Annotated in this window: 65 protein-coding genes (1 of these 65 only partly in view); 28 read left to right on the top strand and 37 right to left on the bottom strand. The window is 70.6% G+C overall.

The features are described 5' to 3' along the window. Positions 1-217: 217 nt before the first annotated feature. A complete protein-coding gene (locus ABD331_RS06500) occupies positions 218-1,378 on the bottom strand; it encodes a glycoside hydrolase family protein (protein ID WP_344471515.1) in 1,161 nt (386 codons plus the stop codon). 954 nt (positions 1,379-2,332) lie between these two features. After that, positions 2,333-3,589, bottom strand: coding sequence for a glucarate dehydratase family protein (locus tag ABD331_RS06495; protein ID WP_344471513.1), 1,257 nt, complete (start codon positions 3,587-3,589; stop codon positions 2,333-2,335). A 103-nt stretch (positions 3,590-3,692) separates the two neighbouring features. Between ABD331_RS06495 and ABD331_RS06490 the strand changes: the two genes are divergently transcribed. Then, positions 3,693-5,165: an aldehyde dehydrogenase (NADP(+)) gene (locus ABD331_RS06490; protein ID WP_344471511.1), complete on the top strand. Its 1,473-nt coding sequence runs from the start codon at positions 3,693-3,695 to the stop codon at positions 5,163-5,165. 578 nt (positions 5,166-5,743) lie between these two features. Here the strand turns inward: ABD331_RS06490 and ABD331_RS06485 are convergent. From ABD331_RS06485 to ABD331_RS06475, 3 genes are read right to left on the bottom strand one after another with little or no spacing between them, the layout of a single operon-like run. Continuing rightward, on the bottom strand, positions 5,744-6,739 hold the full coding sequence (locus ABD331_RS06485; RefSeq protein WP_344471509.1) for a helix-turn-helix domain-containing protein: 996 nt from the start codon (positions 6,737-6,739) through the stop codon (positions 5,744-5,746). Position 6,740: 1 nt separating this feature from the next. Continuing rightward, positions 6,741-7,709, bottom strand: coding sequence for a helix-turn-helix domain-containing protein (locus tag ABD331_RS06480; protein WP_344471507.1), 969 nt, complete (start codon positions 7,707-7,709; stop codon positions 6,741-6,743). Next, on the bottom strand, positions 7,696-8,664 hold the full coding sequence (locus ABD331_RS06475) for a helix-turn-helix domain-containing protein (protein ID WP_344471505.1): 969 nt from the start codon (positions 8,662-8,664) through the stop codon (positions 7,696-7,698). Before ABD331_RS06475 ends, ABD331_RS06480 begins: the two co-directional genes overlap by 14 nt. A 314-nt stretch (positions 8,665-8,978) precedes the next feature. On the opposite strand from ABD331_RS06475, the gene ABD331_RS06470 reads away from it, so the two are divergent. Genes ABD331_RS06470 through ABD331_RS06460 form a run of 3 tightly spaced genes read left to right on the top strand, consistent with a single transcriptional unit; the run spans position 8,979 to position 11,538 of the window. Next, complete coding sequence (locus tag ABD331_RS06470) at positions 8,979-9,800, top strand: alpha/beta fold hydrolase (protein ID WP_344471503.1); 822 nt, start codon at positions 8,979-8,981, stop codon at positions 9,798-9,800. 27 nt (positions 9,801-9,827) lie between these two features. Beyond that, positions 9,828-10,724 carry an alpha/beta hydrolase gene (locus ABD331_RS06465; protein WP_344471501.1) on the top strand — a complete coding sequence of 299 codons (897 nt, stop codon included), beginning with the start codon at positions 9,828-9,830 and terminating at the stop codon, positions 10,722-10,724. Positions 10,725-10,734: 10 nt separating this feature from the next. Then, positions 10,735-11,538: an alpha/beta hydrolase gene (locus tag ABD331_RS06460; protein WP_344471499.1), complete on the top strand. Its 804-nt coding sequence runs from the start codon at positions 10,735-10,737 to the stop codon at positions 11,536-11,538. Positions 11,539-12,548: 1,010 nt separating this feature from the next. Here the strand turns inward: ABD331_RS06460 and ABD331_RS06455 are convergent. The 4 genes from ABD331_RS06455 to ABD331_RS06440 all read right to left on the bottom strand — a co-directional run bounded on the left by ABD331_RS06455 (position 12,549) and on the right by ABD331_RS06440 (position 16,585). Next, positions 12,549-13,313 carry an IclR family transcriptional regulator gene (locus ABD331_RS06455; protein WP_344471497.1) on the bottom strand — a complete coding sequence of 255 codons (765 nt, stop codon included), beginning with the start codon at positions 13,311-13,313 and terminating at the stop codon, positions 12,549-12,551. 64 nt (positions 13,314-13,377) lie between these two features. Then, on the bottom strand, positions 13,378-14,238 hold the full coding sequence (locus tag ABD331_RS06450) for a carbohydrate ABC transporter permease (protein WP_344471495.1): 861 nt from the start codon (positions 14,236-14,238) through the stop codon (positions 13,378-13,380). A gap of 110 nt (positions 14,239-14,348) precedes the next feature. Then, on the bottom strand, positions 14,349-15,278 hold the full coding sequence (locus ABD331_RS06445; protein WP_344471493.1) for a carbohydrate ABC transporter permease: 930 nt from the start codon (positions 15,276-15,278) through the stop codon (positions 14,349-14,351). After that, on the bottom strand, positions 15,275-16,585 hold the full coding sequence (locus ABD331_RS06440) for a sugar ABC transporter substrate-binding protein (protein ID WP_344471490.1): 1,311 nt from the start codon (positions 16,583-16,585) through the stop codon (positions 15,275-15,277). Before ABD331_RS06440 ends, ABD331_RS06445 begins: the two co-directional genes overlap by 4 nt. 135 nt (positions 16,586-16,720) lie before the next feature. Between ABD331_RS06440 and ABD331_RS06435 the strand changes: the two genes are divergently transcribed. The 3 genes from ABD331_RS06435 (at position 16,721) to ABD331_RS06425 (ending at position 19,500) form a co-directional block, all read left to right on the top strand. Beyond that, the gene (locus ABD331_RS06435) at positions 16,721-17,515 is read left to right on the top strand and encodes an NAD-dependent epimerase/dehydratase family protein (RefSeq protein WP_344471488.1); all 795 of its coding nucleotides are present in this window, start codon (positions 16,721-16,723) and stop codon (positions 17,513-17,515) included. A gap of 93 nt (positions 17,516-17,608) precedes the next feature. Beyond that, positions 17,609-18,571 (top strand): LacI family DNA-binding transcriptional regulator, encoded by a 963-nt coding sequence (locus ABD331_RS06430; RefSeq protein WP_148443276.1) that lies wholly within the window; start codon positions 17,609-17,611, stop codon positions 18,569-18,571. Continuing rightward, positions 18,568-19,500: an aldose epimerase family protein gene (locus ABD331_RS06425; RefSeq protein ID WP_344471484.1), complete on the top strand. Its 933-nt coding sequence runs from the start codon at positions 18,568-18,570 to the stop codon at positions 19,498-19,500. The genes ABD331_RS06430 and ABD331_RS06425 overlap by 4 nt, the downstream gene beginning before the upstream one ends. Here ABD331_RS06425 and ABD331_RS06420 read toward each other — a convergent pair. Further along, entirely contained in the window at positions 19,493-21,961 is a 2,469-nt protein-coding gene (locus ABD331_RS06420; protein WP_344471482.1) for a SpoIIE family protein phosphatase, read from the bottom strand. The two genes, ABD331_RS06425 and ABD331_RS06420, sit on opposite strands and share 8 nt — an antisense overlap. 95 nt (positions 21,962-22,056) lie before the next feature. On the opposite strand from ABD331_RS06420, the gene ABD331_RS06415 reads away from it, so the two are divergent. The 8 genes from ABD331_RS06415 (at position 22,057) to ABD331_RS06380 (ending at position 33,343) form a co-directional block, all read left to right on the top strand. Further along, the gene (locus ABD331_RS06415; RefSeq protein ID WP_344471480.1) at positions 22,057-26,112 is read left to right on the top strand and encodes a HAMP domain-containing protein; all 4,056 of its coding nucleotides are present in this window, start codon (positions 22,057-22,059) and stop codon (positions 26,110-26,112) included. Beyond that, positions 26,109-26,723 carry a response regulator gene (locus tag ABD331_RS06410; RefSeq protein ID WP_344471478.1) on the top strand — a complete coding sequence of 205 codons (615 nt, stop codon included), beginning with the start codon at positions 26,109-26,111 and terminating at the stop codon, positions 26,721-26,723. Before ABD331_RS06415 ends, ABD331_RS06410 begins: the two co-directional genes overlap by 4 nt. A gap of 71 nt (positions 26,724-26,794) precedes the next feature. Further along, positions 26,795-29,305: a DNA translocase FtsK gene (locus tag ABD331_RS06405; protein WP_344471476.1), complete on the top strand. Its 2,511-nt coding sequence runs from the start codon at positions 26,795-26,797 to the stop codon at positions 29,303-29,305. Between the two features lie 83 nt (positions 29,306-29,388). Further along, a complete protein-coding gene (locus ABD331_RS06400; protein ID WP_344471474.1) occupies positions 29,389-30,150 on the top strand; it encodes a helix-turn-helix domain-containing protein in 762 nt (253 codons plus the stop codon). A 70-nt stretch (positions 30,151-30,220) separates the two neighbouring features. Next, positions 30,221-31,633, top strand: coding sequence for a 30S ribosomal protein S12 methylthiotransferase RimO (gene rimO / locus ABD331_RS06395; protein ID WP_344471472.1), 1,413 nt, complete (start codon positions 30,221-30,223; stop codon positions 31,631-31,633). Then, a complete protein-coding gene (gene pgsA / locus ABD331_RS06390) occupies positions 31,630-32,205 on the top strand; it encodes a CDP-diacylglycerol--glycerol-3-phosphate 3-phosphatidyltransferase (protein WP_344471470.1) in 576 nt (191 codons plus the stop codon). The genes rimO and pgsA overlap by 4 nt, the downstream gene beginning before the upstream one ends. A 3-nt stretch (positions 32,206-32,208) precedes the next feature. Next, on the top strand, positions 32,209-32,700 hold the full coding sequence (locus ABD331_RS06385) for a CinA family protein (RefSeq protein WP_344471468.1): 492 nt from the start codon (positions 32,209-32,211) through the stop codon (positions 32,698-32,700). Positions 32,701-32,986: 286 nt separating this feature from the next. Further along, the gene (locus ABD331_RS06380) at positions 32,987-33,343 is read left to right on the top strand and encodes a helix-turn-helix domain-containing protein (RefSeq protein ID WP_344471539.1); all 357 of its coding nucleotides are present in this window, start codon (positions 32,987-32,989) and stop codon (positions 33,341-33,343) included. Here ABD331_RS06380 and ABD331_RS06375 read toward each other — a convergent pair. Continuing rightward, positions 33,340-34,119: a DNA-formamidopyrimidine glycosylase family protein gene (locus tag ABD331_RS06375; RefSeq protein ID WP_344471466.1), complete on the bottom strand. Its 780-nt coding sequence runs from the start codon at positions 34,117-34,119 to the stop codon at positions 33,340-33,342. The two genes, ABD331_RS06380 and ABD331_RS06375, sit on opposite strands and share 4 nt — an antisense overlap. A gap of 160 nt (positions 34,120-34,279) precedes the next feature. Between ABD331_RS06375 and ABD331_RS06370 the strand changes: the two genes are divergently transcribed. After that, positions 34,280-36,127, top strand: coding sequence for a serine/threonine protein kinase (locus tag ABD331_RS06370; protein WP_344471464.1), 1,848 nt, complete (start codon positions 34,280-34,282; stop codon positions 36,125-36,127). Further along, on the top strand, positions 36,124-38,391 hold the full coding sequence (locus ABD331_RS06365; RefSeq protein WP_344471462.1) for a serine/threonine protein kinase: 2,268 nt from the start codon (positions 36,124-36,126) through the stop codon (positions 38,389-38,391). The genes ABD331_RS06370 and ABD331_RS06365 overlap by 4 nt, the downstream gene beginning before the upstream one ends. Positions 38,392-38,400: 9 nt before the next feature. Here ABD331_RS06365 and ABD331_RS06360 read toward each other — a convergent pair whose 3' ends face one another. Then, positions 38,401-39,453, bottom strand: a complete 1,053-nt coding sequence (locus ABD331_RS06360; RefSeq protein WP_344471459.1) for a PP2C family protein-serine/threonine phosphatase — start codon at positions 39,451-39,453, stop codon at positions 38,401-38,403. A gap of 152 nt (positions 39,454-39,605) precedes the next feature. Here ABD331_RS06360 and ABD331_RS06355 point away from each other — a divergent pair, with 152 nt between their 5' ends. Beyond that, the gene (locus tag ABD331_RS06355) at positions 39,606-41,693 is read left to right on the top strand and encodes an ATP-binding protein (RefSeq protein ID WP_344471457.1); all 2,088 of its coding nucleotides are present in this window, start codon (positions 39,606-39,608) and stop codon (positions 41,691-41,693) included. A 180-nt stretch (positions 41,694-41,873) separates the two neighbouring features. Here ABD331_RS06355 and ABD331_RS06350 read toward each other — a convergent pair whose 3' ends face one another. Beyond that, positions 41,874-42,323, bottom strand: a complete 450-nt coding sequence (locus ABD331_RS06350) for an RrF2 family transcriptional regulator (RefSeq protein WP_148439343.1) — start codon at positions 42,321-42,323, stop codon at positions 41,874-41,876. Between the two features lie 171 nt (positions 42,324-42,494). Between ABD331_RS06350 and ABD331_RS06345 the strand changes: the two genes are divergently transcribed. Then, positions 42,495-43,676, top strand: a complete 1,182-nt coding sequence (locus ABD331_RS06345) for an ROK family transcriptional regulator (protein ID WP_344471455.1) — start codon at positions 42,495-42,497, stop codon at positions 43,674-43,676. Between the two features lie 52 nt (positions 43,677-43,728). On the opposite strand, the gene ABD331_RS06340 is transcribed toward ABD331_RS06345, so the two are convergent. The 4 genes from ABD331_RS06340 to ABD331_RS06325 form a co-directional block, all read right to left on the bottom strand. Beyond that, a complete protein-coding gene (locus ABD331_RS06340) occupies positions 43,729-45,243 on the bottom strand; it encodes a glycoside hydrolase family 3 protein (RefSeq protein WP_344471453.1) in 1,515 nt (504 codons plus the stop codon). Between the two features lie 64 nt (positions 45,244-45,307). Beyond that, positions 45,308-46,159, bottom strand: a complete 852-nt coding sequence (locus tag ABD331_RS06335) for a carbohydrate ABC transporter permease (RefSeq protein WP_344471451.1) — start codon at positions 46,157-46,159, stop codon at positions 45,308-45,310. Next, positions 46,156-47,169, bottom strand: coding sequence for a carbohydrate ABC transporter permease (locus ABD331_RS06330; RefSeq protein WP_344471449.1), 1,014 nt, complete (start codon positions 47,167-47,169; stop codon positions 46,156-46,158). Before ABD331_RS06330 ends, ABD331_RS06335 begins: the two co-directional genes overlap by 4 nt. A gap of 2 nt (positions 47,170-47,171) precedes the next feature. Further along, on the bottom strand, positions 47,172-48,485 hold the full coding sequence (locus ABD331_RS06325) for an extracellular solute-binding protein (RefSeq protein ID WP_344471447.1): 1,314 nt from the start codon (positions 48,483-48,485) through the stop codon (positions 47,172-47,174). Positions 48,486-48,621: 136 nt separating this feature from the next. On the opposite strand from ABD331_RS06325, the gene ABD331_RS06320 reads away from it, so the two are divergent. The 3 genes from ABD331_RS06320 to ABD331_RS06310 all read left to right on the top strand — a co-directional run bounded on the left by ABD331_RS06320 (position 48,622) and on the right by ABD331_RS06310 (position 51,594). Beyond that, on the top strand, positions 48,622-49,770 hold the full coding sequence (locus ABD331_RS06320) for an ROK family transcriptional regulator (protein ID WP_344471445.1): 1,149 nt from the start codon (positions 48,622-48,624) through the stop codon (positions 49,768-49,770). Between the two features lie 12 nt (positions 49,771-49,782). Continuing rightward, a complete protein-coding gene (locus tag ABD331_RS06315) occupies positions 49,783-50,433 on the top strand; it encodes a M15 family metallopeptidase (protein WP_344471443.1) in 651 nt (216 codons plus the stop codon). Between the two features lie 75 nt (positions 50,434-50,508). Then, complete coding sequence (locus ABD331_RS06310) at positions 50,509-51,594, top strand: carboxylate-amine ligase (protein WP_344471441.1); 1,086 nt, start codon at positions 50,509-50,511, stop codon at positions 51,592-51,594. Here ABD331_RS06310 and ABD331_RS06305 read toward each other — a convergent pair. From ABD331_RS06305 to ABD331_RS06245, 13 genes are all read right to left on the bottom strand, one after another. Continuing rightward, on the bottom strand, positions 51,591-52,331 hold the full coding sequence (locus tag ABD331_RS06305; RefSeq protein ID WP_344471438.1) for a sulfite exporter TauE/SafE family protein: 741 nt from the start codon (positions 52,329-52,331) through the stop codon (positions 51,591-51,593). The two genes, ABD331_RS06310 and ABD331_RS06305, sit on opposite strands and share 4 nt — an antisense overlap. Further along, entirely contained in the window at positions 52,328-54,082 is a 1,755-nt protein-coding gene (locus ABD331_RS06300; protein ID WP_344471537.1) for a gamma-glutamyltransferase family protein, read from the bottom strand. The genes ABD331_RS06305 and ABD331_RS06300 overlap by 4 nt, the downstream gene beginning before the upstream one ends. Positions 54,083-54,130: 48 nt before the next feature. Continuing rightward, the gene (locus ABD331_RS06295; RefSeq protein WP_344471436.1) at positions 54,131-55,093 is read right to left on the bottom strand and encodes an ABC transporter ATP-binding protein; all 963 of its coding nucleotides are present in this window, start codon (positions 55,091-55,093) and stop codon (positions 54,131-54,133) included. Further along, positions 55,090-56,055: an ABC transporter ATP-binding protein gene (locus ABD331_RS06290; RefSeq protein WP_344471434.1), complete on the bottom strand. Its 966-nt coding sequence runs from the start codon at positions 56,053-56,055 to the stop codon at positions 55,090-55,092. The genes ABD331_RS06295 and ABD331_RS06290 overlap by 4 nt, the downstream gene beginning before the upstream one ends. Further along, the gene (locus tag ABD331_RS06285) at positions 56,052-56,879 is read right to left on the bottom strand and encodes an ABC transporter permease (RefSeq protein ID WP_344471432.1); all 828 of its coding nucleotides are present in this window, start codon (positions 56,877-56,879) and stop codon (positions 56,052-56,054) included. The genes ABD331_RS06290 and ABD331_RS06285 overlap by 4 nt, the downstream gene beginning before the upstream one ends. Then, on the bottom strand, positions 56,872-57,831 hold the full coding sequence (locus ABD331_RS06280; RefSeq protein WP_344471430.1) for an ABC transporter permease: 960 nt from the start codon (positions 57,829-57,831) through the stop codon (positions 56,872-56,874). The genes ABD331_RS06285 and ABD331_RS06280 overlap by 8 nt, the downstream gene beginning before the upstream one ends. Further along, complete coding sequence (locus ABD331_RS06275; protein WP_344471428.1) at positions 57,831-59,447, bottom strand: ABC transporter substrate-binding protein; 1,617 nt, start codon at positions 59,445-59,447, stop codon at positions 57,831-57,833. The genes ABD331_RS06280 and ABD331_RS06275 overlap by 1 nt, the downstream gene beginning before the upstream one ends. A 90-nt stretch (positions 59,448-59,537) precedes the next feature. Continuing rightward, on the bottom strand, positions 59,538-60,215 hold the full coding sequence (locus ABD331_RS06270) for a GntR family transcriptional regulator (protein ID WP_344471426.1): 678 nt from the start codon (positions 60,213-60,215) through the stop codon (positions 59,538-59,540). A 25-nt stretch (positions 60,216-60,240) separates the two neighbouring features. After that, complete coding sequence (locus tag ABD331_RS06265) at positions 60,241-61,023, bottom strand: hypothetical protein (protein WP_344471424.1); 783 nt, start codon at positions 61,021-61,023, stop codon at positions 60,241-60,243. A 135-nt stretch (positions 61,024-61,158) separates the two neighbouring features. Then, a complete protein-coding gene (locus tag ABD331_RS06260; protein ID WP_344471422.1) occupies positions 61,159-62,931 on the bottom strand; it encodes a hypothetical protein in 1,773 nt (590 codons plus the stop codon). Beyond that, positions 62,922-63,674, bottom strand: coding sequence for an ABC transporter ATP-binding protein (locus ABD331_RS06255; protein ID WP_344471420.1), 753 nt, complete (start codon positions 63,672-63,674; stop codon positions 62,922-62,924). Before ABD331_RS06255 ends, ABD331_RS06260 begins: the two co-directional genes overlap by 10 nt. Further along, a complete protein-coding gene (locus ABD331_RS06250; RefSeq protein ID WP_344471418.1) occupies positions 63,671-64,276 on the bottom strand; it encodes a TetR/AcrR family transcriptional regulator in 606 nt (201 codons plus the stop codon). The genes ABD331_RS06255 and ABD331_RS06250 overlap by 4 nt, the downstream gene beginning before the upstream one ends. Before the next feature lie 84 nt (positions 64,277-64,360). After that, a complete protein-coding gene (locus ABD331_RS06245) occupies positions 64,361-69,022 on the bottom strand; it encodes an ATP-dependent helicase (RefSeq protein ID WP_344471416.1) in 4,662 nt (1,553 codons plus the stop codon). A gap of 90 nt (positions 69,023-69,112) precedes the next feature. Between ABD331_RS06245 and ABD331_RS06240 the strand changes: the two genes are divergently transcribed. Then, positions 69,113-69,601, top strand: a complete 489-nt coding sequence (locus ABD331_RS06240; RefSeq protein WP_148439322.1) for a VOC family protein — start codon at positions 69,113-69,115, stop codon at positions 69,599-69,601. A 251-nt stretch (positions 69,602-69,852) separates the two neighbouring features. Next, complete coding sequence (locus ABD331_RS06235; protein ID WP_148439320.1) at positions 69,853-70,047, top strand: DUF3046 domain-containing protein; 195 nt, start codon at positions 69,853-69,855, stop codon at positions 70,045-70,047. A 16-nt stretch (positions 70,048-70,063) separates the two neighbouring features. On the opposite strand, the gene ABD331_RS06230 is transcribed toward ABD331_RS06235, so the two are convergent. Next, positions 70,064-70,384 carry a hypothetical protein gene (locus tag ABD331_RS06230; protein ID WP_344471414.1) on the bottom strand — a complete coding sequence of 107 codons (321 nt, stop codon included), beginning with the start codon at positions 70,382-70,384 and terminating at the stop codon, positions 70,064-70,066. Between the two features lie 424 nt (positions 70,385-70,808). On the opposite strand from ABD331_RS06230, the gene recA reads away from it, so the two are divergent. The 3 genes from recA to rny all read left to right on the top strand — a co-directional run bounded on the left by recA (position 70,809) and on the right by rny (position 75,739). Continuing rightward, positions 70,809-71,903: a recombinase RecA gene (gene recA, locus ABD331_RS06225; RefSeq protein ID WP_344471412.1), complete on the top strand. Its 1,095-nt coding sequence runs from the start codon at positions 70,809-70,811 to the stop codon at positions 71,901-71,903. 11 nt (positions 71,904-71,914) lie between these two features. Further along, on the top strand, positions 71,915-73,453 hold the full coding sequence (recX, locus tag ABD331_RS06220; RefSeq protein WP_344471411.1) for a recombination regulator RecX: 1,539 nt from the start codon (positions 71,915-71,917) through the stop codon (positions 73,451-73,453). A gap of 669 nt (positions 73,454-74,122) precedes the next feature. After that, positions 74,123-75,739 carry a ribonuclease Y gene (gene rny / locus ABD331_RS06215; RefSeq protein WP_344471410.1) on the top strand — a complete coding sequence of 539 codons (1,617 nt, stop codon included), beginning with the start codon at positions 74,123-74,125 and terminating at the stop codon, positions 75,737-75,739. Positions 75,740-75,919: 180 nt separating this feature from the next. Here the strand turns inward: rny and ABD331_RS06210 are convergent, their stop codons facing one another. The 6 genes from ABD331_RS06210 to ABD331_RS06185 form a co-directional block, all read right to left on the bottom strand. Then, positions 75,920-78,058, bottom strand: coding sequence for a S9 family peptidase (locus tag ABD331_RS06210; protein WP_344471408.1), 2,139 nt, complete (start codon positions 78,056-78,058; stop codon positions 75,920-75,922). Positions 78,059-78,108: 50 nt separating this feature from the next. Then, positions 78,109-78,954 carry a glutamate ABC transporter substrate-binding protein gene (locus ABD331_RS06205; RefSeq protein WP_344471406.1) on the bottom strand — a complete coding sequence of 282 codons (846 nt, stop codon included), beginning with the start codon at positions 78,952-78,954 and terminating at the stop codon, positions 78,109-78,111. A gap of 213 nt (positions 78,955-79,167) precedes the next feature. After that, positions 79,168-80,085 (bottom strand): amino acid ABC transporter permease, encoded by a 918-nt coding sequence (locus ABD331_RS06200; RefSeq protein WP_344471404.1) that lies wholly within the window; start codon positions 80,083-80,085, stop codon positions 79,168-79,170. Beyond that, on the bottom strand, positions 80,082-80,750 hold the full coding sequence (locus tag ABD331_RS06195) for an amino acid ABC transporter permease (RefSeq protein ID WP_344471402.1): 669 nt from the start codon (positions 80,748-80,750) through the stop codon (positions 80,082-80,084). Before ABD331_RS06195 ends, ABD331_RS06200 begins: the two co-directional genes overlap by 4 nt. A gap of 58 nt (positions 80,751-80,808) precedes the next feature. Then, positions 80,809-81,669 (bottom strand): glutamate ABC transporter substrate-binding protein, encoded by an 861-nt coding sequence (locus tag ABD331_RS06190; protein WP_344471400.1) that lies wholly within the window; start codon positions 81,667-81,669, stop codon positions 80,809-80,811. A 20-nt stretch (positions 81,670-81,689) separates the two neighbouring features. Continuing rightward, complete coding sequence (locus ABD331_RS06185; RefSeq protein ID WP_344471398.1) at positions 81,690-82,445, bottom strand: amino acid ABC transporter ATP-binding protein; 756 nt, start codon at positions 82,443-82,445, stop codon at positions 81,690-81,692. A gap of 137 nt (positions 82,446-82,582) precedes the next feature. On the opposite strand from ABD331_RS06185, the gene miaB reads away from it, so the two are divergent. Then, positions 82,583-83,959, top strand: partial view of a tRNA (N6-isopentenyl adenosine(37)-C2)-methylthiotransferase MiaB gene (gene miaB, locus ABD331_RS06180; RefSeq protein WP_344471396.1) — the 5' portion only. Its footprint extends 120 nt past the window's final position; only the first 1,377 of its 1,497 coding nucleotides appear in the window; the start codon lies at positions 82,583-82,585; its stop codon lies off the right edge, out of view.

Genomic DNA, 83,959 nt, shown 5'->3' with positions numbered 1-83,959 from the left:
CGGGCGGCGAGGTAGGTGGGTTGGCGGTTGGGAAGGCGGAGTTGAGCGGTCAGGTAGGTGGGGGCGGGCGGTGAGGTAGGTGGGGGCGGGCGGTGAGGTAGGTGGGGGCGGGCGGTGAGGTAGGTGGGGTTGGGCGGTGAGGTGCAGTTCGCTGGGAGGCCGATGGTCGTGGTGGTGGAGGGTCATGGAACGGCGCTCGCTGCTGCAGTGGGCCTACTCAGCCATGGAGGCGGAGGGCCTTGGCGAGGGCTGCCAGACGGTGGGGGGAGGCCAGGCCTGCGTGGTACAGGTGGAACTCCGACGCGCCGGCCTTGGTGTAGGTCCTGAGCTGGTCCGCCAGGACATCTGGGTCGGCCGGGCGGGGTGGGAGGGCCAGGACGTAGGCGCCGACTCGCTGGTCCGGGGTGGCGAGTTCCTTGAGGCGGGCCAGGCGGGCGGCGTCCGTGGCCGGGTCACCCCAGCAGTTCGCCACCAGGACGTCTGCTCCTGGTTCGCCCGACGGGAGAGGGGCGAAGGCGCCTGTGGCCCAGGGGTCCGGGTTGGCGTGCAGGGTGATGGGGACGTTGGCGGCGGTTCTCCTGGCTACGGAGATCAGGCGCTCGCGGAGGGTGGTCGATTGGGTGGCGCGGACGGTGCGTACCTCGTCGGCGAGTGGGCCGAGAGCGTCTTCGACCGTGGTGGCGGACGACTGCGGTGCCGAGGTGGTGCGGTCGATGGCGGCGCGGACGGCGGCCCTTGTCGGCTCCGGATAGAGAGGGGCGCAGTTCGTGCAGAAGCACAGGGAGAGGAGGTCGACGTCTGCGGGAGTCCAGTCCGCGCCGGACGTTTTCTCGTGGACGGTCTGGTGGCCGAAGCCCATCGGGCCGCAGGCTTCCAGGATCAGGCCGTCCGGTTCGCCTACCTCGAGGATCTCCTGGACCAGGCGCTCGCAGTACTCGATGACGTCCTCGTGGGCCGGGCACAGGGCATACGGGTACGGGTCGCCGAAGGCGTTGCGTACGACCAGGTCGGGGTTGGCGGAGCCCAGGTGCGAGTTGTGCGTGAGGACGGTCCAGGCGTGCACCTGGAGGCCGGCTGCCCTCAGGGCGTCCCTTGCTTGGAGGTAGGCGTCGGCAGGGGTCCACGTGGGGGACGCGGGGACCAGGCGAGACCAGGATGACGGGCGGATCGGGAGATAGAAGGCCGGGTAGGGCACATCGAGGACGCGGTGAGCGGGGTGGTACGGCGTGGCTGCCCTCGTTGAGTGATACATGGCTGCCAGGGCGACCGTCTGGACGCCGAGGTCTGCCAGGCGGCCGGGGGCTGATGGGTCTCCGACCACGTCCCAGGGGTAGAGGTAGGCGACGTTCATCAACGGGGTCTCCTTGCCGACGGTCATGGGTGGGTCAGTTCGCTGGAATTCGCCAGGCGGGTGGGATGTTCACGTGCAGCCGCAATTCTCCTGGCCGGTGTTCGGCAGTGGTGCACGGGGTGGCTGGCTGCGTCTGCTGTGCGGCGGCGCGTGTGTGTGGTGGTGCGGTGTTGGCCGTGTTGTGCGGCGGTGCGTGTGTGTGGTGGTGCGGTGTTGGCCGTGTTGTACGGCGATGCGTGTGTGGTGGTGCGGTGCTGACTGTGTTGTACGGCGGGTGCGTGTGTGTGGTGGTGCGGTGCTGACTGTGTTGTACGGCGGTGCGCGTGTGTGGTGATGCGGTACTGGGCGTGCTGTGCGGCGGTTTGCGTGTGCGGGTGAGGCGGCTCGCCTGGCATGGGCGTCGCGAGTGGGCGTGTTGGGCCGGTGGCGCATGGAGGTCGGTGCGCGTCTGGGTCGGCGGCAAGTGGGTGTGCGGGACGCCCTGACTATGCACGCTGTGCCCAGAGTGTGCTTGTGTGAGGTGGAGTGTCTGGCTTCGACCATCCAGGGGGCGTGCGGGGCGCCGTGAGCATGCGCGCCGGGGCCAGCGGTAGGAGTGGCATGCCGTGACCGTTCGCGCCGGGGCCGACGAAGGGAGTGGCATGCCGTGACCGTTCGCGGCGGGGCCGGCGAAGGGAGTGGCATGCCGTGACCGTTCGCGCTGGGGCCAGCGAGGGGAGTGGCATGCCGTGACCGTGCGTGCGTACCGGGGCCAGTGGGATGGAGTGGCGTGCCATGGCTGAGCGTCGCGGATGAAGGCGCTGTGACGGGGCGCATGGGGCGGAGCGGTGCGTCTGCGCCGGCCGTCGGGAACCGGACGCGCTGGGCTGTGCCGGGGCGTCCGGGCGTGGGAGTGCTTGCAGAGTGGCGGGTGCCAGTGATGTCTGGTGTGGGTGGCCGGGCGAGATCCGCTGTGGGTGGCGGGGAGTTGTTGGGAGCGGTTCACCAGCGGGGCTTCTGCGGGGAGAAGGAGGGGTCGAAGCGTTGGATGTACGAGGTGTCGTCGCGGGAGCGGATTCCGCACTTTTCGTACTGCTCGTTCATCATCGCGAGCGCGTCCCTGTCCAGCTCGACGCCCAGGCCCGGGGTGGTGGGGACTGGGACGGCGCCGTTCACGAAGCGGAGGGGGCCGGGAGCGATCACGTCCTGGCCGTCCTGCCAGGGGGTGTGGGTGTCGCAGGCGAACGTGAGGTTCGGCGTGGCGGCGGCCAGGTGGGTCATGGCGGCGAGGCTGATCCCGAGGTGGGAGTTGGAGTGCATGGACATGCCCAGGCCGAAGGTGTCGCACATGGCGGCGATGTGCGAGGAACGGACGAGGCCGCCCCAGTAGTGGTGGTCCAGGAGGAGGACGCCGATGGCGCGGGAGGCCATGGCGGGCGGGAAGTGTTCCGGGGTGACGACGCACATGTTGGTGGCCAGGGGCATGGGGACGGAAGCCGCCACCTCCGCCATGCCGTCGATGCCGGAGGTCGGGTCCTCGAGGTACTGGAGGGCGCCTTCGAGTTCTCTGCCGACGCGGATGGAGGTGGCCACCGACCAGGCGGCGTTCGGGTCGAGGCGGAGCGGGATGTCCGGGAACGCCTCGTGCAGGGCGCGGATCGCGGAGATCTCCTGGTCCGGTGGGTAGACGCCGCCCTTGAGCTTGATGGACTGGAAGCCGTACTCGTCGATCAGGAGCCTCGCCTGTTCGACGATGCCGGTTTCGTCGAGCGCGGCGCCGAACCTGTCCGGGTCGTCGCCCGGGTGGCCCGCCCACTTGTAGAAGAGGTAGGCGCTGTACGGGACCGCGTCCCTGACCGCGCCGCCCAGGAGGTCGGATACCGGGACGCCTGCCGCCTTGCCCCGGATGTCCAGGCAAGCCACCTCGAAGGGGGAGAAGACGCGGTCGATGCTCTTCTCGGCGGTGGCGGCGCCGGTGAGGCCGTGCAGGTCGTGCACGGTGCCGCTGACGAGGGCGGCGATGCGGGCGTACATCGTGTTGAGGGCGTGGACGTCGAGGCCGATCAGGGCCTGGGCGCACTCGCGGACGGCGGCGAGGTGTTCGAGGTCGCCGTAGGTCTCACCCAACCCGGTCAGGCCTTCGTCTGTGACGACCTCGACAATGGTACGGAGAGCCCATGGCTCGTGGACTCCGGCGGCGTTCAGGAGAGGCGGATCCCGGAAGGCTACGGGGGTTACGTGGATCTGCCTGATGATCATCGCATGCCGTCCATATATGTGAACGATAGCCAGATTTGTGGACAAGTAGCCGCAACTGTAAGAATCAGAATGAAGAAGTGTCAAGACTCCGAAGGGCCTTTCGATGATCTACGGACACGACCCCAGGACCGGCGAGACCGTGGGCACCGCCCTGCCCGAGACCGACACCGCCGGGGTCGATCTGATCGTTTCTGCTGCGGCCGCCGCCGGTGCGGCCTGGCGGGCGACCCCGGCCGCCGAGCGGGCCGTCGCGCTGGAGGCCGTCGCCGACGCGCTGAGCGCGCACGTGGACGAGCTGTGGCAGCTCGCCGACCAGGAGACCGCGCTCGGCGAGGTACGGCTGCGCGGCGAGGTGGCGCGTACGGCGGGGCAGTTCAGGCTCTTCGCCGAGGTGATCAGGGACGGCGGTTACCTGGAAGCCATCATCGATCACGCTGACTCTTCGCTCACGCCGCCCAGGCCGGACGTGCGCCGCATGAACCACGCGCTGCAGGGCGTGGTGGCGGTGTTCGCGGCCAGCAACTTCCCGTTCGCGTTCTCCGTGGCCGGTGGCGACACCGCCTCCGCGCTCGCCGCCGGCTGCCCCGTCGTCGTGAAGGCGCACCCCGGGCACCCGAACACGTCCGAGCGGGTGGCGAAGATCGTGCGGGAGGCGCTGCCCTACCCGGACCTGCTCGGGCTCGTCCAGGGCATGCAGGCCGGCGCCGACCTCGTGCAGCACCCGAGCGTGGTGGCGGCCGGGTTCACCGGGTCCGTGGCCGGCGGCAAGGCGATCCAGAAGCTGATCGACGAGCGCGAGGTGCCGATCCCGTTCTACGGCGAGCTCGGCAGCGTCAACCCCGTGGTCGTGCTGCCGTCCGCACCCGTGAAGGAGGTGGCGACCGGGTTCGCCGGGTCGCTGACGCTCGGCGTCGGGCAGTTCTGCACGAACCCCGGGCTCATGTTCGTGCCCGAAGGGGACGAGCTGCGGAAGGCGATCGTCGAGGCCGTCGAGGGGACGACCGGCGGGCCCATGCTCGCCGAGCGGATCAGGGACGGATACCTCGGCGGGGTCGAGCGGCTCGGGCAGTTGCAACTGCTGGCCGAAGGCAAGCCGGGGGAGGGGAGCCTGGCGGTCACGCCCAAGGTGTTCACCGCGGACCTGGAGACGTTCGCGTCGAAGCTGCCCGCCATCGGTGAGGAGTGCTTCGGGCCGGCGTCGATCGTGGTCACGTACCGGGACGTCTCGGACCTGCGGCCGGTGCTCGAGCGGCTCGAAGGGTCGCTGACGGCGACCATCCACAGCACCGACGCGGAGGAGGCCGGGGAGGTCGCCGAGGCGCTGGGCAAGACCGCCGGACGGCTCATCTGGAACGGGTGGCCGACCGGGGTGGCCGTGTGCTGGGCCATGCATCACGGTGGGCCCTGGCCTGCTGCTACGACCAGCTACACGTCTGTGGGGGCTACGGCGATCGGGCGGTGGCTGGCGCCGACCGCTTACCAGGACTGGCCTGAGTCGTTGCTGCCGGATGAGCTCAAGGACGGGAATCCGCTGGGTGTTCCGCAGAGGGTGGATGGTCGGCTTCAGGTTGGGTGAAGGAGTGGTTGGGTCGGCTGTCTGACCGGCTGACGGACTGACCGGCTGGCCGACGGTGGATGGCTGACGGCGGGCTGGGGCGATGGCGGCTCGTTGGCGGTGGCGCGGTGGTCGCCGGGCTGGCGGTGGTGCGGTGGTGGCCGGGTTGGTGGTGGCGCGGAGGTGGCTGGCTTGGTGGCGGCTGGTTGAGGTGGCACGACGGCGGCTGCTTGGTGGCGGCTGGTTGGCAGCGGTTGTCGGGTGGCTGTCAGTGACTGGCGGCGGCTGACGACGGCTGACGACGGATGGGGTCGTCGGTCTGGTGGCGCGGTGGGGTGAGTGTCTGCCCGCTCTGCGTGCTGGGTCGGCGGCACCGTGCTGTTGCATGCATGGCGCCCATGCTGAACCGCTTCGGGTTTCGTAGAGCGGCGCGGATGCGTGTTCGAGGTCCGTGAGGACGGCGGGACGAAGTCGTTCACTCACCAGTGGAACGAACCCGGGAAGCGAGATCTGGCCGGCCACGGCGGTGACGTCGAAGCCGACCACCAGGTAGGCGCCAGACCCGCCAGCCCAGGCGGCGAGGAAGGCGGCGGCGCGGATCATCCACCGGCCGCGCCGCCGGTCCGTGAGGTAGCGCTTTGGTCGTGTCCACGGGAGCGGCGGTAGGCGCGTGGGGTGGTTCCGTAGGCGTGGCGGAATCGGCGGGTGAAGTGGGCTGGGCTGGTGAAGCCCCAGGTGCGGGCGATGTCGTCGATGGTGCGGTGGGAGTGTTCAGCGGAGGCCAGGGCACGGCGGGCGCCGTCGAGGCGGCGGCCGATGATCCACTGCTCGAGGTCGATGCCGTTGTCGTCGCAGAGCCCTCGCAGCGCCTTGAGGGTGAGGTTGTGGGCGGCGGCGATCCGGGCCGGGGTGAGCTCCGGGTCGGTCAGGTGGGCACGGACGTAGGCCAGGACGCGGGTGAAGCGAGTCTGTTCGGCGATCTCGCGGCGGGCGGGGTCGGTGGTGGTGGAGGCGACGAGGGCACGCAGGAGGGCCAGGACGGTGTCGCCGAGGGCGGCGACGCCGGGCTCGGCGGCCAGGCGGTCGGCGTCGGCGTTGAGGCTGTGCAGGTGCGAGAGCAGGAGAGGGGTGATGTCGCTGTGCGGAGTGTTGGCGATCGCGGTGCGGATCACGTCATCGGGCAGGCCGAGCAGGTCGGCGTCCAGCATGAGGCCCAGGCTCTGTCCGGTGCCGGACCAGCGGCATTCCCATGGGCCGGTTGATTTGCTGGCGAGGGCGAGGTCGTGGGCGGTGAGACGGCGCTGCTGGCCGTCCCAGCCGAAGCCGCCCTGCCCGTGAGACTGGGTGAGCACCGAGACGGTGTTCCAGGAGTCCTGGCGCAGGTGCCTGAGGGTCTGCCAGTACCGCATGCCCGACCCTTGGTTGCGGAACAGGGTGACAGGGCCGAAGCGCCAGGCGGCGATGCGCTTGCGGAAGCCATGGCCCGCGTCGAGCTCGTGCTCGATGCCGCAGGTGCCGGTCTCGGCGGTCGCCACGGCGTTGAAGGCGTCGACCCGGTCGCCGGGGGGAAGGTCGTCGGTGTCGAGCAGGAGCATGTCAGTCTCCGGTGGTCGGCGCCGAGGTGGCGCGCCAGGCGCGTGGGGTGGTTCCGTAGGCTTGGCGGAACCTGCGGGTGAAGTGGGCTGGGCTGGTGAAGCCCCAGGAGCGGGCGATGGCGTCGATGGTGCGGTGGGCGTGTTCGGTGGCGGTCAGGTCGCGGCGGGCGCCGTCGAGGCGGCGGCGGATGATCCATTGCTCCAGGCTGAGGCCGCCGTCTTCGCATAAGCGGTAGAGGGAGCGCAGGGAGATGTTGTGGACGGCGGCGATCCGGGCCGGGGTGAGCTCCGGGTCGGTCAGGTGGGCTCGGATGTAGGCGAGCACCCGGACCAGGAGAGTCTCGTCGGCGATGGCACGCCGGGTGTCGGGGGGTGCGCCGACTGAGGCGACCAGAGCGCGGACGAGGGAGAGGGTCGCCTGGCCGAGATCGTTCGCGCTTGCTCCGCCGGCGACGTGGTCGCCGCCGCGGTGCAGCGCTTGCATGTGGTTGAGCAGGAGCGGGGTGATCGGGCTGTGCGAGATCTGCGGGACCGCGGTGTGGATCATGCTGTCGGGCAGCCCCACGTGGGCCGCGTCGGCCAGGAGGCAGAGCGTGGCGCCGGTCCCGCTCCAGTTGACCTCCCAGTAGCCGGCCGACTTGTTGGTGATGGCCAGGTCGCGCGGGGTCATGGCCTGCTGGTGGTCGTTCCAGATGAAGCCGCCCTTGCCGGCGGGCACAGTGATGATCGATACGGTGTTCCAGGAGTCCATCCGCAGGTGGCGCGAGGTCTGCCAGTAGCGGAAGCCGCTGCCGGAGGTGTAGTACAGGGCGAACGGCTCGAAGTGCCAGGCCTCGATGCGCTTGTTGACGTGGCCGTCGGCTCCGGGCTCGTGGTCGATGGCGCAACTGCCGGTCTCGGCCACCACGGCCTCACGGTAGGCGTCGACCCGGTCGGCGGGCGGGATGTCGTCGGTCTCAAAGAGCAGCATGGTTCTTCCCTCGCCGCCGTGCCTCACGAGGGGTGAGCCCGTAGGCGCCTCGGAATCTGCGGGTGAAGTAGCCGGGGTGGGTGAAGCCCCAGGAGCGGGCGATGGCGTCGATGGTGCGGTGGGCGTGTTCGGTGGCGGTCAGGTCGCGGCGGGCGCCGTCGAGGCGGCGGCGGATGATCCATTGCTCCAGGCTGAGGCCGCCGTCTTCGCATAAGCGGTAGAGGGAGCGCAGGGAGATGTTGTGGACGGCGGCGATCCGGGCCGGGGTGAGCTCCGGGTCGGTCAGGTGGGCCCGGATGTAGGCGAGCACCCGCACCAGGAGAGTCTCGTCGCCGATCGCGCGGCGCGTGCGGTCGTCGGTGATGACGGAGGCGATGAGGGCGCGGACCAGCGAGAGAGTCGCCTGGCCGACGTCGTCGGATCCGGCGTCGGCTGCCAGTTGGTCGGCGTCGCGGTGCAGGGTGCGGATGTGGCTCAGCACCAGCGGGGTGATGGGGCTGCGGGTGATGCGCGGCACCACGGTGTGGATCATGCTGTCGGGCAGCGCGATCTGCTCCAGGTCGATCATGAGAGCGATGTTCGAGCCGACACCGGTCCAGGTTCGTTCCCAGTAACCGGCCGACTTGGTGGCGACGACCAGATCTTTGGCGGTGAGAACCTGCTGATGATCGTTCCAGACGAACTGACCGCGGCCGTCGACCTGGGCGAGGACCGAGACGGTGTTCCAGGAGTCCATGCGCAGATGGCGTGAGGTCTGCCAGTACCGCATCCCGGTACCGGAATTGAAGTACATGGCCACGGGCCCGAACCGCCAGCCCTCCAGCCGTTTGCTCATCAGGCCGTCGGGGCCGAGCTCGTGCTCCACCCCGCAACTGCCGGTCTGGCCGAGCACGGCCGCCTCGAAGACCTCGATCCGGTCCTCGGGCCGGACGTCGGCGGTATCCAGAAGCAGCACGAATTCTCCCCCCGCGTGTGACGGACTGACAGCAGCGCTTGGCGCGATCAAAAAGGTACGGATGGGGGCAATGTCCCCCTTCCGCCGGATTCTCGCTGATCACCCGGCGTGCTGACCAGTCCCACTCGGCGAAGGCGATCACGGCGCTGTCCGGCAACGGACAAGGTCACGGCGGGTCGGTGCGGCCGACGCGCTCGTCCAGCCTGGCGTGCACAGTGCAGATCGTGGCACGCAGGGGCCAATCCGAACCCCCGTCCGCCCGTGACGATCTGTCAGCAAGCAACCAACTGGCTCGCGACCACAGGAGAGACACGATGTCTTTCGTTACCACCGCTGACGGAACCAGCATCTTCTACAAGGACTGGGGCACCGGGCAGCCCGTCGTGTTCAGCCACGGCTGGCCACTCAACGCCGACGCGTGGGACCCGCAGGCCCACGCCGTCGCCACCTCCGGCTACCGGGCGATCGCCCACGACCGGCGCGGCCACGGACGCTCGTCCCAGCCGTGGCACGGCAACGACATGGACACCTACGCCGACGACCTCGCCACCCTGATCGAGACCCTCGATCTGCGGGACGTCGTCCTGGTCGGCCACTCGACAGGCGGCGGCGAGGTCACCCGCTACATCGGCCGCCACGGCACCTCCCGGGTGGCCAAGGTGGTGCTGCTGGGCGCGGTGCCGCCGTTGATGCTCAAGACCGGGGACAACCCGCAGGGCTTGCCGATCGAAGCCTTCGACGCCATCCGAGCCGGGGTGACGGCCGACCGGTCGCAGTTCTACTACGACCTGTCCTTCCCCTTCTATGGGTTCAACCGCGAGGGCGCCCAGGTCTCCGAGGGGGTCTCCCGAGCCTTCTGGGCCCAGTCCATGCAGGTCGGCATCAAGGGGGCGCTGGACTGCATCCGCGCCTTCTCCGAGTCCGACTTCCACGAGGACCTCAGGAAGATCGACGTGCCCACCTTCATCGCCCATGGCGACGACGACCAGATCGTCCCTATCGTCGCCGCCGGACTCGAGTCCGCCAAGATCGTCAAGGATGCGCGGCTCAAGGTGTACCCCGGTGCTCCCCATGGCCTGGTGGGCGCGTTCGAGCGGGAGTTCACCGCCGACCTGCTCGCCTTCCTGGCCTCCTGACCCGCCGTGGACACCCAAGGAGTCCTCATGCGCATCTCGTCTCTCAGACGCGCTCTCATCGTCATGATCAGCGTCGCCGCCCTCATGTGCGGCTCGGGCGCCGCCCAGGCCGAATCGGGCGCCGCCCAGGCCGAATCGGGCGTCGGCCAGGCGGAGTCGGGCGTCGGCCAAGCGGAGTCGGGCGTCGGCCGTACGGCGAAACCGACCGTGGTGCTGGTGCACGGCGCGTTCGCCGACGCCTCCGGCTTCAACGACACCATCGCCCTGCTCCAGGCCGCCGGCTTCCCGACGATCGCCCCCGCCAACCCGCTGCGGGACGCCGCCGGCGACGCCGCCTACATCTCCAGTGTCCTGGCCATGATCTCCGGCCCGATCATCCTGGTCGGACATTCGTACGGCGGAGCAGTCATCACCAACGCCGCCCGTGGCCACGCGGGCGTCAAGGCCCTCGTCTACCTGGGCGCCTTCGCTCCTGATCAGGGAGAGAGCGCGCTCCAGCTCGCCACGAGCGTGACCGGCAGCCTGCTCGGCGAGGCGCTCATCACGCGGCGTTACCCGCTGCCCGACGGCACGATCCCGCCCGACGGCAGCGGCCCGGCCGACGGTTACATCGACCCCGCCAAGTTCCGGCAGGTGTTCGCCGCCGACCTGCCCGAGCACCAGACCCGGCTGATGGCCGCCACCCAGCGGCCGGGCAGCGTCGCCGGACTCGCCGGGCCCAGCGGCCCCCCAGCCTGGAAGACCATCCCCTCCTGGTATCTCATCCCGACCCAGGACAAGGTCATTCCCCCGGCCGTCCAGCGCATGATGGCCGAGCGGGCCGGCAGTCACGTGCGGGAGATCCGCTCCTCCCACGTGGTCATGATGTCCCACCCCGCCGCCGCGGTCGCCACCATCCTCGCCGCCCACGCCGGAACCCGCTGAAGGAGCCCCGATGTCCGCGACCAAACCTGACACGATCGTCCTCATTCACGGCTTCTGGGTCACCCCCCGGAGCTGGGAGCGCTGGGTCGAGTACTACAAGGCCAAGGGTTTCCGTGTGCTGGCCCCCGCCTACCCCGGTTTCGAGGCCGAGGTCGAGGCACTCAACGCCGACCCCACCCCGATCGAACGCCTCGAAGTCCCCGCGATCATCTCCTCGCTGGAGCAGCTGATCGACGGCCTGGACACCGAACCGATCCTCATCGGCCACTCCGCCGGAGGCGTCTTCACCCAGATCCTGCTCGACCATGGGTACGGCGCGGCCGGGGTCGCGATCAACTCGGCCCCCACCGAAGGCGTCAAGATCATTCCGCTGTCGCAGATCCGCGCCTCGTTCCCGATGTTGCGCAACCCCGCCAACCGCCACAAGGCCGTCGGGCTCACCTTCGACCAATGGCGCTACACCTTCACCAACACCTTCCCCGATGACCAGGCCAAGGCCACCTACGAGCGCTACCACATCCCGGCCTCCGGCCACGTGTTCTGGGGCAGCGCGCTGGCCAACATCCACCCTGGCCATGACGACACTTACGTCGACTACCGCAACCCCGACCGCAAGCCGCTGCTGTTCATCTCCGGCGAGAACGACCACCTCATGCCGCCCAAGGTGCAGATCTCGAACGCCGGTCACTACAAGGCGCCCGGCACCGTCACCGAGCAGGTGACCTTTCCGGGCCGGTCCCACCTGATGCCCGCTCAGGACGGCTGGCAGGAGGTCGCCGACCACGCCCTCACCTGGGCGCTCGACCACTCCTGAAGCTCCGGTCCCGGCCGCGCGGGGCACGGCCGGGACCCCTCAGGACGTTCCGGTCGTGGGCCGGGTGATGTGCTGGTGGCGGCGTGGTGGCCGAGTGCAGGCGCAGGTGGTGTACGCGGCCTGGTGTACGAGGCTGCGAACGGGAGCGTGAACGCGCCCGGTATCGGGGTGGGAGCGTCGTGGTGCGCTTGGTCGGGCGGGAGCATGTGTGATGTGCGCGGCCGGTGCCGAGGGGCCTGGGTCATGTTGGGTGTGCGTGATGTCGGCGGCGCGTGATTGGGGTGCGCGTACAGGGGGCGGCGCGTGTGGGCGATGCGCGTGGTGTGGACGGCGCGTGGAGGGGACGGCGCGTGGAGGGGACGGCGCGTGGAGGGGGCGGCGCTTGGGGGGCCCGCGTGGAGGCGGTGGCGCCTGATGGGATGCGCGTGTAGTGGGGTGCAGGGGTCTGAGGTGCATGTGGGTGTGCGGGTGGGGACGTGTCGGCGTTCTGGATGTGGGACGGCGAGAGGCCAGTCCCTCACCGGCAGGTGTCAGGTGTTGGCGATCTCAAGCCCCACCTCGATAAGCCCCTCCAAGACCCGCACATGCTCCGCACTGGAGTACAGCTCCACCCCGATCCCCCGATAGGCGGGCACAAGAACGTGAAGGGCTCGCCGGTGGCGCGGCGCACGGTGAGGATGATGCGTTGCAGGAGGTCTACGTCGCCCAGGCCGTCCTTGAAGCCCACGATGTTCGGAACGTCGGTGGCCAGGGCGGCCACGGCCTCGGGGGTGAAGCGCGGCATGACGAGCAGGCCGTCGGCGCCTTCGGCGGCGGCGGCGAGGGTGCGGGCGGTGGGGTGAGGGCAGGCTCGGCGGGGGCGCCGTCGGGGCCGAAGGGGGTGACAGGGAAGAAGAGAACGCCGTCCAGCCGCATGGATGATGGTTCCTTCCGGTGGAAGAGAGTGGCGGCCCTAGCGGATGCCCTTCCGGTGGAGGAGGGCGGCGGCCCTTAGCGGATGGAGGAGGGGCCTAGCGGATGCCCTCCCTGCGGAGGGTGGCAGCGAGCTTGCGGGTGTGTTTGATGATCGCTTCGGTGATCGGCTCGACGTCGGCGGGTGCGAGGGCGGCGGGCATCGAGCAGCTGATCGCGTCGGTGGCCGGGATGCGGTAGTCGACGGCGACGGCCACGCAGGCCACCCCCGGCGTCCCCTGCTCCTTCTCGTACGACCATCCTCTGGTGCGCACCTGGTCGAGCTCTCCGGTGAGCTTGGTGAGGTCGGTGATGGTGTGGGAGGTGAGCGCCGTCAGCGGTTGCGGCAGCAGGGCCCCGACCTCGTCGTCGGTGAGCTGGGCGAGCAGGACCTGGCCGAGGGCGGTGACGTGGGCGGGCAGCCGCCGGCCGACGCGGGGGATGATGTGGTCGGCCTCGCGCGACTCCCTGGTGGCCAGGTAGAGGACGTGTGCGCCGTCACGGCGGGCGAAGTGCACGGTCTGCCCGATCTCGTCCCGTAGGTCTTCGAGGCAGTCCTGGGCGAAGGGGAGGGCGGGGTCCTTGTCGAGGTAGGCGGTGCCGGTCAGCAGGGCGTGCGGGCCGATGCCGAACGCGGATCGGGCCGAGTCGGTCTCCACCCAGTTGAGCTCGACCAGGGTGCGCATGAGGGCGTGGAGGCTGCTGCGGGGGAAGCCGGTCCGTTGCTGGAGCTCCGACAGGGTCAGGTGGTGGTGCGAGTCGGCGAGCGTCTCCAGGATGCGTACGGTCCGCTCCGCGGACTTGACCAGCGGGGGCTGCTCCATGGTCGTCCCATCTCGTATCCGTCAAAGATCCAGGATATGGGATACCGTCCAGATACATGGACGCTTAACCCTTGATAGCGCCGCTGGTCAGCCCGCGCATGAACTGCCGCTGGAACGCCAGGAAGGCGATGATCGACGGCAGCAGCGCGAGCAGCGAGGCCGCCAGCAGGACGCCGATGCCGACCTCCTCGTCCGACCGGAGCGAGCGTAGCGCGATGGGCAGCGTCCACATGTCGGACGTCGGGGCGACGATCAGCGGGAGCAGGTACTGATCCCAGATCATGGTGAAGCCGAAGACGCCGATCACGCCGAGGGCCGGGCGGCACAGCGGCACGATGATCGTGGCGAAGATGCGCAGCTCGCCGGCGCCGTCGATGCGCGCCGCCTCCTCCAGCTCGACCGGCACCTCCTTCATGAACTCCGTCATGACGAGGATCGAGAAGCCCCAGGCCCCGACGGGCAGGATCATGCCGGCGTACGTGCCGATGAGGTTGAGGTGCAGCAGCGGCAGGTCGGCCAGGACGAGGGAGAGGGGGATCGCGATGATCTCCTCGGGCAGCATCATCGTGGCGAGCATGAGCAGCATCACGACCGTCATGCCGCGGAACTTCTTGCGGGCCAGCGAGTAGGCCGCGAAGACGCTCACCAGCATCTGCAGGAGGAGGCCGAAGCCCACGACGATGAAGGAGTTGAGCAGGTACAGGTAGACGTTCTTGTCCTGGGCCTGGAGGAAGTTCTCGAAGGTGAACTCGTCGGGCCAGAAGGAGAACGAGGTGGGGTCGAGCGTCTTGTTGAAGGCGCTGATCAGGAGGCCGACCAGCGGGCCGGTGAAGACCGCCACCATAAGGGCATAAATGATGACCTTTCCGGCGGTCGCCAGGGGGCCGCGCCGCGACTCCAGGCCGAGGGCGCTGTCGAACCTCATGACGTCGACTCCGGGTCGGGGGTGCTGTCGAATCTCATGACGTCGGCTCCGGGTCGGGGGTGCCGTGGAATCTCATGACGTCGGCTCCAGGTCGGGGGTGCCGTGGAATCTCATGTCGCCTGCCTCCTCCGCAGCACCTGCACGATCACCGTCAGCACCAGCGTGGCCAGGAACAACACGATGCCGCCCGCCGAGGCCACCCCCAGCTCGTTCTTCTGGAACCCGAGCTTGTAGATCAAGGTCATCAGCACCTCGGACGACCCGTTCGGCCCGCCGTTCGTCAGCACGTACACCTCGACGAAGACCCGCAGCCCGCGGATGGCGGCCAGCGTGAACAGGATCCAGAACACGGGGCGCAGCGCGGGCAGCGTGATGTGCCGCAGCCGCCGCCAGGTCGAGGCGCCGTCCACGGCGGCGGCCTCGTACAGGGCGCGGTCCACGCCGACGAGCCCGGCGAGGAAGATCATCATGTCGTACGGGGTCCCGCGCCAGATGCTCATCAGCATGATCGACCACAGCGAGGTGTCCTCGCTGGCCAGCCAGGGCTGCGGATCGATCCCGGCCCAGCCGATGATGACGTTCAGCAGGCCGTTGTCGGCCGGGTGGAACATGATGCGCCACACCTCGGCCACGGCCGCCATCGTGGTGACGACCGGCAGGAAGGCCGCGGTCCTGACGAACCAGAGGTAGCGGGCGGGCCCCTCGACGAGCAGGGCCAGCACGAGGCCGAGCACGATGGAGCCGATCGTGGTGCCCAGGGCCAGGACGACGCTGTGCCAGATGGCGGCGCCGAACTCGGCGTCAGAGATGATCGTCTCGTAGTTCTGGAAGCCGACCCACTCGTCACCGAGGAACGTCTGGACCTTGAACAGGCTCTTCCACAGCCCGACGACCATCGGGATGAACTTGAAGTACAGGAAGAGCAGCAGCGCGGGCGCCAGGAACAGCCAGGCGATCAGCGGCCCCCGCCACCGCACCGATCTCGGTGGGTGGCCGGAGGCCGCCGTCCGGCGGGGCGCCGGGGCGAGGGTGGAGGTCATGACGCTTTCTGGCTCTGCAGTTCCTGGGTGAGCTTGGTGTTGAGCTCATCCATCGCCGTCTTGACGTCGGCGGTGCAGTCGGCCCAGACGGCGTTGATGGTGTCGGCGGAGGTCTGCCGGATCGGCGCCCAGTTGGGCACGGGCGGGGCGTAGACGGCGTGCGCGTACGACTCCTGGAACACCTTCCAGCGCGGGTCCTGGCGCTCGGCGGACATGTCCACCGTGGTGTTCACGGGCAGGCGGACGATGGCGCCGTTGGCGTCCTTGTTCATGCCGATCCGCTGGCCCTCGGGGGAGATGGCGAACTCGGCGAACTTCTTCTGCGCGTCCTTGTTCGCGGAGCCGGCCATGAGGTAGACGTTCTCGCCCTCGCCGAGGGTGCCGGGGCCACCGGAGGGGCCCTTGGGCACGGGCAGGACCTCGATCTTGTCGGTGCCGATGCTGTTGACGAAGCGGGCCAGCACGTACGGGCCGACCAGGTAGATGCCGCCCTGCCCCTTCTCGAACACCTCGTGCGTGACGGTGGTGTCGTTGCTGACGGCGCCGGGGTTGACGGTCTTGGTCTTGCAGAACTGGTCCTGGAGGTACTGCACGGCCTCGACGGTCTTGGGATCGTTCACGGTGGCGGCGTACTTGCCCGCCCCGGTGGACTTGATGAAGTCGCCGCCGTTGGCGTAGATGAGCGAGGAGGCGTACCAGGAGGCGTAGCCGCGCTTGGTGCCGGCGGGGGCGGTGAAGCCGGCGGTGTCCTTCTGGCCGTTGCCGTCGGGGTCCTTCTCGGTGAAGGCGACGGCCAGCTTGGCCAGGTCGTCCCAGGTCTCGGGCGGATCCATGCCGACCTTCTCGCGCCAGTCCTTGCGGACGATCAGCGCGAACGACTGGGCGGAGAACGGGGCCGCGTAGAACTTGCCGTCGGACCCCGTGGCGGCCTTCCAGGCGGTCTCCGCCAGTTGGTCGCCGCCCTTGAGCGCGGCCTTGTCGACGGGCTCCAGCCAGCCCTGCGACACCATGTTGCCGAGCTGGGCGGTGTCGTTGATGACGATGTCAGGGAGGTCTTTCTGCGCCGCCTGCTGGTTCAGCTTGGTCTCGAAGTCGTCGAAGAGGGCCACGACTTTCGTTTGCACCCCGCTGGCCTTGGTGAAGGCGTCAGCGAGCTTCTTGGCGGTCTTGGCGGAGTCGGAATCGGGCGCCTGCCTGATCCAGATCTCCAGAGAGTTGTCAGAACCTGATGATCCACCGGAACCGCAGCCTGTCAGTCCAACGGCCAGAGTCGCCATGATCGCGACTCCCAGCAGACGACGTGACATCAGACCGCCTCCTGTTCACATACATGGACGTGAGTCGAAGACTTGGATGTGTGCCTGCGAACGTAACCAGTGGCGTGGCTCACGGTCAATATTCAAGTATGTGAAAGTCCGCCAGATTCGTGTACATCATGAGGCATGCGCATTCTCATGACAGGGGCCTCTGGAAAGGTCGGGACGCTGCTTCGCCCGCGTCTCGCACGGGAGGGCCGTACGCTGCGGCTTTCCGATATCCATCCGGTCGATCCCGGGCCCGGCGAGGAGTGGGTGACGGCGGACCTGGCCGACCCCGCCGCCATGGCCGAGGCGATGAAGGGCGTGGACGCCGTGCTCCACCTGGGCGGCCAGAGCAGGGAGCATCCCTGGGCCGACATCGTGCAGGCCAACATCAACGGCACGCAGGTGTTGCTGGAGGCGGCGTACAAGGAGGGGGTCGAGCACGTCGTGCTCATGGGCAGCCACCACGCGGCCGGCTTCCAGACCAGGCCGGAGGGCGGCGCGGACCTGCCCGACTACGCCTTCCCGCGCCCCGACACCTTCTATGGCGTGAGCAAGGTCGTCATGGAGGCGCTCGGCAGCCTCTACCACGACCGTTTCGGCATGAACGTCACCGTGATCAGGCTCGGCACCTGCAACGAGGCCCCGGCCGACACGCGCGGCCTGGCCACCTGGATCTCCGCCGACGACCTGACCAGCCTGGTCGAGGCGGGGCTCGCCGCGCCCGGCTACCACGTCGTCTGGGGCGTCTCCGACAGCCCGCGCCGCTGGTGGTCGCTGGAGGAGGCCAAGTCCATCGGGTACGTCTCGCGCGACTCCTCCGAGCCCTTCGCCGCCGGCCTCATCGCGGAGCAGGGCGAGCCCGACCTGTCGGAGCCGCTGCACGACCGCGCGGGCGGCGTGTTCACGCTCAACGAGCTCGGCGGGAAATGGTGAGCTGAAGAGCCAGCAACCGGTTGCAAGAACCTTGACGGCATCACCCGCAAAGGTCAAGGTTTAGTCTGGCAACCGTTTGCAAGGGAGGGCGGCATGGCTGCGACGATCAAGGATGTGGCCCGCGCCTGCGGCGTCCATGTGTCCACCGTGTCCCGTACCTTCTCCGCGCCGCACCTGGTCAATCCTGCCACCAGGAGCCGCGTGCTGGCAGCCGCCGACGACCTCGGCTACCGCCCCAACCGGGCGGCCAGGGCCCTGACCACCGGGCGCACGTTCAACATGGGCCTGATCGTGGCCGACATCTCCAACCCGTTCTTCCCGCCCCTCATCAAGGCCGCGCAGGCGCAGGCCAGGGGGCGGGACTACCACGTGTTCGTGGCCGACACCGACGAGGACCCGCGGGTCGAGGAAGAGCTGATCAGGACCCTCACCAAGCAGGTGGACGGCGTCCTGCTGTGCAGCCCGCGGCTGTCGAACAAGATGATCGAGCGCCTGGCGGAGGACGTGCCGTTCGTCGTGGTCAACCGGCGCATCAAGGGCATGCCCGCCGTGCTCATGAACGTCGCCCAGGGCGCCAGGCTGGCCCTCGACCACCTGGCGGGGCTCGGCCACCGCAGGATCGCGCTCGTGTCAGGCCCGATCGGCTCCTGGACCAGCAACGAGATGCAGGGCGTCGCCGCCGAGGCGGCCGGGCTCGACCTGGTCTTCTTCGGCCCCAACCAGCCCACGGAGGGCGGCGGCCTGGCCGTGGCCCCCGAGGTGGCCGCCTGCGGCGCCACCGCGGTGCTCGCCTACAACGACCTGGTGGCACTCGGCCTGATCGAGGGGCTGTCGGCGATGGAGATAGGGGTACCAGACCAGATAAGTGTGATCGGGTTCGACGACATCCTGCCGGGGCGGCTCAACCGGCCCAAGCTGACCACGGTGGCCATGCCGGCCGTGCAGGCGGGGAGGATGGCCGTCGATCTGCTGCTGCAGTCGGGAGGCGAGGGCGCGACGGTGACCCTCGACACCGCCCTCATTGTCCGCGAGTCCACGGGAAGGGCACAGACATGATCTTCGGAACGCTGCCATCGGGCCAGCAGGTCGAGTGCGTAGAGCTGTCGTCGGGACGGCTGCGCGCCGAGGTGCTCACCTACGGCGCCGTCATCCGCACGCTGGAGGTGTCCGGGGTCAACGTCGTGCTCGGGCTGGACACGCTCGACGACTACCGCACCCGCAGCCGCTACTTCGGCGCCGTGGTCGGCAGGTACGGCAACCGCATCGCCGGCGCCCGCTTCACCCTCGACGGCGCCGAGTACACGCTGCCCGCCAACAACGGCCCCAACTGCCTGCACGGCGGCGTCGAGGGCTTCGACAGCAAGGTCTGGACGATCACCGAGCGCACCGGTTCCTCGGTGACGCTGACGCTGACCAGCCCCGACGGCGACCAGGGCTTCCCCGGCACGCTGACCGCCTCGGTCACGTACACGCTGGCGGACGACGCCCTGCGCATCGACTACACCGCCGAGTCCGACGCGCCGACGGTGGTCAACCTGACCAACCACTCCTACTTCAACCTCAAGGGCGGCGGCGACGTGCTCGACCACGTCGTGCAGATGGCGTCAGAGCACTACCTGCCCGTGGACGACGACAAGATCCCCACGGGCGAGCCCGCGCCGGTCAAGGGCACCCCGTTCGACTTCACCGAGCCGCACGCGGTGGGCGAGCGCTACGACGGCGCCTACGACCACTGCTTCGTCCTCGACGGCGCGGTCAGGGTGACGGCGGGCGACCTGACCATGGAGGTCACCACCACCGAGCCGGGCGTGCAGTTCTACGCGGGCGGCATGCTGGACGGGGCCGCGACGCCGTTCGGGCCGTTCGCCGGGCTGTGCCTGGAGACGCAGCACTACCCGGACGCGCCGAACCAGCCGCAGTTCCCGTCCACGGTGCTGCGCCCGGGGGAGCGCCGCACCTCCACGACGACGTACGCGTTCATCTGACCTTCCGCAGCGCGGCGTTGGCCTTGATCACCAGCAGGGCCACGTCGTCCTGCGACGGCTCGGCGGCGAACGTCTCGACGGCGTGCCGCACCCGCTCGGCGACCGCGTGGGCGCTCAGCCCCGTACAGGTGGACAGCAGCTCGGACAGCCCGTCGCGGTCGTCGAGCAGCCGGTCGCCGTTGCGCCGCTCGGTCACGCCGTCGGTGACGCACAGCAGCACCTCCTCCGGCGCCAGCTCGAACGACTCCACGTAGAACCTGGCGGTGGACTCGATGCCGAGCAGCAGTTGCGGCGTGGCCATCGGCTGGACGTCGCCGTCCTGCCGCAGCAGGAGGGGTGAGGGGTGGCCGGCGGAGGCGATCGTGCACAGCGCGCCGCCCTGGGGGAGCGGGGTCAGCTCGCCGCACAGCAGGCTGAGGAACCTGCCCTCCTCGCCCTCGTCCAGCAGCGCGTGGTTGAGCCGGTCGAAGATGTCGGCCACGGTGTAGTGCTCCTTGGCCAGCAGGCGGACGGCGTGCCTGGCCAGCCCGGTGACGGCGGCGGCCTCGGGGCCGCTGCCGCACACGTCGCCCAGCGCGAAGCACCAGTGGTCGGCCACCGTGAACAGGTCGTAGAAGTCGCCGCCGACGTCGGCGCCCTCCTCGGCGGGCTCGTAGACCACGGCGGACTCCAGGCCGGGCATGGGCGCCACCCGCATCGGCAGCAGGCTGCGCTGCAGCACCCGTGAGGTGGTCGCCTGCCGGGTGTAGAGCATGGCCGTGTGCAGGTTGAGCGCCACCAGGCGGCACAGGTCGGCGAGCAGGTCGGCCAGCTCCAGCGGCAGCGTCGACTCGGCCCGGCCGATCACCAGCGCGCCGTGCGACCTGCCCTGCGTGAGCAGCGGGAAGGCCAGCACGTTCTCGGGGCCGACCGGCCAGCTGATCTCGGTGAGCGCCGTGCGGGGGATGCTGGGCAGCGACTTGCGCAGGTCGGCGTTGTGGCGCTCCTCGCTGTGCCAGACGTGCGCGAGCCTGGTCATCCCCGTCAGGTCGGTCAGGTAGACGGCCGCCCACGTGGCGATCTTGGGCACGACGAGCTGCGCGGTGAGCGCGGCGATCAGCTCCTCGTCGTGCACGCCCGCGAGCAGCTCGCCCGCCTCGGCCAGGAACGACAGCCGCCCCCTGTGCGCCCGGTCCTGCTCGGCCAGCCGCTCGCGCTGCACGGTCACCGCCACCTGGTCGGCGATGTGCTGCAGGCTGACCGTCAGCTCCTGGTCGAAGCGGCTCGGCTGGGCGTCGGTGACGACGAGATGGCCGACCACCTCGCCGCCCACGAGCAGCGGCGCGCACGCCAGCGACCTGGCGCGAAGCTGCTGGGCCAGCTCGACGTCGCCGGCCAGCAGGTCCTCGACCATGGTCGAGGACTTCCTCTCGGGGCTGAACACGCCGGTGGCCAGCACGCCCACCAGCCCCGCCGTCGCGCCCACGCCCGCCGCCACGCCGAACCGGCTGCCGCCCTCGGTGGCCAGCAGCACGTACGCGGCGTCGCCGCCGCTCGACACCTGCACGATCTGCACGATCGTGGCCAGCAGCTCCGTGAACGGCATGTCCCGGTCGAGCAGGTCCTTGATCCGCCGCCCCGCCTCCCTGCGCAGCGGCGCCGACGGCGGCGTCAGCACGAACCGGTGGTCGCTGGAGACGATCATCCAGATGGCCCGGCGCTCGCCCGCGTGCCCCCTGGCCCGCAACTGGGAGACGTAGACGGCCACGAGCGCGCCGTCGCGGTGCCGCATCCTGGCCTCGCCCCGCCAGCGGCCCAGGCTGAGCGTGTCGGTCAGCGACAGCGCGTACGGGCCGTGCCCCCGCCAGGCCACCAGCTCCTTCAGCGACCGGCCGATGGCCTGCTCCCTGTTCCAGCCGAGAAGCTGCTCCGCCTCGGGGTTCCACGACTCCACGACCCCGTCGAGGTCGCAGATCACCACCCCGACGTGCAGGGTGTCGAGCGGCGGCGTGACGGGGCCGGGGACCAGGCAGGGCGGGCACGACACGTGGTCCTGCATGTCGCAGCCCTCGCCCAGCTCCATGCGCACCCAGACGCGCTTGGCCGTCCTGGTGTAGGTGACGCCCCAGGCGTCGGCGAGCATCCCGGCGAGTGCCAGGCCGCGCCCCGAGGTGGACAGCGTGCCGTCGCCCTCGTGCGGCACCGCCTCCCCGGCGGGCAGGGTGCGGGTGGGGTGGTGGTCGTCCACCTCTATCTCGAGTTTCGGGGGGCTGGCGTCCACGTCCAGGCGGCACGTCAGCTCGACGCCGGTGCCCGCGTGCACCACGGCGTTCGTGACGAGTTCGCTGGTCAGCAGCACGGCATCCTCGGCCAGATGGCTCAGGCGCCATTCGCCGAGCACCTGGCGGACGAACTTGCGCGCGTGCGCCGGTGCATGGGGAGTGCCGTCGAAGGCCGTGCTCGACACCCTGGTCGTGTCCACTCTGCGTCCTAGAACATCACTCGATGTGGCAGTTCGGTCACTCTCAGAGTGGCAGACTGATGGCGTTGATACCTCCAGTTGTGAAGAAGGCCGCCATGGTCGCGCAGTTGGACTCCCCGTACCGCGCTGGATCGCTCCACCACGCGGAGCTCCGCCCGCTGCTCGTCGCCCTGCAAGGGCTGCGTGACGGCAACTTCAAGAGCAGGCTCGAAATGCCGGACGATCCGTTCCTCGCGGAGCTGGCGATCACGTTCAACCAGGTCGTCGACAGGAACGAGCACCTGTCAGGCGAGCTGACCAGCCTGCGCACCGAGGTCGCCAGGCGGGGCAGGCTCGACGAGCGGCTCGGCCCCAGCCCCGGCACGGGCGGCTGGGCGGTCAACGTGGCCGCGGTCAACTCGATCGTCGACGCGCTGGTCATCCCGATGGCCAAGGCCACCAGGGTGCTCAACGCGGTCGCCGACGGCGACCTGTCCAAACGGGTGGACCTCCAGGAGGACGACCGGCCGCTGCGCGGCGGGCTGCGCCTGATGGGCAAGGCGGTCAACCGCATGGTCGACCAGCTCGCGCTGTTCTCCGGCGAGGTGACGCGGGTGGCGCGCGAGGTCGGCACGGAGGGCAGGCTCGGCGGCCGGGCCAAGGTGCAGGGCATGTCGGGGAGCTGGCGCGACGTCACCGAGGCGGTCAACGCGATGGCCGGGCGGCTGACCGCGCAGGTCCGCGACATCGCGGTGGTCACCACCGCCGTGGCCAGGGGCGACCTGACCAGGCAGGTGACGGTCGAGGCCACCGGCGAGCTGCTGGAGCTGAAGCTGACCGTCAACACCATGGTGGACCAGCTCTCCTCGTTCGCCAGCGAGGTGACCCGGGTGGCGCGCGAGGTCGGCACCGAGGGGCAGCTCGGCGGCCGGGCCGAGGTCAAGGGCGTGCTCGGCACCTGGAAGGACCTGACCGACAACGTCAACTTCATGGCCACCAACCTCACCACCCAGGTGCGCTCGATCGCCCAGGTCACGACGGCGGTGGCCAACGGCGACCTGTCCAAGAAGATCACCGTCGACGCGCGGGGTGAGATCCTCCAGCTCAAGGACACCATCAACACGATGGTGGGGCAGCTCTCCGCGTTCGCCGACGAGGTGACGCGGGTGGCCCGTGAGGTGGGCACGGAGGGGCGGCTGGGCGGTCAGGCGCAGGTGCGGGGTGTGTCGGGGGTGTGGAAGGACCTGACGGACAACGTCAACTTCATGGCCTCCAACCTCACCGAGCAGGTACGCGACATCGCCCAGGTCGCCACGGCCGTCGCCCAGGGCGATCTCAGTCGCAAGATCAGCGTGGACGTCAAGGGCGAGATCCTCCAGCTCAAGGACACCGTCAACACGATGGTGGGGCAGCTCTCCGCGTTCGCCGACGAGGTGACGCGGGTGGCCCGTGAGGTGGGCACGGAGGGGCGGCTGGGCGGTCAGGCGCAGGTGCGGGGTGTGTCGGGGGTGTGGAAGGACCTGACGGACAACGTCAACTTCATGGCCTCCAACCTCACCAGCCAGGTCCGCTCGATCGCCATGGTCACCACCGCCATCGCCAACGGCGACCTGTCCAAGAAGATCACCGTGGACGCGCGGGGCGAGATCCTCCAGCTCAAGGACACCATCAACGCCACCGTCGACAAGCTCTCCGCGTTCGCCGACGAGGTGACGCGGGTGGCGCGCGAGGTGGGCACGGAGGGGCGGCTGGGCGGTCAGGCGCAGGTGCGGGGTGTGTCGGGGGTGTGGAAGGACCTGACGGACAACGTCAACTTCATGGCCTCCAACCTCACCAGCCAGGTGCGCAACATCGCCCAGGTCGCCACCGCCGTGGCCAACGGCGACCTGCTGAAGAAGATCGACGTGGACGCCCGCGGCGAGATCCTGGAGCTCAAGACCACGATCAACACCATGGTCGACACGCTCTCGTCGTTCTCCTCCGAGGTGACCAGGGTGGCCCGCGAGGTCGGCTCGGAGGGCAGGCTGGGCGGCCAGGCCGAGGTCGAGGGCGTCTACGGCACCTGGGAGCGGCTCACCAAGAACGTCAACCAGCTCGCCGGCAACCTCACCACCCAGGTGCGCGCCATCGCCGAGGTCGCCAGCGCCGTCGCCCAGGGCGACCTGAGCCGCTCGATCAGCGTCGAGGCCAAGGGCGAGGTCGCCGAGCTGAAGAACAACGTCAACCTGATGGTCGCCAACCTGCGCGAGACCACCCGCGCCAAGGACTGGCTGGAGAGCAACCTGGCCCGCATCGCCGGGCTCATGCAGGGGCACCGCAACCTCGTCGAGGTCGCCGACCTGATCCTGCGCGAGCTGACGCCGCTGGTCAGCGCCCAGTACGGGGCCTTCTTCCTGGCCGACGCCGATTCGGTGGACGGCTCGCTGGCCTACATCGCCGGCTACGGCGCCGCCCACGACGTGCTGCCGGGGCCGGCCACGCCGGGCCCAGGGCTGATCAGGCAGGCCGCGCTGGAACGCAAGCGCATCCTGCTGGAGGACGTGCCCGCCGGGTACATCACCGTGCACTCGGGGCTGGGCGAGGCCGCGCCCGCCAGCGTGGTGGTGCTGCCCATCGTGTTCGAGGACAAGGTGCTCGGCGTGATCGAGCTGGCCTCGTTCAGCCGGTTCAGCGACGTGCACCTGGCCTTCTTCGACCAGTTCGTGGTCACCATCGGCGTGGCCATCAACACCATCATCGCCAACGCCCGCACCGAGGCGCTGCTGTCGGAGTCGCAGCGGCTGGCACAGCAGCTCCAGGGCCGCTCCGACGAGCTGCAGCGCCAGCAGGCGGAGCTGCGCAGGTCGAACGCCGCCCTGGAGGAGAAGGCGCACCTGCTGGCCACCTCGTCCCGCTACAAGTCGGAGTTCCTGGCCAACATGTCGCACGAGCTGCGCACCCCGCTCAACAGCCTGCTCATCCTGGCCAGGCTGCTGGCCGACAACCCCGAGGGCAACCTGTCGGAGCAGGAGGTCGAGTTCGCCGGCACCATCCACAACGCGGGCAGCGACCTGCTCCAGCTCATCAACGACATCCTCGACCTGTCCAAGATCGAGGCGGGGCGGATGGACGTGCGGCCGGAGAAGCTGCCGCTGACCAAGCTGCTCGACTACGTGGACGCCACCTTCCGCCCGCTCACGGTCGACCGGGGGCTGACGTTCGAGATCGAGGTCGCCCCCGGCACGCCCCGCGAGCTGTTCAACGACGAGCGCAGGCTCCAGCAGATCCTGCGCAACCTGCTGTCGAACGCGGTCAAGTTCACCTCCGCCGGAGAGGTGCGCCTGTCGGTGTCCGTCGCCGAGGAGTGGCCGGGCGCCGACAGGCCGGTGCTCTCCTTCGCGGTGCGCGACACCGGCATCGGCATCGCCGCCGACAAGCTGCCGGCCATCTTCGGCGCCTTCCAGCAGGCCGACGGCACCACCAGCCGCAAGTACGGCGGCACGGGCCTGGGCCTGTCGATCAGCAGCGAGATCGCCAGGCTGCTCGGCGGCGAGATCCACGCCATCAGCACCCCTGGCGAGGGCAGCACGTTCACCCTGTACGTGCCGGCCGGGTGCGTCGCCTCCGGCCCGGAGCAGCCGCCGCCCGAGCACGCGGAGCCCACGGAGAGCGCGGACGGCGCCGAGTCCGACGAGTCGGGGGAGTCCCGCCCCGCGCCGCCCGGCTGGCAGGCCGAGGACGACCCGTGGCAGTCGGCCTCCGAGCTGAGCAGGCTCAAGCAGGGCCCGCTCGGGGCGGCGTTCGCGGGCCGCCGGGTGCTCATCGTGGACGACGACATCCGCAACGTCTACGCACTGACGCACGTGCTCGGCCGGCTCGGCATGGAGATCGTCTACGCCGAGAACGGCAGGGAGGGCATCGAGACGCTGGAGCGGGAGGAGAACATCGCGCTCGTCCTCATGGACGTGATGATGCCCGAGATGGATGGGTACGAGACGCTCGCCGCCGTACGGCAGATGCCCAGGTTCGCCGACCTGCCGATCGTCGCGCTCACGGCCAAGGCGATGCCGGGCGACCGGGAGAAGACGATCTCCTGCGGCGCGTCCGACTACGTGCCCAAACCCGTGGACCTCGATCAGCTCCTGGAGGTGATGCGCGGGTGGCTCGCGGGCGAACGGGAGGGGGACGGATGAACCGACAGGTCAAGATCCTGCTGGTGGACGACAACGACGAGAGCCTGGTGGCGCTGGAGGCCGTGCTGCGGCCGTTGCAGCAGCTCCTGTTCAAGGCCAGGTCGGGGCCTGAGGCGATGAAGCTGATGCTGCGCCACGACTTCGCGGTCGTCCTGCTCGACGTGCTCATGCCCGGCATGGACGGCTTCGAGACCGCCGCCCACATCAAGCGGCTCGACCAGACCCGCGACGTGCCGATCATCTTCCTGACCGGCACGGAGCCCAACTCGGGCGCGGCCTTCCGCGGGTACGCCGTGGGCGCCGTCGACTACCTCACCAAGCCGTTCGACCCGTGGGTGCTCAGGTCGAAGGTGGCGGTGTTCCTGGAGCTGTTCAGGAAGACCTCGGTGCTGATGGAGCAGGCGACGCTGCTCGCCGAGCTCGTCAGGGACAACGAGGCGCTGGCCGGGTTCGCGCAGCGGCTGGGGGCGGTCGAGGCGCGCCTGGACTGGCTGGCGGAGAGCGCCACGGGCGACGAGGGGGTGCGGGAGGCGGTCAAGGACCTGGCCGATCGGGTGTCGGCGATGCAGACGGCGTTCGAGGCGGTCTCGACGGTGCGCGCCAGGGATTGATCTCCCGGGTCGGTCATGACATCGGCGAGCCTCCGCGCGTACCGCGGTGTCTCCGTCGTACCTTTGGCATCATGGCCACCCGTACGCCGAAAAGCGCATCGAAGGGGCCGGCGAAGCGGTCGACCTCGTCCCGTTCGGCCCCCGCCAAGCGCGGGGCATCGTCGGCGGGACGGCCGAGGGCGAAGGGATCCGCCTCCGGCCGCAAGCCCTCGATGACCCATCAGGACCCGATCAGCTGGGTCTTCACCATGATCGGCAAGCTGGTCGTGGGCTTGTGGATGTTGTTCGCCAACGGCGTCGGCAGCGCGGCCCGGGCCCTGGGCAAGAACGCCAGGGAGCTCGATCCGGCGCACCGGCGCGACGGGGTGGGCCTGACGGTGCTGGCGGGCGCGATCGTGCTGGCGGCCATGACCTGGCGCAACTCCGACGGCGCGGTGGCCGGCGTGGTGAACGCCACGGTGCACGGCGTGTTCGGGTCGCTGGCCTGGGCGCTGCCGCTGCTTCTGGGGCTGCTGGCCTGGCGTTACCTGCGCCATCCCGACCAGAACGCCGACACCGGGCGGATGGTCATCGGCTGGGCGGCGCTGATGGTGGGCGTGCTCGGCGTGATCCACGTGGCGAACGACACGCCGTACCCGGCCGGCCAGGGCCAGGGCATGGACAAGGTGTCGCAGGCCGGCGGCATGGTCGGGTTCATCGTGTCGGCGCCGCCGATGAGCATCCTGCCGCCGTGGGTGACGATCCCGCTGCTGCTCCTGCTGTCCGGTTTCGGGGTGCTGGTGATCACCGCCACGCCCGTGCACCGGATCCCCGAGCGGCTGGCCGAGCTGAAGCACATGCTGTTCGAGCGGCACGCCGACACCGAGTCCGCCGCCAGGCCCGCAGCCAGGAAGCGGGTCAGGGCCAAGAAGCCCGAGGACGGCGAGGACTCCGTCAAGCCGTACGACACGCCGGTGATCGCGGAGAAGGACAACAAGAAGTCCGACCACTCGCCGGAGATCGTGCCCGGGCTGACCGACGAGGAGGAGGCGCCCGCTCCCGAGGCTGAGAGGCGCCCTGAGCCGCCGCAGCCGACACCCGCGCCCCGGAAGGTCGAGCAGCTCGTCCTGTCCCCGCAGGCGGGCCCGTACAGCCTGCCCGACCTGCAGCACCTCAAGCAGGGCAGCGCGCCCAAGCCGCAGACCAAGGCCAACACGACCGTGGTGAACGCGCTGACGAGCGTGCTGGAGCAGTTCACCATCGACGCGCAGGTGATCGGGTTCACCCGGGGCCCGACGGTCACCCGCTACGAGATCGAGCTCGGGCCCGCCGTGAAGGTGGAGAAGGTCACCGCGCTCACCAAGAACATCGCCTACGCCGTCAAGTCGGCCGACGTGCGCATCCTGTCGCCGATCCCCGGCAAGTCGGCCATCGGCGTCGAGATCCCGAACGCGGACAAGGACCTGGTCTCGCTCGGCGACGTGCTGCGCTCCCAGGTGGCGCAGGCCGACCACCACCCGATGATCGTCGGCCTGGGCAAGGACGTCGAGGGCCGCACCATCGTCGCCAACCTCGCCAAGATGCCGCACCTGCTCATCGCGGGCGCCACCGGCGCCGGCAAGTCGGTCTGCGTCAACGGCCTGATCACCTCCATCCTCATGCGCGCCACCCCCGACGAGGTGCGCATGGTGCTGGTCGACCCCAAGCGGGTCGAGCTCAGCGTGTACGAGGGCATCCCCCACCTCATCACCCCCATCATCACCAACCCGAAGAAGGCCGCCGAGGCCCTCGAATGGGTCGTGGGCGAGATGGACCGGCGCTACGACGACCTGGCGGCGTCGGGGTTCCGGCACGTGGACGAGTTCAACAAGGCCGTGCGGGCGGGCAAGCTGCAGCCGCCGCCGGGCAGCGAGCGGGTCTACCAGCCGTACCCGTACCTGCTGGTGATCGTGGACGAGCTGGCCGACCTGATGATGGTGGCCCCCCGCGACGTCGAGGACTCGATCGTGCGCATCACCCAGCTCGCCCGCGCGGCGGGCATCCACCTGGTGATCGCCACGCAGCGGCCGTCGGTGGACGTCGTCACCGGCCTGATCAAGGCGAACGTGCCGTCCAGGCTCGCCTTCGCCGTCTCCAGCCTCACCGACTCGCGGGTCATCCTCGACCAGCCGGGCGCCGACAAGCTGGTCGGCCAGGGTGACGCGCTCTTCCTGCCGATGGGCGCCAGCAAGCCGATCCGCATCCAGAACGCGTTCGTCTCGGAGAAGGAGATCGCCGAGATCGTCGGGCACTGCAAGGAGCAGATGCAGGTCGAGTACCGCGAGGACGTGGCGGCGGCGCCGGTCAAGAAGGAGATCGACGAGGACATCGGCGACGACCTCGACCTGCTGATCCAGGCGGCCGAGCTGATCGTGACCACGCAGTTCGGCTCGACCTCGATGCTGCAGCGCAAGCTGCGGGTCGGGTTCGCCAAGGCGGGGCGGCTGATGGACCTGCTGGAGAGCCGGAACGTGGTCGGCCCGAGCGAGGGCTCCAAGGCGCGTGAGGTGCTCGTCAAGCCCGACGATCTGCCGGGTTTGCTGGCCGATCTGCGTGGCGAATGACCCCAATGCACGGTTGCACAACGATAACTGCTTGAATAGGTACCACCACGAAGAGTAGTCGGTGTGGTGGGGGGCGGTTCGCTGTGCAGGAGCAGAGCATCGGGGCCATGCTGCGGGCGGCCAGGCAGACGGCCGGGCTGACGGTCGCGCAGGTCAGCGCGGCTACCCGAATTCGCGAGGCCATGATCCATTGCATGGAGCAGGACGACTACGGCCAGTGCGGCGGCGCCTTCTACGCCAGAGGGCACGTACGGGCCGTGGCCAGGGCGGTGGGTCTCGATCCCGAGGCCACCGTCCATCTCTACGACCAGCAGTACGGCGGGCCTCCGCAGCCCATGCCCGCCTCGGCCGTCTTCCAGGCGGACCGCAAGATCAACCTGCCGGAGCGGCGCGGGCCCAACTGGACGATGGCGCTCGGCGTCGCGCTGGCCATCGTGGTCGTCTTCGGCATGATGCGGGTGATGGGCGGCGCCAGCGACCAAGTGCGCACGGGCGACGTGCGGGCCGCCTCGGCCCGGCCCAGCGTCCCGCCGAACACGCCCATCACCGAGACGCCCAAGCCGACGCCGGCGGCGATGACGGCCAAGAACACGGTTACCGTGCGTATCAAGGCGAAGCGGACGTCGTACGTGAGCCTGCACGACGCCGAGGGGCACAAGCTCTTCGCGGGCACTCTCAAGGCGGGCAAGACCTCCACGTGGCGCGCGCCCGAGAAGGTCAACGTGCTGCTGGCCGACGCCGGAGCGGTAACGCTGCACGTCAACGGCAAGAGAGTGAAGGGGCTCGGGGGCAGGGGAGACGTGGCGCGGCGCTCGTTCGGGCCGCCCAAACCGCAGTCGCGGTAGCCGCCCGGGCAAGCCTGAGGGAGCCCGGTGCAACGGGTGGTGGCCAACTCCCGATACCGTAGTGTTCACCATGTCATCCCGCCGAACCGCATCGCTGATCACTCTGGGCTGCGCACGTAACGAGGTCGACTCCGAAGAGCTGGCCGCGCGACTCGAGGCTGCCGGCTGGCAGCTCGGCGACGACGCCCCCGACGTCGTCGTCGTCAACACGTGTGGCTTCATCGACTCGGCCAAGAAGGACTCCATCGACACGCTGCTGGCCGCCGCCGACTCCGGCGCGAAGGTGGTGGCGGCGGGTTGCATGGCCGAGCGTTACGGCAACGAGCTCGCCGAGGCCCTTCCCGAGGCCAGCGCGGTCATCTCCTTCGACGACTACGCCGAGATCGGTGACCGCCTCGACGACGTGCTGGCCGACAGGCCGCTCAAGCCCCACACGCCACGCGACCGCCGCACCTTGCTACCCATCTCGCCGGTGGACCGTGCCAGCGCCCCCAAGGCCAGCATTCCCGGCCACGGCGACCTGCCGGAGGGCCTGGCGCCCGCCAGCGGGCCGCGCGTGCTGCGCAAACGGCTCGACGAGAGCCCGGTGGCCTCGCTCAAGCTGGCCTCCGGCTGCGACCGGCGCTGCACGTTCTGCGCCATCCCGGCCTTCCGCGGCTCCTACGTCTCGCGCCGGCCCGACGAGCTGCTCGCCGAGGCCGACTGGCTGGCCCACCGGGGCGTGCGCGAGCTCGTCCTGGTGAGCGAGAACTCCACGTCCTACGGCAAGGACCTGGGCGACCTGCGGGCGCTGGAGAAGCTGCTGCCGCAGCTCGCCGCCGTCGAGGGCGTCGAGCGGGTGCGCGTCAGCTACCTGCAGCCCGCCGAGCTGCGCCCCGGCCTGATCGACGTGATCACCGGCACCGAGGGCGTGGCGCCCTACTTCGACCTGTCCTTCCAGCACGCCAGCGGCACCGTGCTGCGCCGGATGCGCCGCTTCGGCGACCCCGAGCGCTTCCTCGGGCTGCTGGAGACCGTCCGCGAGCGCGCCCCCGAGGCGGGCGTGCGCTCCAACTTCATCGTGGGCTTCCCCGGCGAGACGGAGGAGGAGTTCGGCGAGCTGGTCGGGTTCCTGGAGCAGGCCAGGCTCGACGTGATCGGCGTGTTCGGCTACTCCGACGAGGACGGCACGGAGGCGGCCGGCCTGCCGGGCAAGCTCGCCCAGGAGGTCATCGACGAGCGCGTGCGGATGCTCACCGAGCTGGCCGAGGAGCTGACCGCGCAGCGCGCGGAGGAGCGCATCGGCACCGAGGTCGACGTGCTGATCGACGACGACCTGGGCGACGGCGGCTACGAGGGCCGCGCGGCGCACCAGGGGCCCGAGGTCGACGGCTCCGTCACGGTGCAGGGCATCGGCCTGGTCAAGGGTCAGATCGTACGCGCGCACGTGGTCGACGCCGAGGGGGTTGACCTGATCGCGCGCATCAAGGCCGCCGGTCCATGAAAAGGGACGAGCGCCGCGTGGTAAGCCCGTGGAACATCGCCAACGTCCTCACGGTCCTCCGGTTGGTGCTCGTCCCCTTCTTCGTCGTCTGCCTCTTCCTGCCGGGCACGGGCTGGCGGGTGGCCGCGCTCGCGGTCTTCGCGGTGGCCTCGATCACCGACCATCTGGACGGGGAGCTGGCCAGGCGGTACGGCCTCATCACCGACTTCGGCAAGATCGCCGACCCGATCGCCGACAAGGCGCTCACCGGGGCGGCGCTGGTGTGCCTGTCGGTCCTGGGCGAGCTGCCCTGGTGGGTCACGATCGTGATCCTCGGCAGGGAGCTGGGCATCACGGTGCTCAGGCTGGTGCTGCTGCGGCACGCGGTCATCCCGGCCAGTTACGGCGGCAAGGTCAAGACCGTGCTGCAGATCGCCGCCATCGTGCTCTACCTCCTGCCCTTCCCGGTGCCCGGTCCCATCCTGTGGGTGGTGATGGGCGGGGCCGTGGTCGTCACCGTGGCGACGGGGGTCGACTACATCGTCCGGGCCGTGAAGCTGCGTAAAGTGGCCCAGCAGGCGCGCGAGGAGTGATCGATGGCGGACCTGGCCGAGGTGCTGAGGATGCTGGTGGCGCGCAGGGCCACGGTGGCCGTGGCCGAGTCGCTGACGGGCGGGCTCATCGGGGCCGCGATCACGGCGGTGTCCGGCTCCTCCAAGGCCTTCAGGGGCGGAGTCATCTCCTACGCCACCGATCTCAAGCACGAGTTGCTGGGCGTGCCGGCGGACCTGCTGGCGCGTGAGGGGGCCGTGCACGCCGACGTGGCCGCCGCGATGGCGGCGGGGGTGGCGCGGGTGTGCGGGGCGACCTACGGGGTGGCCGTGACGGGCGTGGCGGGGCCCGAGCCGCAGGACGGCAAGCCGGTCGGCCTGGTGTACGCGGCGGTTTCCGCGCCTGGCGGGCAGATTTCGTTCCGCGAGTTGAGACTTGAAGGGTCGCGCGAACGTATCAGGGTAAGGACGGTGGACGAGGCAGTCGATCTACTGTCAGGTGTGCTGAAGGCGAACATAGGGGAACATTCCGGGTGATTACCGTGTTACGTCCCGAGCGAACATGCGATGCGCGGTCTGACGCGGTGTCGGTTGATACGGGTACGGTGGAGCTGTGAGTGAGGTCCGTGAGCCAACTGCAAGCACCGAGCGCCCGGCAGGCGGGCCTGATGAGTCGCGCAACGAGCCACGAGCGGCGGTCCAGGGGCGGCGACGTCCAGTGATGACGGCGAGGAGTATGTACGAAGCGAAGAAGAACAAAGTGCGGCACGATCCGATCGCGCGGGGCGTGGTGAAGACATCCGCGCCGGGGAGGGAGCGACAGATGATTCTGCTGCGTCAGCTGCTCGGAGACGTGCTGAGGCGGTTGCGGGTGCGGCAGGGGCGCACGCTACGCGAGGTGTCCACGCTGGCAAGGGTCTCGCTCGGCTATCTGTCCGAGGTGGAGCGTGGCCAGAAGGAGGCTTCGTCCGAGCTGCTCGCGTCGATCTGCGGCGCGCTCGGTGTGCCGCTTTCGCAGGTGTTGCGTGAGGTTTCCGACCAGTTCGCGCTGGCGGAGCTCCAGGCTGCCCCTGTGCTGGCCGACGTGCCCGAGCACGAGCGCCTGCCTCTCGCGGAGACGGTTCCCGGGGGGATCTCCGACTCCGTCTTCCCCGAGGTCAAGGACATGGTGGCTGCCTAACGCGGCTGGCAGCCGGCACACCACAGGATCAGCCGTTCCTGTGGCTGCTCTCCCATCTCCCCTCGGCTGATGCGGGTGCCGCATCGGCGACAGGGCCTCCCTGCCCTGCCATAGACCCAGGTCTGATTCGCTGGGCGGCGGTCACCTGTGGTCACCGTGCCCGCATGCCCCTTGTTGGCCTCCAGCAGCCGGTGGGCCAGCGAGACGAGCCCTCCGAGATCCTCGATCTCGCCGACCTTCCGCCACGGCCAGATCCCGCGCAGGAAAAGGGTCTCGGCGCGATAGATCGTGCCGATCCCCGCCAGGTTGCGCTGATCGAGCAGCGCCTCCCCGATGGTCCTGCCGGGCGCCCCTCGTAGTCTTCGCACGGCCTCATCCGGGTCCCAGTCCGCGCCGAGCAGATCCGGCCCCAGGTGACCCACCAGCCGTGCCTCCTCGGCCGTCCTGACGAGATCCACCATCCCGAGCCTGATGCCGATCGCCTGCCACCGCTCGTTGGCCAGGATCAGCCTGACCTGGTCGCCGGGCGGGATCCGGTCGCGCACGCCCGCGACCCGCCAGTGGCCCTCCATGCGCAGGTGCGTGTGCACGGTCAGGTCGCCCTCGACCCGGGTCAGCAGGTGCTTCCCCCGGGAGAGCGTGGTGATCACCTGCCGTCCGGTGAGATCGGCCGTGGCGTACCGGGGGACGCGGAAGTCGGACCGGGTCAGCATCCGGCCGTCCAGCGCGCCCCTGAGCCGTGCCGCGGTGCGGTAGACGGCGTCTCCTTCGGGCATTTCCCCAGTTTATGAAGGGATTTCACGATGGTCTGCCCATGCCGCGCGTTCACCGCCATAATGTCGATCAGGAGCAGGCCTTGACGAAGGGCTGAGACTGGGCATGCCGGAGATCGCGGAATTATGCGCGGGAGATCCCACCGAAGTCGCGGAATACCGGTTGACCGGGCGGTTGGCCACACAGGTGTTCCTGGGGCGGTCGCGGAGCGGCGAGCCGGTGGTCGTGCGGCTGCTGCCGCCCGAGATGGAGCCCGAGCCGTTCCTGCGCGCGATGGAGCCGTTACGCGGCGTCTCAGTGGTGGGCACGGCGCAGATCCTGGCCGCCGGGGTGACCGGCGAGCAGGCCTACCTCGTGACGGAGTTCGTGGACGGGCCGGCGCTCAAGGACGCCGGCGGCACCGTCGGCGGCGTCGGGCTCTACCGGCTGGCCGCCGGGACGATCACCGCGCTGGTCGCCCTCCACCAGGCGGGGCTGGTGCACGGAGACATCCGGCCGGGCAACGTGCTGCTCGGTCCCGACGGGCCCCGGGTGATCGACGCCGGGCTGGAGCAGGCGATGGCCGAGGCGTCCGTCTCCACCAGGAAGGTGGCGGTGCCCGCCTACACCGCGCCCGAGCGGTTACGCGGCAGCGACGCCGGCCCGGCGGCCGACGTGTTCTCGTGGGCCGCCACCATGGTGTTCGCCGTGACCGGCGTCTCGCCCTTCGAGGGCGGGTCGATGAGCGCCACCGTCGCCAACATCGCCGAACGCGGCCCCGACCTGCCCGACCTGGGCGAATTGCACGACCTCGTCGAGCGCTGCCTGGACAAGGACCCGGCGGCCAGGCCCGACGCCAACGAGGTGCTGCTGCGGCTGGTCGGCCAGACGTCGTTCCTGACCGGGAAGGCCGAGAGCGCGCCCGCGCCGGTGCCGCAGACCCGGCCGCCCCGCCGGGCGCGCACGGTCGTGTCGCTGGTGGCCGCGTTCGCCGCCGGGGCGCTCCTGTCGGGCGCGGGCGTCTACGCGCTCACCGCGAACCGGCCGCCCGCCACGACGACCGCCGCCGCCTCCTCCGCGCCTGCCACGGCCGCAACGATCACGTCCTCGCCGACGGAGGCGCCGCTGGAGGACGTGGCGAAGAAGGCAGCCAAGGACACGAAGCTGCCCGGGGCGGGCATCACCCTGCACGAGCACCCGGACGACTCGATGCGGCTGGCCGCCTACTCGGACGACAAGGACCAGTACACCAGTTACGCCAGGGACAGGAACGGCACCTTCAAGGCCGTGGGCGCCTTCGATCAGGCCGTCGTCTCGCCCCGGGGCGACTGGGTGGCACTGAACCCCCTGCTGAAGTTCAGGGAATCGGAGATGGACCAGGTCAAGTTCGTCAGCATGTCAACGGGGGAGTCCTTCGTCGTCAGCACGGTCAAGAAGCCCCTGAACACGCTGACCCCCGTCTGGTCCAGGGACGGCGGCAGGCTGCTGATGTCGGTCTACGACATGAAGACCGAACCGAGGGTGCTCGTGGGCTTCGTGGTCGTCGACGTGGCCGCCAGAAAGGCCGTGCACGTCACGACCGAGTACACCAGCGACTCGACCCTGTTCCACAACTTCAGCCCCGACGGCCAGATCGTGCGCGGGTTCTGGGACGGCAAGAACACGGGGATCGAGTTCTTCGACATGTCCGGCCAGGTCACCAAGATGATGCACTGGGTGGGGCTGCCACGCGGCGGCGAGTGGTACTCGCCGTCCGGAACGAGGATCGCCACCATCTGCCCGAAGGGCGACGCGATCTGCGTCTGGGATGCCAAAACCGGCACGAGGCAGGCGACGGTGCCCTTCGGCGACGAGAACGGCAGCTTCCGCGGCTGGTGGAACGAGAAACACCTGCTCATCCAGGATCCCGGGAAGAAGAAGGGCACCGCGCAGATCAAGATCATCGACCTGGTGGGCACCGTCAAGCGGGTGCTGGCCGATCTCGAGCGGGAGAACATCCCCCTCCAGTTCGCCCGTGTACCGGCCTCATGAAGCCGCTGATCGCCAACGATCCCGCCCAGGTGGGCGGGCACCGGATCGTCGGCAGGCTCGGCGTGGGCGGCCAGGGCGTGGTCTACCTCGGCGAGTTGCCCGACGGGACCCGGGTCGCGATCAAGATGCTGGGCGACGGGCTGGACGACCCCGACGCGCGGGTGCGCTTCCGCCAGGAGATCGAGTACGCGCGCCGCGTCAAGGCCTTCTGCACGGCGCAGGTGCTCGCCAGCGGTGAGTTCGGCGACACGCCCTACGTGGTCAGCGAGTACGTGGACGGGCCCGCGCTGGCCGACGTGATCCTGGAGCGCGGCCCGCTGCGGGGCGCCGAGCTGCGGCGGCTGGCGATCGGGACGCTGACCGCGCTGGCGGCCATCCACCAGGCCGGGGTCGTGCACCGGGACTTCAAGCCCGGCAACGTGCTGCTCAGCAGGGACGGGCCGCGGGTGATCGACTTCGGGATCTCGCGGGCGGCGGAGGAGGACGAGGTCACCGGGCAGCACATCGTGGGCACGCCGCCGTACATGGCTCCCGAGCAGTTCGAGGGCGTACGGGTGGGGCCCGCGGCCGACCTGTTCGCGTGGGGGGCGACCATGGTGGCGGCCGGGACCGGGCGGCCGCCGTTCGGGACGGGGGAGCTGCCCGCGCTGGTGGCCCGGATCCTGCACGGTGAGCCCGAGCTCGGGGATCTGCGCGAACTCGACGGTGAGTTGTGCGAGCTGGTCGTGCGGTGCCTGGCCAAGGACCCCGCGGCCCGGCCCACCGCTACGCGGGCGTTGCTCACGTTGCTCGGGCATCGGGTGGCGGAGGACGTGCTGCGCGGCACGGGTGAGCAGCGGCTGCTGGCCGAGGGACAGCAGTCGGCGGCCCCGCCGGAGCGCGCCAGCGGGCCGCTGGCGCTGCTGAGGCGTGGCGGGCAGCCGGGTGCGCTGCTGAGGCGCGGCGTGCCGCCGGGCTCGCCGAGGGGGCGTGGCGGGCAGCCGGGCTCGCTGGCGGGGCGTGGCGGGCAGCCGGGCTCGCCGGCGGGGCGTGGCGAGGGGCCGGGCGAGCCGCCGGGCAGTGGCGGGCAGCCCGTTGCGCCGCCGGGTAGTGGCGGAGAGCCCGTTGCGCCGCCGGGTAGTGGCGGAGAGCCGGGTGCGGTGGCGGGGAGTGGCGGGGAGTCGGCTGCGCTGCCTGGGCATGGAGTGGGTGCGCTGTCAGGGCGTGGGAGGGGGCCGGTTGGGTGGTTCGGGCGGGGGAGGCGGCCGTTGGTGGTGGCGGGGGCGGTGGTGACTGCCGTGGTCGTCACGGCGGCGGTGCTGCTGTTGCGGCCCGCGCCCGTCCCGAAGCCGCCCGCGCCCGCGTCAGCGCCGCCGCCGTTGCCGACGCCGAGCGCGGGCTCGATGGCGCTGACGTCCGCGTCGGAGGTGAAGATCGCCGGCAGCGGGATCGTCGTGCACGAGAACCCCGCCGACCCGGCCTGGGTCTCCTCCTACATCGACACCCGCGACAACGCCGAGGCGTACGTCCGCGACCCCGCCACGAAGGCCTTCGCCTACTTCGGGAACTTCGAGCGCCCGGCCGTGTCGCCGGGTGGCCGCTTCATCGCCTCCTTCTCACCCACCCGCACCAGGCGTCCCGACTTCGAGACGGTCCGGATCCGCGACCGCGCCACCGGGCGGGACGGCGAGCTGCGTACCGTGAACAAGCCCCGCACGCTGGACCATCCGGTCTGGTCGGCGGACGGGAGGCTGCTGCTGGCGACCGTGCTCGGCGCCGAGTCAGGGGCGGGGGCGGTGGGCTTCGCGATCGTGGATCCGGTCGCGGGCTCCGTCAAGGTGGTCGAGACGCAGAGCGCGGACAAGGCCGTGTACAAGTGGGGCTCGGACGAGAAGAGCGTGCTGCAGCAGGCGCGGGACGGGTCGGTGCGGGTGCTGGGCCTGAACGGCGCCGTGCTGCGGACGTTCTCCGAGGTGGGCGCGCTGGCGGCCGGGGGAGCCGCCGAGACGACGCTCGGCTCAGTCTTCAATACGAAATGTCCGGACAATGCGCGGAATATCTGTTTCTGGGATGAGGGGACCGGCGCGAAGAAGGGCGAGGCCCGGCTGCCGGACGGAGCCCAGTTCCACGGCTGGCTGGACGACAGTCACCTGCTGGCCACCGTCGCCGGCGCCAGGACGACCGACGTCATCATGGCCGACGCGACGGGGAAGCCCGTCCGTACGCTGATCAGCGGGCCCAGGAAGGAGGTCGACAAGATCACCTTCTGGTTCTCGGCGAAGTGACCGCAGGCGTCAGCCGCGGCCGTGCCGATCCTCCACGACCGGCGCGGGGACGGGCGACTCCCGCGCGTGCAGCGGCTGGGCCAGGATCAGCGTCAGGTCGTCCGCCTCGTGCGCGCACGACCCGCCCGTGTGCCGCCGCAGCAGCCCCAGCACCTCGCGCAGCGACTCCTCCAGCGTGACCTGCGTCAGCGCCTCGTGCAGGCGCTCGTCGAACGGCAGCTCCACGCCCTCGCAGCTACGTGACTCGGTCAGCCCGTCGGTGAACAGGAGCAGGCGGTCGGAGGGCAGCAGGCGGACACGCCACACGTGCGGCTCGGGGGACAGGCCGAGCGGCCGGCACGGGCGGGGCGGGTGCAGCGGCCGCAGCCGGTTGTCCACGCGCACCGGAGCCGGGTGGCCGCAGTTGACCAGCAGCACCCCGCCGGGCACGAACTCGGCCAGCAGCACCGTCACGAAGTCCTCGGGGCCGAGGCTGGGGGAAAGGGCGGTGTCCAGGTCGAGGGCCAGCGCGGCCAGGTCGGGCGCGGTGGCGGCGGTGCGGCGGAAGGCCGCCAGCGCGGTGGCGCTGAGGTGCGCGGCGTCCAGGCCGTGACCCTTGACGTCGCCGATGATCAGGCGCAGGCCGGTGGGCGTGGCGACGGCGTCGTGCAGGTCGCCGCCGATGCGGGCGGTGGCCGACGACGAACGCGTGTGCGCCGCCAGGCCCACCCCGCCCAGCTCGGCGGGGAGCGCGGGGATCATCGCCCGCTCCGCGATGCGGGTCATGCGGGCCAATTCGGCGTGGTGGCGGGCGTGGGAGCGGGCCGTCACGTACGCCCACAGGCCGCCCGTGGCCACGATCAGCGCGCGGACCAGGTGGTGCGGCAGCTCGGAGCCCTCGTCCAGCGCGGGCAGCAACAGCGCCAGGGTCAGCGCGGTGGCGGCGGCCAGAAGGGTGTGGCGGACGGTCAGCAGATGGGCGGCGACCATCGGGCCGATCAGCAGCAGGGCCGACAGGGAGACCGTCGCGTACGCGGCGTCCGCCAGAGCGACCAGCACCTCCGTCGCCAGCAGCGCCGGCACCAGCCGGCGTTGATGTCTGGAGATGATTTGCCGCGAGATGGCGCCTCCTCGGATGGTTGCGATCGCGAGTAGCCACCTTCTCACTTTTAGTGACGGTGCGGGAGCGATTCCGGCAAACTGTGGGACTAACCGAGTCCTGTGAGGTGACGATCATGCAAGTCAGCCAGTGGCAGGGGAACCTTCCCGGCGAGAGCACGAGACTGATCGGTCGCCGCGGGGAGGTGGACGCGGTACGGGCGCTGCTGGGCAGGTCCCGCCTGGTGACCGTCACCGGAGTGGCCGGGGTCGGCAAGACCAGGATCGCCCTGCGGGCCGCCGCCGAGCTGCGCGACGCCTTCGCCGACGGCGTCTGGCTGGTGGCTCTGTCGCCGCTGGTGGAGGGGAGCGCGCTGCCGTACGCGATCGCGGAGGCGCTGCCGTTGACCGACCAGAGCTCCCGGCCGGTCACCGAGGTGCTGGCCGACTACCTCGCAGACCGGGAGCTCCTGCTCGTGCTCGACACCTGCGAGCACCTGACGGAGGCCTGCGCGGCGGCGGTCGTGACGCTGCTCGCCGCCGCGCCGCGGCTGCGCGTCCTGGCCACCAGCCGCAGGCCGCTGAGCTGCGCCGACGAGCAGATCTTCACGGTGGAACCGCTGCCGGTCCCCGAGGGCGGCGACTGGCGCGAGGGCGACGCGGTGGAGCTGCTCCTCGACCGCGCCGCGGCCACCGTGCCCGGCTTCGCCATCGACGAGCACAACCGGGACGCCCTGATGCGGGTGTGCCGGCGGCTCGAAGGGCTGCCGCTGGCGATCGAGCTGGCCGCCGCCCGGCTGCGCGAGCTGTCCCCCGAGCGGCTGGCCGAGCGGCTGGAGGACCGCTTCACCGTCCTCGGCACGACCGACCACAAGGTGTACGGCGCCGACCCGCCCTGGCACCAGGCCCTGCGCACCGCGATCGGCTGGAGCCACCAGCTCTGCACTCCCGCCGAGCGGCTGCTGTGGGCGCGGGCCTCGGTGTTCGCCGGCGGCATCGACCCCGTCGCCGTCAAGCAGGTCTGCGCCGACGACCGGCTGCCGAGCTGGCAGATCCCCCAACTGCTCGAATCGCTCGCCGACAAGTCCATCCTCATCTGGGAGCCCACAGGGGCGGGCGACCGCTACCGGATGCTCGACACGATCCGCGAGTTCGGCGCCATCTGGCTCAAGGACCTCGGCCAGGACGAGCGCATCCGCCGCCGGCACCGCGACTACTACCTCGACCTGGCCAGGGAGGGCGACGCCTGCTGGATCGGCCCCGACCAGTACGCCTGGTACGACCGCATGACCGGCGAGCTGCCCAACCTGCGGGCCGCGCTGCAGTGCGCCCTGGTACGCCCGGAAGGTCACACCGCGCTGGAGCTGGCCGGTGCGCTGTGGTTCTTCTGGTACCCCTGCGGCTTCCTCCAAGAGGGCCGGCACTTCCTGGAACGCGCCCTGGCCCAGGACCGCGCGCCGGGCCCCGCCCGCCGCAAGGCCCTGTGGGCGTGCGCCCTCGTCCTGGTGTGCCAGGGCGAAGGGGCGCTCAGCGAGAAGCTGGCGCTGGAGTGCGCCGCCGAGGCCGAGACGCAGGGCGACGTGGAGGCGACCCTCATGGCCTGGTGCGCCGTCAGCTGCGCCAGGGTCATCATGGGCGACAACGCGCGGGCCGCCGAGACCGCGCAGAAGGTGATCGACCAGGAGGAACGTTCCCTCTTCGTCTTTCCCGTGCTGCTCGCCTACACCAGCTACGGGATGAGCAGGACCATGGTCGGCAGCTTCGAGGACGGCATCGCCGCGCTCGAACGGCTCCGCACCCTCTGCGACCGGCACGGGGAGCGGTGGCAGCGGGCGTACGGCGACGTGCTGCGGGCGCAGGCCGAGCTGGCGTGCGGACGGCCCGCGCAGGCCCGCGCCTACGCCACGGCGGCGCTGGAGGTCAAGTGGCGGCTGCACGACAGCCTGGGGATGGCGATGGCCATCGACGTGCTCGCGCCCGCGGCGGTGGCCGCCGGGGAGGGGGAGCGGGCCGCGCGGATGTTGGGGCTGGCGGACCAGATCTGGGACACCGTGGGCAAGCACCAGATCGGCACGCCGGAGCTGGTGGCCACGCGGCGGGCCTGCGAGAGCGAGGTGCGGGGGGTGCTGGGGGATCGGGCCTACGACAGCGCGTTCAGCGCCGGGCGGGACAGCGATCTGGACGCGGGGGTCGCGTACGTGCTGGGCGGGCCCCCGACACGTTGAGCAACCGCCCCCGACGCGCGCCCGGCGAGCGCCCCGGCACGGCTCCTGCGAGCGCATCGGCCCGGCGAGCGGCCCGGCACGCGTGGTGGGCGTCACGGCATCGCGAAACCCCGGCGTGGCGCGGTGGGTGGCGGGGCGCGCCCGGTGGTCTTCGAACGGGCGTGCGCGGGGTGTGGGTGGTCAGTCCCAGGCGGCGGGGTCGGAGGCGAGCTGGCGGATGCGCTCGGGAAGCGCGCCCGAGGAGACCTGCTCCAGCGTGACCTCCTCCAGGATCGACCGCTCCGTGGCCCGCAACGCGATCCACACCTGCTGCAACGACTCCGCGGGCCCCCGGTACCCGACGTGCTCGGGCCGCTCACCGCGTACGTTGGCCAGCGGCCCGTCCACGGCGCGGATCACGTCGGCGAGGGAGATCTCGGAGGCGGGCCTGGCCAGCACGTAGCCGCCCTCGGGCCCGCGCTGCCCGCGCACCAGCCCGGCGCGGCGCATCTGCAGCAGGATGTTCTCCAGGTACTTGGGCGGCATGTCCTGCTCCTTGGCGAGCTCGCCCACGGTAGTCGGGCCTGCACCGGCTGCGGCAAGTTCAGCGGCGGCGCGGAGGGCGTAGTCGACACGAGCGGATAGGCGCATGTTCTCGATTATCCCTCCTGGTCAAGACTGGTTAGGCGCAAGCTTGCCAGAAGGGACACAAGATCTGATTACGCCGGGCCCGTCCCAGGTGCGGAAATCGGCGTTCACACCAGGCAAGAATGGGAGCGCTAAACTTCCAACAACCTTTTCGATTTGACGGTGGGATTCAGCGTGGAGCGACGCCCTGGTGTGCCCAGATTGCTCAGGGAGATCAATGACCGGGCCGCGCTGGAGCTGTTGCTGGCGACCGGTCCCATGACGCGGGGGCAGATCGGCAACCTGACCGGTCTGTCCAAGGTCACGGCCTCGCAGACGCTGGCGCGGCTCGAGGAGCGCGGGCTGGTCGAGGTGGTCGGCACGCAGGCCGGCGGGCGGGGGCCCAACGCGGCGCTGTACTCGGTGATCGCCTCCAGCGCGTACGTGGCCGGCCTGGAGGTCGGCCCCGAGCTGATCTCCACGGCCGTCGCCGACATCCACGGCAACACCATCGCCGAGGTCACCGTCGATCCCGACGGCCACGACGACCCGGTGTCGGTGGTGCACGGGGCGATCGTGAAGGCGTGCCGCAGCGCCAAGGTGAGCCTCGCCAAGCTGCGCGGCGTCGTGATCGGCACGCCCGGCGTGGTCGATCCGCGCAGCGGCGACATCCGGTTCTCCTTCGACCTGCCGGGCTGGCACGAGGGCATCCACGAGGCGCTGGCGGGCGATCTGCGGCGTCAGGTGACCATCGAGAACGACGTGAACCTCGCCGCCATCGCCGAACGCGTCGACGGCGCCGCTCAGGGGCTCGACGACTTCGTGCTGCTGTGGGCCAGCCGCGGGCTCGGGCTGGCCATCACGCTCGGCGGCAAGCTGCACCGGGGGCGTTCGGGCAGCGCGGGGGAGATCGGCTACCTGCCGGTGCCGGGGGTGCCGCTGCCCGAGGACATCCGTACGCTGCCGGGGCGGCTGCCGTCGCTGGCCGGCGGGCTGCAGTCGCTGGTCAGCGCGGAGGCGGTGACCGAGCTGGCGCGGAGCTACGGGTTCGCCGCGGAGAGCGCCACCGAGTGCGTCAAGGTGGCGGTGGCGGCGGGGGCCGAGGGTGAGCCGTTGCTGGACGAGGTCGCGCAGCGGCTGGCCCTGGGCGTGGCGGCGGTGTGCGTGATCCTCGACCCCGGCCTGGTGGTGCTGGCCGGGGAGGTGGGGCATGCCGGGGGCAGGGCGCTGGCGTCCAGGGTGGAGGAGGCGGTGGCGCGGATCTGCCCGGTGCGGCCTCAGGTGGTCACCACCACGGTGACCCACAAAAACCCGGTGTTGCGTGGGGCCGTGCTGGCGGCGCTGGATCGGGCGCGCGAGGAGCTGCTGACCTCCTGAGGAACAGGCGCAAGGCCCCACAGGAGAGGCGGGGCGTTGCGCGTGGTGCCGGTCAGGCGGTGAGGAGCTCGATGGCGGCCTGGGCGTTGGCCCTGGCGGCCCCGTACGTGGCGATGTAGGCCGCGCTGTCCGGCCGCCACACGGGCAGCCCCATCTCGATCACCGTGGTGTCAGGCCGGGCCGACACCAGTGCGGAGACCAGGGATCGGCTCTCGGGATGCCGGTGGGCGTCCTTGACCACGACGACGAGGGACCGTCCCTCCGCCTTGGCCAGCAGCCCCGCGACGTCGGCGGCGGCGGGCTTGACGCGGACGATCTCGGCGTCGGGCAGCCACGGCCCGACCCCCCACGGCACGTCTCCCACGGCGATGGTCGGCGGGGTGTCCACCTCGACGACCAGGGGTTCGACGAGCGGGGAGGCGGCCCCGCTGAGCTGGACGGCGCGGCGGGCGGCGTGCAGGCCCACCCCGGGCTGCCCGGCGCCGTTCTGCCCCGTCCCGTTCTGCCCTGCGCCGTTCAGCCCTGCCCCGTTCAGCTCCGTCCCGTTCCGTTCGGGCGCGGCCTGTCCGGGCGCGGCGGCCCAGGAGCGCAGCGCGGTCACCCGCGCGGCCGCCTCCTCCAGCCTGGACGCGGGCAGCCGCCCCTCGCGCACGGCGGCGACGATCTCGGTGATGATCGCCTGCACGTCGTCGTACGTCGGCAGCGGCCCCAGGCACAGCAGGTCGGCCCCGGCGGCGAGGGTGAGCACGGCGCCGCCGGCGAGGCCGACGCTCCTGGTGATCGCCTGCATGTCGAGGGCGTCGGTGACGACCACGCCGTCGTAACCGAGCTCGCCCCTGAGGAGCCCGGTCAGTGCGGCGCCGGACAGCGTCGCGGGCGTCTGGCCCGTCACCGCCGGCACCGCGACGTGCGCGGTCATCACCGACTTGGCGCCCGCGCCGATGGCGGCGCGGAAGGGCGCCAGCTCTCGTTCCCGCAGCACGTCCAGGCCGACGTCCACGACGGGGACGGCCAGGTGGGAGTCGACGCGGGTGGCGCCGTGGCCGGGGAAGTGCTTGACGCAGGCGGCCACGTTCACCGACTGGAGCCCTTCGACGGCGGCGACCGTGTGCCTGGCCACCAGCGCCGGTTCTGTGCCGAACGAGCGGGTGCCGATGACCGGGTTGTCGGCCTCGGTGTTGACGTCGGCGCTGGGCGCCATGTCCAGGTTGATGCCGCAGGCGGCCAGTTCGGACCCGATGGCCCGGTAGACGCGGCGGGTCAGCTCCACGTCGTCCACGGCCCCCAGCGCCGCGTTGCCCGGGTACGGGCTGCCGACGTGGTAGGCCAGCCGCGTCACGTCCCCGCCCTCCTCGTCGAGCGAGATGACGGGCTCACCGGCTCCCCTCAGCGCGGTGGTCAGGGCGAGCACCTGGCCGGGGTCGGCCACGTTGAAGCCGAAGAGCGTCACGCCGCCGAGGCCGTGCTCCAGCTCGCGCAGCACCCAGTCGGGCGCCGTGGTGCCCTGGAAGGCGACGAGCAGTGTGCCGGCCGCGAGTCGGCGCAGCCCCCGATCACTCTGACTCATGGCTCCTCATCCGTATCAAGGCAGGGTGGGGTACGGTGCCGGCGGCACCGTACGCGTGAACTTGTCAGCCCTTCACGGCCCCGGCGGTCAGGCCGGTGACCATGCGGCGTTGCACCAGCAGGAAGAAGATGACGACCGGGATCGTCATCAGCGTCGAGCCGGCCATGATGGCTCCCCAGTCGACGCCCTTCTGGCCGAAGAAGTACTGCAGGGCGACGGGCATCGTGTATCCCTCGGACCCGGACATCAGGTAGAGGGCGAAGACCAGGTCGTTCCAGGCGGTGATGAAGGAGAAGATGCTGGTGGCGACCAGCCCGGGCGCGACCAGCGGGAAGAGCACCTTCCAGAAGGTCGTCATGCGCCCGGCGCCGTCGATCCAGGCGGCCTCCTCCAGCGACCTGGGCACCGCGGCGACGAACGTGCGCAACATCCACACGGCGAACGGCAGCGTCAGCGCGACCTGGGTGACGATCAGCCCGATGAGCTGGTCGCCGAGCCCGGCTCGCTTGACCATCATGTACAGCGGGATGAGCAGGCCCTCGGCCGGCAGCATCTGCACGATCAGCAGCAGCACCAGGAACGTGCCCCGGCCCTTGAAGTTGAAGCGCGCGATGGCGGTGGCCGACAGCAGCGCGAACGCGGAGCCGATGAGCACGGTGCCGAGCGCCACGATCGCGCTGTTGCGCAGGTAGAGCCAGATGGAGTTGTTCGCGACGCCTTCGGTGAGCACCCGCTCGAAGTGCTCGAAGGTGAAGTGCGTCGGGAACGGGATGAACTCGGTGGTGAAGATCTGGTCGTTCGCCTTGAAGCCGGTGGCGACCATCCAGTAGACGGGGAAGACGGCGTAGACGAAGACCGCGATGCCGGCGGCGTTCAGCAGGACCTTGCCGAGCCTCTTGCGTGCGAGCGGGGTCACATCTCCTCCTGCTTCACGATCTGCCTGACGTACACCACGGTGATGATCAGCAGGATGATCGTCAGCACCACGGAGATCGCCGCGCCGGTGCCCAGCTTCTGCGGGGGCTTGAACGCCTCGGCGACGGAGTACATCGACAGGTTGAAGCCGTCACGGTTGGTGGGGCCGTTCATGAGCACGTACAACTGGCTGAAGCACTTGAAGTCCCAGATGATCGACAGCACCGTCAGCACGGCGAAGACCGGCTTGAGCATCGGCAGCGTGATCTTCCTGAACGTGTGCCACGCGCCTGAGCCGTCCACCTTGGCGGCCTCGTACAGCTCGGCGGGGATGCCCTTGAGGCCGGCCAGCACCGAGACGGCGATGAACGGGAAGCCCGCCCACACCACGCAGACGGTCAGCGCGATGTAGAGGGGGACGGTCTCGTTGAGCCAGGGCGTGCCGGTCCAGCTCTCCTGCCCGTCGGGCGGGGCGGCCAGCCAGTCGGGCAGCAGGTTCAGCAGCCAGTTGACGATGCCGGCCTCGGCGTCGAACAGGGAGCGCCAGATGACGCCCTGCGCCACGGGCGGCACGGCCCAGGCGAACATGCAGCCGACGACCACGAACAGCGACATCTTCTTGCCGAGCTTGTTCAGCAGCACGCCGACCGCGGTGCCCACGATCAGGGTGAGGCTGACGGCGACGAAGGCGAAGGCCACGGTGTTGCGCAGCGCCGACCAGAAGATGTCGTTGGCGAAGATCTTCTCGAAGTTCTCCAGGCCGACCCACTCGGCGGGCCTGGTGCCCCGGATCTGCGCCAGGCCGACCTTCTGGAACGACATGACGATGAGCTGGAACATCGGGTAGAGCAGCAGCCCGCCGATGACCACCAGGCCGGGCACGAGCAGCACGTACGGGATGCTCCACACCGGCAGCCCGGTGGCCCGTGCCCTCCCGCTGTTCCTGTTACGCCGGTGGCCCGGGGGCGGGGACGAGCCCCTGCCCCGGGCGACCGTTGTCGTGTTCGCCATCGTTACTGGTTCAGGATCTCTTCGAGTTCCTTGTTGGCGTCCGCGAGGGCGGTGGTGGCGTCCTTCTTGCCCTCGATGACGGCCCGCGCGGCGTTCTGCAGCACGGCCTTGGTCGCGTCGGCCTCAGACCAGTTGGGGTCGGCGGGGAAGGCCTTGGCCTTGGCGAAGGCCTGGGCGAACGGGCCCTGCGCCGGGTCCTCGTTCATGGCCTGGAGGGTGTCGGGGTAGACGGGGAGCAGGCCGCCCTCCTTGGCGTACCGGTCGGCCCAGGTCTTGCTGGTGGCCAGCTTGATGTACTCCTTGCCCAGGTCGGCCTGCTGGGTGGTGCCCCACAGCGCGATGTCGTTGCCGCCGAAGAAGGAGGGCGCGACGCCGCCGGTCTTGGCGGGCAGCGGGAAGAAGCCGAGCTTGTCGCCCTTCAGCTTGCCCTTGGAGTCCTCCTCGATGCCCGACAGGTCCCAGGCGGCGGTGAGGTACATCGCGACCTTGTTGTTGGCGAAGCGCGTCCGGATGTCCGTGGTGTTCTGCGTCAGGTTCGCCTTACTGGACAGGCCGTCGGTGACCAGGCCGGTGTAGGTGCCGAAGCCGGCGGCGAAGGCGGGCTCGGTGAGCTTGCCGACCCACTTGTCGCCCTCCTTGACGGCGTACTCGCCGCCCTCGGCCCAGGCGAAGGCCGCCAGCAGGTGGTTGGCGTCCGAGCCGCCGTTGAAGGCGAAGCCGTCCACGCCCTTCTTCTCGGCCTGGATCTTCTTGGCGGCGGCGACGAGCTCGTCCCAGGTCTTGGGCGTCTCGATCTTGAGCTCTTCGAACCAGTCCTTGCGGTAGAGCACCGCGCGGGCCCCCGCGCCCCACGGGATGGCGTAGATCTCGTTGTCCACGGTCTCGTAGCCGTAGAGGTTCTGGGGGATCTGCGAGCGGTCGCCCTCGCGGGCGATGTCGGTGATGGCCGTGAGCGCGTCCTGGCTCTGCCACATCGGCACCTGGTCGTTGCCGATCTCGGTCACGTCCGGGCCCGTGCCGGTGGCGGCGGCGGCGAACTTGTCCGCGACCTGCGGCCACGGGATCCACTCCAGCTTGACCTGCGCGCCGGTCGTCTTGGTGAACTCGGCGTTCAGCTCTTCCATGTACTTGGCGGCGGCGGGGTTGCTGTCGCCGAGCCGCCAGACGCTCAACGTCTTGCCGGCGTACGCGGGGCCGGAGGCTGCGGCGCTGGGTGAGGACGTGGGGGGCTGTTCACTGGAGCCACCGCAAGCGGCCAGGCCCAGAGCCAGCGCGGCCGTGGTGACCGTAGTGGCTGTGATCTTCGCGATCCTCACAGGGTTCTCCCTTCCCGGGTGCTGGCCTACGGTCCGCACCAGGCTGATCGTCAAATCCGAACGATGCTGGTAAACTAACAAGAAACTTTCTTAAAAGAAACGCTCGTTAGCCGATCGTGACGAGAAGGGTGCGCCGATGAGCCGAGACCCGGGAACCCCCCGGTTGCTGCGCCGGCTGAACGACCGCGCGGCACTCGAACTGCTCCTCGGAGACGGTCCTCTCACCCGTGCCGAGCTCGGTGAGCGGACCGGGCTCTCCAAGGTAACCGCAGGTCAGCTTCTCGCGCGCCTGGAGGAACGGGGTCTGGTCGAGGTCGCGGGCGAGCGCGCGGGAGGCAGGGGGCCGCACGCGGCCCTGTATGCCGTGGTCCCGTCGAGCGCGTACGTCGCCGGGCTGGAGGTCCTGCCAGAAAGTCTCACGGTCGGTGTGGCCGACATCACAGGCAGAGTCGTGGTCGAGATCACCGTCAACCCCTCCGACGGGCGCGATCCGGTCAAGGCGGTGCACGCCGCCGTGCAGCGGGCGTGCGACGCCGCCAGCGTCAGCCTCTCGCAACTGCGCGCGTTCGTCATCGGCACCCGCGGCGTCGTCGACCCGGCCACCGGCGACGTGCGCATCTCGGTCGACCTGCCCGCCTGGCACGTCGGCGTGCTGGCCAGCCTGCGCGAGACGCTCGGCGCCTCGGTGACCATCGAGAACGACGTCAACCTGGTCGCCCTGGCCGAGCACCGCTACGGCGCCGCCGTCGGCCACGACGACTTCGTGGTCGTCTGGGCGGGCGTCGGCCAGGGCCTCGGCGTCATGCTGGGCGGCCGGCTGCACCGGGGCATCACCGGCGGCGCGGGCGAGATCGGCTGGCTGCCCGTCCCCGGCGAGCCGCTGCCGACCGACGTCGCCCGCCCGCAGACCGGCTCGTTCCAGCGCCTGGTGGGCCACGACGCCCTGCGCGGGCTGGCCGACGAGCGCGGCGTCAGCGGCCACACGGTGCCCGACCTGGTACGCGGCGGCGACGAGGGCTACCTCGACGCCGTGGCCGCCCGGCTGGCCCTGGGCGCGGCGGCCGTCACCGTCGTCCTCGACCCCGGCCTCATCGTGCTCAGCGGCGACATCGGCCGCGCGGGCGGCGAGCGGCTGGCGGCCAAGGTGCAGGAGGCCGTCGCCCGGGTCTGCCCGAGCCGCCCCACCGTCGTCACCACCACGGTCGCCGGGAACCCCGTGCTGCGCGGCGCCCTGGTGGCCGCCCTGGAACAGGCCCGGGAGCAGGTCTTCTCCGACACTGTGTGAGAATTCTTGCCCATGTGGCAGTCCTCGAACGATGTCGTGCTGATCTCGGACCCCCGCGTGACCTCCCTCCCGGTGCAAGAGTGCGGCGAACCGCTCGCGGACGTGCGCGGGCGGCTGCGCGTGGACACGCGCATGGCCGACGGGCAGGGCGCCTACGCGCACCTGCGGGCCGGCGTGCTGCGGCGCCTGGAGCACGCGGAGAGCCTGTTGCCCGACGGCTACCACCTGCTGATCGTCGAGGGCTACCGCCCCGTCGCGACGCAGCGGCAGATCTTCGACGAGTACCGCGCCACGCTCTCCCACCTGCCGCCGGAGGAGTCGTACGTGGCCGCCAGCCGCTACGTCTCCCCGGTCGAGGTCGCCCCGCACACCGCCGGCGCCGCCGTGGACCTGACGCTGTGCGCGCCCGACGGCGCCGAGTACGACATGGGCACCGCGGTCAACGACAACCCCGAGCAGAGCTCCGGCGCCTGCTACACCGCGGCCCCGAACATCTCCGACGACGCCCGCGCCCACCGCAAGCTGCTCGCCGCCGCCCTGGAGCCCGCCGGGCTGGTCAACTACCCCACCGAGTGGTGGCACTGGTCGTACGGCGACCGCTACTGGGCCATGTCCATTAGCGCCGGCCACGCACTCTACGGCCCCGTGGAGTTCACCTTCTGACAACCCGGGTTTTCCGGGGGGTGAGGTAGGGGCACAACTCCTTACGGAGGGTTGGACTCCCAGCGAGGTGTGGGCATGGTTCCACTCATCGGGATCGAGGAGGAGTACCTCATCGTCGATCCCAGCACCCGCCACGTGGCTCCCCGGGCGGCCGAGGTTCTGGCCGCCGCGACGGACATGCTCGACGTGGTGCATGAAATCACCCGATTCCAGGTGGAGGCCCGCACGCCGCCGTCCGCCGACCTGAGCGAGCTCGGCTCGCAACTGCGCGCCGCGCGAAAGGAGGTGGCGGGGGCGGCCCGCTCGTGCGGCCTGGCCGTCGTCGCCAGTGGCATCCCCGTCCTGGGCAACGTCATGCCGCCGCCGCTCACCGACGACGTCCGCTACCACGAGGGCCGCACGCTCTACCGGGCGCTGCAGGACGAGATCAGCATCTGCGCCCTGCACGTGCACGTGGACGTGCCCGACCCCGAGCACGCCGTCTACGTGGGCAACCATCTGCGGCCCTGGCTGCCGACGCTGATCGCGCTGGCCGCCAACTCGCCGTTCTTCGTCGGCCGCGACACCGGGTACGCCTCCTGGAGGGTGATCAGCTGGGGCCGGTGGCCGGTCTCCGGCGCGCCGCCGTACTTCCCGTCGTTCGACGCGTACGAGCTGGCCCTGCGCTCGCTGGGCGACTCGGGCGTGCTGCTCGACCCCAAGACCGTCTACTGGGACACCCGCCCCTCGCCGCGCCTGCCCACCGTGGAGATCAGGGTGGCCGACGTGCCGCTCGACGTGGCCGACAGCCTCACCCTGATCGGGCTCATCCGCGGGCTGGTGGTCACCGCGCTGTCCGCCGTCGCGCGCGGCGACCGCGGGCTGCCCGTGCCGGCCGAGGTGCTGCGCGCCGCCTACTGGCGGGCCGCCCGCTACGGGCTGCAGGGCGACAGCCTCGACGTGCGGCACGGCACGCTCGTGCCGGCGGCGGTGCTGGCCGGGCGCCTGCTGGAGCACGTACGCCCGGCGCTGGCCGAGGCCGGTGACCTGACGTTCATCCAGGAGGGCCTCGACCGGCTGCTGCGCTCGGGGTCGGGGGCGATGCGGCAGCGGCGGGCGTACGCGAAGGCGAACGCGCTCGAAGAGGTGGTGGACGACCTCATCGAGGCGACCGTCGCCTAATGCAGGGCCAGCGCGACCGCGACCCCCAGGCCGAACGCGACGACCACGCCCCGCAGCACCTTGGCGGGCATCAGCCTGGCCAGCTTCGTGCCGAGCAAGCCGCCCACCAGGCTGGCCGGCGCGATCACCGCGGCGGCCTTCCACTCCACGGGCCCGAACAGCGAGAACGCGACGACCGACACCGAGCTGACGACCAGCGAGAGCACGGCCCGCACGGCGTTGACCCGGTGCAGGTTGTCGTGCAGGAACAGGCCCAGCACGGTCAGCAGCACCACGCCCATGCCGCCGTTGAAGTAGGCGCCGTAGCAGCCGCCGAGGAACGTTCCAGCGTAGACCAGCCGGCTCGTGCGGCCGCTCTCCTCACCCCCGATGAGCTTGCGCAGCCACGGCTGCGCCAGCAGGGCGAGGCTGGCGAACGCCACCAGCCACGGCACCATCGACTCGAACAGCTTGCCCGGCGTGAGCAGCAGCAGCGAGCTGCCCACGCAGGCCCCCAGCACCGCCGTGACCGACAGCACGGTGGCTCTGCGCCGCTGCCCCTTCAGCTCGGCCCGGTAACCGAGCACACCCCCCAGATAGCCGGGCCACAGCGCCACCGCGTTCGTCACGGTGGCGGTCAGGCCCGGATAACCCAGCGCCAGGAGGGCGGGGAACGAGATCAGCGTCCCCCCGCCCGCCAGGGCGTTCACCACACCGGCCAGCAGGCCGGCACCGACCAGGAAGAGCAGGTCGGTCATCGGCCGGCAGCGTAGCCCTGGGCGCCACGCGGGTTCGCGGCGGCCTTGAGGAAGCCGCCGTCACGGGCGACCGCGCTCAGCCGGCCGAGCGACCACGGGCCCTGCACCTCGACCTCGTGCCCGCGCCGGCGCAACTCCGCTATGACGCCCGGATCCACCCGGTCCTCGACGTGCACGACGCCGGGGCGGGAGCCGCGCGGGAAGAACGAGCTGGGGAAGTGCTCGGTGTGGAACATGGGGGCGTCCACGGCCTCCTGGAGGTTCAGCTTGCCGTGCACGACCGCGAGGAAGAAGTTCAGGCTCCACTGGTCCTGCTGGTCGCCGCCCGGGGTGCCGAACGCCAGCCACGGCTTGCCGTCCCTGAGCGCGAACGACGGCGACAGCGTCGTACGCGGGCGCGTGCCGGGGCGCAGCGCGGTCGCCACGTCCTCCTGCAGCCAGAACATCTGGGCCCGGGTGCCCAGGCAGAAGCCCAGCTCAGGGATGGTGGGGGAGCTCTGCAGCCAGCCGCCGCTCGGGGTGGCCGACACCATGTTGCCGAAGCGGTCCACGACGTCCACGTGGCAGGTGTCGCCCTTGACCATGCCGTCCCGCGAGACCGTCGGCTCGCCGACGCCCTGTGGCTTGCGGGCGCCCGACAGGCCCGGGGCGTCGCTCAGCGTGCCGGGGTCGGGGAAGACGGGCAGCTTGGGCGCTCGCCCGCCGGGCGCGCCGGGCCGCAGCTCCAGGCTGGCCCGGTCGCCGATCAGCCGCCGCCGCTCGGCGTTGTAGGCCGGGCTCAGCAGGTCGGCCATGGGCACGCCGGTGTCGCCGTACCAGGCCTCGCGGTCGGCGAAGGCCAGCTTGGCGGCCTCCGTCACCGTGTGCAGGTAGTCGGCGCCGAGGAAGTCCATCCCGTCCAGGTCGAACCCGTCGAGCAGGGCGAGCTGCTGCAGGAACGCGGGCCCCTGCCCCCACGGGCCCGTCTTGGCCACCGTGTGGCCCTGGTAGTCGAAGGTCAGCGGCTCCTCCACCGAGGCCGACCAGCCCGCCAGGTCGTCGCCCGTCAGCAGGCCGCCGTGCACCTCGCCCGAGCTGTCCCGCCACGCCGTCGTCGCGCTGAATTCGGCGATCGCCTCGGCCACGAAGCCCTCGTACCAGGCCTTCCTGGCGGCGGAGAGCTGGCCCTCGCGGGTGCTCGACGCGGCCTCCGCCTCCGCGACCAGCCGGCGGTAGGTGGCGGCCAGCACCGGGTTGGCCAGCTTGGCGCCGGGCCGGGGAACGTCCCCGCCGGGCAGCCAGGTGGCCGCCGACGTGGGCCAGTCCTGCGCGAACAGCTCACGCACCGACTCGATCGTGGCCGCGATCCGCTCCAGCACCGGCACGCCGTGCTCGGCGTAGTGGATCGCCGGGGCCAGCACGTCGGCCAGCGACCACGTGCCCCAGCGCTCCAGCATCAGCATCCAGCCGCCGAACGCCCCCGGCACGGTCGCCGCCAGCAGGCCGGTGCCGGGCACGACGTCCAGGCCCAGCTCGGCGAAGCGCTCGATGGTGGCCGCGGCGGGGGCCACGCCCTGACCGCACACGACCGACACCTTCTGCTCGGCCTCGCTCCACAACAGGATCGGCACCTCGCCGCCGGGGCCGTTCAGATGCGGCTCGGCGACCTGCAGCACGAACCCGGCGGCCACCGCGGCGTCGAACGCGTTGCCGCCGCGCTCCAGGACGCCCATGCCGGTGGCCGAGGCCAGCCAGTGCGTGCTGGCGACCATGCCGAAGTCGCCCGACAGCTCGGGCCTGGTGGTGAACAAGATTTCTCCTTACTTGGCCGCGTCGGGGACGCGGTCCGCCGTTACCAGGTGGCACGCGGCGGGGTGACCGCTGCCACGCGGGTCGTTCAACAGAGGTTCGGAGGTACGGCACTCGTCGAAGGCGAGCGGGCACCGCGTGTGGAAGCGGCATCCTGACGGCGGGTCCATCGGGCTCGGCACGTCGCCGCCGAGCACGATCCTGCGCCGCTCCCGCTGCCTGGCGGGATCGGCCACCGGCGCCGCCGACAGCAGGGCCTGCGTGTACGGATGCCGCGGCTGCGCGAAGATCTCGGCCGTCGGCCCGGACTCCACGATTCTGCCCAGGTACATCACCGCGATCCGGTCGGCCAGGAACTCCACGACCGACAGGTCATGCGTGATGAACAGGCACGAGAACCCCATGTCCCGCTGCAAGTCGGTGATCAGGTTGAGCACCGACGCCTGCACGGACACGTCCAGCGCCGACACCGGCTCGTCCGCCACGACCAGCTTGGGCTCCAGGATCAGCGCCCTGGCCAGGCCCACCCGCTGCCGCTGCCCGCCGGACAGCTCGTGCGGGAAACGCTTGCGCATCTCCTGGCGCAGCCCGACCTTCTCCAGCATGGCCGCCACCCGGTTCGCGACCTCGCGCCGGTCGGTGACCTTGTGCCGCAGCAGCGGCTCGGCCACGATCCGCTCGATCGTGAAACGCGGGTTGAGCGAGGAGAACGGGTCCTGGAAGACCATGTGCACGTCCCTGCGCAGCGGGCGCATGGCCCGGCGCGACAGATGCGTGATGTCCTTGCCGGCCAGCTCGATCGAGCCCGCGGTCGGCTCGGTCAGGCGCAGCACGCACTTGCCGACCGTGGACTTGCCGCTGCCCGACTCGCCGACCAGGCCCAGCACCTCGCCCTGGCCGATCTCCAGCGACAGGCCGTCCACGGCCTGGACGGGGCCGTAGTGCTTGACCAGGTTGTCGATCCGCAGGATCACGACTGACCTCCCGGGTGGAAGCAGGCCGCCAGATGATGGTCGGCCTGGCGTTCGAGCAGGGGCCTGGACGCCAGGCAGTCCGCCTGGGCGAACCGGCAGCGGTCCTGGAAGGCGCACTCGTCGGGGTCCGACAGCGGCGAGGGCACCATGCCGGGGATCTCCGCCAGACGGCCGTTGACCGCGGCGGAGGGCAGGGCGTTCATCAGGCCCAGCGTGTACGGGTGCCGCGGGTTGGCGAACAGCTCGGCCACGGGAGCCTGCTCGACGGCGCGGCCCGCGTACATGACCATGGCCCTGTCGGCGATGTCGGCCACCACGCCCAGGTCGTGCGTGATGAGGATGATCGCGGTGCCGAGCCTGTCGCGCAGGTCGCGGAACACGTCCAGCACGCCCGCCTGGATCGTCACGTCCAGGGCGGTGGTCGGCTCGTCGGCGATCAGCACGCGCGGCGAGCAGGCCACCGCGATGGCGATCATCACGCGCTGCCGCATGCCGCCGGAGAGCTGGTGCGGGTACTCCTTCATCCGGCGCACCGGCGCGGGGATGCCGACCAGCTCCAGCAGCTCCACGGCCCGCTTGCCGGCGGCCTGCCGCGACAGCTTCTCGTGCCTGCGCAGCACCTCGGTGATCTGGAAGCCGACCGTGAACGACGGGTTCAGCGAGGTCATCGGCTCCTGGAAGACGACCGAGACGGTCTTGCCGCGCACCTGCCGCATCTGCGGCTCGGGCAGCGTGGTCAGCTCGCGGCCGTCCAGCTTGATCGAGCCGGACAGCCGCGTCGTGGCGGGCGGCAGCAGCCGGGGGATCGACATGGCGGTGACCGACTTGCCGCAGCCCGACTCCCCGCACAGCGCGAGGATCTCGCCCTCGTCCAGGGTGAGCGAGATGTCCCTGACCGCCTGGACGTGGCCGTCCTCGGTGTCGAAGCCGACCTTCAGGTCGGTGATCTCCAGCAGGCTCATCGGTGGCTCCTCGGGTCCAGTACGTCACGCAGCCCGTCGCCCAGCAGGTTGAAGCCGAGCGTCGCCAGCGCGATCATCAACCCGGGCCAGACGGCCAGCCACGGCGCGTCGCTCAGGTACTGCTGCGCGGTCGTCAGCATCACGCCCCACGACGGCGTCGGCGGTTGCACGCCCAGACCCAGGAACGACAGCGTGGCCTCGCCGATGATCGCCGCCGGGATCGCCACCGTGGCCTGCACGATGAGCGGGCTGGCGCAGTTCGGCAGCACGTAGCGGAAGATGATGTGGCCGTCGCCCGCGCCGTCGGCGATGGCCGCGGCCACGTAGTCCATCTCCCTGACCGCCAGCACCTCGCCGCGGGTGATCCGGATGATCGCGGGAAGCTGGGAGAAGCCCAGCGCCAGCACCACGCCCTTCAGCGAGGGCCCGATGATCGCCGCCAGGCCGACCGCGAACACCAGGAACGGGAAGGCCAGCGTCACGTCCACCAGCCGCATCACGATCGGGTCCAGCCAGCGCCGGTAGAAGCCGGCGACCAGCCCGATCGGGATGCCGACCACCATGGCCAGCAGCGTGGACAGCACGCCCGCCTGCAGCGACACCTGGGCGCCGTGCGCGATCCGCGCGAAGGCGTCCCGGCCGAGGTCGTCGGTGCCCATCGGGTGGGCGCCCGACGGGGCGGCCAGCGTGGCCAGGTAGTCCTGCGCGGCCGGGTCGCCCGTCACCAGCGGCCCGAGCAGGGCCAGCAGGACGAACGCGACCACCAGCACCAGGCCCGCCATCGGCATCGGCCGCCGCCTGAAACGTCGCCAGTGCCTAGTCACGGGTGCCTCCCGACAGCCTGATCCGGGGGTTGAGGAAGGCGTAGGCGATGTCGACCAGCAGGTTCACCACGACGTACCCGATGACCGTGACCAGCACGACCGCCTGGATGACGGGGTAGTTCCTGGTGAGCACCGCGTCCACGGTGAGCTTGCCGAAGCCGGGGATGACGAAGATCTGCTCGGTCACCACGGCGCCGCTGATCAGCGCGCCGAGCTGCAGGCCGAGCACCGTCACCACGGTCGTCAGGCTGTTGCGCAGCGCGTGCGCGCCCACCACCTTGGTCTCGGACAGGCCCTTGGACCTGGCGGTCCTGACGTAGTCGGCCGACAGCGCGCCCAGCATGGCCGAGCGGGTCTGCCGCATCAGGATCGCCGCGAAGCCGGTGCCGAGCACCAGGGCCGGCAGGATCATGCGCTTCAGGTTCTCGGCCGGGTCCTCGGTGAAGGGCACGTACCCGGAGGCGGGCAGCACCCGCCAGGTGACCGCGAACAGCAGGATGCCGAGCAGGCCCAGCCAGAAGTGCGGGATCGACAGGCCGGCCAGGCCGAAGCCGGTGGCCAGGTAGTCGGCGAACCTGCCGCGGCGGACGGCGGCCACGATGCCCGCCCCCACGCCGACGACGATCGCGACCACCATGGCCAGCAGCGACAGCTCCAGCGTCACCGGCAGCCGCTCGGCCAGGATGTCAGCCACGGGGAGCTGGTCCTGGGTCGAGCGGCCGAAGTTGCCGGTGAGGGTCTGGCCGACGTAGTCCAGGTACTGCGCGGGCAGCGGCTTGTCCAGGCCGAACTCCTTGCGGATGGCCTCGACCGCGGCCGGCGAGGCCTCCTGCCCGGCCATGACCGTGGCAGGGTCGCCGGGCAGCGCCCGCACGCCCAGGAAGATCAGGACACTGGACAGGAACAGCACGAGCACGGCCGACCCGCAGCGCCGGAGGATGAACCAGAGCATCAGGCGGCGAACCCGGCGGTGACGAAGCGGGGCAGACCATCCTTGAAGTACTGGACGCCGGCGACGGTCTTGTGCATGCCGAGGTAGTACTTGTTGTGGTACAGGTACACGACGCCACGCAGCTCGGCGGCCTTCTTCATGGCGCTGCCGTACAGCTCGGCCCGCTTGGCGGTGTCCGTCTCGGCGGCGGCCTGCTTGATCGGGTCGTCGATGCCGGCGTCGGACATGCCCGCGTAGTTGTTGCTGCCCTGGGTGGTGACCAGGTTCGTCAGGTTGCCGTCCGGGTCCACCCGGCCGGACCAGCCGCTCAGCAGCACGTCGAACTTGCCGGCCTTGCCCTGCTCCAGCACGCTGACGAACTCGGCCGTCTGCACGCTGACGTTGAAGCCGGCCTCCTTGGTCATCGACTGGATGACCTGCGCCAGGCGCTGGTTGACGGCGTCGTTCGGGGTGGCGAGGGTGACCGCGATCGGCGTCGGCACGCCGGACGCCTGCACGAGCTGCTTGGCCTTGGCCAGGTCACGCTTGGGGCAGGTCAGGTCCTGCGTCCGGTACGGGCTGTCCATCGGGACGGGGTAGCAGTCGACCTCGTGCAGCCCGTTGTAGACGGCCTTGTTGATCGCGTCGCGGTCGAGCGCCAGCTCGAACGCCTCACGCAGCTCGGGGCTCTTGCCCAGCGGCGTGTCGATCGGGCCGGGCTTCTCGGTGCTGCCCTTGGCGTTGCCGATGTTGATCTGGAAGCCGTAGTAGCCCAGGCCGCCGCCGGACACGACGGTCAGGTTCTGGTCGGCCTGCACGCCCGCGACGGTGTTCGTGGCGAGCTGGTCGGCCACCTGCACGTCGCCGGACTTGAGGTTGGCGGCCCGCACGTTGGGGTCGACGATGATTTTGTATACGAGCTTGTCGAGCTTGACCTTGGCGGCGTCGTAGTAGTCGGCGGCCTTCTCCAGCGTGATCTGGCTGCCGGAGGTGCGGCTCGCGAACTTGAACGGCCCGACGCACACCGGGCTCGCGCCGAAGTTGTCGCCCTCGGAGTCCAGCGCCTTCGGCGACATGATCATGCCGGCGCGGTCGGCGAGCTGCGCGGTCAGCGGCGTGAACGGCTGCGTGAGCGTGAGCTTCACCGTCGCTGGGTCGACCACCTCGACCTTGGACACGGCGGCCAGGTCGGCCTGCCGCGCGGACTTCTCCCAGGTGCGGTGCCGGTCCAGCGACTTCTTGACGGCCTCGGCGTCCAGCGCGGTGCCGTCGTTGAACTTGACGCCTTCGCGCAGCTTGATCGTCACTGCCTTGCCGCCGTCCGACAGCTCGGGCAGAGCCGCGGCGAGCTGCGGGATCAGGGTGGAGGAGGCGTCGATGTCGTAGAGCTTCTCGCACATGTTCGCGAACACCTCGCGGCCCACGAGCGTGGTCGAGATGCTCGGGTCCAGCGCGTCGGGGTCGGCGTTGAGCGCGATGTTGAGCGTGCCGCCGCCCTTGACCGACCGGTGGTCGGCCGAGGCGCTGGCTATGGAACTAGGTGCCGCGGGCGTGTTGCTCGTCCCGCCTCCGCCACAGGCCGCCAGGGCGAGGGGGAGGGTGATGAGCGCCGCGACGACCTTGGGGGACGGTCGCATGGTGCCTCCGTTGAAACGTTTAGGAGACTGTATACAAGATGCCACATTTCAGCGGTGTTTCATCACCCTATGTTGTTATCTGAGCGTTTCCTAATCGTTTGGGTGTTTTGTCTTACGGCCCACGGCCTGGAGGAACGACCGGCGGGCCGCGGCGACGTGCGCGACCGCTCTGGCCTGCGCTTCGTCCTCGTCACCAGCCACGATCGCCTCGCACAGGCTCAGGTGCTCGGTCCAGGAGTGCGGGCCGCGCGCGGCGGCGGTCTGGCTGAAGACCCACTGCGCCCGTTGGAGCATCGGCTTCATCATCAGCGCCAGGTACGAGTTGCCCGTCGCCTCGCCCACGGCCAGGTGGAAGGCCGTGTTGAGATCGGCCACCGCCTCCAGCCGCCCCGCCTCGACCGCCTCCTTCGACTGCTCCAGCAGCCCGCGCAGCCGCTCCGCCGCCGCTGGGGAGCGCTTGCGTGCGGCCAGCCGGGCCGCCAGGCCCTCGATGGCCATGCGCACGTCGAAGAGCTCCTCGCCCTCCTCGGCCGACAACCGGGCCACCGTCGCGCCCAGCCGGGGGACGACCTGGATGAAACCCTCGGCGGCCAGCACGCGGATGGACTCGCGCACGGGGTTGCGTGAGACGCCGAGCGCGGCGGCCAGCCGGTCCTCGACCAGGCGTTCACCTTGGGCGAGCTCGCCGGAGAGTATGCGGCGGCGCAGCTCCATGGTGACCTCGTCACGCAAGGTCTGATGGGCCCCGCCCAGCGTCATATCAGTCATAGGGGGATTTATCGTATACAAGAACTTAGGGATGACGCGCAGGGTACCAGTCCGCGTCCGTAACGTCCCTGGCCACCTCCCACAACCGGTCGAACTCCGCCACGAAGTACTGGCACCACGCGTGCTCGCGGCGGTTGGAGAGCGTGAAGCCGGGGGTCGGGCCAGGCGAGCGGTGGCCGCCCAGCTCCACATGGACGAGGCCGTCGTCGTCGCCGGGGTCCGCCGCGAACATCATGAACGCCGGCACGAACGGCAGCAGCCGCACCTCCAGGCGGTCCCTGGCGGGCAGGTCGCGCAGGAGGTACAGGGTGGATCTGGCGCGGTGCTCGAACACCTCCGGCTGGTCCGGGATCGTGGACCGCCTGGCGGCCTCCTCCGGCACCGGGCCCGCCGGGTCGATCACCAGCACCTTGACCGACGCCCCTCGCTCCAGCGCCTTGCGCAGGTCGTTGACGTAGGAGCGCACCGTGCGGTTGAGCGTCACGCCGACGAAGCGGAGCTCCAGCGCGTGGGCGACGCGGGCGTCGAACCCCGTCGTGTCTCCGGACAGGAAGTCACCGCCCGCCTGCCCGCCCGCTTCCACCAGGCGGGCCACCTGCTTCTCCAGCTCGGCGACCTGGTGGCGGGGGCCCAGCGCGTTCACCGCCACCAGGGCCAGGGTCGCCAGTGTGGCGGCGCCCACGACCTTGGTGTTCACCAGGTCGAAGACGCCGAGCACGCCGACCGCCAGGGCTATCGACGCCGTCAGGTAGATCTCGAGGTTCTTGCCCGTGGCGAGGTCCGCGCGTAATCGCGCCAGTGGCCGCATGCCGCGATATCTACCCCACGCCGGCCATCCTCGCGCACCGTCCTGCCGCGCGGCGGTTGCTGCGCGTGCGTCCTGCCGTGCGGCGGCTTTCCGTGCGTACGTCCTGCCGCGCGGGCGCTCTTCTTGGCGCGCTGGCTACCCCGCGACGGCATCTTTCCCGGCGGCGGCCTGCTTCTTCGCGCGCAGCCACAACCACAGGGCGGTGCCGTACATGCCCAGGCCCAGGAGCACGAAGGCGAACGCCACCGGCCACCGCAACCCCGGCGGCATGTGCGTGGCCAGGAACCACGACTGCTCGAGCCGCCCGTTCGCCAGGAACACCATCGCCACGATGCCCTGCGGCGCCAGCGGGATCGCGCCGAGCGACGCGCACACCATCACGATGGTCCGCTGCGTCTTCGACAGGTTGTCGGGCAGCTTGAACGTCTCCGACGCCTTGCCGCTGTCGGGGCGGCGGCCCGTACGCATGAGGTGCAGCAGCTCGGGCCCCTGCGCCGTCAGCCGCCGCTCCGCCAGCAGCCCGAACCCCCACCAGCACAGCACCCCCGTCGCCAGCCCGACCGGCACGCCCCACCAGCCGTAGAACACCGCCACCAGCACGGCGGGCGCCGCGGTGAGCGCCACCAGGAGCAGCACCAGGTACGCCATGCCGGTGGCCGAGCCGTCGTCCTCGGTCGTCCGCAGCGGGTTGCCGCCCCGGTTCTTCGGGTCGATGCCCGGGATCAGCCCGGCCACCGACACCAGTGGCACCAGCCCCATCGCCCCGCCGAGCAGCGCGAACGTGGCCGCCATGACCAGCGCCCACGGCCCGTTCACGGCCGCCGTGCAGACCACCGCCAGCACCAGCCCGATCGGCCCCACGGCCGCCAGCCACGCGAGCTGCCTGCCGCGCACGTCGGAGGCGCCCGGCGTCATCAGCGTCAGCCAGTGGGCGGTGCCGTCGGTGCCGTACGCGTTGGCGGTCATCGCCGCCGCCATCACGATGAAGATGGGCCCGGCCAGCGGCATCATCTGCGAGATGCCCACCATCAGCGGCACCGCCGCGAAGGCCACGCCGTACGTGAACGCGAACGCGAGCTGGTGGTTGCGCACCAGGTCACGCGTCCACGACCGCAGCTCCTTGGCGACGACCGCGCCGCGCGGCCCTGAGGCGCGCATCGGCCTGCGCCCCCGCGTGGACGGCCGGCTGCGGCCCGTCCGCCTGGTCAGCAGTGCCGCCCACGCCGCCAGCAGCAGCACGATCAGCACCGCCATCGCGGCCAGAGCCAGGTACTGCCCCCGCACGGCGAGCAGCCCCCATCCGGACGGCAGGTACCGGACGAACTCCGGGATCTGCCCGCCCTGCCCGAAGGCCACCATGAACACCCAGATCTGCCCGAGGAAGGCGAGGATCACGCCGTTGACCAGCCCGGCGCCGATCGCCCCGATCCTGGAGCCCAGCGCGAGGCCGAGCAGCGCCACGGTCACCTTCGACAGCAGCACGAACACGGCGAGCTGCAGCACCATCGCCGGCACGGCCACCAGCGCCCCTGCCAAGCCCTCGCGTACGCCCGCGACCAGCAGCCCCGCCAGCGCCAGCAGGCTGACCGCCGGAGCCATCCCCACGAACGCCGCCACCAGCAGCCCGGCCGCCATGCGCTGCGGACGCAGCCCGAGCAGCGAGAAGAACTCGGGCCGCAGCGTCTCGTCGCCGCCGCCGGAGAACACCGGGCCGATGATCCAGCCGAGCATCCACACGCTGTACGTGACGGCCAGCCAGTCGCCGTCCAGGAACGCCAGCACGATCGTGCCGCCCGCCAGCAGGACGCCGAGCGAGCCCGCGGACACCATCGTGCTGCCCTGCTGTCCCTTCATCGAGTGGCGCAGGATCGACAGCTTCATCCTGGCCATGGTCAGCGCTACAGCCACGACAGCCCCCTGGCGGCCGTGGAGCCGGCGCCGACCAGCTCGACGAACCTGTCCTCCAGCGTCGCCGAGCCGCGCACCTCGGCCAGCGAGCCCGCGGCCGCCACCCGTCCCTTGTCGATCACGCCCACGTGGTCGCAGAGCTGCTCCACCAGCGCCATCACATGGCTGGACAGCACGACCGAGCCGCCGCCCGCCACGAAGTCGCGCAGGATCTGCTTGATCGACGCCGCCGACACCGGGTCCACCGCCTCGAACGGCTCGTCCAGCACCAGCAGCCTGGGCGCGTGCAGCAGCGCCGTGGCCAGGCCGATCTTCTTGCGCATGCCGGTCGAGTACTCGATGACCAGCGTCTTCTCCGCCGCGTCCAGCTCCAGCACCGACAGCAGCTCCTCGGCCCGCCCGGCCACCACCTCCTTGCTCAGCCCGCGCAGCAGGCCGAGATAGGTCAGCACCTCGCGGCCGGTGAGCCGCTCGGGCATGGCCATCCCGTCGGGCAGCACGCCGACGAGCTGCTTGGCCGTGGCGGGGTCGGACCACACGTCCGCGCCGAAGATCTGCGCGGAGCCCGCGTCGGGCCGCAGCAGGCCCACCGCCATGGACAGCGTGGTCGTCTTACCGGCGCCGTTCTGCCCCACCAGGCCGTAGAAGGAACCCTGGGGAACGGTCAGATCGACGTGGTCGACGGCGACGTTCTCACCGAAGGTCTTGGCCAGGCCCTTGATCACTAAAGCCGGCGCTGTCATGGCTGTCTCCTGGTCGCGATGGTGAAGGTGGTGACCAGCTCGTCGGCGAGCAGGTCGAGGTCGAATTCGGGGTCGTTGAGCAGCAGCCCTGGCACCGCGTCGATCGCTCCCCGGATGGCGATCGCCATGCTGAGCTGGTCGAAGTCGCGGAACTCACCGGCGCGCTGCCCCCAGTCCAGCAGCTTGCGCAGGTCGTCGATCGCCACCTCCGACTGCCGCGCGTACGGGTGCGGGTCGCCGTCCTCGCCGGTGGCGTGCGTGACGATCTCCACCAGCGCCAGGAGGGGCTTGCGGTGCACGCGCATGAACTCGAGGTTGCTCTCGAGGTAGGCGCGCAGGCCCTGCGCCGCGGTGGGCTGGGCGAGGATGCGCGGGACCATCAGGTCGGTGGCGAGCTTGGCGACGTGCGCTACCACTGCCTGGATGAGGGGGGACTTGCCGCCGAAGTGGTACGAGATCACGCCGGTGCTGATCTTGGCTTGTCTGGCGATTCTGGCCAGGGTCGTGTTGGCGTAGCCGTGGTCGGCGAGGACGTCTATGGCGCACTCGATGATCTGGGCTCGGCGAATCTCTTCAATGAAGGTTCGACTTTCTGGCGGCACGGTCAGGACTTTAAACGGTCATTCAAATTTTGGGAAGACCGGCCTACCGCACCCCTTCGCCATTCGCGCGACCGGCCCCGTGGGTCAGGCGCGCAACCGCAGCCCGCGCGGTGTCGGGTGGAAGCCCGCCGCCTCCAGCGCGGCAGCCAGCGGCGAGTCCACGATCGACCCGCCATCGGCCCGCTCCACCGTCAGCTTGCCGAGCGCCCCGTCCCGCACAGCCAGAGCCAGCGCGTCAACCGCCGGCTGCAGCCGATCGCCATCGGTGAACGACAGCAGCGTCTTGCCCCCGCGCTCCACGTACAGCACCAGATGACCATCCACCAGCACCACCAGCGACCCCGCCTTCCGCCCTGGCTTGTGCCCGACGTCACCGGGATGCTGCGGCCACGGCAGCGCGGCGCCGTACGGGCTGGCCGGGTCGGCGGCGGCCAGCACCACGGCCCGCCGCCCCTCACCGCTCCCCGAGGATCCGATCCCCGGCGCCATGGCCCGCATCCGGTCCACCGCCCCTGGCAGCGCGAACTGCGCCCCGCCGAGCCCTTCGACGAAGTAGCCCCTGCGGCACCGCCCGCTCTCCTCGTACGCCCGCAGCACCTGGTAGATCGGCGTGAACCCGCCCGGCAGCCGCTCCGACGTCACCGCCCCCCGCGTCACGACGCCGTGCCGTTCCAGCAGCACCTCGGCCTGGGCGTGCGCCCGCTGGGTGGCGTCGTCGGCGGCAGAGGGCAGCAGCCACCACCGGCCGGCCACGGTCGGCGGGCCGCTCCTGCTCGGCAGCACCGCCCTGCGCCGCCGCGTCGTGGCGGGCCGGTGCGCGGGGCGTCCGGTGCCGAGCGTGGCCCGCAGCGGGGCGAGCGTGTCGCCGGAGACCCGCCCCGACCACACCAGGTCCCACAGCGCGGCCACCAGCGTGGCGTCGTCCTGGGTGGAGCCGAACTGGTCGGAGAGGCCGCGGAAGAACAGCGCGCCGCCCCCGCCGAGCAGCTCCAGCACCCGCTCGTGCACCGGCGTCATCGTGATCTCGGCGGGCTCAGGGAGCAGCAGCGGCGCGGTGTCGGCGAACAGGAGCGACACCCAGCCGTCGCCGCCGGGCAGCGAGCCCTGCCCCACCCACATCACGTCGCCTGCCGAGGTCAGCTCGTCGAGCAGCGCCGGGTGATAGCCGGGCACGCGCGACGGCAGCACCAGCGTCTCCAGCGCCGACGCGGGCACGGCCGCGCCCTGGAGTTGCTCGATCGATCGCACCAGCGCGTCCATCGCCCGCGCCGAACCTGCCGGGCCGCGCGCGTCCATGCCGAAACCGGACGCCCCGCGCCCGCCCGCGTCCGCGCCAAAGCCGGACGCCCCGCGCCCGCCCCCACCCGCACCTGCCTTGTCGGTGCCGACGCCTGTGATGCCGTGCCAGGCGGGCAGGAACAGCGCGAGCGTCTCGGGCGCGACCGGCTCCACCTCCTTGCGCAGCCGGGCCAGCGACCTGCGGCGCAACATCCGCAGCACCCCGGCGTCGCACCACTCCTCGCCCCGCCCGCCGGGCCGGAACTCGCCGCTGACCACCCGCCCGGTCGCGGCCAGCCGCCGCAGCGCGTCGCTGACCACCGCCACGCCGAGCCCGAACCGGGCGGCGGCGGTGCCGGCGTGGAACGGGCCGCGGGTGCGGGCGTGCCGCGCCACCAGGTCGGCGAGCGGATCGGTCACCGGCTCCAGGAACGCGTGCGGGATCCCGACGGGCAGCGGCACGCCCAGCGCGTCACGCATGCGCGCGGCGTCCTCGATGGCGGCCCACTGCTCCTCGCCGGCGATGCGCACCCTGATCGCCCGGCGGGCGCGTTCGAGCTCCTCCAGCCAGGCGGGGTCGCCGCCGCGTACGCTCACGTCGGGCGCCAGCAGCGGCCCGTGGGAGCGCAGCAGGTCGGCGAGGTCCTCCAGGTCGCGCAGCGGCCGGTCGAGGCGGGCCAGCTCGCGCTCGCTGTCGGAGATCACGTCGGGGTCGAGCAGCTCGCGCAGGTCGGCCTGGCCGAGCAGCTCGGCCAGCAGCGTGGTGTCGAGCGCGAGGGCCTGCGCCCGGCGTTCGGCCAGCGGGGCGTCGCCCTCGTACATGAACGCGCCCACGTAGTGGAACAGCAGCGCGGCGGCGAACGGCGAGGCCTGCGACGTCTCCACCTCGACCACCCGCACCCTGCGCGCGGCGACGTCGCGCATGAGCTGCACCAGGCCGGGCACGTCGAAGACGTCCTGGAGGCACTCGCGCATCGTCTCCAGCACGATCGGGAACGAGGCGTACTGCGAGGCCACCCCGAGCAGGTGGGCGGCCCGCTGCCGCTGCTGCCACAGCGGGCTGCGGCGGCCGGGCACGCGGCGCGGCAGCAGCAGCGCCCGGCCCGCGCACTCCCTGAACCGGGAGGCGAACATGGCCGACCCGCCCAGCTCCTCCGTGACGATCTGCTCGATCTCCTCCGGGTCGAACGCCGCCACGTCGGTGGGCGGCTCGGCCAGCGTGTCGGGGATGCGCAGCACGATGCCGTCGTCGGAGTGCACGGCCTGCACGTCGATGCCGTAGCGTTCGCGCAGCCGCCGGTTGATCGCCAGCGCCCACGGGGCGTGCACCCGGGCGCCGTAGGGGGAGTGGATCACCACCCGCCAGTCGCCCAGCTCGTCGTGGAAGCGCTCGACCAGCAGCGTGCGGTCGTCCGGGACGTATCCCGTCGCCTCGCGCTGCTCCTGGAGGTAGGCCAGCAGGTTGCCGGAGGCGTACTCGTCGAGGCCGGCCGCCCGCATCCGCTCCGTCGAGCCCTGTTTGGCCTGCTCGCGCAGGAACTGCCCGATCGCCCTGCCCAGCTCGGCCGGCCGCCCCGGCGCGTCGCCGTGCCAGAACGGCAGCTTGCCCGGCTGCCCCGGCGCGGGGGAGACGAGCACCCGGTCGGCGGTGATGTCCTCGATCCGCCAGGAGCTGGCGCCCAGCACGAACACGTCGCCGACGCGCGACTCGTACACCATCTCCTCGTCCAGCTCGCCCACCCTGGAGGCGCGCTCGCCCACCAGGAACACGCCGAACAGGCCCCGGTCGGGGATCGTGCCGCCGTTGGTCACCGCCAGCCGCTGCGCGCCCGGCCGGCCCTGGAGGGTGCCGGTCACGCGGTCCCACACGATGCGGGGGCGCAGCTCGGCGAACTCCTCGCTCGGGTAACGCCCCGCCAGCATGTCGAGCGTGGCCTCCAGCGCGCTGCGCGGCAGCGTGGCGTACGGGGCCGCGCGCCTGATCACGCCCTCCAGCTCGTCGACCGTCCACTCGTCGAGCGCGGTCATCGCCACGATCTGCTGGGCCAGCACGTCGAGCGGATTACGCGGATAGCGCAGCTCCTCGATCAGGCCGCTCTTCATCCGCTCGGCCACCACGGCCGTCTGCACCAGATCGCCCCGGTACTTGGGGAAGATGACGCCCCTGGACACCGCGCCCACCTGGTGCCCCGCCCGGCCGATGCGCTGCAGCCCGCTCGCCACGCTCGGCGGCGCCTCCACGCACGCCACCAGGTCCACCGCGCCCATGTCGATGCCCAGCTCCAGGCTGGAGGTGGCGACCACGGCAGGCAGACGGCCCGACTTCAGCGCCTCCTCGATCTGCGCCCGCTCCTCCTTGGAGACCGAGCCGTGGTGAGCGCGTACGATCTCCGTCACGACGCCCTTGCTCGCCCCCGCCTGCGCCATCACCTCGGCGGGCATGGGCCTGGACGGGCCCGTCTCCCAGATGGACAGATCGACGGTCTCCGTGCCCTGCCGGCGTTCGTAGGCCAGCTCGTTGAGCCGGGTGCACAGCCGCTCCGCCAGCCGCCGCGAGTTCGCGAACACGATCGTGGAGCTGTGCGCCTCGATCAGGTCGAACAGCCGGTCCTCGACGTGCGGCCAGATCGACCGGTTGCCCGGCTCGGGCGCGAACTCCTCCTGGGACGCTGGCTGAGCGCGGCCCTCCATCTCCGTCATGTCCTCGACGGGGACGACGACCTCGACCTCGATCACCTTGTCGGACGGCGGCTGCACCACGGTCGCCGGGCGCGTCCCGCCCAAGAACGCCGCCACCTCGCTCACCGGCCGTACGGTCGCCGACAGCCCCACCCGCTGCGCCGGCCGTTCGAGCAGCGCGTCGAGCCGCTCCAGGCTCAGCGCGAGATGAGCGCCGCGCTTGGTGCCCGCGACCGCGTGCACCTCGTCCACGATCACCGTCTCCACCTCGCGCAGCGCCTCCCGCGCCTGGCTGGTGAGCAGCAGGAACAGCGACTCAGGGGTGGTGATCAGGATGTCGGACGGCTTCGCCGCGAACCGCCTGCGGTCCTCGGCGGGGGTGTCGCCCGAGCGGATCGCCACCGAGATCTCCGGCACCGGCAGGCCGAGCCGCCGAGCCGTCTGCTTCAGCCCGGCCAGGGGGGCGCGCAGGTTGCGCTCGACGTCCACGGCGAGGGCCTTGAGCGGCGACACGTACAGCACCCGCGTGCCCTTGCGCTCCTTCCTGGAGTCCTCCTCCTGCTTGCCCTTCTCGGAGTCCTCCTCCTGCTCGCTCGACGCGGCGGCCAGCCGGTCGAGCGACCACAGGAACGCCGCCAGCGTCTTGCCCGAGCCCGTGGGCGCGACGACCAAGGTGTGGTCGCCACGCGAGATCGACTCCCACGCCCCCTCCTGGGCGGCCGTGGGCGCGTGGAAGGCCCCGGCGAACCATTGCCTGGTCACCTGGCTGAACTGGTCTAGCGAGCTCACCTGCACATAGTGCCTCCCGGCACCGACAGAAAACGCATTTGGCGCGGCGGCGTGTGATTGAGGGGGCGTCTTGGCGGACATAGAGCCCCCGTGACCATCGATTACGCGGCCATCGAAGCCCGCCGAGCGGAGATCCGACAACGCTACGCCTTACCGCACCGGCCATCGAGCAGCGCGCGCGGCCTGCATCACGCGGCGTTGATCTCGTCCGACGTGGAACGCACCATCAAGTTCTACCAGGACCTCCTGGAGTTCCCGCTCACCGAGATCATCGAGAATCGCGACTACAAAGGGTCGAACCACTTCTTCTTCGACATCGGCAACGGCAACCTGCTCGCCTTCTTCGACTTCCCGGGCCTCGACCTCGGGCCGTACCAGGAAGTGCTCGGCGGGCTGCACCACATCGCGATCTCCGTCGACCCCGCCACGTGGGAGAGACTGCGCGGGAAGCTGGAGATGGCCGGCGTGCCGCACCAGATAGAGAGCGGCGCCTCCATTTACTTCAAGGACCCCGACGGCGCCCGGCTGGAGCTGCTCGCCGACCATCTCGGTGAGATGTACGGCGCGCGGGTGTTGTGACCCGTGAGGTGACTAACGCCGCGACGCCCTGCGCGTACGCGGCTTACCCGCACGCGGCTCCTGCCTGATGCCCGCGTGCCGTTCGGCACGCTCGAGCTTCTCCTTCCGTACGGTCAACCGCAGCGCGAGCAGTAACCGGCGGCGCTTGGCCCTGTTGGCCTTCGTCTTGGCTGTCTTCGGGGGTGAAGACTTGGGGGTCTTTGGCATGGGGATGTCCTACCCACACCTCGCACGCTTCCATACTTGAGTTCATGCGCCTGACGGAGTTCTGGAGACGGATGAACGCTCACTTCGGCGAGATGTACGCGGAGTCGTGGGCACGCGACTACGTCCTGGCGCCGCTCGGCGGTCGCACCGTCGTGCAGGCGCTGGCCGACGGCGAGAGCGCCAAGACGGTGTGGCGGGCGGTCTGCCAGGTGGAGGACGTCTCGCCCAAGCTGCGCTAGACCGCCCTCGCCTGAGTCAGGCCGGCTGCCCCATGCCGAGTGCGTCCCGCAGCGCCGTGGCCGTGCGCTCCAGGTCGGTCGCGGGGCACTGCCCGCCCGGCGACCACAGGAACTGCCAGCCGTTGCCCGTCGGGGTGGCGAAGATGAGCGTCTGGCGGCCGGTGCGGGGATGCCACACCCACAACACCGGGTCGTCCCCGCCGACCATGCGGCTGACCAGGCCGTGAGCGGGTAGCTGCTCGGCGAGTGCCTCGAGATGGACGCGTCGTTCCCCGGTGTAGCCGCTCGCCACGTGCCGCCTCCAGTTGTCGCCCTGGAGTGAGTCTCCCCAGCTCATCCAGCCTGACAACACGTGGGAGCCAACCACCCGCAGACGTATTCTCCCGGACGTCCGGAGGGGCGTTTCCGGGGCGCCCGGCGGTGTGTTTCCGGGACGGTCGGCCGCTTCTTTCCGGGCGCCCGGCCGCGCGCGTACAGGCTCGTCACGCCTGTTCCCGCACGAACTTCGGACACCCTTGAAGAGACCCTGGGCCGCAGGCCCGGGCGGCTTCACCCAGCACCCACCGCTGAGAGGCCGATCCGGCACCCTCTCAGGGACGACCTGCGTGTTCCTGCTGTGATCGAACAGCCGTTCGGCTACGATGGACCCAGCCGGGCAGCCACGTCTTCCCCGACACTTCCCCGACACGGCAGAAATTGTCGGTGGCAGGCCGTAGCTTTCACTCGACTGATCGGACCACGACCCTCCAGGGGGAGTTCCCATGGCTATCAACGACCGCGAGAAGGCCCTCGAGACCGCGCTCGCTCAGATCGAGCGACAGTTCGGCAAGGGCTCCGTCATGAGACTGGGCGACGACGCCCGAGCTCCCATCGAGGTGATCCCCACGGGGTCGATCTCCCTTGACGTCGCCCTCGGCATCGGCGGCCTGCCGCGCGGCCGCATCGTGGAGATCTACGGCCCGGAGTCCTCGGGTAAGACCACGATCGCGCTGCACGCCGTGGCCAACGCCCAGCGGGCCGGTGGCATCGCGGCGTTCGTCGATGCCGAGCACGCCCTCGACCCCGAGTACGCCAAGAAGCTGGGGGTCGACACCGACGCCCTGCTGGTCTCCCAGCCCGACACGGGTGAGCAGGCGCTCGAGATCGCCGACATGCTGATCAGGTCCGGCGCCGTCGACATCATCGTCATCGACTCGGTCGCGGCCCTGGTGCCCAAGGCCGAGATCGAGGGCGAGATGGGCGACAGCCACGTCGGTCTCCAGGCCCGCCTCATGTCCCAGGCCCTGCGCAAGATCGCCGGCGCCCTCAACAGCACCGGCACCACCGCCATCTTCATCAACCAGCTCCGCGAGAAGATCGGCGTCATGTTCGGCAGCCCCGAGACCACGACCGGTGGTAAGGCGCTGAAGTTCTACGCCTCGGTCCGTATGGACATCCGCCGCATCGAGACCCTCAAGGACGGCACGGAGGCGGTCGGCAACCGCACCAGGATCAAGGTCGTCAAGAACAAGATGGCCCCGCCCTTCCGCGTCGCCGACTTCGACATCCTCTACGGCGTGGGCATCTCCCGCGAGGGCGGCCTCATCGACATGGGCGTGGAGCACGGCTTCGTCCGCAAGTCCGGCGCCTGGTACACCTACGAGGGCGACCAGCTCGGCCAGGGCAAGGAGAACGCCCGCAACTTCCTGAAGAACCACCCCGACATGGCCAACGAGATCGAGAAGAAGATCAAGGACAAGCTGGGCGTCGGCCCGCGCCTCGACGCCCCGGCCGAGGCCGCCGCCGCTGCTCCCGCGCCGGTCGCCGCCCCCTCGGGCCGTGGCTCCAAGTCCACCCCCAAGCCGGGTGACGTCTGATCGCTGACCCCATGAGCAGCACGGACCGGCCGCAAGCGCCCCAGCCGCCAGACCGGGGCGCCTGGCCCAACCCCTCGTCCTCGTCCCCCCGCACGCGCGACCTGGCCCGCTCAGCCACGGAGGCCTGGCCGTCGGTGTCGGAGTGGCGCGAGCAACGCGACCGCATGCGCACCGCCACCTCTCCTGCCACGTACGGCACCGACGAGGGTTCCGAGGGAGACGGCCGAGACAACTCAGAAGCTGAGAAGAACTCCGACTCCGAGATCTCACACGCCGAGATCTCGCACGCTGAGGGCTCCGGCACCAAGGGTTTGGATGGCCAGGGCTCGGGCGCTGAAGGCTCGGGCGCTGGGAGCCTGGGTGCCGAGGGCTCGGGGGCCGAAGGCTCGGGTGCCAAGGGCTCACCCGAGGGACGGCGTCCTGGAGACGAATGGCACTCCGAGGTGCTGGCCGGGAGCAGTTGGTTCGCGGCCGAGCCAAGCGAGAGCACCGGACAGGAGAGCCGCAAACGCAGTCGCCGATCCAGCGCCGCAGGGAGCTTCGGCGGCGACGCCGAGCGGCACGATGAGGGGCCCGGCTGGCCCGGCGAGGACGGGCTGGATGGCCGCAGACGCGGTCGCCGATCCGGCAGCGCCAGGCGCTTCGGCAGCGGCACTGGGCAGTCTGACGAGGGCACTGGGCAGTCTGACGAGGGCACTGGGCAGTCTGCCGATGGTGCTTGGGAGTCTGACGGCGGTCTCGGCAGTTTCGGCGGCGGTGCCGAGCGGCACGATGGGGGGCCCGGCTGGCTCGGTAGAGGTGTCGGGCAGGCCGAGGAGAGCCCAAGGCAGGTCAGCGCGTCCGCCGGGCAGGCCAGCAAGCCCGCCGGGCAGGCCAACAATGCCGCCGGGCAGGCCAATGATTCTGCTGGGCAGGCCGAGGAGAGCGCCGGCCGGTTCGGGAGCAAGGCTGGGGGGCGCTCTCGGCGAGGAGGGCGCAAGAGCGCTCGACAACGGGGCTGGCTTTCTGACGGGTCTGACGGGCCCGATGCCGAGAGCCCGGCCGCCACGAGCCCCCAGGCGGACCCGGAGTCGGTGGCCCGGGCCATCTGCCTGCGCCTGCTCACCATGGCCCCCAAGACCCGCGCCCAGCTCGCCGAGGCCCTGCGCAAGCGGGACGTGCCGGAGGAGGCCGCCGAGGCGGTGCTCAGCCGGTTCTCGGAGCTCGGGCTGATCAACGACGAGGCGTTCGCCGCGGCCTGGGTCGATTCCCGCCACCACGGCCGGGGGCTGGCCAAGCGCGCCCTGGCGGCCGAGCTGCGTCGCCGGGGGGTGGACGGTGACACGGTCAACGAGGCCGTGGAGCGGCTGGACCCCGACCAGGAGGAAGAGACGGCCCGGCGGCTGGTGGAACGCAAACTCGCCTCCACCCGCTCACTCGACCCCCAGACCCGCACCCGACGGCTGGCCGGCATGCTCGCCCGCAAGGGCTACCCCTCCGGGCTGGCCTTCCGCGTCATCCGGGAGGCGCTCGAACAGGAAGGCATCGAGGTGGAGGAGGACTTCTCCTAGGCCGACCCTTACCCGGAGCGGACGATGCCACCGGGGCGGGTGGCCGGAGCTGGGGACCTGACCGGCGGACTGATCGACTGCGCCGCCTACGTGCGGGAATGAGCCGGTAAGGAAGCGACTCCGGCGAGTGTCACACCTGAAGCGCCCGCGAATCCCGTCGGAGGGGCGGGCGCGAGGGCGGCAGACCGCGGGATGCCTCAATCGCCCGCGAACCCCGTCGGAAGGGCGGGCGCGTGGGGGGACAGGCGCGGGATGCCTCAATTGCCTGCGAATCGCGTCGGAAGGGCGGGTGCGTGGGCGACATGCCGCAGGATGCCTCCGCACGGAGGCCGGAACCGGTGCCAATGGGTGACGCCTGTCTGAACAGGGAGATGCAGGCGCGTAAGACACGCTTGATGACGCGTTTGCTTGCTCGTGACCTGTTCGACGCATAACCTCGACGGCAGTGAGGAGTTACTCCGCGCAGCGCGGATTGCCATACCGGTGAACGACGGACGAATTGAACGAGGCAGGAGAGGTGTCGGCTCGAGCGGTCGACGCCCCATCAGCCTTGACTTGACATCGATCCCGGCGATGACGCCGACAGGGCTTTCCGTGGCGCGCCTGTGACCCCTCCCGTTTTGTGGCCGCGTTATGAGTTCTTGACGACGCGAGGAGGGCGGGGCGCACATGGGGCCGCTAGTCGTGGTGCTGATGGTGGCGGTGCTCGTGCTCGCGTTCGGGATGATCGCGGCGCTGCTCGTCGTCGTACGGCGCACCTCGGGCAGCCTGCCCCGCAAGGGAAAGCCCAGCTCCGAGCAGGTCGAGGCGGTGCACGAGGAGCTGGAGCAGGCGCGGGAGGCGGCGCGGGAGATCCGCTACAAGGCGGAGACCGACGCCGAGGAGATCCTGCGCAGGTCGGAGGCGGCCACCGAGAGCGCCGCGCAGATGCGGCGCGAGGTCGAGGAGGAGAGCCGGATACTCAAGTCCGAGCTCAAGGAGCTGCGCTCGGACCTGGAGCGCCGGGAGGCCAGGCTGGCCGAGCGGGAGCAGCGGCTGGACGAGGAGGCCAGGCGGCAGGCGGAACGTGACAGGAAGCTGGCGGAGACCGAGGTCGAGCTGGCCGACCGGCGCGAGGAGCTGCTGCAGGTCGAGCAGGAACGGCGGGTCATTCTGGAGCGGGTCGCCGGGCTGACCGGTGAGCAGGCCAAGGCCGAGCTGGTCAAGGAGATCGAGAACCAGGCCAAGCGCGAGGCCGCGCTGATCGTCAGGGAGATCGAGGGGGACGCCCGCAAGGAGGGCGAGAAGCGGGCCACGAAGATCGTGACGCTGGCCGTGCAGCGGCTGGCCGCCGAGCAGACGGCCGAGTCGGTCGTGAGCGTGCTGCACCTGCCGGGCGACGAGATGAAGGGACGGATCATCGGCCGCGAGGGCCGCAACATCCGCGCCTTCGAGTCCACGACCGGCGTGAACCTCATCATCGACGACACCCCCGAGGCGGTGCTGCTGTCGTGTTTCGACCCGGTCAGGCGGGAGACGGCGCGGCTGACGCTGGAGAAGCTGGTGCTCGACGGCCGCATCCATCCGCAGCGCATCGAGGAGGCGCACGACCGCAGCCGCCAGGAGGTCCAGGACCTGTGCGCGCGGGCCGGTGAGGACGCCCTCGTCGAGCTGGGGATCACCGACATGCACCCCGAGCTGACGCTGCTGCTCGGCCAGCTCCGCTACCGCACCTCCTACGGGCAGAACGTGCTCAAGCACCTCATCGAGTCCGCCCACATCGCCGGCATCATGGCCGCCGAGCTGAAGATGAACCAGACGCTGATGAAGCGCTGCGCCCTGCTCCACGACATCGGCAAGGCCCTGACGCACGAGGTCGAGGGCAGCCACGCGCTGATCGGGGCGGAGATCGCCCGCAGGTACGGCGAGGAGGAGGACGTGGTGCACGCCATCGAGGCGCACCACAACGAAGTCGAGGTGCGTACCGTCGAGGCGGTCCTCACCCAGGCGGCCGACGCGGTCAGCGGCAGCCGGCCCGGCGCGCGGCGCGAGTCCCTGGAGGCGTACGTCAAGCGGCTGGAGCGGCTGGAGGAGATCGCGCAGTCGTACGACGGGGTGGAGAAGGTGTTCGCGATGCAGGCCGGGCGGGAGATCCGGGTCATGGTCAAGCCGGACGCCATCGACGACATCCAGGCTCAGGTGATCGCCCGGGATGTGGCCAAGCAGGTGGAGGAGGAGCTGACGTATCCGGGGCAGATCCGCATCACGGTGGTGCGGGAGTCGCGGGCGACCGAGTTCGCCCGCTGACCCCGTGCGCCTGACCTGCGTGCGAGGCTGACCTGTGTGTGCGGTTGACCTGCGTGCGAGGCTGACCTGTGTGTGCGCCTGACCTGCGTGCGAGGCTGACCTGTGTGTGCGCCTGACCTGCATGTGCGGCAGACCTGCGTGTGCGCCTGATCTCCGGAGTTTGGCCTCCGGTTGCCGGTTCTAGGAGAAGATCTGCTGGTAGAAGGCCAGTTCGGCGGCGAGGGCCGCGGCGCGGGTCTCCGTGCGGCGGAAGCCGTGGGACTCGCCCTCGAAGGCCAGGTACGTGCACGGCACCCCTCGTTCGGCGAGCGCGTCGGCGAAGGCCGTGGACTGCTCGGGCGGCACCACAGGATCGTCGAGGCCCTGGAGGAGCAGCATGGGGCAGCTCACCCCGTCCACGAGCGCGAGCGGCTCCCGTGATGCGTACACCTGCGGATCCTCCGGGCCGACCAGCCACTCCACGTAGCGGGACTCGAAGTCGTGGGTGTGCGCGGTCAGCGGGGCGAGGGCGCTGATGCCGTAGTACGAGACGCCGCCGGCGAAGACATCCGAGCGGCAGCAGGCCGCCATCACCGTCCAGCCGCCCGAGCTGCCGCCGCGTACCGCGATCTTGCCGGGGTCGGCGAGGCCCTGGGCGGCGAGCCAGCGGGCGGCGGTGATCGCGTCCTCGACGTCCACCACGCCCCACTGGCCCTTGAGGCGGTCGCGGTAGGCCCGGCCGTAGCCGGTGGAGCCGCCGTAGTTGAGGTCGAGGACGCCGATGCCGCGTGAGGTGAGGAACGCCTTTTCCAGGTCGAGTGCGGTGTCGGCGTGGGCTGTCGGGCCGCCGTGCACGAAGATCACGTATGGGGGAGTGCCGTTGGTGTCGGTGTCGGTGGCGGCGGGGTGGGGCGGGTACAGGAACGCGTGCACGTCCTCCGTCAGGACGTGTGCGCCGCCCGCCAGGACGGGCGCACCCTCCGCCAGGTCGTGCGTGTGGCCGGTCGGGTCGTGTGCGCCTTCGGCCAGGTCGTGCGTGTGGCCGGTCGGGTCGTGTGCGCCTTCGGCCAGGTCGTGCGTGTCGCCTGTCGGGCCGTGCGGGACTTCGGCCAGGTCGTGCGTGTGGCCGGTCGGGTCGTGTGCGCCTTCCGCCAGGTCGTGCGTGTCGCCTGCCGGGCCGTGCGGGACTTCCTCCAGGTCGTGTGTGTCGCCTGTCGGGCCGTGCGCGTCCTGCGGTGGTGGCCCGCTGCGTCGTAGCCGGACGGCTTCAGGAACGGGCAGGTAGGCGGGGTCGGGCAGGGTGGTGAGGTCGTGGTTGAGCGTGTCGTGCCCGCCCGTCACAGCGTCCACGATCACGACCGTGCGGGGTGTTGTGGCGGCGTACCCCACCCCGATGACAGAAGTGCCGTCGGCGGTCAGCGCCGCGTTCCAGCCGCTGTACGGCAGGTCGAGGTCGGTGAGCGCGCCGGTGGCCGGGTCGAGGAGGCCGAGCCGCAGGTCGCCGCGCCCGTGCAGGACCGCGAGGCGTCCGTCGGGAAGCACGGTGTACGGCATGCCGCCGAGCTGCCACGGCGGCAGCGTGAACTCCTCCTCGGCCGGGTGAAGCGCCCGCGTGGCCTCGCCGTGCAGGCCGGTCTCGTAGAGGTTCCACCAGCCGGAGGAGTCGGAGATCAGGTAGAGCCGGGAGTCGTCCTTCCAGGCGGGGGCCAGCACGGATTCGGCGGGGCCGCCGCGGACGGTCCAGGCGGCGCCGCCCGTGAGGGGGACGACGCGGAGTTCGGTGCCGTCCCAGGGCATGCGGGGGTGGTTCCAGCAGACATAGGCGAGATGTCGTCCGTCGGGGGAGATGGCGGGGCTCGCGTAGAAGTCGCAGCCGGTGGCCCAGACGCGGGTCTCGCCGCCGTCCAGCGGGATCGCGACGACGGCCCTGGTGACCTTGCCGTTCTCGTCGTGGTGCTCGCGTACGCACCACACCTGGCCGTCGTGGACGAGCAGGTCCGCGTAGCGGCAGCCGTCGTCGGTGAGGGCGCGCGGCTCGGCGCCGCCGGACAGCACGTAGAGCCGCTGGTCGCGGAGGTTGGCGAAGACGACGTCGCCCGACGGGGTCACGGCGTACGGCCTGCCGCCGTACTCGTGCACCCGCGTGCGCGCGCACCACGGCGCGGCCAGCAGGTCGCGGCGGGTGCCGTCGGCGGCGCGGTGGACGATCACCGTGCGCCCGCCCTCGTCGGGACGGTCCTCGGTCCACCACACCCGGCCGTCGAGGGCCACGGGCCAGCCGGGACGCACGCCGGAACCGGCCACGTCTTGGGTCGAGATGGGGGAGGGCCAGAAGGGCATACCCGCATCCTGCCGGAAGATCGCTTGGAGTGCGGGCCGCTCCCCCGAGATCACGGACAGCCTTCGGGACGGGGCAGCGCGGAGGGCAGCACGAGATCGGTCCTGCCGAACCATTTGCGGAGCAACCGCGTGGTCGTCCCGTCGTGCCACATGCGGGCGATTGCCTGGTTGACGGCCTCGCAGGTGGCGGTGTCGCCCTTCTTGAGCCCGACGGCCCACTTCTCGTTCGTGATCGGGTCGTTGAGCAGCCGGAACCTGCCGGGCTCCTGCTCGGCGAAGCCCGCCAGGAGCAGGTTCTCGGTGCTGACGGCGTCGAGCTGGTTGGCGGCGAGCTTGCGTACGCAGTCGGAGTAGTTGGCGGCGTGCACCAGCGTGGCGGGCAGGCCGAGCCTGCCGTCGGGGGGCGGGTCCACGATCCGCCGGTAGGAGTTCGAGCCCTCGGCCAGGCAGATCCGCTTGCCGCGCAGGTCGCTCGTGCGGCGGATGCGGGTGTCGTCCGCGCGGACCATGGTGTCCTGGGGGACGATCGCGTACGGGCCGCCGAACGTCACCTTGGGCTTGCGGGCCTCGGTGATGGAGTAGGAGGCCACGATCATGTCCACGGTGCCGTTCTGGAGCAGCGCCTCGCGGGTGGAGGACGGCGACTCGCGCCAGGTGATGCGGACGTCGCCGCCGCCGGTGAGATGGTTGACGAGGTAGCGGGCGACGTCGGCGTCGAAGCCCTGGGGCTCGCCGTCGCCGATCTTCAGGCCGAGGCTCGGCTGGTCCCACTTCGTGCCGACGACGACGGTGCCGGTTTGCTTGATCTTGTCCACGACCGTGGCGTACGAGCCGCCGCCGCCACACGCGGCCAGCCCCACCGTCACAGCCGCTCCCGCGAGCGCCGCCCTGCGCATGTTCGCTCGGATACCCGCCGGAACGGGGCCGCAATGCCGAGGTGGGACAACCTTTGACGTCTCGGGCGGCGAGCATGACGCCGACGGACGCTGTCGCGCCGCGAGCATGACGCCGACGGGCGCTGTCGCGCGGCGAGCATGAGGCCCACGGACGCTGTCGGGCGGCGAGCATGACGCCCGCCGCCCGAAAGTGATCACTTCAACCTGGGAGGGTCACTCCAAGGGCTTGTCGGGGGCGAGGCCGCCGCCCTCGGTGCCCTGCCCCGTGGCCACGCCGACCTCGGCCGAGCCGGGCGCCGCGACCGGCCGCGCCGCCGTCTTGCGGCTGCGCCTGCTGCGCCGCTCCAGCCACGTGGCCAGGTAGCTCAGCGCCATGTTGAGCGCCACGTAGATGACGCCGATGACGATGGCCGCCGGGATCAGCGAGCCGAAGAACCGCGCCGGCAGGATCTTGAAGCCGGTGTTGAGCAGGTCGACGTAGGCGATGATGTAGCCGAGCGCGGTGTCCTTGAGCAGCACCACGAGCTGGCTGACGATGGCGGGCATCATCGCCGTGACGGCCTGCGGCAGCAGGACCAGCCTCATCACCTGGTTCTTGCGCATGCCGACCGCGTACGCGGCCTCCGCCTGCCCCTTGGGCACCGCGTGCACGCCGGCCCTGACGACCTCGGCCAGCACGGAGCCGTTGTAGAGCATGAGGCCGAGGACGAGGGCGATGAACGCGTAGTCGCCGCCGCCGGCGACCATCGGCGCCAGGTAGAAGATGAAGAAGATCAGCAGCAGCAGCGGGATGGCCCTGAACACCTCGACCACCACGCTGGCCGGCACCCGGATCCACTTGTGGTCGGAGAGCCTGGCCAGGCCGAAGACCGCGCCGAACACCAGCGCGAGCACCGCCGCCACGGCCGCCGCCTCCAGCGTGCCGATGAGGCCGGGGATGATGTAGAAGTCCCAGGTCTCCCACGACAGGAACGGCTGCCAGATCTTGCCCTCGAACTGGCCCTTGGCGTCGAAGCCGCGGTAGACGCCGTACAGCACGGCGCCGACCGCGATGACGCTGATGAGGGTCAGCCCGTGGTTGCGGATCCGCCCGCGCGGCCCTGGCGCGTCGAAGAGTACGGAGGTGCTCATCGGACCACCGCCAGCCGCCGCGCCAGCCAGCCGGTGAAGAACCCGATGGGCATGGTCAGCGCCATGAAGGCGACGACGATGCCGAGGAAGATCGGGATCGACGCGCCTGTCGTGTCAAAAGTGATCTTCATGACGGCCGCCGACTCGAGCAGGAAGCCGCCGGCGGTCGCGACCGTGGTGTTCTTGACCATGGCGATCAGCACGCTGCCCAGCGGCGCGATGACCGCGCGGAACGCCTGAGGCAGGATGATCATCGTCAGCGACTGCATGAACGTCAGCCCGATCGCCCTGGCCGCCTCGGCCTGGCCCATCGGCACCGTGTTCACGCCGGCGCGCAGCGCCTCGCACACGAAGGCCGCCGTGTAGACCGACAGGCCCATCGCCACGATCCAGAACGAGTTGGTCGTCGGCGTGTCGGAGAAGACCAGGCCGAGCTGGTCGCTCAGGCCCAGCGCGGAGAACGCCAGCACCAGCGTCAGCGGGGTGTTGCGCACCACGTTGACGTAGACCGTGGAGGCCGCCCGCATCACCGGGGTCGGGGACACCCGCATCGCCACCAGGACCGTGCCCAGGAGCAAGGAGGCGATCGCGGCGACGATCGACAGCTTGACGTTCTCCAGGAAGCCCTCTGCGAGGTCGGGGCCGTACTTGATTAGTTCGTCCATCGTGCTCCACCGCAGGGGTGACGGGCGGCCGGGTCACCGGCCGCCGTCACCGACGTGATCAGGCGCAACCCTCGGCCGTGGGCGCTTGGGTGGAGACGTTGAGGCCCTGGATGCCGCCGAACCACTTGTCCAGCAGCGTCTTCATGGTGCCGTTGCTCCACAGCGTGGCGACCGCCTTGTTGACGGCCTCGCAGGTCTTGGTGTCGCCCTTCTTCAGGCCGATGCCGTACTTCTCGTCCGTGAAGCCCTGGCCCAGCACCTTGAAGTTGCCGCCGGCCTGCTTGGCGAAGCCCGCCAGGATCAGGTCGTCGGTGGTGACCGCGTCGAGGTTGCTGCCCGTCAGCTTCTGCACGCACTCGGAGTAGTTGGCGGCGTCGACCGTGGTGGCGTCGATGTCGAGCTCGCCGTCCGGCGGCGGCTCGGTGATGCGCTTGTAGGAGTTGGAGCCCGCGGCCTTGCAGATCTTCTTGCCCTTCAGGTCCTGCGGGCTGTTGATCGAGGTGTCGTCCTTGCGGACCATGACGTCCTGGTGGGCGACGACGTACGGGCCGCCGAAGGTGACCTTGCCCTTACGCTCCTCGGTGATGGAGTAGGTGGCGAAGACGATGTCGACCGTGCCGTTCTGGAGGAACGGCTCGCGGTTGGAGGAGGCCGACTCCTTCCACTCGATCTTCACATCCTTGCCCCCGGCCACTTCCTTCAGCACGGCCTTGGCCACGTCGACGTCGAAGCCCTCGGGCTCGTTGCCCATCTTCAGGCCCAGGCTCGGCTGGTCCCACTTCGTGCCGACCACGACCGTGCCGCCGCCCGTGACCTTGTCTGCCACGGTGGCGTAGGTCTGTTCCCCACCGCCGCAAGCGGCCAGGCCCGCGGCGAGTGCCGCAATGGAGAGCACCGCTCCCGTTCGACGCATGTGCATGTGTACCTGCCTCATAACTCTCAGTGCGTGAGGATCTTCGAAAGGAAGTCGCGCGCACGGTCCGTCTGCGCGTTGGTGAAGAACTCGTCGGGGGTGTTCTCCTCGACGATCTGCCCGTCCGCCATGAACACGACCCGGTTGGCGGCGCGGCGGGCGAACCCCATCTCGTGCGTGACGACCATCATGGTCATGCCGTCACGCGCCAGCCCGATCATCACATCGAGCACTTCCTGCACCATCTCGGGGTCTAGCGCGGAGGTCGGCTCGTCGAACAGGATCATCTTCGGATCCATGGCCAGCGCCCTGGCGATCGCGACCCGCTGCTGCTGACCGCCGGAGAGCTGCGCGGGGTACTTGTCCGCCTGAGCGGCGATGCCCACCCGTTCGAGCAGCTCCATCGCCCGCTTGTCGGCGTTGCCCTTGGCCACGCCGCGGACCTTCATCGGGCCGAGCGTGACGTTCTCCCGGATGGTCTTGTGAGCGAACAAGTTGAACGACTGGAAGACCATGCCGACTTCTGACCGCAGCCTGGCCAGCGCCTTGCCCTCCTCGGGCAGCACCTGGCCGTCAAATATGATCTTGCCGTCGTTGATCGTCTCCAACCGGTTGATCGTGCGGCAGAGTGTGCTCTTCCCGCCGCCCGAAGGGCCGATGACGACCAGAACCTCGCCACGAGAGACGGTCAAGTTGATGTCCTTCAGGACGTGAAGTGTCCCGAAGTGCTTGTTGACGTTCTCCAACTGGACCAGTGGAGTGACGTCGCCGTTCTCCGTCATGCAGTAAAACGTAGAGGGCGTTAGAGCGCTGTGCACTAACCGAGCGGTACCGATCCGATCACATCATGCCGTCAAGCTGGCCTTTTAGATCCATACGGGCCACCGCGAGCCGTACAACGACTACCCTTGAACGTGCCATGACTGTGACCCAGGAGGGCGCCCGCACATACGAAGTGCGCACATACGGGTGCCAGATGAACGTCCACGACTCCGAGCGGCTGTCAGGCCTGCTGGAGGACGCCGGCTACGTGCCCGCCCCCGACGGCGAGGCTGCCGACGTGGTCGTGTTCAACACGTGCGCCGTGCGGGAGAACGCCGACAACCGCCTCTACGGCAACCTCGGCCACCTCCGCCCGGCCAAGACCCGCAACCCGCGCATGCAGATCGCCGTCGGCGGCTGCCTCGCGCAGAAGGACCAGGGCGAGATCGTCCGCAAGGCGCCGTGGGTCGACGTCGTGTTCGGCACGCACAACATCGGCTCGCTGCCGGTGCTGCTGGAGCGGGCCCGCGTCGAGGGTGAGGCGCAGGTCGAGCTGAAGGAGTCGCTCGAGGTCTTCCCGTCCACGCTGCCCACCAAGCGGGAGTCCGCCTACGCCGCCTGGGTGTCCATCTCGGTCGGCTGCAACAACACCTGCACGTTCTGCATCGTGCCGTCGCTGCGCGGCAAGGAGAAGGACCGCAGGCCGGGAGACATCCTGGCCGAGGTCCGCACGCTGGTCGACCAGGGCGCGCTGGAGGTGACGCTCCTCGGCCAGAACGTCAACACCTACGGCGTGGAGTTCGGCGACCGGCTCGCCTTCGGCAAGCTGCTGCGCGCCTGCGGCGACATCGACGGCCTGGAGCGCGTCCGCTTCACCTCGCCGCACCCGGCCGCCTTCACCGACGACGTGATCGCCGCCATGGCCGAGACGCCCAACGTCATGCACCAGCTCCACATGCCGCTGCAGTCCGGCTCCGACCGGGTGCTGAAGGCCATGCGCCGCTCCTACCGGGCCGAGCGCTACCTCGGCATCATCGAGCGGGTGCGCGCCGCCATGCCCGACGCGGCCATCTCCACCGACATCATCGTCGGCTTCCCCGGCGAGACCGAGGAGGATTTCCAGGGCACCCTGGACGTCGTCCGCCAGAGCCGCTTCGCCAACGCCTTCACCTTCCAGTACTCCATCCGCCCAGGCACCCCCGCGGCCACCATGCCCGACCAGGTGCCCAAGGAGGTCGTGCAGGAGCGCTACGAGCGGCTCGTGGCCCTGCAGGAGGAGATCTCGTGGGAGGAGAACAAGAAGCAGGTCGGGCGGACGATCGAAGTCCTGGTGGCCGAGGGTGAGGGGCGCAAGGACGACGCCACGCACCGGCTCTCGGGGCGGGCGCCCGACAACCGGCTCGTGCACTTCGCGGTGGGCGGTGAGTCGCCGCGGCCGGGCGACATGGTGACGGTCGAGGTCACGTACGCGGCCCCGCACCACCTGGTGGCCGACGGGGCCCTGCTGGGGGTCCGGCGCACCCGGGCGGGCGAC

Origin of the sequence: Nonomuraea monospora (assembly GCF_039531895.1) — a bacterium.
GTDB lineage: Bacteria > Actinomycetota > Actinomycetes > Streptosporangiales > Streptosporangiaceae > Nonomuraea > Nonomuraea monospora.
Note: the sequence above shows the minus strand (reverse complement) of the source record. Positions and strands in the feature narration are given on the sequence as shown.

Excerpts from the sequence above, each read along its gene's own strand:
- ABD331_RS06500 (WP_344471515.1), bottom strand. The coding sequence starts at position 1,378 with ATGACCGTCGGCAAGGAGACCCCGTTGATGAACGTCGCCTACCTCTAC.
- ABD331_RS06495 (WP_344471513.1), bottom strand. The coding sequence starts at position 3,589 with ATGATCATCAGGCAGATCCACGTAACCCCCGTAGCCTTCCGGGATCCG.
- ABD331_RS06490 (WP_344471511.1), top strand. The coding sequence starts at position 3,693 with ATGATCTACGGACACGACCCCAGGACCGGCGAGACCGTGGGCACCGCC.
- ABD331_RS06485 (WP_344471509.1), bottom strand. The coding sequence starts at position 6,739 with ATGCTCCTGCTCGACACCGACGACCTTCCCCCCGGCGACCGGGTCGAC.
- ABD331_RS06480 (WP_344471507.1), bottom strand. The coding sequence starts at position 7,709 with ATGCTGCTCTTTGAGACCGACGACATCCCGCCCGCCGACCGGGTCGAC.
- ABD331_RS06470 (WP_344471503.1), top strand. The coding sequence starts at position 8,979 with ATGTCTTTCGTTACCACCGCTGACGGAACCAGCATCTTCTACAAGGAC.
- ABD331_RS06465 (WP_344471501.1), top strand. The coding sequence starts at position 9,828 with ATGCGCATCTCGTCTCTCAGACGCGCTCTCATCGTCATGATCAGCGTC.
- ABD331_RS06460 (WP_344471499.1), top strand. The coding sequence starts at position 10,735 with ATGTCCGCGACCAAACCTGACACGATCGTCCTCATTCACGGCTTCTGG.
- ABD331_RS06455 (WP_344471497.1), bottom strand. The coding sequence starts at position 13,313 with ATGGAGCAGCCCCCGCTGGTCAAGTCCGCGGAGCGGACCGTACGCATC.
- ABD331_RS06450 (WP_344471495.1), bottom strand. The coding sequence starts at position 14,238 with ATGAGGTTCGACAGCGCCCTCGGCCTGGAGTCGCGGCGCGGCCCCCTG.
- ABD331_RS06445 (WP_344471493.1), bottom strand. The coding sequence starts at position 15,278 with ATGACCTCCACCCTCGCCCCGGCGCCCCGCCGGACGGCGGCCTCCGGC.
- ABD331_RS06440 (WP_344471490.1), bottom strand. The coding sequence starts at position 16,585 with ATGTCACGTCGTCTGCTGGGAGTCGCGATCATGGCGACTCTGGCCGTT.
- ABD331_RS06435 (WP_344471488.1), top strand. The coding sequence starts at position 16,721 with ATGCGCATTCTCATGACAGGGGCCTCTGGAAAGGTCGGGACGCTGCTT.
- ABD331_RS06430 (WP_148443276.1), top strand. The coding sequence starts at position 17,609 with ATGGCTGCGACGATCAAGGATGTGGCCCGCGCCTGCGGCGTCCATGTG.
- ABD331_RS06425 (WP_344471484.1), top strand. The coding sequence starts at position 18,568 with ATGATCTTCGGAACGCTGCCATCGGGCCAGCAGGTCGAGTGCGTAGAG.
- ABD331_RS06415 (WP_344471480.1), top strand. The coding sequence starts at position 22,057 with ATGGTCGCGCAGTTGGACTCCCCGTACCGCGCTGGATCGCTCCACCAC.
- ABD331_RS06410 (WP_344471478.1), top strand. The coding sequence starts at position 26,109 with ATGAACCGACAGGTCAAGATCCTGCTGGTGGACGACAACGACGAGAGC.
- ABD331_RS06405 (WP_344471476.1), top strand. The coding sequence starts at position 26,795 with ATGGCCACCCGTACGCCGAAAAGCGCATCGAAGGGGCCGGCGAAGCGG.
- rimO (WP_344471472.1), top strand. The coding sequence starts at position 30,221 with ATGTCATCCCGCCGAACCGCATCGCTGATCACTCTGGGCTGCGCACGT.
- pgsA (WP_344471470.1), top strand. The coding sequence starts at position 31,630 with ATGAAAAGGGACGAGCGCCGCGTGGTAAGCCCGTGGAACATCGCCAAC.
- ABD331_RS06385 (WP_344471468.1), top strand. The coding sequence starts at position 32,209 with ATGGCGGACCTGGCCGAGGTGCTGAGGATGCTGGTGGCGCGCAGGGCC.
- ABD331_RS06380 (WP_344471539.1), top strand. The coding sequence starts at position 32,987 with ATGATTCTGCTGCGTCAGCTGCTCGGAGACGTGCTGAGGCGGTTGCGG.
- ABD331_RS06375 (WP_344471466.1), bottom strand. The coding sequence starts at position 34,119 with ATGCCCGAAGGAGACGCCGTCTACCGCACCGCGGCACGGCTCAGGGGC.
- ABD331_RS06365 (WP_344471462.1), top strand. The coding sequence starts at position 36,124 with ATGAAGCCGCTGATCGCCAACGATCCCGCCCAGGTGGGCGGGCACCGG.
- ABD331_RS06355 (WP_344471457.1), top strand. The coding sequence starts at position 39,606 with ATGCAAGTCAGCCAGTGGCAGGGGAACCTTCCCGGCGAGAGCACGAGA.
- ABD331_RS06350 (WP_148439343.1), bottom strand. The coding sequence starts at position 42,323 with ATGCGCCTATCCGCTCGTGTCGACTACGCCCTCCGCGCCGCCGCTGAA.
- ABD331_RS06340 (WP_344471453.1), bottom strand. The coding sequence starts at position 45,243 with ATGAGTCAGAGTGATCGGGGGCTGCGCCGACTCGCGGCCGGCACACTG.
- ABD331_RS06330 (WP_344471449.1), bottom strand. The coding sequence starts at position 47,169 with ATGGCGAACACGACAACGGTCGCCCGGGGCAGGGGCTCGTCCCCGCCC.
- ABD331_RS06320 (WP_344471445.1), top strand. The coding sequence starts at position 48,622 with ATGAGCCGAGACCCGGGAACCCCCCGGTTGCTGCGCCGGCTGAACGAC.
- ABD331_RS06315 (WP_344471443.1), top strand. The coding sequence starts at position 49,783 with ATGTGGCAGTCCTCGAACGATGTCGTGCTGATCTCGGACCCCCGCGTG.
- ABD331_RS06310 (WP_344471441.1), top strand. The coding sequence starts at position 50,509 with ATGGTTCCACTCATCGGGATCGAGGAGGAGTACCTCATCGTCGATCCC.
- ABD331_RS06305 (WP_344471438.1), bottom strand. The coding sequence starts at position 52,331 with ATGACCGACCTGCTCTTCCTGGTCGGTGCCGGCCTGCTGGCCGGTGTG.
- ABD331_RS06300 (WP_344471537.1), bottom strand. The coding sequence starts at position 54,082 with ATGGTCGCCAGCACGCACTGGCTGGCCTCGGCCACCGGCATGGGCGTC.
- ABD331_RS06290 (WP_344471434.1), bottom strand. The coding sequence starts at position 56,055 with ATGAGCCTGCTGGAGATCACCGACCTGAAGGTCGGCTTCGACACCGAG.
- ABD331_RS06280 (WP_344471430.1), bottom strand. The coding sequence starts at position 57,831 with ATGCTCTGGTTCATCCTCCGGCGCTGCGGGTCGGCCGTGCTCGTGCTG.
- ABD331_RS06275 (WP_344471428.1), bottom strand. The coding sequence starts at position 59,447 with ATGCGACCGTCCCCCAAGGTCGTCGCGGCGCTCATCACCCTCCCCCTC.
- ABD331_RS06270 (WP_344471426.1), bottom strand. The coding sequence starts at position 60,215 with ATGACTGATATGACGCTGGGCGGGGCCCATCAGACCTTGCGTGACGAG.
- ABD331_RS06265 (WP_344471424.1), bottom strand. The coding sequence starts at position 61,023 with ATGCGGCCACTGGCGCGATTACGCGCGGACCTCGCCACGGGCAAGAAC.
- ABD331_RS06255 (WP_344471420.1), bottom strand. The coding sequence starts at position 63,674 with ATGACAGCGCCGGCTTTAGTGATCAAGGGCCTGGCCAAGACCTTCGGT.
- ABD331_RS06235 (WP_148439320.1), top strand. The coding sequence starts at position 69,853 with ATGCGCCTGACGGAGTTCTGGAGACGGATGAACGCTCACTTCGGCGAG.
- ABD331_RS06230 (WP_344471414.1), bottom strand. The coding sequence starts at position 70,384 with ATGAGCTGGGGAGACTCACTCCAGGGCGACAACTGGAGGCGGCACGTG.
- recA (WP_344471412.1), top strand. The coding sequence starts at position 70,809 with ATGGCTATCAACGACCGCGAGAAGGCCCTCGAGACCGCGCTCGCTCAG.
- recX (WP_344471411.1), top strand. The coding sequence starts at position 71,915 with ATGAGCAGCACGGACCGGCCGCAAGCGCCCCAGCCGCCAGACCGGGGC.
- rny (WP_344471410.1), top strand. The coding sequence starts at position 74,123 with ATGGGGCCGCTAGTCGTGGTGCTGATGGTGGCGGTGCTCGTGCTCGCG.
- ABD331_RS06210 (WP_344471408.1), bottom strand. The coding sequence starts at position 78,058 with ATGCCCTTCTGGCCCTCCCCCATCTCGACCCAAGACGTGGCCGGTTCC.
- ABD331_RS06205 (WP_344471406.1), bottom strand. The coding sequence starts at position 78,954 with ATGCGCAGGGCGGCGCTCGCGGGAGCGGCTGTGACGGTGGGGCTGGCC.
- ABD331_RS06200 (WP_344471404.1), bottom strand. The coding sequence starts at position 80,085 with ATGAGCACCTCCGTACTCTTCGACGCGCCAGGGCCGCGCGGGCGGATC.
- ABD331_RS06195 (WP_344471402.1), bottom strand. The coding sequence starts at position 80,750 with ATGGACGAACTAATCAAGTACGGCCCCGACCTCGCAGAGGGCTTCCTG.
- ABD331_RS06190 (WP_344471400.1), bottom strand. The coding sequence starts at position 81,669 with ATGCACATGCGTCGAACGGGAGCGGTGCTCTCCATTGCGGCACTCGCC.
- ABD331_RS06185 (WP_344471398.1), bottom strand. The coding sequence starts at position 82,445 with ATGACGGAGAACGGCGACGTCACTCCACTGGTCCAGTTGGAGAACGTC.